The organism is Enterobacter sp. RHBSTW-00318 (assembly GCF_014101375.1).
Lineage (GTDB): Bacteria > Pseudomonadota > Gammaproteobacteria > Enterobacterales > Enterobacteriaceae > Enterobacter > Enterobacter ludwigii.
On the sequence record NZ_JABXQH010000001.1, the window covers coordinates 3,154,255 to 3,269,597 of the forward strand.

Here is a 115,343-nt window from a genome sequence, read left to right on the forward strand (position 1 = left end):
GCCGCGAAAGCGCAACGTCTGGCATTGAAATCCTCTACACTTATCCCCATTCTAGATCGCATATGCACAGCGCCGGATGCGCGCTTCATTCATCTTATTCAACAGGACAGCGTTTATGACCAATCCATTACTGACGCCTTTTTCGTTGCCACCGTTTTCTAAAATCCGCCCTGAGCATGTGGTTCCAGCCGTAACACAGGCGCTGGACAACTGCCGTGCGGCGGTAGAAAGCGTGGTGGCGCAGGGCGCGCCGTACACCTGGGAAAATCTGTGTCAGCCGCTGGCCGAAGTGGATGACGTGCTGGGACGCCTCTTCTCCCCGGTAAGCCATCTGAATTCAGTGAAAAACAGCCCGGAACTCCGTGAAGCGTATGAACAAACCCTGCCGTTGCTCTCTGAGTACAGCACCTGGGTTGGTCAACACGAGGGGCTGTACAAAGCCTATCGCGACCTGCGCGATGGCGACCACTATGCCGAACTTAACATCGCGCAGAAAAAATCGGTCGATAACGCTCTGCGTGATTTCGAACTCTCCGGTATTGGTTTGCCGAAAGAGAAACAGACCCGTTACGGTGAAATTGCGGCCCGTCTGTCTGAGCTGGGCAACCAGTACAGCAACAACGTGCTGGACGCGACCATGGGCTGGACGAAGCTGATTACCGACGAAGCCGAGCTGGCCGGTATGCCGGAAAGCGCGCTGGCGGCGGCGAAAGCGCAGGCCGAAGCGAAAGAGCAGGAAGGCTTCCTCTTAACCCTGGATATCCCAAGCTACCTGCCGGTCATGACCTACTGCGACAATCAGGCGCTGCGCGAAGAGATGTACCGTGCGTACAGCACCCGCGCTTCCGATCAGGGCCCGAATGCCGGTAAGTGGGATAACAGCCCGGTGATGGCTGAAATCCTCGCGCTGCGTCACGAGCTGGCACAGCTGCTGGGCTTTGAGAGCTACGCCTCCAAATCCCTCGCCACCAAAATGGCGGAAAATCCACAGCAGGTCCTCGATTTCCTGACTGACCTGGCGAAACGTGCGCGTCCGCAGGGCGAGAAAGAGCTGGCACAGCTGCGCGCCTTCGCGAAAGCGGAATACGGTGTCGACGAGCTGCAGCCGTGGGATATCGCCTGGTACAGCGAAAAACAGAAACAGCACCTTTACAGCATCAGCGATGAGCAGCTGCGTCCTTACTTCCCGGAAAACAAAGCCGTTAACGGTCTGTTTGAAGTGGTTAAACGCATTTACGGGATCACCGCCAAAGAACGTACCGACATCGACGTCTGGCATCCGGACGTGCGCTTCTTCGAACTGTATGACGAGAAGAACGAGCTGCGCGGGAGCTTCTACCTGGATCTGTACGCTCGCGAGAACAAACGCGGCGGTGCATGGATGGATGATTGCGTCGGGCAGATGCGTAAAGCGGACGGCTCCCTGCAGAAGCCGGTGGCGTACCTGACCTGTAACTTCAACCGTCCGGTGAATGGCAAGCCTGCGCTGTTTACCCATGACGAAGTGATTACCCTGTTCCACGAGTTCGGCCACGGCCTGCACCATATGCTGACCCGTATCGAAACCGCAGGCGTTGCCGGTATCAGCGGTGTGCCATGGGATGCGGTCGAACTGCCAAGCCAGTTTATGGAAAACTGGTGCTGGGAGCCGGACGCGCTGGCGTTTATCTCCGGCCATTACGAAACCGGCGAGCCGCTGCCGAAAGAACTGCTGGATAAAATGCTGGCGGCGAAAAACTACCAGGCGGCGATGTTTATCCTGCGCCAGCTGGAGTTCGGCCTGTTCGACTTCCGTCTGCACGCCGAGTTTAGTCCGGAGAAGGGGGCGAAAATCCTCGAGACGCTGGCCGAGATCAAAAAGCAGGTCGCCGTTATTCCTGGCCCAACCTGGGGCCGCTTCCCGCACGCGTTCAGCCATATCTTCGCGGGCGGCTATGCGGCAGGCTATTACAGCTACCTGTGGGCCGACGTGCTGGCGGCGGATGCGTTCTCTCGCTTTGAAGAAGAGGGCATTTTCAACCGTGAAACCGGCCAGTCGTTCCTTGATAACATCCTGACGCGCGGCGGTTCTGAAGAGCCAATGGTGCTGTTCAAACGCTTCCGTGGCCGCGAGCCGCAGCTGGATGCGATGCTTGAGCACTACGGAATTAAAGGCTAACCGTTACGTGAAGATCTGTTTAGTCGATGAAACAGGTGCCGGAGACGGCGCCTTATCTGTTCTGGCCGCCCGCTGGGGGCTGGAGCATGATGATGAAAACCTGATGGCGCTGGTGATGACGCCGGCGCATCTGGAATTACGTAAGCGTGACGAACCCAGGCTCGGCGGGATATTTGTCGATTTTGTGGGGGGCGCTATGGCGCACCGGCGCAAGTTCGGCGGCGGTCGCGGTGAAGCGGTTGCCAAAGCGGTTGGCGTCAAAGGAAGCTATCTTCCGGACGTGGTGGATGCCACGGCGGGTTTAGGGCGCGATGCGTTTGTCCTGGCCTCGGTAGGGTGTCACGTGCGGATGCTGGAGCGCAATCCGGTCGTGGCCGCGCTGCTCGACGACGGGCTGACGCGCGGCTATGCCGACCCGGAGATTGGACCGTGGCTGCAGGCACGCTTGCAGTTGATTCACGCCTCCAGCCTGACGGCGCTGACCGATATCACTCCGCGTCCGCAGGTGGTCTACCTCGACCCGATGTTCCCGCATAAGCAGAAAAGCGCGCTGGTGAAGAAAGAGATGCGGGTGTTCCAGTCGCTGGTCGGGCCGGATTTAGACGCGGATGGTTTGCTTGTGCCTGCTCGTCAGCTAGCCACGAAGCGCGTGGTGGTGAAACGTCCGGACTATGCGCCGCCGCTGGCGGACGTGGCCACGGCCAATGCGGTGGTCACCAAAGGGCACCGGTTTGATATTTATTCGGGGACGCCGGAACAGGAAGGTTAGGGTGTGCGGTTTGATGCCGTCACCCCAACCCGCGCTGGAAAGAGGCTCGAACGGTTCCCTCTCCCGGTGGGAGAGGGAAAGCAGACTTACTCGTCTTCTTCGTCACGCAGTGGAACAATCAGCATATCCACATGAACGGTGTTAATCAGCTGACGCGCTGAAGACATCAGCTTGCTCCAGAAGTCCTGGTGGTGACCACAAACGACCAGGTCCATATCGTATTTCTTAATCGCATCAACCAGCACCTGACCCAGATCGCCGCTGCCGCTTAAGGTTTCGGTGATAGGGTAGCCCGCGTTGGTGGACAGTTCGCTCAGGGCGTGGTGTGTCTCTTCAGAGATGCGTTTCTGCATATCACCGAGATTGACGTCAATCAGACCGGTATAGAGGTCGGAGTAATTCACATCAACGTGGATAAGAGAAACTTTCGCGTTGTAAGGGCGTGCCATGGATACCGCTTTATCAACCAGCACTTTACTCTCCGGAGAGAGGTCTACCGCGATGAGAATGTGTTTGTAAGCCATAGTGTTACTCCTTCCTTAAGTTATCGATGACTAAATGGAAAAGCCGTCGTCTGATGCTTTCATTACGGCCCAGTAAAACATATTTTTCAAGCTTTGGTGTTGATAACGATTAACCTTGTGGCAAAAAAATTAACGGATCTCCTACACTATTTAATGAGCCGTTCGGATATTAAAACGCGAACCGGATCGACTTTTGTTCATTCTTTCACTGAACTGTCTGTCAGGGCACTGGAGTGCGGTAGCTCAGAGGCCTTGCTTCGTGGGCGTACGCCGGGGAGGATGTATGATTAGCACCGTCGCATTGTTTTGGGCGTTATGCGTAGTTTGCATAGTGAATATGGCGCGCTACTTCTCATCGTTACGTGCGCTGTTAGTGGTACTTCGTGGTTGCGATCCGTTGCTTTATCAGTATGTGGACGGTGGAGGGTTCTTCACCTCGCACGGACAGCCCAGCAAGCAGATGCGTCTGGTAGGGTATATCTATTACCAGCGCTATCGCGATCACCACGATGAAGAGTTTATTCGCCGTTGCGAGCGTCTTCGCCGTCAGTTCATTTTAACCAGCGCCCTGTGTGGTCTGGTTGTGGTCAGCATGATTGCCTTGATGATTTGGCACTGAGCATAAAAAAAGCGGGTCAGTTTCCTGACCCGCTTTTTTATCGCGTTCTGCCGATTAGATAAGCTTCAGCGAAATCCAGTACAACCCACCCGACAGCAGGATAGAGGCCGGAAGGGTAAATACCCAGGCCATCAGAATGTTGGTCACGGTTTTGCGTTGCAGACCGCCGCCGTCAACAATCATGGTCCCTGCCACGGAAGAGGAGAGTACGTGGGTGGTCGAAACTGGCATACCGGTATAGCTCGCCAGACCGATTGAAACCGCCGCCGTCATCTGCGCGGACATACCCTGCGCATACGTCATGCCTTTCTTACCGATCTTCTCGCCGATGGTGGTCGCCACACGACGCCAGCCAATCATCGTACCGATACCGAGAGCCAGTGCGACAGCCATGATGATCCAGATTGGCGCGTACTCAATAGTATTGAGCATATCGCCTTTCAGTTTCTTCAGCAGACGCTGGTCGTCAGCATTCACTTCTGGCAGCTTCGCCACTTTATCCGTGACATCAGAGATGCACAGCATAATGCGACGCAGTTGACCACGTTGCTCAACGGACAGTTTGTCGTAGCTTTCGATATTACCCAGCATGCCTTTGGCACGTTCCAGCGCGTTAATCGCGTTTGCCGGATGGCAGTGGAATTCGCCCGGCGCAGTGGTAGCGCCTGCTTCAGGAGAAGGGATCAACTGGTCAACGCCGGTTGCCTTCTTCAGCAGCTCAGGGTGTTGCTGGAAATAGATTTCAACGTTGTTCACCGCATCACGGGTACGGGTGATTTCGTAACCGGAGGCGTTCATGTTGACCACGAATCCCGCCGGTGCGACGCCAATCAGTACCAGCATTACCAGACCAATGCCTTTCTGACCGTCGTTCGCGCCGTGAGAGAAGGCAACGCCGATAGCGGAAAGGATCAGGGCAATCCGCGTCCAGAATGGCGGCTTTTTCTTGCCGTCTTTCTTCTCACGCTCTGCCGGCGTCAGGTGAATACGGGAGCGTTTTTTCGTATTGCTCCAGTAACGACGCAGGATGAAAATCAATCCGCCTGCGACCACCAGACCCACGATAGGGGAGACAATCAGTGAGGCGAAAATTCCCAGCACTTTCGGGATGTTTAACGCATCAACAACCGAGGTACCGGTCATGAGGGCATTCGTTAACCCAATACCGATAATCGCGCCGATGAGGGTGTGAGAACTGGATGCAGGCAGGCCGAAATACCAGGTACCGAGGTTCCAGATAATTGCAGCAAGCAGCATTGAGAACACCATAGCGAGGCCATGGCCAGAACTAACGTTGAGAAGCAGATCCGTTGGCAACATATGCACGATCGCATATGCAACGCTCAGTCCACCCAGAAGAACACCAAAAAAGTTAAATACCGCCGCCATAACAACCGCGAGCTGCGATCGCATTGCGCGAGTGTAGATAACCGTTGCTACTGCGTTTGCAGTGTCGTGGAAGCCGTTGATCGCTTCGTAAAACAGTACAAAAACCAGAGCAAGCAATAATAAAAGCCCGGTATGTAAATCCAGGCCAGCAAACAAATGTAGCATAGGACGTTACGCCATTTTGAGGACATGAACGCGGCGCATTATCCAGGACAAATGCGCGACGGGCAAAGTGAAATATAGCTTTTTTTTGATATAACTTCGGCTTTGTTGGCGTTAGGTAAAGAAATATATTTTATATTTCAAGTATATGACTGATATCTCGGTTAATTACGCTGGTGTGACCACAGAGGAAACTTTACAATCCGCGGCAGTTAACGAAGAGGATTTTGACGTGGAAAGGTTTGATGCCGTGGTAATTGGCGCCGGTGCGGCGGGTATGTTTTGTGCGGCGATGGCCGGACAGGCGGGTCGTCGCGTGCTGTTGCTGGATAACGGTAAAAAGCCAGGACGTAAAATTCTGATGTCCGGTGGCGGGCGCTGCAACTTTACAAATCTCTATGTCGAACCCGCAGCTTATCTGAGCCAGAACCGTCATTTTTGCAAATCGGCCCTGGCGCGTTACACCCAGTGGGACTTTATCGACCTGGTGGGTAAGCACGGTATCGCATGGCATGAGAAGACGCTGGGCCAGCTGTTCTGTGATGACTCCGCCCAGCAGATTGTCGATATGCTGGTGGCCGAGTGCGAGAAGGGCGGCGTGGTGATGCGCCTGCGCACGGAAGTGCTGGAGGTGTCCCGCGATGAGCAGGGCTACACGCTGCAGTTAAACGGGGAAAGCGTCAGCGCCGATAACCTGGTGATTGCCAGCGGTGGCCTCTCCATGCCGGGGCTGGGTGCTTCACCATTCGGCTACAAGATTGCCGAACAGTTTGGCCTGAACGTGCTGCCCACCCGTGCGGGGCTGGTACCGTTCACCCTGCATAAGCCCCTGCTGGAACAGCTCCAGACGCTTTCTGGCGTCTCGGTGCCGTCGGTCATTACGGCTGAAGACGGTACGGTGTTCCGTGAAAACCTGCTGTTTACCCACCGTGGTCTTTCCGGCCCGGCGGTACTGCAAATCTCCAGCTACTGGCAGCCGGGGGAGTTTGTCACGGTTAACCTGCTACCCGATTGCGACCTGGAGGCTTTCCTCAACGAGCAACGCGCGGCGCACCCGAATCAAAGCCTGAAAAACACGCTGGCCATGCAGTTGCCAAAACGTCTGGTGGAATGTTTGCAGGTGCTGGGGCAGATCCCGGATGTGTCGCTCAAGCAGCTTAACAGCCGCGAACAGGAGGTGCTGGTTGAGACGCTGACAGCCTGGCGGGTGCAGCCCAACGGTACCGAAGGCTACCGCACGGCGGAAGTGACGCTTGGTGGGGTCGACACCCATGAACTCTCCTCACGCACCATGGAAGCGCGCAACGTGCCGGGGCTCTATTTTATTGGTGAGGTGATGGATGTGACCGGCTGGCTCGGCGGGTACAATTTCCAGTGGGCATGGGCAAGTGCCTGGGCGTGTGCTCAGGCGCTGGCAGGTGTCCGAGGACAATAAAGTTGTACACAAAGCACTAAAGTTGTAACCATTCTCAAAAAACGACGCTAATGTTGTATACTTACTGAATGTGTGGTTATAGGGTTGGAGACTATAAAATGCACATATAGGTACGTATCAATGTCGTTTTTAGGGTACGATCATGGCTAGGGGTAGGCGTCTCAAATCCTATTTGGATTATGAAAATGCGCTAGGTGACGGCATAGGAGTGGGCTATGGCCAAAGTTATCAGCCCTGGCTTAGAGCTCAGGACGTTAAATCCCGTGGAAACCGTTCGATAGTCTTTGGCCTTAAGACGTTTCGAAACCATCATCTCCTTTCTTCTGTCGAAAGTAACTTTTTCTATCTGGCTGAGTTTAATGACTCGGTGATTGATATCCGGGAACAATTCCCACTCTTTCCTCTCCGGCTTACCCAACAAATAGCAAATCATCTACATTTTCAACATCCTATGGTGAGGGGAGTAAGAGGAGTACCTGTCGAAGTTCTGAATGTTATGACAACCGATTTTTTACTGACCTTGAGAACTCCTGAAGGCGGACTTCGATACAAAGCTATAGCAGTAAAACATAACGAGAGCATACCTGAACGCGAAGCCCAAAAACTTGAAATAGAGAGGATGTTTTGGCAGTTGATTGATGTTGAGTTTCAAATTTATGTTGGCTCGGAACTCAATAACGTCGTCGGTAAAAACATTTGCTGGGCTACTTCTGTATTAAGAGATGGTTCTGAATTTTATGATAAATATCCTCTTGATAAAATCCTATGGAAGCTTAAACCAGATGTTTATCCCATAGTAGGACTACGTGCAATGATTTCATCAACCTTTGGGGTAGATGCACAAGAAGCGATGATGTTATTGCAGGCAATGATTGGATTAAAAATGATAAATGTTGATTTATCATATCCAATACTCGAAACCGGTCTGATAAAGATAATTTCCAATGACCACTATATAGGACTGAACGCAAATGGATATTATTAGGAATTCAGTCTGGCTCTCTCAAGGCACTGATTTGCTTGCAGAGGGACTTTACCGTGTTTTGGATTTTGACAGAAAGGTCGATTTGTTAATTTTGTTTAAAATAAAATCAGAAAGAACGGGTAAGCCAATCCCTTTCTCATTTTCAATGTTTAAATATTATATTGAATCAAATAGCATAACTTGTAAAGATTATATATATCCTTCATATATGTTAGTAGATGAGAAAGAAATAACAGATAAAGACAGAGGAAGGCGAGATGAAAATTACAATATCATTAAAGATCTTGTAGATGACAGAATGTTTCTGTTCGACTATGCATTACATAAAAAGTCGCACCTTTTAATGGATTACTCCAGAAATAAAAAAATATCACAATATACTATCAGAACGCTTCTGGCGTTGTATTGGCGACATGGGCAGGATATTTATGCATTGCTACCCGCATTCTCGAACTGTGGCGCCGCTGGGAAAAGTAGAATCAAACATGAAATTAAACTTGGGAATTCCAAAAAAAACAGAGCATTACCTAATGAACGATCACGTGTTTTCATTCTTAATGAAAGAGATATAAATAATATTAGAAAATCTCTCATTACGTATCATTATAAAGTTAACGGAGATACGATAAAGAAAACATTAGAGAGACATATTGATTTGTATTTTAGGGATGAAATTAAAACAGCAAACCTAGAAAATAGAGCTCCATATGTTCCTTCTTTAAAACAATTTTCATACTGGAATAAAAAACTCTTCACTAAAGATTTCTCGATAAATAAGAAGAACACGAAAAAAGAAATAGACCTCAAAATGCGGGCGCTTTTAGGTAGTGTGGCTAATACAACTGTTTTGCCGGGTGATGTTTTCGAAATAGACTCAACTGTCGCTGATGTACATCTTATTTCGAGTTTAAACAGACGAAAAGTCATTGGGCGTCCTACTATTTATACAGTGGTGGATCGTGCAACAAGAATGATTGTTGGCCTTCATGTTTCTTTATACCATGCTTCATGGCGAGCCGCCCGACAAGCGTTAGCAAATTGCTTTATGCCAAAAAAAGAATATTGTAGATTATTTGGAATCTCTATTACTGATGATGATTGGCCTTGTTCTCACATTCCATTAACATTGATGTGTGACAACGGGGAGATGATTGGTCTTAAACCTCAGGAAGAGATGACCCCCCTGACAAAACTTGAGTTTGCGCCAGTCGGTAGAGGCGACAGAAAAAGCATTGTTGAACGCTGTTTCGGCATTCTGAATGATGAGGTTATTCATAGGCTTATTGGAACAACACGAAGGGGAAAGATTGTTAAAGGAGAGCCAACACCGCAATCTAGGGCTTGTTTAACGATTCAGGAGGTCACGTCTTTACTGATTCAGGAGATACTTGCACATAATCAGAGAACGTATGAGGAACTGGCTTATATCAATCCCTTACTGATTGAAAATGATCTCGTAATATCACCAAAAAATAGTTGGATGATAAGCTTAAAGCACGGGAGATTCAGCGCAAGAGCCGTTGGGGCCGACGAAGTGATCGCACGATTGTTAATCCCTGTGAACGCTAACATTACCGCCGGTGGGATTCAGTACAATAATCTTTTTTATGAATGTGATCCTGAAATTGCATCAGGTGTCAGAGTATTTGGAAGAACCACTTGTGAAGCAAGAATAGATGACAATTGCGTAGATTATATATATGTAAGATTTGACAAAAATAGCATTTTCAAAAAACATTACCTACTTAAGAAAAGAGATGTATTTAAAGGGAAAGCTCATCTTGATACAGATGTAATGGCTGATTGGGTAGATACTCAAAAAGAAATTAATTTATTTACTCTGGATTCGCTCAGCAATATCAATAATAAAGATGAATTTAACAGGAAAGGTAACGAAAGATTAAATGAAATATACGAATCTCGCCGGGTACATGGTAAAGATATTAAAAAGAACAGGAAAAATGAACTTGATTCATTAGGGCGAACTCATGTTGCTAATGGAAGATCTGAACCCCTACTTCCTTCATCCAGTAATGTTCTGCTTTTGCCTGGCCGGGAGGAGAAACAAAGATGGTTAAAAGGTAAGAAGAAGACTGAGGACGCAGAATAATGAACCTTATACGGCGCGTTTCAGCGATATATAAAGAACAGGAGTTACCTGAGTATCGTGGCAATCCCTTAATTGAAGCACTTCCTGAAGCGCTTACGGAAGATGAAGTACTTCTGGAAATGAGTTATTTCCCCGAAATTGACGAAAAAATCCGCTGGACTGCCCCGGCGAATGTTAGAGAGCAGTATGTCGAACGTATAAAGAAATTCCGTTGCCCTCAAACCAATCTTATCCAGGCTTATAAGATGATCTTACGGGCACTTAGGGAAAGCTATGCAGCTCGTAATCCTTTAAAAAGCGGAACAATTCAATATCTTCATTACTATGGAAATGAGCGTCCTGATATTGAGCCAGAAAGTGGATATTTTAAATCCCAGGCTGAAACTATTACGATAGTTGGAATGAGTGGTTCTGGAAAAACTACCATGATTGAGCAAGTCATGGATCATTTCCCTCAGATTATAGAACACAGCAGCTATAAAGGAGTTTTTCCCGGCTTCAGTAAGCAAATTGTATGGGTAAAGATTAATTGTCCATACAATTCAAGTGTGAGAGACCTTTGTGAAGAGATTTTACAAAAATTAGATGATGCAATTGGTATTGAACGAACTACACCTGAGATTAGAAATGGTGCTCTGGCTCGCCAGATTGCACAAAGAATTAAATCATCATTTTTGGGTATCCTTGTTATTGATGAAATGCAGAGGCTTAAATTTTCAAGAACCGGGGGTGAGAGTAAGTTGATTGATTTTTTACATGAAATTGTAGATTCCATGGGGGTATCTATGGTTTTTTGTGGAAATCATCCTTTTGACGAGACGCTGACAAAGAAAATGAGAATTGCCAGGCGGGCAGAGTCTGGTGGTTACATGAAAATTAAGAATGTTAGATACGATTCACAAGACTGGCAATCGTTTATTCATTATTTATGGCCATTACAATGGACAAATGTTGAAACTCCATTAAATGATGAGTTAAACGAAAAATTATTCATTTTATCTAAAGGCAATATTGGATTGGCTCAGATGATTTATCGGGGGGCACAATTAAAGGTTATCGGTAGCGGTAATGAAATCATCACTGGCGCAGTCTTGTCGGCCTCTGTACCGGTACTCGTGAGTCATACGGAGGAATATAAGGATACTCCACTCCCGGGGGCCGCGACTGAAGATGAGGAAGCTAAATGGCTCTCTGCATCTAATGAGGGTGATGCTTCGGCTAAAATCATGGCAGAGAAGTCCCTAAAGTCTTTGATCCCTGGGGATATAGACAGGCCACAGCACAAGGAATTCGTAGGAAAAATAGACGAGGTTTTGCGCAATTTCGACGAGAAAATACTGTCTCTTGACCACGATCTTGTTATCAACAGAACAGCTGAAAAGAAAAATACCTACGATGCTCTTCAGCGTTGCGGGCTTATAAATATAGATCCACTTAATAAATTGTAATGAGGTAACAGTTCGTAACGGTCAAAGAGAGGTGTGGGAAATGAGAATGTTGCCTGTTTTGCCTGATGAATCCTTGTTCAGCCGGTTTTGTCGGACAACTACCGTGTACGGTATGTCCCCATCTTCTCTGTTAACGATCATTTCCAACAAACCTGATATGAACGTCCATCCAATTCTCAATTCAGGATTAAAGGCTATTTCTCTTCATACATCCGAAAGTGCAGATCAGCTCTGGCATGAACAGACTTTACTCCCTCTTTTTGCCTGGGCACTACCAATCAGTCGTAATGAAATTATGGATTTCAACACGACCCCTGCCAGGCTTAATCGATTGTGCCGCCTTAGTAATTTTTCACTAGGGCAGCGCACACTATTGAAGTTTTGCCCGGTTTGCGCTCGTGAAGATACTTTTCATTATGGTGTTACTTATTGGCATCTGGCGCATCAGCTTCATGGGGTTACAACCTGCCATCGGCATCCGGTAGCGCTTGAAAGCATCCATGTCCCTTCTTCACCGCACATACGTATTGGACTGATGCCTCCTGTTTCGTATACAGAACAACTTAGCAATGAGATAGACTTCGATTTTGCTAAGTTTTGTTATGAGTCCCTAAATATAATCAGAAGAAAAGATATTACACACCCCAATTACATGGATGTACTTAAAAAGTTGAATTTATTATCATTGGATGGAAATTTAAAGAAAAATGTATTCTACGCACATGTTTATGCTAAGTGCCAGTTATTTGGGGAGGGTTCATCGGGACTTATACCAACATCCCTAACTGATTATCATTACTGGGAGCCTATACTCAAAGACAAATGTTGTCAGCATCCCACAAAGCATCTTTTGCTTTGTTATTGTTTGTTAAATACTTGCTGGCCAACGTATGCAGGAAGTCGTACTAATAAAAAGAAAGAAATCTTTAAAAGTCATAAGAAATACAGTTTTCATATAGTTGAAAATAATACTAGTGTTAGCAACCTTGGGAAGGAATTTAGTCGCAGCAGATGTTACATTAAAACACTTATTTATAAAAAATACCTGAGGGCGTTTAAGCGAAACACAAAAATTAATATATTCACTGAATTGCTTATCAAGTCTATGGCTGTAAGGGGGTTTAGTCTGGCATCCATAGCTGAGAAAAACTCATTATCGGAAGGAGCTGTATCCTCTGTAATTTCATCTTGTTACGGTTTATGCTCATGGCGTAAAAAATGTAAAAAAGATTCTTTAAGACGGCGTCATAAGCAGAAAATATTAAGATTTATACATAATCAATCCGTTTCTATAACACGAAAGTTAGTCAAAGAAAGTTGTTATGCAAGTTTCTATTGGCTAAATAAACATGAATGTGACTGGCTTAATTCCTGTCTTCCTAAAACAATACGATGCTATAAAAATAAAAGAGTAGACTGGAGCGAGAGAGATATTATCTCATCATCATTAATAAATGATGTTTTATCTCAGGGGCAGTACTCGATGTCACTTACAAGTCTAGATGCTTTACTGGGAGGGCATGGCTGGCTTTTGAAATACAGAGATAAACTACCAATGACAATGATACTTCTCAGAAAAATGGAACTAATTAAATAAGAGGGAGTTATATGGTTTACGAAAATGAATTGTGGCACAGTTTTCTTCTGCGTTCACAGATAATGTATAACTTATCCAATTGCAGGAACATAATATCAAAGCATGGCGCACTAAGGTACGATGCCTTTCCTCGTTTCGAACTGATTGATATGTACAAATTGCATAGCTTGCAGGATATATATGACATTCTTGCCACTAGAAATGGTTATATACTAACTTCCAATATAGTGTCGTTATCTTCTGGTGTTTACGGGTATTTTAACGCTGTTGAAGATGCCTGTCGGAAAAATTTTCACATAACTAATTCATATCCATTGGTAAACATCTCAAACATTCGTTACTGTCACAAATGTATTGTTGAAGATATACACTCTAAAGGCATTGGTTATCTGCGTCATAGATGGTTGTTTGAATCTAAATGTGCAGTTCATAGTACCAGTTTATATGAGGTTTGTTTTGATAACTATTTGAATGCAGTGAAAGGACTTAGTGACTTAATTATAAGTGGAATAAATCCTCATGGTTATTGTTCCCTTGTGGTTGACGTTTCAAACCCTTTCAAAAATCCAGTGTATATATTACCATGTGCACGTAATAAAATTTTAAAATGGATTTCGGACAATAAAAATATGCTGATTTACTTTCTCTTTGATCTCTTCAAATGTAAGTCGCATTCAAGTTTATCTAAGGTTATCGAAGTCAAGATAATGCATGATAGATATATTTCTGCGGTGTTCAAGATGTTAAGTGAAGTTAATTTTTGTAATTTCAACTCATTTATTTCTGATATTTTTGAGGACGTAAGTTATGCCTCTATCGGACTTGATAATTATTCTGTTAATGTGCATTTTCTCAGGCTAAGGGCTGCAGATTGTAAATTTTGCCAGTTGAATGGTAAATATTTTTGCTCACTTTACAATGTAAAACTTCTTCGCTAATTTCACTTCATTTATAAAATACTAAGAAAGCTAGTTAGATAAGGTTTTATATTTTGACTGGGGCAGGAATAAATTATCACTCATAGAGTTTCCCTGGGGGTTACCACCTGTGTATGATGCCGGTTAGCAACAACGTCTAAAAGACCTGCGATCACGTGGGTCCCTCTCCAGCAAAGGGGCAAGGGGTGCTATATAACGGTGTACTGCTTACCCAATACGGCCTTGTATTTGAAAGATGCCGCATCTTGGCAAGATTCGTACTACAGCCTATAGTCTGTTAATGAGCATTACAGCCTATATGCTGTAAATCCCTGCGTTATGCTTGTTAACCCGTCGATACGGAAGGTCACTTATGAACACTCAATACGCTTTGAAGACTTTGAATCAGTTACGTCCTGTTTTAATCGGCTTTCGCAAAGCCAATGGACTGACGCAAAAAGATGTTTCTGAACGTTTGGGTATAACACAGCAAACTTATGCCCGACTAGAGGCCAACCCTGCAAGTGCGGGTTTTGAGCGTTTGTTTAGGGTGTTCAGCGTCCTTGGAGTGGAGATCGTACTTTCATCCAGGGAACCATTGTCAGATGCAAAGCCCGAATACGGAGCTATGCACAATTATTCTTCACTTCCAGCCAGGCGGGAGAAATGGTGACGCCTGGCGCTTCCCGGTCTAATTTTTCTTCAACAAGATTAACCCCTTAGCGGCCTGAAGTATCAGGTTGCGATAGAGCCTTTCATTTCTTCTGTTATGTTAAATACACCATTTTGAGCTATTTCGCTCGGCCTTAAATTATCTCTTCATTCTTCAGTGAAAATTTTATGTCGATCACATTATCGATGAATTTAGGAAATAATCCGTAAATGAAAATCTATCTTCTTTTAAATTCATCAGTGTCAGTAGCAAATATTACGCATAAAAGAATGGTTATTATTATCATTTAAATTATAAAGCTCATGAGTCAATTCCAAAAAATATAATAAGCATTGAAATCATTACCCGTGATTCTGGAGTTTTAACTTTGCCATGTAACCAACCACAAGTTCGTTTCCGGTGTTTTGAGGGGCAGTAAAGTTCTGAAAGCGCGACCAGATCATAATCCCGAAATGTCGTTAAGATATTCTGAATAACGGTTATCCCTGCTTGTTGGCAGGCATTTGAAAATATATTTTGTATTCAGGTTGCAGCAAAACGCTTTCTTACACACAGGACTTCATATGCGGCTCAGAAAATTAAAACTGAAAAACTTCAGAGGCTACAGAAACTCTACTGAAATCATTATTGATGAAAGCATGACGGGTATTGTCGGTCGTAATGACTTTGGGAAATCAACGCTTCTGGAAGCGCTGGCTATTTTTTTTGAAACAGAAGGAATGAAGGCTGACAAGAATGACATGAACTGTTTCAGCCTAAGAGAAGGGGACGGCCGTTTTGAAATAGCCTGTGAATTTGATGACCTGCCCGATTTTATCATGATCGACGACAGGGTGCAGACCACGCTCGCCTCAGAACATCTGCTGAATGAGGACGGCAATTTTGAAATCGTCAAAACGTTTAAAGCAACGACCTCAGGAAAACCGGAGCAGACCTGCATCCGCTGCATCCACCCGGATGAGGAGCCCCTGAGAAATTTACTGGGCATGAAAATTTCTGAGCTCAAGGCGGTGGGAAAAGAAGTTGAAAAAAATGTGGCGGATAAACGCACTGCATCGTTATGGCGTCAGGCCATCAGGGAAGCCGCAGCCCCCTATACCTGTTCGGAAATTATGCTGGATGTCGATAAAGAGTTCGGAACCGACACAAAATCATTATGGGGTAAGATCCTCGATTTGCTGCCCACGTATGCGATTTTCAAAGCCGACAGGGAAAGCAGCGACGGGGATTCCGAAGCTAAAAACCCCTTACAGCAGGCCGTAAAAGACGCTCAGGCTGCGCTGCAGGACAAAATTACAGCGCTGGAAAATGAGATTCAGGACAGCGCCCTGGATGTCGCACAGAGAACGCTGGATAAATTACGTGAAATGGCCCCCGAACTCGCCAGTGAACTGACTCCACGATTTAAGGAGAAACCCAAGTGGACCTTCAATTTCACCCTGGACGGGGAAAATGGCATCCCCATCAATAAGCGCGGCAGCGGGATAAGGAGGCTTATCCTGTTGAATTTTTTTCGGGCTGAGGCTGAAAAGAATGTCGCGGGGACGCCCAGAAATGTGATTTATGCCATAGAGGAGCCTGAAACGTCACAGCATCCGAACTATCAGATGATGCTGATGAAAGCGTTACTGGCACTGGCAGGCCAGCCGCACCGTCAGATTATCGTCACCACCCATGTCCCGGCGCTGGCCGGATTAATCCCTGTCGAAGGCGTACGTTATGTTACCCGAAATGAGGCGGGTGAACCCGTAGTAAAAATGCCGGATGACGCAGTGCTGAAGGAAGCCACTGAAAGCCTGGGGGTGCTGCCAGAGACCGGTATGGAAAGGGCGCAGGGGATTGTTCTGGTAGAGGGAAAGTCGGATGTTACTTTCCTGAGGCATGCGGCCAGTTCATTAAAACAGTCAGGTGCGCTGCCAGCCTCTCTGGAGGACGTGAAAATAGTGCCAGTCCTCATAGGAGGGTGTGGTAGCGTCAAACACTGGGTTACATTGAATCTGGCCAAAGATCTGGGGCTTCCCTGGTGCGTATTTCTGGACTCCGATATTGGGGGAGACCCTGCACAGGTTCTGTCCATCCAGAAGCGTAAAAAAGAAGTAGAGGAGGCCGGTAAGGTATTTTTCGCTACGCGCAAACGTGAGATAGAAAACTATCTGTGCCCGGATCTTATCGAGGAAATTACTGGTGTAGCCGTCACGTTTACGGACACCTGTGACGCTAAAAAAATAATCGGCCGGGCTGTGGGAATGAAACCCGATAATGTACTAGATAAATTCTGGCCTCAGATGACATCAGAAAGAATCATCTCAAGATCAACCTATCATGACGGAACGCAGGAGAGAAGCGAGCTGGTTGAGATCCTGAGCGACATTGTATCCATGACGAGATAATGTATTAAAAAAGCATCTCAGGTGCATATATTCCGGTCCTCAACAAAGGACCGGAGTACAGAGTAGTAAAAACCCGCAATTAATCGGGTTTGAATTATATAAAGATTAACCGACTCCCGCGCCCAGGAACGATGTAAAATCACGCTTGTCGTGACATTTCTACAATGTTTACTTTTGACTATCAAGCCATTTATTCATCTGCTCAATTTCACCTTTTTGAGCTTTAATGATGTCCTGCGCGAGCTTTCTCATTTTCGGATCTTTTCCGTATTTGAGCTCGGTCTCAGCCATTGCTATTGCCCCTTCATGGTGCGCTACCATGCCTTTCGCAAAAGCCTTGTCGGGATCGGGCTCATTTACGGCAGCCATCATTTTGTCATGCATGTCTTTCATGCCAGCCATATATTCCTGTGACGAAGCCGAGGTAGACATATCAGTCATTTTCATTTCTGAATGTTCTGCTGAAATCGCTGGCAGGGATAACATTAATACTGCAAATAAAGTGTTTCTGGCTTTCATAAAAAATATCCTTTTAGCGTTGATGCCCGTTAACTGTAGCAGAATCTGATAAAAATGCCCCCTGTAGGGGGCAAAGATGTTGCCATATATCCGGTTACGGAAAAATCTATCAAGGAAATAAGGACAGCACAGATACTTCCCTCGCCGTCAGCCTGCACTGAGCATGCGACGATGCGCTTCGGCCATGGCCTGATGTGGGCCAGACTGACCGTTATTCATAAATTCATGGGCAACTGCAGCTCTTTCATGCTCATTCATTGCCGCTAATGACTTCGACGGCCCGGTAGGGGAAACGGTCTGACTTCCCATCATCCTCTGATGACTTTCCACCATTTTCTGGTGCGCATCCGCCGACCCGTTCGTCATGGTTTCATGAGCAATAATGGCCTGTTCATGCTGGTCCATACCGGCCATACGAGGTGCAGTCCCCTGGATCCCGACAGGAGCCGCAGCAGACTGCATCTGGTGAGCAGGTGCCTGTGCATTGTTGACCCGCTCATGGATATTCACGGTTTCAGTGGCCCAGGCCGAAGAAATTAAGCCAAAGCCCAGCAAGGATGCTAATACGATATTTTTCATGATAACTCTCCATTTCTTAATTAGTGATGTCCGGGGGAGTACAACCGGTGTTTTCAGTTCCATAACTGAAACAGGTTCGGAAGTGTTTATTTCTCCGGGAGGGGACTGGATATTCATTTCCTGGCGTCCACTGACGCCGGATATTGATAAAGCAATCCAGCCTTCCTGATAAGTTGCACTAATTATATCGAATGGCTTCTGTTTGCTGCATGACAGGCTAATGACATCTTTGTCATTTAAATCTTTATTCCCAGCACTGGGTGTCCGGAATCATTTTCTCCAGTCTGGGCACGGATAAGATAAAACGCGTTGAGTGTACGTCCGATTCCACCTGCACTCTTCCGTGATGTGCTTCCACGATTGACTTCACAATCGCAAGGCCGATGCCGCTGCCTTCTCCTTTTCGTTGTCTGGACGGATCCACCCGATAAAAACGGTCAAACAACCTTGATAAATGCTCTTCAGGGATTGGTTTCCCTGGATTTTCAATCACAAGGTCAAAAAAGCTCTCCTGCTCTCTTATTGAGACGGTGATTGCCTGTCCCTCTGGGGTATAACGCAGGGCGTTGGATAACAGATTATTGATCGCTCTTCTGAACATTTGTGGATCTCCCTCAACCAGGCAGGGCATCCCGTTAAATTTGAGCATAATATTGCGTTCTTCGGCCCAGGCTTCGAAAAACTCGAAGACTTTCATGACTTCTGCTCTGAGGTCAAACCGAACCCTGTCAGGTATCAGCTGATTATTGTCCGCCTGTGCCAGGAACAGCATGTCGCTGACCATTTTGGTCATCCGGTTATACTCTTCAAGGCTGGAATAGAGGACATCCTCAAGTTCCTTCTGCGTTCGATCCTGACTCAGAGCGATTTCAGTCTGCGTCACCAGATTGGTGATGGGTGTTCTGATCTCGTGCGCGATATCGGCAGAGAAATTGGCCTGGCGGGTAAAAACATCCTCAATCTTTCCAATCATATGATTGAACGAGATAACCAGCTGCTCCAGCTCAATGGGAACGCGTGTCGGTTCCAGCCGCGCATCAAGATTCTCGGAGGTGATGTTTTTAATGGCATTGCTGACATTACGAAGGGGCAGGTGCCCCTGACGGACAGCAATGCGAATGATCAGAACAATCAGCAGGCTTATCACGACGGCAATCGCAATCAGATTTTTTTTCAGCGCATCGAGGTAATGGAGATGGAAATTAATGGAGAGGCCAGTCAGCATGACATAGTTCTGCTGTTTGCCCTGAAATGTCGCCTGGCCAGAGGAGGCGATAATCCGGTACGTTTCCATCTTCATTCCGGACCCGGTATCCATCGCTCTCGCAGTATCCTCCACCGTCCAGAGAAAGACATCCCGTGCGCGGCTGTGCTCGCTAAAATCGGCTGAATTCACGGCCGGGCGTAGTGCTGCCCCCTGCGCAGAGCTGTACAGCACCTCACCCCGGGGATTGAGGAGCAAAAGGGCAACGTTGCGGTAGCTGGCGATCGATTCCTTTATTTTGCTTACTTTTTTTTCATCCGGATCTGCCGGGGACTGGAGTATACGGCTCAGTGTGGTGCTGATTTGTTGCAGATCGCTGACATCCTGCTCGGCAAAATGCTTTTCAACAGAATGCAGCATAAACCAGGTGAAGGCGATAAACGCCAGTATTGTGGACAGGCTGATAAAAAAGGTCAGCCGCAGAGCGAGTGAGAAAGGTCGTCTGGACGGTTTGCTATGCATCCGGGATCTCCAGCATGTAGCCCACGCCCCGCACTGTCTGGATCAGTTTTGTCCCGTAATCGTTGTCTATTTTAGCGCGGAGTCGCTTTACTGCGACATCAATCGCGTTAGTGTCGCTGTCAAAATTCATGTCCCAGACCTGAGAGGCAATCAGGGAGCGGGGAAGAACTTCTCCCTGATGGCGAATGAAGAATTCCAGCAAGCTGAACTCTTTACTGGTGAGCACAATGCGGTTCCCGGCGCGGCTGACTTTTCTGGATACGAGATCAACCGAGAGGTCAGCCACTTTAAGCTGGCTTTCCGTGATCATCGTGTTTCCCCGCCTGAGGAGGGTTCTTACCCGGGCGAGCAGTTCAGCAAACGCAAAGGGCTTCACCAGATAATCGTCCGCACCCAGCTCAAGTCCTTTGACCCTGTGTTCAATCGTGCCAAGGGCCGTCAGCAGTAATACCGGCATCCCCTTTCCGGCACTGCGCAGCATACGGATGATATCCCAGCCGTTTACATCAGGCAGCATGATATCCAGGATGGCTAAATCATACTCGGCTGTCATGGCAAGATGATATCCGGTCAGACCATTATCAGCGTGATCCACGACGAACCCCGCCTCTGTCAGCCCCTTGCTGAGATATTCACCTGTTTTAATTTCGTCTTCAACGATTAATATTTTCATCATGCTCCCCGGCTGGCTGCTAATGTCATTTTATTGCGCCCACGATCGTTATCAACGGATTACAGCAAAAATGACAACATTGTCATTATCCTGTCACCCGGCAAACAGAGAGCGTTCGGTAAAGTATCCCTATCAATACTCTGGACTTCGTTTGAACCATTTACCAGGTCTGCCTGTACGAGAAGCGTTATGTTCAAATTAAAATTACTCAGCATCAGTACCATATTCATCCTGGCTGGTTGTGTTTCTCTGGCACCTGAATATCAGCGTCCGCCAGCTCCGGTTCCCCAGCAGTTTTCATTGTCTAAAAACAGTCTGACGCCTGCGGTAAACAGCTATCAGGATACGGGCTGGCGAAACTTTTTTGTCGATCCCCAGGTCAGCAGGCTGATCGGTGAAGCCCTGAATAATAACCGTGATTTGAGAATGGCTGCCCTGAAGGTTGAAGAGGCCCGGGCCCAGTTCAACGTCACGGATGCAGATCGTTATCCCCAACTGAATGCCTCATCCGGGATCACATACAACGGTGGTCTGAAAGGTGACAAGCCGACCACACAGGAGTACGACGCGGGTCTGGAGCTCAGCTATGAGCTCGATTTTTTTGGCAAACTTAAGAACATGAGTGAGGCTGATCGCCAGAACTACTTTGCCAGCGAAGAAGCCCGTCGTGCCGTACACATCCTGCTGGTCTCCAACGTTTCACAGAGCTATTTCAGCCAGCAACTGGCGTACGAACAACTCCGTATTGCGCGGGAAACGCTGAAAAATTATGAACAGTCTTATGCATTCGTTGAGCAACAACTGGTGACCGGGAGTACGAACGTTCTGGCGCTTGAACAAGCCAGGGGGCAAATCGAAAGTACCCGCGCCGAAATAGCCAAACGAGAAGGCGATCTGGCTCAGGCAAACAATGCCCTGCAACTGGTGCTGGGAACGTACCGCGCAGTTCCGTCAGAAAAAGGGATTAAAGGTGGGGAGATCGCACCAGTAAAATTGCCACCAAATCTGTCGTCACAAATATTGCTGCAGCGTCCGGATATTATGGAAGCGGAATACCAGTTGAAAGCGGCTGATGCCAATATTGGCGCAGCGCGAGCGGCTTTTTTCCCGTCCATTACCCTGACCAGTGGTCTCTCCTCTAGCAGTACGGAGCTGTCCAGCCTCTTTACGTCAGGAAGTGGAATGTGGAATTTTATTCCTAAAATTGAAATTCCTATATTTAATGCTGGCAGGAACAAAGCCAATCTGAAGCTGGCTGAAATTCGCCAGCAACAGTCCGTGGTTAATTACGAACAAAAAATTCAGTCAGCCTTTAAGGATGTTTCCGACACGCTTGCGCTGCGCGACAGCCTTAGCCAGCAACTTGAGTCACAGCAGCGTTATCTTGATTCACTTCAGATAACTCTACAGCGTGCCAGAGGATTGTATGCAAGTGGTGCTGTCAGTTACATCGAAGTGCTGGATGCAGAACGTTCCCTCTTCGCGACGCAGCAAACCATTCTCGATCTTACCTATTCCCGACAGGTTAACGAAATTAATCTGTTTACCGCGCTGGGTGGCGGTTGGGTAGAGTAAATTTATTCAATTAATCAGGAAATTAAAATGCGTAATTCACTTAAAGCCGTTTTATTTGGTGCCTTCTCTGTCATGTTTTCTGCCGGTCTTCATGCTGAAACACATCAGCATGGCGATATGAATGCTGCCAGTGATGCTTCGGTACAGCAGGTTATCAAGGGCACCGGTATCGTTAAAGACATTGATATGAATAGTAAAAAGATTACCATTTCGCACGAAGCAATCCCGGCGGTGGGCTGGCCTGCAATGACCATGCGCTTCACTTTTGTTAATGCAGACGACGCTATCAATGCCCTGAAAACCGGCAACCATGTCGATTTCTCGTTTATTCAGCAGGGCAATATCTCCTTACTCAAAAGCATTAACGTTACGCAATCCTGATTAACAGTCCGGAGCGAATACATCCAGTGCGCCTGAACATTCATTATGGGATTACTGTGAATGAATAATCGTGCGCATATGCCAGGTGTTTTGATTTTTCAGCGAGAAATTGTATGGCTTCTTTAAAGATAAAATATGCTGCAATAATTATCAGCAGCCTCATAGCAGGGGGGCTGATATCGGTTACTGCCTGGCAGTATTTAAACTCATCACAAAAAACAGTACCAGCAGAACAAAAGGCACCGGAGAAAAAGGTACTTTTCTGGTATGACCCTATGAAACCGGATACCAAATTTGATAAACCCGGAAAATCGCCTTTTATGGATATGGACCTTGTGCCGAAATATGCTGATGAAAGTGGCGATAAAAGCAGTGGCGGGATCCGTATCGATCCAACTCAGGTTCAGAATCTGGGATTAAAAACGCAAAAAGTCACGCGAGGAATGCTGAATTATTCTCAGACAATCCCGGCTAATGTCAGTTACAACGAATATCAGTTTGTCATTGTGCAGGCGCGTTCTGACGGTTTCGTCGAAAAAGTGTATCCCCTGACGATTGGCGATCATGTGAAGAAAGGCACTCCGCTTATCGATATCACCATTCCTGAATGGGTTGAGGCACAAAGTGAGTTTCTGCTGTTATCCGGTACAGGCGGTACGCCAACCCAGATAAAAGGGGTTCTGGAGCGACTTCGTCTGGCTGGTATGCCGGAAGAGGATATTCAAAGGCTGCGTTCAACCCGCACAATCCAGACCCGTTTTACCATTAAAGCACCTATTGATGGTGTCATTACTGCATTTGACCTGCGCACCGGCATGAATATTTCCAAAGATAAGGTGGTGGCTCAGATTCAGGGGATGGACCCGGTCTGGATCAGCGCTGCAGTGCCAGAATCTATCGCCTATCTGCTGAAAGATACGTCGCAGTTTGAAATTTCGGTACCGGCTTATCCGGATAAAACATTCCATGTCGAAAAATGGAACATTCTTCCCAGCGTGGATCAGACAACCCGCACGCTTCAGGTCCGCCTCCAGGTTACTAACAAGGATGAGTTTCTCAAGCCGGGCATGAATGCCTATCTCAAACTGAATACCCAAAGTCAGGAGATGCTGCTGATACCAAGCCAGGCCGTTATCGATACCGGCAAAGAACAGCGCGTGATTACTGTTGATGATGAAGGCAAGTTTGTGCCGAAACAGATCCACGTTCTGCATGAATCACAGCAACAGTCCGGCATTGGCTCCGGTCTTAATGAAGGCGATACCGTGGTGGTCAGTGGCCTGTTCCTCATTGACTCCGAAGCCAATATTACGGGCGCGCTGGAACGTATGCGCCACCCTGAAAAAACAGAAAACAGTATGCCAGCAATGTCTGAGCAGCCTGTAAATATGCATTCAGGGCACTGAGGAGACGACGATGATTGAATGGATTATCCGGCGCTCTGTCGCCAACCGTTTCCTGGTCATGATGGGCGCACTGTTTCTCAGCATCTGGGGCACATGGACGATAATTAACACGCCGGTCGATGCGCTGCCTGACCTGTCAGATGTGCAGGTCATTATTAAAACCAGCTATCCCGGACAGGCTCCGCAGATTGTAGAAAACCAGGTCACCTATCCGCTTACCACCACCATGCTGTCCGTACCTGGCGCAAAAACCGTGCGTGGCTTTTCACAGTTCGGTGATTCGTATGTGTATGTCATTTTTGAAGACGGGACCGATCTGTACTGGGCCCGTTCGCGCGTGCTGGAATACCTGAATCAGGTTCAGGGCAAACTGCCTGCGGGTGTGAGCTCTGAAATCGGTCCGGACGCCACGGGAGTGGGCTGGATATTTGAATATGCCCTGGTCGATCGCAGCGGAAAACACGACCTTTCAGAACTGCGTTCTTTGCAGGACTGGTTTCTGAAATTTGAACTGAAGACCATCCCGAACGTGGCTGAGGTAGCCTCGGTTGGTGGCGTGGTGAAGCAGTACCAGATTCAGGTCAATCCGGTAAAACTGTCCCAGTATGGGATCAGCCTGCCCGAAGTGAAACAGGCTCTTGAATCGTCTAACCAGGAGGCCGGTGGTTCATCCGTTGAAATGGCCGAAGCGGAGTATATGGTCCGTGCCAGCGGTTATCTTCAGAGCATTGATGATTTTAATAACATCGTCCTGAAAACAGGTGAGAACGGCGTGCCGGTTTATCTGCGGGATGTTGCCCGCGTGCAGACCGGGCCCGAAATGAGGCGTGGTATTGCCGAGCTGAACGGCCAGGGAGAAGTCGCTGGCGGCGTGGTGATCCTGCGGTCGGGTAAAAATGCGCGCGACGTTATCACGGCAGTGAGGGATAAACTGGAGACGCTGAAGGCCAGCCTGCCGGAAGGCGTTGAAATCGTGACCACCTACGATCGCAGCCAGTTGATCGACCGGGCGATTGATAACCTCAGTTCCAAACTTCTGGAAGAGTTTTTCGTGGTGGCCATCGTCTGTGCCCTGTTCCTGTGGCACGTACGTTCTGCCCTGGTGGCGATTATCTCTCTGCCGCTTGGCCTGTGTATCGCCTTTATCGTCATGCACTTCCAGGGACTAAACGCCAATATCATGTCGCTGGGAGGGATAGCTATTGCCGTCGGTGCGATGGTGGATGCCGCCATTGTGATGATTGAGAATGCGCATAAACGGCTTGAGGAGTGGGATCATCAGCATCCGGGTGAGCAGATTGACAACGCCACCCGCTGGAAGGTGATTACCGACGCCTCCGTGGAAGTGGGACCCGCACTGTTTATCAGCCTGCTGATCATCACCCTGTCCTTTATTCCTATCTTTACCCTGGAAGGTCAGGAAGGACGTCTGTTTGGCCCGCTGGCATTCACGAAAACGTACTCCATGGCGGGAGCGGCCGCGCTGGCCATCATTGTCATTCCGATCTTGATGGGATTCTGGATCCGGGGAAAAATTCCTGCCGAGACCAGTAACCCCCTGAACCGGGTGCTGATCAAAGCGTATCATCCATTGCTGCTGCGGGTCCTCCATTGGCCAAAAACAACCCTGCTGGTTGCGGCCTTGTCCATTTTCACCGTTATATGGCCATTGAGTCAGGTGGGGGGGGAGTTTCTGCCGAAGATCAATGAGGGCGACCTGCTGTATATGCCATCAACATTGCCTGGCGTCTCTCCGGCAGAAGCTGCAGCACTCCTGCAGACGACGGACAAGTTAATCAAAAGCGTTCCTGAAGTGGCCTCTGTATTTGGCAAGACCGGTAAAGCAGAGACCGCAACGGATTCCGCACCGCTTGAAATGGTGGAAACCACGATCCAGCTCAAACCTGAGGATCAGTGGCGTCCGGGTATGACGATTGACAAGATTATTGAAGAACTCGACAAGACCGTCCGTTTACCGGGTCTGGCAAACCTCTGGGTTCCGCCTATCCGTAACCGTATTGATATGCTCTCAACCGGGATCAAAAGCCCGATAGGTATCAAGGTCTCAGGGACTGTCCTGGCCGATATTGATGCGACTGCGCAGAGTATCGAGGCGGTAGCCAAAACCGTGCCGGGCGTGGTGTCTGCCCTGGCTGAGCGACTTGAAGGCGGGCGTTACATCGATATCGATATCAACCGGGAAAAAGCGTCCCGTTACGGTATGACTGTTGGTGATGTACAGCTGTTTGTCTCATCAGCCATCGGCGGCGCAACGGTAGGGGAAACGGTTGAAGGCGTGGCCCGCTACCCGATTAATATTCGCTATCCACAGGATTATCGGAACAGTCCAAATGCATTGAAACAGATGCCGATCCTGACCCCGATGAAGCAGCAGATCACGCTGGGCGATGTCGCGGATATTAAGGTCGTTTCAGGGCCGACTATGCTGAAAACGGAAAATGCCCGTCCAGCCAGCTGGATTTACATTGACGCGCGCGGCAGGGATATGGTGTCGGTGGTTAATGATATTAAAACGGCTATCAGTCAGAAAGTGAAACTTAGACCGGGTACCAGCGTGTCATTCTCCGGACAATTTGAACTGCTTGAGCACGCCAACAAGAAACTTAAATTGATGGTGCCGATGACGGTGATGATCATTTTCATCCTGTTGTATCTGGCGTTCCGCCGGGTTGATGAAGCGTTGTTGATCCTGATGAGTCTGCCGTTCGCCCTGGTTGGCGGGATATGGTTCCTGTACTGGCAGGGCTTCCATATGTCAGTCGCAACCGGAACCGGGTTTATCGCCCTGGCCGGTGTGGCAGCAGAGTTTGGCGTGGTCATGCTGATGTATCTGCGTCATGCCATTGAAGCGCATCCGGAACTGTCAAACAAAGAAACGTTCACACCGGAAGGTCTTGATGAAGCCCTTTATCATGGTGCCGTGCTGCGTGTCCGGCCGAAAGCCATGACCGTGGCGGTGATCATCGCGGGTCTGCTGCCGATACTCTGGGGTACCGGCGCAGGTTCAGAAGTCATGAGCCGTATCGCGGCCCCCATGATTGGCGGGATGATCACAGCTCCGCTGCTGTCCCTGTTCATTATTCCTGCCGCCTATAAACTCATCTGGCTGCGCAGACATAAAAAGAGCGTGTCATAACCCTGAAAGGGCACCCCTGCGGGTGTCCTTTTGCATAAATTCACCCTGACGTCAGGGTTTATATCGATAACATACAGAGGTGAGTATGAAAAAAATAATTTTAATGACCCTGGCTTTTGGCCTTTCACTTCCTGCAATGGCAGGTGAAAAAGTAATAGACATGTACAAGTCTGAAAACTGTGGTTGCTGTTCCCTGTGGGGCAAGGCGATGGAAAAGGACGGGTTTGAGGTGCGGACCCACGTCATGAATGATCAGGCCCTGTCAGCCCTGAAAGAAAAATATGCTGTTCCTGCTGAGCTGAGAAGCTGTCATACCGCAGTTACTGGTAATTTGATCATTGAAGGCCATGTGCCTGCAGCCACGATACATAAGGCAATGCTGTCTGGTTCAGGGATTTATGGTCTTGCCACCCCGGGCATGCCTGCGGGGAGCCCGGGAATGGAGATGGGGGCCCGTAAAGAGGCTTACGATGTTATTTCATTCTCTCCGGAGGGCAGTAAAAAAGTCTTCCAGCGAATCGAATAGTCAGCGGAACGGCTGATAACGGGACGCCGGCAGCAGGCACTCCTGTGCCGGCGACATTCGTGGTAATCGCATCCATGACATACCCTGAAGACAGAAAATGCTTCAGGCATGCATAAGGAGAGTTACTGTGAAAAATGACAATGTAGTGCAACACAACAACCAGACTGCTTCTGAACAGACATTATCCCCGGACGAGAGCCACGTATTGCATAAGGTGAGAGATCCCGTGTGCGGGATGGCATTCCTGCCCGACAAGGCGCACAGCAGCATTCGATACCAGGACCATCAGCTTTATTTCTGCTCTGCCAGCTGTGAGAGTAAATTTACAGCCCATCCCGACCGTTATCTTACCGAAGATGCCAGTGAACATTCCCACCACCACCACGATCACCACGAAGTCAGCCCAGACCAGATAAAACAGCCTCACCATCAGGCGGAGAAAGATATTTCTGAAGGTGTGTGGACATGTCCGATGCACCCGGAGATACGCCGCAGTGGTCCCGGAAGCTGTCCTGTCTGTGGAATGGCACTGGAACCGCTCGTAGCCACGGCATCGACGGGGCCGAGTGATGAACTTCGCGACATGACAAGACGCTTCTGGCTGGGGTTGTTGCTGGCGTTTCCGGTTCTGATACTCGAAATGGGATCTCATCTGTTTCCCGCCTTGAGGAATACAGTACCGCCACAATACAACACATGGCTGCAGCTGCTTCTGGCCTCTCCAGTCGTGTTGTACTGTGGCTGGCCATTCTTCGCCCGGGCCGGAATGTCGTTGCGTAACCGCTCCCTGAATATGTTTACCCTTGTTGCAATGGGGACCGGCGCAGCCTGGGTTTACAGCGTCATTGCAACCGTCTTCCCTTCCTGGTTTCCTGCATCGTTCAGAAACATGGATGGCCTGGTGGCCGTTTATTTTGAAGCCGCAGCAGTAATTACGGTGCTTGTTCTGCTGGGACAGGTTCTTGAACTGCGGGCACGGGAACAAACCTCAGGTGCCATTACTGCGCTTCTGAACCTTGCCCCCAAAACAGCCAGGCGGCTGGATCATGACGGTCATGAAACGGATATTAATGCAGAAGATGTCCTGCCTGGCGATAAGCTCCGCATCAGACCTGGAGAGAGTATTCCGGTCGACGGTATCGTGGTCGAAGGCAAAACAACTGTTGATGAATCGATGGTGACCGGGGAGTCTATGCCGGTTACCAAAAAAGAGGGTGAACCTGTCATTGGGGGGACGATTAATCAGACAGGTAGTCTTATCATCCGAGCAGAGAAAGTCGGTGATGAAACGATGCTCTCACGAATTGTTCAGATGGTCGCTGATGCACAGCGTTCGCGTGCCCCCATCCAGAGAATGGCAGACAGCGTTTCAGGCTGGTTTGTTCCTCTGGTGATACTTATCGCGGTTGTTGCTTTCGTGATCTGGTCTGTCTGGGGGCCCGAGCCCAGGATGGCGCACGGTCTGATTGCGGCTGTGTCGGTCCTGATTATTGCCTGCCCCTGCGCACTGGGGCTGGCCACACCGATGTCGATAATGGTGGGGGTAGGCAAAGGAGCCCAGGCCGGGGTGTTAATCAGGAATGCCGAAGCCCTTGAACGTCTTGAAAAAGTGGACACGCTGGTTGTCGACAAAACAGGCACGCTCACGGAAGGTTCGCCTACGGTGACAGGGATTATCAGTCTCAATCCGGGTGGGGAAGCATCTCTTTTACGTGTAGCGGCCGCAGTGGAAAAAGGCTCGCAGCATCCGCTGGGTATGGCTGTAGTCCGGGCAGCCCAGCACAGGGGGATCATGATACCCGCAGTCAGTGATTTCAATGCTCCGTCGGGGAAAGGTGTTTCAGGCGATGTTGAAGGTCAACGGGTTGTTATTGGTAATGAACTGGCTATGCAGGAAAACAGTATCGTTATTGATAATCAAAAGGCCGTTGCGGATACGTTGCGGATGGAAGGCGCTACCGTTATCTATGTGGCCACAGATGGGTACCTTGCAGGCCTGATAGCTATCTCGGATCCCGTGAAAGCAACCACGCCGGATGCGCTTAAAGCTTTGCGTCAGGCGGGGATCCGCATTGTTATGCTCACCGGGGATAACCAGCTTACTGCTGAAGCAGTCGCACGGAAACTGGGAATAGATGAGGTTGAAGCCGGGGTTCTGCCTGACGGCAAAAAAGCAGTGATAACCCGACTGAAAGCGTCTGGTCATGTGGTTGCGATGGCGGGGGACGGTGTAAATGATGCCCCGGCGCTGGCAGCGGCTGACGTGGGCATAGCTATGGGAACGGGTACAGATGTGGCAATTGAAAGTGCCGGAGTCACCCTTCTCAAAGGCGACTTGATGATACTGAACAGGGCCCGTCATCTGTCAGAGATCACCATGAAAAATATCCGACAGAATCTGTTTTTTGCATTTATCTACAACGCACTTGGCGTGCCTGTGGCTGCAGGTCTGCTTTATCCTGTGTATGGAATACTGCTGTCGCCAGTTATTGCGGCGGCGGCCATGGCTCTTTCCTCCGTCAGCGTCATTGTGAATGCGTTGCGTCTGAAAAGTGTCAGGCTCGGGAAATAACACTGAGTGAAGGGTCAGTTACGAACAGAAGGAGTCCAGTATGAAAAGTACCACCTATGCGCTTATTGCTGTCGCCGCGATCGCGGCATTTGCCCTCCTGCGCGAACACTGGTCACATGTGGCAGGTTACTGGCCATATCTGTTATTGCTGGTCTGCCCGCTAATGCATCTTTTCCACGGCCACGGAGGGCATGGAGATCATCAACATCACGGAAGTGAAAACGATAAAAAAAATTAATCCGGCAGACGGGGCCGCGTCGCGGTCCCGTTATCAGTCCAGGTATCGTTCGTAGTCTCTGACATGCGCAAAGGCATGCTGTTCGAGTTTGTTATCAGCGGGTGCCGCTGCCCGGAACGCCAGAGAGTTAACAGGGTTGTTATTGATGACCAGCTCGTAATGCAGATGAGGACCGGATGAACGTCCGCTGTTACCGGATAACGCAATAGCACCTCCCCGTGTAACCCTGGCCCCTTTAGGGAAGGTGCGAATAAGCAGGTCATGTCTTCCCAAGCTGACTCGTTGATTAAAATTTCGCGGATCTGGGCCGATTTTTTTCCCGCAAACACATCGAATCAGCCTATTTAGGCTATTTTTTCCACCATTTCTGGCGTTATTTCCGGTTTTTACTGAGATCTCTCCCACTGACGTATCATTTGGTCCACCCGAAACAGGTTGGCCAGGGTGAATAACATCGCCAGTTGGTTATCGTTTTTCAGCAGCCCCTTGTATCTGGCTTTCACGAAGCCGAACTGCCGCTTGATGATGCGAAACGGGTGCTCCACCCTGGCACGGATGCTGGCTTTCATGTATTCGATGTTGATGGCCGTTTTGTTCTTGCGCGGATGCTGCTTCAAGGTTTTTACCTTGCCGGGACGCTCGGCGATCAGCCAGTCCACATCCACCTCGGCCAGCTCCTCGCGCTGTGGCGCTCCTTGGTAGCCGGCATCGGCTGAGACAAATTGCTCCTCTCCATGAAGCAGATTACCCAGCTGATTGAGGTCATGCTCGTTGGCCGCGGTGGTGACCAGGCTGTGGGTCAGGCCACTCTTGGCATCGACACCAATGTGGGCCTTCATGCCAAAGTGCCACTGATTGCCTTTCTTGGTCTGATGCATCTCCGGATCGCGTTGCTGCTCTTTGTTCTTGGTAGAGCTGGGTGCCTCAATGATGGTGGCATCCACCAAAGTGCCTTGGGTCATCATGACGCCTGCTTCGGCCAGCCAGCGATTGATGGTCTTGAACAATTGACGGGCCAGTTGATGCTGCTCGAGCAGGTGGCGGAAATTCATGATGGTGGTGCGATCCGGCAGGGCGCTATCCAGGGATAATCGGGCAAACAGGCGCATGGAGGCGATTTCGTACAGGGCATCTTCCATGGCACCGTCGCTCAGGTTGTACCAATGCTGCATGCAGTGAATACGCAGCATGGTCTCCAGCGGATAGGGCCGTCGGCCATTGCCCGCCTTGGGATAAAACGGCTCGATGACAGCGGTCATATTCTGCCATGGCAGAATCTGCTCCATGCGGGAGAGGAAAATCTCTTTTCGGGTCTGACGGCGCTTAGTGCTGAATTCACTATCGGCGAAGGTGAGTTGATGGCTCATGATGTCCCTCTGGGATGCGCTCCGGATGAATATGATGATCTCATATCAGGAACTTGTTCGCACCTTCCCTGGCTGACCACACGTATTGGTCTGAAACCGCTACGGGAAATGACCAGTCTGGCTTCCTCCATGACCGTACACAGCCTGGATCAGCGTCTAAATCCCGATCTGGCTCCGCCGGAAATCTCTGAGACCATGCAGGAGTTCAATAATATGTTTGATCGCCTGGAGGGGGCATTCCGGAAACTGTCAGATTTCTCGTCTGACATCGCGCATGAGCTGCGCACACCAGTCAGTAATCTGATGATGCAGACGCAGTTTGCACTGGCTAAGGAAAGGGATGTTTCGCATTACCGCGAAATTTTATTCGCTAACCTGGAAGAACTGAAAAGGTTGTCACGAATGACCAGTGACATGCTTTTTCTGGCACGTTCAGAGCATGGTCTGCTGCGGCTGGATAAACATGATGTGGATCTGGCAGCCGAACTGAATGAATTACGTGAGTTGTTCGAGCCCCTGGCAGACGAAACAGGAAAGACAATCACGGTTGAAGGAGAGGGCGTTGTTGCCGGAGACAGCGATATGCTCCGACGTGCTTTCAGTAACCTGCTTTCCAATGCAATCAAGTATTCTCCCGATAACACCTGTACAGCGATACACCTTGAGCGTGACAGTGACTGTGTGAACGTGATGATTACGAATACGATGTCCGGCCAGGTTCCCGCTAATCTGGAACGTTTGTTTGACCGGTTCTATCGCGCAGACTCATCAAGGTTCTACAACACGGAAGGCGCGGGGCTGGGATTATCAATTACAAGGTCGATCATTCATGCTCACGGCGGCGAGCTGTCAGCAGAACAGCAGGGGCGTGAAATTGTGTTCAAAGTGCGCCTGTTAATGGATTAATCCCGTTGTTCAGGAGAAACCTGGAAGGTGACAAAATTGTCATCATTCAGTCACGCGATAAACAGAGGCGGTTTTTTATAATTATTCATAAATCAGGAGCAGCGTGATAACACAATCACCTGGTTCCTGGAGTGATGATTAACCCGCCCTGAGATCAACTGCTTTCTCTGTTATAAGCCATTGATTGTTTGGGTATGTAAACACCGGAGACCCAACCATGAAAAAGATTCTCGTATCATTTGTTGCCATTATGGCTGCCGCTTCATCTGCCATGGCTGCAGAGACAATGAACATGCATGACCAGGTAAATAATGCACAGGCACCTGCCCACCAGATGCAGTCATCTGCTGAAAAAAGTGCAATTCAGGGAGACAGCATGACAATGATGGATATGAGCAGTCACGATCAGGCCGCAATGTCCCATGACATGATGCAAAACAGCAATTCTGCTGCCCACCAGGACATGGCTGAAATGCATAAAAAAATGATGAAAGCTAAACCCGGAGCTACCAACGAAACAGCAAAGTCATTTTCTGAAATGAGCGAGCATGAGAAGGCCGCAGCTGTACATGAGAAGGCGAATAATGGTCAGTCTTCCGTTGTTCACCAGCAGCAGGCTGATAAGCATCGCAGTCAGATCACCCAGAATTAACCCGCAGCTCCACTTGTTAGACCCTCATTTGACGCCGAAGTCACTGGCTTACGCTCCCGTCCGGGAGCGTTTTTTTTTCCCATATATCAAACTTTAACTCTGAAGAGGTGGAAGTATCTGACCAACACTGTCACGTAACGCCAGATAACTACAAAAACACCTTTTTCCTCCTGTAAATTGCAGTTCCTGCAAGAACATCAAGGCATAATGTTGGAACAGCGTGTGATACACACTTAGCATCATGTTTTGTATGTGTTTTTTTTAAAACTTTACAACTTTAAAGTCTTTTTCAGGTTAAAGGATACAACTTTAATGTCTCTACACAGCAGAAGACAAGTGACATAAGAGCACTGCCACTCGTCACAGTTGGCTTTACGGGCTGACGGTGGTTACGTCTGTTACAGCAAGAATATTGCTCGCGGCCACTGTCCCCATCTTGATATATGACGCTGCGGTAACGCCGCCAATATGCGGTGAAATAACCACGTTTTCTACGGACTGCCAGAGGTGCGGCGCCGTCAGCGGCTCGTGGGTAAAGCTGTCCAGCGCTGCGCTGTGCAGCGTGCCATCCCTGAGCGCCGCCAGTAACGATTCATCGTCGATCAGTCCGCCGCGTGCCGTATTTACCAGAATTGCGTTCCGCTTGCAGTGTGCGAGCGTCTGGCTATTGATCATCCCCCGATTCTCATCGGTCAGCGGACAGTGCAAAGAGATGACATCGGAACGGGAAAGAAGTCCATTCAGCGTTTCTGCGCGTTCACACAGGGCAGGCATGGACTTAGCATAGGGATCGTAAGCCAGCACCTTCATGCCGAATGCGTGGCCAATATGTGCCACACGCGAGCCGATAGCACCCAATCCGATGAGCCCTAACGTTAAGCCCTCCAGTTCAATGGATTTATGCGTCGCCTTATCCCAGTGCCCGTCTCGCAGGCGCTTGTCCAGAGGTACCACCGACTTTGCGCAGGCGAGGATCTGCGCCCAGGTATGTTCAGCCACTGCCGCCGCGTTTGCACCTGGCGCAGCGCGGACGGCGATGTTGCGCTCGGCCGCTGCCGTCTGGTCTATCACATCGATCCCGCTTCCGTGCTTGGAAATAACCTGCAGAGCGGGGGCGGCATCCATGACTTTCGCGGTAATCTTGCCATAACGTACCAGAATCGCCACAGGATTGTGTCGTTCACACAGCGCGATCAGTTCATCTTCTGTGGGCTGGCGGCCCGCAAACACCACCTCAAAGCCCTGCAACATTACCATGGCCTGCTCCGCCAGGTCGCTTCCGGTAACCAGAACTACGTCTTTGCCCCCCATCACAGCGTCTCCCCGTCATCTAACATACCTGCCTTACGAAGCGCGTCATCAAGCCAGTGTGGACGTAAATCGCCTTCACGGATGGCGGCAAGGCGTCGGCTCTCCATCTCCAGCTTTCCTTTTGCCAGCGCGATAACTTCCTGAACCTCATCGCGCGGGATGACTACCACGCCGTCGATATCCGCGACAACCAGATCCCCGGCCTGAACCGTCGCCCCGGCGACTGAAATGGGATGATTAACCCGACCAGAAATTAGCTTTGTCGGGCCGCAGGGGTTCAGACCGGCAGAAAAGACAGGGTAGTGACCTTTGCTCAAGGTATCGGCGTCTCGTACAGCGCCGTCAATAATAATGCCCGCAATGCCGCTCGCCTGAGCCTGAGTGGCCATGATTTCCCCAAGCAGTGCGCAGCTCAGGTCGCCTTTGCCATCGACGATCAGGACATCGCCGGGCTGCGCCACCGCCATCGCGGCATGAATCGCCAGATTATCACCCGGACGGACTTCAACGGTGATGGCCGGACCCGCAACGGACATGTGTGGGGCCAGCGGTTTGATGCGGCCATGAAGCGTACCGCGGCGACCGGCCACGTCGGCCAGAATAGCGGCCTGATACTCGGCAGCCCGACGAACGTCCTCGGCAGAAACGCGATCAAACTGGCGATTAATCGGTTTTTTTTCAGTAACGGACATGAATGCCTCCATATTGTTTTACTAAGTACAATGCAGGTGTACAGTGCAAAACAACTATAGCGGTGTTGCTTTCCTTTTAGCCAGACCCGAGATGGCGTTTGTGATGTAAACACGAAGTGACTCACAAAATTTGAGGTACACTCACTGCCGGGCTAACAAGGAGATAATGATGGGGAATGAAGGCGTTGTAGCGGTTGAAAAAGCGCTGGCTTTACTGGATTGCTTCCGTCCTGGAGATGAGAGCCTGACGCTGACCGCGCTGGCACAGCTATCGGGTTATCACAAAACCACGGTTTACCGCTTGATGAATTCTCTTGAACGGATGAATTACGTCGTCAGGCATGAAGACGGCAATTATGCGCTGGGCCCACGTCTGCTTTACCTCGGCAAGCTGTATGAACAATCTTTCCATCTTTCCCGAGTGGTTCAGCCAGAGCTTCAGGCCTTATCCCTGGCGTCTCAGGAGAGTGCCAGCTGGTATGTGCTGGAGGGAGGGCAGCGGCTTTGTCTGTTTCGCGCTGAAGCGTCGCATGGCCTGCGACACAGCAATCTTCCCGGTAGCCAGTTTCCGCTCGATAATTCGGCCATCAGTAAGATATTACGCCATTGGGGGCTCAATGAGAGCCTGCCGGAGGGAGACGCTGAACTCCCTTTCTACACGTCAGGGGCACGCGATCCCCACACCGCTGCGTTTGCGATGCCTGTCTTCGGCGTTCACGACAAGCTGGTTGCGGCGTTAGCCCTGACCGGCCCCATCTCACGGCTGACGGAAGATCGTCGTGAGAAGGAGATAGGTCAGTTGATGAAGGCGGCAGCAAGCCGTCTGTCGCAGAAAATGGGAGCCAGTAAGCTCTTCTGTCAGCAGTTTTTTGGGGAAACGAGCGATACGGCGGAAGAACATCTTTAAATGCAGAAGCGGGACAGTTGTCCCGCTTCTGTCAACGCTAATGCGTGACCTGTTTTTCGTGTAGCTGAGCGTTGCGGGCCTGTCGGCCCATAATGAGCACCGCTATCCCCCCGGCCACGCACAGCGCGGCCAGAGGAAGCATCGCCAGCGTGTAGCTGCCCGTCCGCTCATTGATAATGCCGTACGCGTTTACCATCACCGCCCCGCCTATCAGGTTTGCGATGGCACCAATCGCGGCCAGTCCCGCCGCCGCTGAGGTACTGCTCATCCAACCGGACGCCAGCGCCCAGAAAGGCCCTTTCATTGAATAGGCGCCTATCAGCATAATGCTGAGGATAACGATCGTGGCAGACAGCGAAACGCTCACAAAGGCGGCGAACACGCCGGCGGCAATTATGAATAGCGTGAGTGCGGTATGCCAGCGGCGTTCGTTGGTACGATCGGAATTCCGTCCCCATACAATCATGAGAACAGATGCCAGACCGTAAGGAATGGCGTTAAGCAGACCTGTCTCAAGATTATCGAGATGGAAGGATTTCAGCAGTTGAGGAGACCAGACGCTGATGGTGGTACCCGCGGACGATGCACCCGCGTAAATCAGCGCCATCAGCCAGATTTGGCGATGCTTTAGCAACTGCCAGGTGGTCTGGTGTCCGATATTCTTTTGCTGATTGCGCTCGGTTTCCAGCGTGGTTTCCAGCCATTGTTTCTGTTCACTGCTAAGCCAGCTCGCCTGATGAGGGCGATCCCGGAGAATAAACCAGGCGGCAATACCCAGCAGCACCGCCGGCAAGCCTTCAATAATGAACAGCAGATGCCAGCCGCGAAGACCCAGCCAGCCATCCAGTGACAGTATCAACCCGGAAAGCGGGGAGCCAATGAAGTTAGCGAGCGGGATGGCGACCATAAAGGACGCAATAATGCGTGCGCGGTAGCGGGACGGGATCCACCAGGTCAGATACAGCACGACGCCCGGGAAGAAGCCCGCCTCTGCAGCTCCGAGAAGAAAACGGACGATATAGAGCGACGTGGTGTTCTGCACCAGGGACATACACATGGAGACGATGCCCCAACTGATCATAATGCGCGGGATCCACAGACGGGCGCCGACTTTCTGCATGGCCAGGTTGCTGGGTACTTCAAACAGAAAATAGGCCACGAAATAAAGACTGCTGGCGAAGCCAAATGCAGCTTTGCTGAGGCCAAGGTCCTCATTCATCTGCAGCGAAGCCATGCCGATATTCCCGCGATCGATAATGGAGACCAGGTAACTGACAATCAGAAACGGGAGAATACGCCAGATCACCTTCCGCATCGTCTCTCTTTCTATGTCCTCGGTGGCGGTAGCACCGTTACGTAAATGTTCTGTCATTGTGTCCTCGCAGGGTATGTTCTTTGTTTTATTAGGTACAACTGAGTTTTATTAAACAAAACCACTATAGCGACGGCGCGTTCTTTTTATCCAGTTAATGGAAGGTTTAAATGATGTAAATAAGAGGTGACTCACAGATAGTGCGCTCCAGATATATCGCTCACAGCAGTCGAACCAGCCGCAAAGAGGAGACTCTATAAGGGTGATAATCACGCAGCGCAATTATTGCACCAACTTTTTTCCTCCGATCCACTAAGCTTCGACCAGGCCAGACAGCTCCAGGTGCCCCGCTGCGTTCGCGGGGTCATTTTTCTTCCCGGTCAGAGCACCTTTCATGCAGCTACTCAGCATCATTATTTTGCTTACCCTTACGGTGGTCATCCATTCGCTGTGGATGTTTTGCGTTTTAAAATTCATTAACTTAGAGGTCGACTCTGCGGTGCGCGTGGTTTTGCGTAACGTCGGGATCGTTATCTCCATGATCTTCGCCCATCTTCTTGAAGCCGGTCTCTTCGCCGGGTTTTATTTTGTTATTGATGCATTTAACGACTGGAACACCAGCTTCTACTTTTCGCTGGTCAGTTACGCCACGGTGGGATACGGCGATGTCACGTTGCCTCAGCACTGGCGGCTGATTGGGGGTGTGGAAGGCCTGGTCGGCGCCTTGATGGTGGGCTGGTCAGTGGCGGTTCTGGTGGCCGTACTGCAGCGTTTGCGCGGCATGAGCGCCTAAACGGCAGATGCGCGACCCCATGGAGTGCGGTAAAGTACCTCTCTTTGCCGGGCCTGGAAGGCCGCGGCTTTAAGGGTTAAAGGCTGGTAAACAGCCTGCCCCTTTCCGTTCCTGGTTTACGCCAGTTTGCATGGTGTTGTGTTTTGTCTGCCAAAAGGGTTGTGTATGTCTGCTGCTCATCTCGGTTTCCCGACTGAAACCGTTGTTGTCTTTGTAGTGATGGCCGTCGGGGCGATGTTTATCGACCTCTTTATGCACCGTCACGATAAACCGATCTCGCTGAAAAGCGCTGCCATGTGGTCCCTCTTCTGGGTCATGATGGCCATGGCTTTCGCCGGGTTCCTGTATGTTCACCACGGCGCAGAGATGGCGAGCCTGTTCCTCACCGGTTACGCGCTGGAAGAGGTGCTCTCCGTCGATAACCTGTTTGTGATGATGGCGATTTTTGCCTGGTTCGGCGTGCCGGATAAATATCGTCACCGTGTCCTCTACTGGGGCGTGCTCGGGGCGATTGTTTTCCGCGGTATCTTTGTGGCCATTGGTACCAGCCTGTTAAGTCTGGGGCCTTACGTCGAGGTTATCTTCGCGCTGGTCGTCGGCTGGACGGCGGTGATGATGCTCAGACGCAATGAAGAGAGTGACGAGGTTGAAGATTACTCCGGCCATCTGGCTTACCGTCTGGTGAAACGCTTCTATCCTGTCTGGCCTAAAATCAGCAGCAATGCCTTTATTCTGACCCAGAAAGAGGTGGACGCGGAGCTGGAGAAACCTGAAAACCAGGACGTAACGGTTGGACGCGTGAAGAAGGCGAAACGCTACGCAACGCCGCTGTTGCTTTGCGTGGCGGTCGTGGAACTCTCTGATGTGATGTTCGCGTTTGACTCCGTGCCGGCCATTATTGCCGTCAGCCGTGAGCCGCTTATTATTTACAGCGCAATGATGTTTGCCATCCTCGGCTTGCGTACGCTCTACTTCGTGCTGGAAGCGCTGAAGCAGTATCTGGTGCATCTGGAGAAAGCGGTCGTGCTGCTGCTGTTCTTCGTGGCGTTCAAGCTCGGATTAAATGCCACCGATCACTTCTGGCACCACGGTTATAGCATTGGTGCCACGGCAAGCCTGTTTGTGGTGCTTGGCGTGCTGGCGCTGGGGATTATCACCAGCGTGATGTTCCCGGGTAAGAAAGAAGCCCATTAAAAGCAAAACGGCAACCTTTGGTTGCCGTTTTCGGGTAGACAGTGTCTAACACTTAATCGGTGAATGTCGACGCTTGCGCGGTGGATGGAAGTGCCGCCAGTGTGCATCCTGCGCCGCCGCCAGCAGTTCATGGTCACCGCGGGTATCGCCCCACGCGCGCAGGTGGTAGCTATTCAGATCGCCATACACTTTTTCCAGCCTCGCCACCTTCTGGGCACAGCGGCAGTTGTTGCCGGTGATACGTCCGGTCAGCTTGCCGTCTTTCACTTCCAGCTGTGTGCCAATCAGCTTAATCCCTAGCTTGTCAGCCCATGGCTGGAGCACCAGCGCCGGAGAGGCGGAGCAGATGGTCACTTCCGCACCGGAATTCACCTCTGCGGCGACGGCCAGTACGCCGGCAGGGCGCATCAGCTTGTCCCAGTATTTTTCGCAAAACGCTTCCGCCTTCTGGCGTAGCCAGTGTTCATCGACGCCCGTCAGGAACGTTTTAATCAGCACTTCCTTCAGCTCATCGCGCGTCAGCTTACGACGCACGCAGTGCAGCGTGGGTAAGGCCATACGCACCAGGCGGCCCGCGAAGTAACGTTTACCAAAGGCAAAACGCAGGAAAGGGATAAAGCTGTCGTGGTGCGTCAGTGTTCCATCAAAGTCGAAGACGGAGAGCACGTTGGATTTGGCCACGGCCTCGTCGGCAATCATATTGGTCATAAATACGTCTTAGCTAAAATACACATTCTGTTGATTAGTTTACCTGCTTTACCCTGTCTGTCCTTCTGTCTTGAGCATTTTTTTCGCGATCTTGCGATCGGAAAGTGAGTCCATTTTTGGTCTCAATAATAATTGGTTGAAAAGCGAGCTGTCTATATTATCGCCACATTGAGCGCTATTTCGGGGGAACGTTGGCCCCCACCGGTAAGGAAAATATTCACTCACTGAATCTATTTTGATATGACGTTTAGATCGCTTATTTCAATCCTCTCGTTAAGTCTGGCTTCGTTTTCGGCATTGAGTTTTCAACTGCCGGCGTCGATGCTGTCAATGAACCGCGAGCTCGCCCTTTCTCCGGCAAAATCCGCGTTGCTGCACCAGGAAACAGGACCACTGCGTACCCGGATCCTTGATCAATACCAGAAGTGGAAAGGCACCCACTATCAGTGGGGCGGGACCACGCATCGGGGCGTGGACTGCTCCGCGCTGATGCAGCATCTGTTCAGCGATGCGGCGCACCTTAATCTGCCGCGTACGACGGGCGAACAGATCCATCGCGGCGTGAAGGTGGCGCAATACCGTCTGAAGGCGGGGGATTTGGTCTTCTTTCAGACCGGTCCAGACCGAAGGCACGTGGGCGTGTACATCGGCAATAGCCAGTTTATTCATGCCTCACGCAGCCAGGGCGTAACCGTTTCAACCCTGACTGATGACTACTGGCAGGCGCACTATATTACTGCCCGACGGGTCACAGACCGTTCTGTCTGAGGGATCAGATGATGTCATCCACCACGCCGCCATCGACGCGCAGTGCCGCGCCCGAGGTGGCGGAGGCCTGGGGCGAGCAGACATACACCACCATATTGGCGACTTCTTCCACCGTCGCGGCACGCTGGATAACCGAGCTCGGGCGGTGAGTCATCACAAACTCTTTCGCCAGTTCCTCCAGCGATTTGCCGGTTCTCTCGATCTCGTCTTTCATCATGCCGGCAAAACCGTCTGAAAGGGTGGGACCGGGCAATACGCTGTTCACCGTGACACCGCTTCCCGCCACGAACTTCGCCAGCCCGCGAGCGAGCGACAGCTGCGCCGTTTTGGTCACACCATAGTGGATCATGTCCGCCGGAATATTGCAGGCCGACTCGGACGAAATAAACACCACGCGTCCCCAGCCTTTCTGCACCATACCCGGCAGCAGCGCACGGGAGATACGTACGCCGGACATCACGTTTGTCTGCCAGTAACGCTCCCAGGTGTCATCGTCGGTGCCATAAAAATCCTGCTGGCCGTAAATGCCGGCGTTGTTGACCAGGATGTCGACGTGGGTCGCCACGTTCAGCAGCGATTCCACCCCTTCAGCCGTGCTGAGGTCGGCAATTGCGGCGCGTACCTGCACCCCAGGCACAACCTGTTGTAGCTGCTGGATACCTTTATTCACAGACTCCGTGCTACGGCCATTGATGATCACTTCCGCACCGCTTTCAGCCAACCCTCGGGCTATGGCGAACCCGATCCCGCCGGTAGAGGCGGTCACCAGCGCGACTTTCCCCGTAAAATCGATCTTCATCATCTGCTCCTTATCGTGTTTAACGTTCGGACCTTAAAGCGTAGCAGGTGAGGATGGCGGCTCCTGGCTAAAAAGGCGCAGCAGGGTCTCAACCTGTTCATCCAGCGGGCCGAGGGAGCGTTTCACAATCAGGTGCAGCGGCGTAGCCCGGCGTGCGCCATGGCTAAGCGGCAGGCGTTTAAGCACCCCCAGATCAAGCTGGGTCTGAATACGCTCCTCTGGCAGCCAGCCATAGCCGACCTGAGACATCACCGCCTCTATGGCTGCATCAATGGTGGAAAAGGTCCACGACTCGCCGGCCGCACGCGCGGCGGTCTGGCTGTCGGCTATCTGAATGAGCGGCCACGGGCGCAGCATATCGTCGTTAAGCGGCGCGTCGAGGCTAAAGAGGGGATGTTGATGATGCGCCACGGCAACAAAGTCGATATTCATCAGCCATTCGCCAAGACCGGTTATGTCCTGGCGGCGGGTTAACACCATCACGTCGGCTTCATCATTAATGACATCGGTGCGGCTATTTTCCAGCACTTCGGTGAGGCGGACCTGCGTTTGCGGATACAGCTGCTGGAACTGACGCAAAATAGCGAACAGGCGTCGGCGCGGGAAAATGCTGTCCACCACCAGATCTAACCGCGTGCGCATTCCATTACGCAGGCTTGCCGCATGGGTCTCAACATAGGCGAAGGCTTTCAGCAACGGTTTAACCTGGTTGAGCAGGAGTTCGCCGGCCGGGGTTAAGACAGCCCGCCGCCCCTCGGGCACCAGCAGCGCCACGCCCAGCCGCTCCTGCAGCAGCGACAGGTTATAGCTGACCGAGGACTGGCTGCGGTTGGTCTCTTCCGCTGCTTTGGCAAAGCTGCCTGCCTCGACCACTCTTTCCAGTAATGACCATTGTTCAAGCGTCGTCTTATGCATGATTAATCTAAAATTTGGATGAATTTGATTTAAACATAGCGTTATTCATTCATTTTTTGAAGGGGTACGATCGTCTCATCAAAGCAAAGGAGACACATTATGAACACCTTCGACAAACATGACTTAAGCGGCTTCGTCGGCAAACACCTTGTATATACCTACGATAATGGCTGGAACTACGAGATTTATGTCAAAAATGAAACCACCCTTGATTACCGTATTCACAGCGGGATTGTGGCGAACCGTTGGGTGAAAGATCAGCAGGCTTATATTGTTCGCGTAGGGGAGAGCATCTATAAAATTTCCTGGACAGAACCAACCGGTACCGACGTGAGCCTGATTGCAAACCTGGGTGACAAACTGTTCCACGGCACCATCTTCTTCCCACGTTGGGTGATCAACAATCCAGAAAAAACCGTCTGCTTCCAGAACGATCATATTCCATTGATGAATGCGTATCGTGATGCGGGTCCGGCATACCCCACTGAAGTCATTGATGAATTTGCGACGATCACCTTTGTTCGCGACTGTGGGGCGAATAATGAAAGCGTTATTGCCTGTGCGGCGAGCGAGTTACCAAAAAACTTTCCTGATAATTTAAAATAAGCGCGACAATTAACTAAAAAGAAAAGTTCCCGGCTATTTCTTCTTTTAAAAGAAATAGCCGGGATTTTTTTTGTTTGTTGATGTTATGTTTAAAAAATTGCAGGCAAAGGTCGAGTTTGATCACACAATAAATAATTCATAATAATTTAACTCTTTGTATTTTAAGTGGTTAATGGGAGGGTGAAGTGAATGGAATGTCTTTCTTAATTTTTCCCTAAGAAATGTTAGCTACCTTGATATAAGTTTATGGTTCGTTGAAATAAACGAGCCGGCATTTGGTTAATATCAAAAGCGTGCCATTCTTATTTCAAGGAAATTAATGATGAGTGATTTTTTGCCTTTTTCCCGGCCGTCCATGGGTAGCGAGGAATTAGCGGCGTTGCAGGAGGTATTAACCTCCGGCTGGATCACCACAGGACCGAAAAATCAGGCGCTTGAAGAGGCATTCTGTCAGCTAACCGGGAATCAACATGCGATTGCCGTCAGCTCAGCGACCGCGGGAATGCATGTCACGCTGATGGCGCTGGGTATTGGTCCAGGCGATGAAGTGATTACCCCCTCCCTGACCTGGGTATCCACACTGAATATGATTGTGCTGCTGGGCGCAACCCCGGTGATGATTGATGTGGACCGGGATACGTTGATGGTCACGCCGGATGCGGTCGACGCCGCCATTACGCCACGCACAAAAGCGATTGTTCCGGTTCATTATGCCGGCGCGCCGTGTGATATCGACGCCATTCGCGCCATCGGGGAACGTCACGGTATTCCGGTCATTGAAGATGCGGCGCATGCAGCCGGCACGAACTACCACTCGCGTCACGTGGGCTGGCAGGGCACCGCGATTTTCTCATTCCACGCCATTAAAAACATGACCTGCGCCGAAGGCGGGTTAGTGGTCACGGACGATGCGCAACTGGCGCAGCGGATCCGTAGCCTGAAATTCCACGGCCTGGGTGTGGATGCCTACGACCGCCAGACGCACGGTCGTGCACCGCAGGCAGAAGTTATCACGCCCGGCTTCAAATACAACCTGGCGGATATCAACGCCGCGCTGGCGCTGGTGCAGTTGGGCAAACTGAAAGAGGCCAACGCACGACGTCATGACATTGCTGAACGCTATCTGCGCGAGCTTGCCGATACGCCGTTCCAGCCGCTGCGTATTCCTTCATGGCCGCACGTCCACGCCTGGCACCTGTTCATCATTCGCGTGGATGAAGCCAGCTGCGGGATTTCTCGCGACAACCTGATGGCAGCCCTGAAGGAAAAAGGCATTGGTACCGGCCTGCATTTCCGCGCGGCGCACACGCAAAAATACTACCGCGAGCGTTTTCCTGATGTATCGCTCCCGAATTCTGAATGGAATAGCGCGCGTATTTGTTCTCTCCCCCTTTTCCCGGACATGACTCATGACGACACAACCCGCGTCATTACCGCGCTCCATCAGCTTGCAGGAAATTGATATGTTCAGCGCACCGCCTGTACAAAAAGTTTCTGTGGTTATCCCCGTTTACAACGAACAGGAGAGCCTGCCCGAACTGATCAGCCGCACGACGGCCGCCTGCGACACGCTCGGCAAAGCCTATGAAATACTGCTGGTGGATGATGGCAGTAGCGATAATTCCGCGCTGATGCTGACCGAAGCCGCGCAGGCCGAGGGCAGCCATATTGTTGCCGTGCTGCTTAACCGTAACTACGGCCAGCACTCCGCCATTATGGCCGGGTTCAGCCACGTGACGGGCGATCTGATTATTACGCTTGATGCCGATCTGCAAAACCCGCCGGAAGAGATCCCGCGTCTGGTTGCAAAGGCCGATGAAGGGTACGACGTGGTCGGCACGGTGCGGCAAAACCGTCAGGACAGCCTGTTCCGTAAGCTGGCTTCCCGCACAATCAACCGTTTGATCCAGCGGACCACCGGCAAAGCGATGGGCGATTATGGCTGCATGCTGCGCGCCTACCGCCGCCATATTGTCGACGCCATGCTGCACTGCCATGAACGCAGCACGTTTATTCCCATTCTCGCGAACACCTTTGCCCGTAAGGCGACGGAAATCCCGGTACTGCACGCCGAGCGCGAGCACGGGGAGTCGAAGTACAGCTTTATGCGTCTCATCAACCTGATGTACGACCTTATCACCTGCCTGACCACCACGCCGCTGCGCCTGTTGAGCGTTTTCGGCAGCATCATTGCCGTGTTCGGCTTCGCGCTCTCCGTGCTGCTGGTGTTACTCCGCCTGATCTACGGTCCCCAATGGGCGGCGGAAGGGGTCTTCATGCTCTTTGCCGTGCTGTTTATGTTCATCGGCGCCCAGTTTGTCGGGATGGGCCTGCTCGGGGAATACATTGGCCGTATTTATAACGATGTTCGCGCACGTCCGCGCTACTTTATTCAACGTGTTGTCCGCCAGGAACACAAAGCATCTCAAGAGGAAATTCACCCATGAAAGCTGTTGTCTTTGCCTATCACGATATGGGGTGTGCGGGCACGCTGGCCCTGCTGGAAGCGGGCTATGAAATCGCTGCAATCTTCACGCATCCGGACACGGCCGGAGAGAATAACTTCTTTGGCTCGGTGGCGCGTATCGCCGCAGAGCGCGGTATTCCGGTTTACGCCCCGGACGATGTCAACCATCCGCTGTGGGTGGATCGCATCCGGGCGCTCGCGCCTGATGCCATCTTCTCGTTCTATTATCGCAACCTGATTTGCGATGAGATTTTAAGTCTGGCCGCAAAAGGGGCATTTAATCTTCACGGCTCTTTGCTGCCCGCCTACCGTGGCCGCGCACCGCTGAACTGGGTGCTGGTGAACGGCGAAACGGAAACCGGCGTCACTCTGCACCGTATGGTGCATCGCGCAGATGCCGGTGCCATCATCGCGCAGCAGCGCGTGGCTATCGACGCGGATGAAACTGCGCTGCAGCTTCATCAGAAGCTTTGCACCGTAGCGCAAAGCCTGTTACGTGATGTGTTGCCAGCGATCCTTAACGGCACCTTCAGCGAGACCGCGCAGGATGAGAGCAAGGCGAGCTGTTTTGGCCGTCGCCGGCCAGAAGATGGTCGCCTGGACTGGAACAAGCCGGCTCGTCAGTTGCACAACCTGGTGCGTGCCGTTACCGACCCCTGGCCGGGGGCGTACAGCTTTGCAGGCGTGAGTAAATTTATCGTCTGGAAATCCCGCGTACGCGACGACATTCCTGCCGCCAAACCGGGCACCGTTGTCTCGGCTTCCCCGCTGATTGTCAGCTGCGGCGAGCAGGCGCTGGAGATCGTTACCGGGCAAACCGATAACGGCGTTTACGTTCAGGGCGCGCAACTGGCTCAGTCTCTGGGGCTGGTCACTGGCGCACTGATCACCAGCGCACCGGTTGTGGCCATCAAACGCCGCACCCGCGTGCTGATCCTCGGCGTCAACGGCTTTATCGGCAACCACCTGACCGAGCGTCTGCTGAAAGACGATAACTACGAAATTTATGGTCTGGATATCGGTGCTGATGCCATCAGTCGTTTCCTCGACAACCCGCGTTTCCACTTTGTGGAAGGGGATATCAGCATTCACTCCGAGTGGATTGAATATCACATTAAAAAATGTGACGTGGTGCTGCCGCTGGTGGCGATTGCCACGCCGATTGAGTACACCCGTAACCCGCTGCGCGTGTTCGAGCTGGACTTCGAAGAGAACCTGAAGATCATCCGCGACTGTGTGAAATACGACAAGCGCATCATCTTCCCGTCCACTTCTGAGGTGTACGGCATGTGTACTGACAAAAACTTCGACGAAGATACCTCTAACCTGGTCGTCGGGCCGATCAACAAACAGCGCTGGATTTATTCCGTCTCCAAGCAGCTGCTCGACCGCGTGATCTGGGCCTACGGCGAGAAAGCGGGTCTGCGCTTTACGCTGTTCCGTCCGTTTAACTGGATGGGGCCACGTCTGGATAACCTTAACGCGGCGCGTATCGGCAGCTCACGTGCCATCACCCAACTGATCCTGAACCTGGTGGAAGGCTCGCCCATCAAGCTTATCGAAGGCGGTAAACAAAAACGCTGCTTTACGGATATCAGCGACGGTATCGAGGCGCTGTTCCGCATCATCGAAAACAAAGAGGGTCGCTGCAACGGAGAGATCATCAACATCGGTAACCCGGATAACGAAGCGAGCATTCGCGAGCTGGCTGAGATGCTGCTGGCAAGCTTTGAACGTCATCCGCTGCGCGATCGCTTCCCGCCATTTGCCGGTTTCCGTGAAGTGGAAAGCAGCAGCTACTACGGTAAAGGTTATCAGGACGTTGAGCACCGGAAACCGAGCATTCGTAATGCGAAACGCTGCCTGAACTGGACACCGACGGTGAAGATGGATCAGACCATTGATGAAACGCTCGATTTCTTCCTGCGCACCGTGGAGCTGTCGGAACAGGTCTCATGAGAAAAGTCGGTTTACGCATTGATGTCGACACCTTCAGGGGGACGCGTGACGGCGTACCCAAACTGCTGGAACTGCTGAGCAAGCACAACGTGCGCTCATCCATTTTCTTCAGCGTGGGGCCTGACAATATGGGACGTCATTTATGGCGTCTGGTTAAACCGGCATTTCTGTTCAAAATGCTGCGCTCACGCGCAGCCTCTCTCTACGGCTGGGATATTTTGCTGGCCGGAACCGCATGGCCCGGCAGGCGCATTGGCGCGGGTAACGAAGCCGTTATCCGCGACGCGGCACAGCACCATGAGGTTGGACTGCATGCCTGGGATCACCATGCCTGGCAGGCCTGGGCTGGCGTCTGGGATATTCCACGCCTGTCGCGTGAAGTTGAGCGCGGCATGCTGGAGCTGGAGGCCATTACCGGTCAGACGATTCGCTGCTCCGCCGTGGCGGGATGGCGTGCCGACCAACGCGTGGTGAAAGCCAAAGAACCCTTCGCGTTTCGCTACAACAGTGATTGCCGCGGCACCGGGCCTTTTTTGCCGCTCATCGGGGAGAATCGCCTGGGGACGGTGCAAATCCCGGTCACGCTTCCCACCTGGGATGAAGTGGTTGGGCGCGAGGTCAGTGCCGCAGGGTTCAATCGCTATATTCTGGACTGCATTCATCGCGACACCGGTACGCCCGTCTATACCATCCACGCGGAAGTGGAAGGGATTGCGTATCAGCATGATTTCGATGCACTGTTGACGATGGCCGCTCAGGAGGGCATTCAGTTTTGTCCATTGAGCGAATTGCTGCCAGAGGATCTTAGCGTCCTGCCCGTGGGCAAAATTGTGCGTAATGAACTGGCTGGCCGGGAAGGCTGGCTTGGCTATCAACAAACCGTGAGTCCGGTATCATGAAAGCAGCCCGTTATGGCTTAGCGCTTCTCGCACTGTTTATCGTTTACTACCTCATTCCGATCGATATCCGCCTGCTGTGGCAGCCTGATGAAACGCGCTATGCGGAAATCAGCCGCGAAATGCTGGCGTCTGGAGACTGGATTGTCCCGCATTTTCTGGGGCTGCGTTACTTTGAAAAGCCGATTGCGGGCTACTGGATCAACAGTATCGGGCAACTGCTGTTTGGGCATACTAACTTTGCCGTGCGCGCCGGCGCCATATTCTCAACCGGGTTGACGGCTCTGCTGGTGATCTGGATGGCGTGGCGCCTGTGGCGGGATAAGCGCGTTGCCATTTTCTCCGGCCTTATCTTCCTGACCCTGTTCCTGGTGTATGGCATTGGCACATACGCCGTGCTGGATCCCATCATTACCCTGTGGCTGGTGGCCGCTATGTGCAGCTTCTGGCTGGCCTCGCAGGCTGAAACCGTGGCCGGAAAAGCGGGTGGCTACGTGCTGCTCGGGCTTGCCTGCGGCATGGGGGTGATGACCAAAGGATTCCTGGCGCTGGCGGTGCCGGTGATAGGCGTGCTGCCGTGGGTGATTGCGCAGAAGCGCTGGAAAGAGGTGCTGATCTTTGGCTGGCTGGCCATCGTGAGCTGTGTGCTGATCGTCCTGCCCTGGGCGCTGGCCATTGCGCATCGAGAGCCTGATTTCTGGCGCTACTTCTTCTGGGTTGAGCATATTCAGCGCTTTGCCCAGAGCGATGCCCAGCACAAAGCGCCGTTCTGGTACTACCTGCCGTTCCTGCTGGCTGGCAGTCTGCCGTGGCTGGCGCTGTTGCCCGGCGCGTTTCGGCTGGGCTGGCGCGAAAGAGACAACACGGGCGGTGGCTTTTATCTGCTTGGATGGGTCGTGATGCCGCTGCTGTTCTTCAGCATTGCCAAAGGCAAACTGCCAACCTACATCCTGCCGTGTTTTGCTCCGCTGGCTATCCTGATGGCGCGCTATGCCTGCATCGCGGCGGACAAAGGGGCCAGAGCGTTACGCATTAACGGCGGGATTAACCTGGCGTTTGGTGTGATTGGCGTGGTGGCGGCGCTGGTGGTCTCGCCGTGGGGGGTTGCTAAGCATCCGGTCTGGACATCCGTTGAGCTGTATAAAGTCTTCTGCGCGGTGCTGGCGTTTCTCGTCTGGGCGGCTGTCGGCTGGTTTACCGTGCGGCAAAGCGCGCAGCGCTGGTGGCTGGCGGCGTTGTGTCCTGCTGGCGTGGCGCTGCTGATTGGGTTTGCCATTCCTAACCTGGTGGTAGATTCCAAACAGCCGCAGTCGCTGGTGGATACCATCCGTGACCCGCTTCAGAGCAGCCGGTTTGTGCTGGCGAACAATGTTGGCGTGGCCTCCGGGCTGGCGTGGGAGCTTAAGCGTAATGACATCATTCTGTTTGGTCAGAGCGGCGAGCTGAGCTACGGGCTAGCGTACCCGGATGTGAAAGACCGGTTTGTCGAGAAAGATAATTTTGCGCAGTGGCTGGCAACGCATCGCCAGCAGGGGGGCGTGTCACTGGTGATCCTGCTGTCAAAACACGACGATATTAAGCGGGCTCATCTGCCAGAACCGGACAGCCTGTATATTCAGGGCCGTCTGGCCTGGCTGCAGTATTTACCGCAATGACGACCTGGCTCTGGTTGATACTGGCAAGCCTGCTGACCTGCGCAGGGCAGCTGTGTCAGAAGCAGGCCACCCGTCCGGCGAAAGCCGGGCGGCGTGGCGCGCATATTATGCTGTGGCTGGGCTTGGCATTGCTGGCACTGGGCAGCGGCATGCTGGTCTGGCTGGTGGTTCTGCAGCGCCTGCCTGTCGGCGTTGCCTACCCTATGCTGAGCCTCAATTTTGTCTGGGTGACCCTGGCGGCGAAAGCATTCTGGCATGAAAAAGTCGCGTTGCATCACTGGCTGGGCGTCGGGTTCATCATCATCGGCATTGTTATCCTCGGAGGAAGCCTGTGAGAGGAACGTTCTGGGCGTTATGCAGCGTAATGCTGGTCAGCGCGGCGCAGCTGCTGCTGCGCTATGCCATGCAGGCTCTGCCGCCAGTCAGCGAGCTTTATGCGTTTGTCTCCGCGCTCTGGCACGTCTCATCCGGTACTGGCGCGCTGCTGCTGGGACTCATGGGGTATGTGGCCTCGATGGGCTGCTGGTATCTGGCGTTGCATCGCATGGCGCTCAGCAAAGCGTATGCCTTGCTGAGCCTCAGTTACATTCTGGTGTGGGCCGCGGCCATTTTGTTGCCCGGCTGGAACGAACACTTTTCCTGGCACGGGCTGGCGGGGGTCGGGATGATTATTCTCGGCGTGCTGGTGATTTTTATGCCACGGACATCCCGTGGTGAGCAATCGTCCCGGCGGTAAGGGTATAAGGCGTTGAGGTGCAGACGGCAAGACTGAGCGAGCCGAACTGGAGCTGGCTTACCGAATGCGTCTGCGACGTGCTGTCGATGCTGACAATCTGCCAGGCGCTGCCGCCTCGCTGCTTCACGATGGCCTCTTTACGCGTCCAGATCCCCCAGAAAGCAGAAAGCTTTGTCTCCGGGTCTTCGCGCTCCAGCTCCGCATGTTCCGCCACGCTGAAGACGGCGTTAGCCAGCGCCTGCCAGTTTCACGTGGGCGGATAACTTCGATATCACATCCCACTTCGCCTTCGTCGCTCAGCAGCAGCGCGATATTATCGCCGCTGTGACTCAGGTTAAACCAGAAGGGCTGCGCATCCACGAAGGCCGGCTTCCCTTGCTCACCATAGACGATCTCGGGTAACGGAGAAGGAGAAAGCGTTTTGGCGAGCAGGGTTCTCCCCGCCAGCCAGGATGCATTTCGTGCACCCGCAGGTGCCATATGTGCAAGCGTCGACGCCAGCGGGTCTGCGCTCAGGGTGGAGATCTTTCCCAGTATAAACTGGTACATAGTTACGCCCAGCGTTTGATGATTATCGACGTGTTGATGCCGCCAAATGCGAAGTTATTGCTTTGCAGATACTCGCAGTCAATCTGACGGGCTTCACCCATAATATAATCTAAAGCACCACATTGCTCATCCGGTTGTCTTAAATTGAGCGTCGGGGCAAACCAGCCCTCACGCATCATCTGCAGACTCATCCAGGCTTCCAGCGCCCCACAGGCGCCTAACGTGTGGCCAAAATAGCTCTTCAGCGACGAAATTGGCACGTTGTCGCCAAAGATGGCGGCGGTGGCCTGGCTTTCGGCGATATCACCGCGATCGGTGGCGGTACCGTGCGCGGAGATGTACCCCATGTCCCGCGCGCTTAACCCTGCTAACGCCAGCGACTGCTCCATACAAATTTGCATGGTGTCACGTTGTGGCTGGGTGATATGGGCTGCATCACAGTTGGTGGCGAAGCCAACGATCTCGCCATAGATAGTTGCACCGCGTGCTCTGGCATGCTCAAGCTCTTCCAGAATCAGGGTGCCTGCGCCTTCCCCAATGACCAGACCATCACGCTGCGTATCAAATGGCGAAGGGGTGGTTTTCGGCGCATCGTTGCGCTGGCTGGTCGCGAATAAGGTGTCAAATACCGCCGCCTCTGACGGACAAAGCTCCTCTGCTCCGCCTGCGACCATCACGGTCTGATAACCGTGACGAATGGCTTCCCAGGCGTAGCCAATGGCCTGACTGCCCGACGTACAGGCACTCGACGTCGGGATAACGCGACCCCGAAGGCCAAAGAACAGGCCGGTATTCACCGCGGTCGTGTGCGGCATCATCTGCACATAGGTCGTACCGGTGATGTTGTGGGTGTGTTTTTCGGTGAGCATGGTGGCGAATTCGCTGACCGGCCCGGTACTGCCTGTGGAGGAGCCATAGGCGATACCGGTTTGGCCATTTGTGAGCACCGCCTCGCCAATCAGCCCCGCCTGCTCCAGCGCCAGCTCGGTGGCGCGGGTCGACATCAACGACACGCGGCCCATGGCGCGAATACGCTTGCGGGTATAGTGTTCCGGCAGGGTGAAATCATCAATCGGCGCGCCCAGCAGAGTGTGCAGGCCATCGTAAACCTGCCACTCCGGCATTTTGCGGACCGCGTTGTCATACGCCAGCAGCCTGCGGGAAACGGATTGCCAGTCCTCACCGAAGGCGGTAACGCCGCCCATACCGGTAATCACCACGCGACGCGTCATAGCATTCCTCCGTTGATGGAAATGACCTGGCGGGTAACGTAGCCTGCAATATCTGACATCAGATAGCTGGCAAGTCCTGCAACCTCTTCGGCCTGGCCCATCCGTTTCATGGGAATGATGGACATTGCCTCTTTCAGCGCAGCCTCTTCCATTTCAATCATGCCGGTATCAATCAGTCCCGGCGCAATGCAGTTCACGGTGATGTTGCGTTTTGCCAGCTCAATTGCCAGTGCTTTGGTCGCGCCAATAATGCCCGCTTTTGCCGCGCTGTAGTTCACCTGACCGCGGTTGCCCATCATGCCGGACACGGAGGATAAGGTGATAATGCGCCCCCCTTTTCGGGTGGCGATCATCGGCATAATGCAGGGTTGAATAACGTTATAAAAACTGTCGAGATTGGTATGGATGACGCTGTCCCAGTCGTCTTCGCTGAGGGCCGGAAACGCACCGTCGCGGGTGATACCGGCATTACTGACCACGCCATACCATGCGCCGTGGGCCTCGATATTCTGCTCCAGCACGTCACGGCACTGTTCGCGGTTACCTGCATCGAAAGAGAGCAGGCGACCCTGACCGCCCGCCTGTGTGATGGTATCCAGCGTCGCCTGCGCGCCTGCGGCGTCACGGTGGTAATGTACGCCTACGGTAAACCCGTCAGCGGCAAGCTGGCAGGCGATGGCACGACCAATGCCTTTGCTGGCCCCGGTGACCAGTACGGAACGACTCATGCGTGAGATCCCTGATTAAAAAGCGATGTTAATTCTTCTGCGCTCGGCTGGAAGGTATTGACCCGGCCCGTGGCCAGCGTCTCCTCACCTGAGGAGATCGTACATTCAAAACTGCCGAAGCGTTCATCCTGCATCAGCAGTCTGACGGTGATGTCCAGCGTCGCGTCTTTTGCGAAACGTCCACTGGCGCAGACCAACTCGCGCGCACCCAGCACCATGCCCAGCGCAATATGATCTTGCCCTTTCTGCTGGCGATGCCAGCCTGACCAGACGCCAACGGTCTGCGCCATCAGTTCGAGCGCGTACCAGCCAGGCAAATCGCCCTCGGCATTCAAAAAGGGCGCCAGTACGCTTTGGCCGTTGACCGCGACACGGCATACGGCGGAATCGTCGGTGACGCGTTCAACGGATCCCAGCAGCATCATTGGCGCATCGTGCGGCAGATAGTCGACGGGTGATAAGTAGCTCATGACACTCTCCCCAGCAGGATGCTGGCGTTGTTGCCACCAAACGCGAACGAGTTAGATAAAATGACCGGTTTTTTCAGCGCGGTGCTCTGGTGCAGCACGCCGCACGGCGACAGCGTTTCGTCCGGCGCGTAGCGGGCGAAATCCTGTGGGGGTAACGGCAGGTCACGCGTCAGAATAAGCCAGCTCAACGCCGCTTCGGTGATACCGGCAGCGCCCAGCGTATGGCCGGTAAGGTGTTTGGTAGAACTGCAGGGCACGTTTTCTCCAAAGAGATCGTGTACCACGTGTGATTCAATCTGGTCGTTGAGCGGTGTGGCGGTGCCGTGCAGGTTGATATAGCCAATATCCTCAGGCTGCAGACCCGCGTCATTGAGCGCCTGGGTAATGGCGCGAATGGCGCCTTCACCCTGCGGATGCGGCGCCGAAATATGGTAAGCATCGCTGGACTCGCCTGTTCCCAGCAGCGCGACCCCGGCGGGTTCACGGCTCAACACCATCAGCGCAGCGGCTTCACCAATGGTGATACCCCGACGGTCGCGGCCAAACGGCTCGCAGAGCGTTGGGGAAAGCGATTCCAGACTGTGAAAGCCATTGACGGGCATCCTGCTCAGGGTATCTGCGCCGCCCACAATGGCAATATCCACCAGCCCGGCGTCAATCAGACGCCGGCCGCTGATAATTGCCCGCGCGCTGGAGGAGCAGGCGGTCGAGAGGGTATATGCCGGGCCCTCGAGCTGTAACCAGTTTGCAAGAAAGCGGGACGGATCGCCCAGCTCCTGTTGCGGATACTGCCACCGGGTGCTGGCTTCGCCGTTGAGCGTTAATCGTACGTGCTCATCCCCTTCATCGAGGCCGGAGGTGCTGGTACCCAAAACCACGGCCACGCGGTCGCGGCCGACCCGGGTAATCGCGTCGTCAACGGTGGATTGAATCTGTGCCAGCGCGGCCAGCAGCAGCTGGTTATTGCGGGTGCGGTGCGCGGACAGGGTATCCGGAATGGACGGCAACTCGCCTTCCACGCCGCCCAGCACGGCATCGGGCGCATCCTGCAACCAGCCGGACCGACAATGCATGCCGGGGGCTACACCCGCCGTCAGGTTAGCGGCAATCTCATCCAGCGAGTTACCCAGCGCGTTGACCATGCCAACAGCAGAAATGTAAATCATCTCAGTCACCCAGATATTGAATGGTGATGTGGTAGTTAAAGACGTGTTGCTCGATGCTGATTGGCACGCGCTTGCCTTTGCGTTGCAGGTAGACAATGTCAGTCACCAGCTTGCCGCTGGCATTGCGTAGCTCGCGCCGATCGCCCTTGTCTTTAAGCGTCCAGCCCTTTGGCAGTTGTGGCTGCCAGGCGCTGAGTGGCCAGTGGCTGAGCATCACATCGGCCAGTACCTGGCTGGCGGGAGGCAGCTGCGGCACAACGATCGACTGTTCGGTGTGGATCCCGGTGTCGTCGTAAGTCGCCAGGAACAGACGGATACCGACGGAAGAGAGCCCGGCAAGCGTCACTTTGTGATCATCCGCGTTGAGCATGACCAGCAGGGACTGCGTTTGTCCGTTGAAGGTTCCAGTCAGCAGCTGCTGCGAACTGACCGCCGGGGTAATACCGGGCGGCGGCAGCGTCACTCGGGTTCCTGGCTGAAGCCAGGCCTGCGGACGTGTCCCTTCAGTATCGGTCGAATGGCTACAGCCTGCCAGCAGCAGCGTCGCGACCAGCGCGGCTGCGCGGTAAAAAGCATTCATTTTCGTTTTCTCTCTTTCTTAACAGGCATCGCCAGCGGCGCCAGCAGGAAGGCGGTAAAAATGCCGCTCACCAGCACAATACCGAAGCTGCTGATGGCCTGCGTGGCGCTGAACACGAGCATGCCTAACGTCAGCAGCGTGGTCATCATCGCCAGCGTGATGGCCAGCATCGACGTCAGCGGCGTACCGCGCGGGTTGCCGAAAAACAGCGTGTAGTTAATGCCAATGCCGAGCACCAGGACCAGCGCCAGCAGTGAAAACAGATTTACCGGATGCCCCGTGACGGCCAGCGCGGCCAGCCCGCAGCTGAGCGACAGCACGGACGGGACCAGACTGATAAGCCCTTTTCGCCAGCCGAGGCGTACCATCGCCCCGCAGGCAATCACCGCCAGCGCGACAAACAAGAGTCCCGTTAACAGCGTGCGGTAGAGCTCAAACAGGCTGTCAAAACTGGCCTTGCGATCGACCCAGACGACGCCCGCATGACGGGCGGCTACTTCGCTGAGTGCGGCGCTGTTCCGGGCGTTGTCCACCGGCACTAACACACCGCTTTCGCCGTCAGGCAGGGTCAGCCACAGCAGACGCCAGCCTTCGCTGGCCGGGCTGGCGAGCCACGCCTCCACGCTCACGGGCATGGCATTCAGATTCGGTGTGACGGTGCTCAGCCCCGCGTTTCGCAGCGCGTTCGTTATGGCCGGCGCGGCCTGCTGCAACAGCAGCAGATCGCTTTTCTGGCGCGCCAGCGAATTTAAGGGCAGGGTCCGCCAGCGGGTAATATCCCCCGCTTTTTGGGCCTGGGCTAACGCCGGGGTAAAGGCTTCCAGTCGTTCCAGCGTTTGCTGCGGCGATGCGCCATACACCACAAACCATTTCTGATCGACACCTTGCCCGGTCAGGGCGGTAATGGTTTTCTCCTGCGCCAGAATGTCTTTGGGCAGCGCCTGTAGCTGGGCGATATCGTCGTTGACCTTCAGGGTGGCAAGCCCGGCAGCCGAGACCAGCGCCAGTACCACAGGCAGGCCCACAGAGAGTTTTTTAGTGCGTCGCCAGGCGGCCAGCCAGCGCAACATCAGGACCATAAACGGAACCGGACGCACCGGCAAACCACGACACAGCCAGGGATGCCAGAAAATCACCGTCAGACAGGAGGCGCTCAGCCCCACCGCGGCAAACACCGCCATCTGGCGGATCCCGGGGAAGGGGGCCAGCATCATAATCAGGTAGGCGGCAACGGTCGTCAGCAGCGCCAGAAGCAGCGCATTACGCACTTTGGCCAGGCTTTGCCACGGGGAATGTTCTGCGCCGTGCACCATGCGTTCGGTCAGGTAATAGAGCGTGTAATCCGCTGAAATTCCGATGATGCTCATGCTCATCACCAGCGTCATCAGATGCAGTTCGCCAAACAGCAGCAGCGTCACCACCGTGCCCGCCAGCGCACCTGTGGCAATGGAAATCAGACACAGCAGCAGGGGTTTCAGGGAACGAAACACTGCCAGGATCAGCAGGATAACCCCAAGGATCGTGACGATGCCCAGCGTGGAGATGTCCCGTTTTGCCTGCTGGCTGGCGTAATCACTGTAAAACACGGTACCGCGTGAGAGCAGCTGCGCCTGCGGAAAGCGTGTTTTCAGCGTCTCCTGCAGGGCGGTAAGGGTGGTTACCAGCTGATGGGTTTGCTGCATATCAAACGATGAGCCCGCCAGCTCACCGTGCAGCATATACCAGTAATTTCCACTGGCATCCTGGGTGACCAGCCAGCCGTCCATCAGCCGTAGCTTCTGGCTGTTTTGCGCCAGCGCCAGCTGCGAGCCGCGCATCAGCATCAGGGGATCGTTTTGCAACTCTTTGCCACTTACGCCGGAAAAGGCCGAGTAGAGCTGGGATAAAATCCACTGCGCCTGCGCCTCACCGCCGTTTTGCAGGCGGGCCCGGGTGGCTGAATCAATCAGGCCGTTGCGATGCTGCCAGAAGAACTCGCCCCAGGCCTTTTGCCCGGCGGCGTCCATCGGGCCTTTAACCTCCCTGAGCGAATGGCTGTTTTTCAACAGATCCAGCCACTGCTGCGCCACCCGCGGATCGGGTTCTTTACCGGGACTGACCAGCCAGACAAGCTGGCGGTCAAGACGCTGCATAAACGCGTCGTTGAGTGCCGGCGGGATTGCCCCGAGCGTCTGCTTCGGCAGCATAGCCAGTACGCTGCTGTTCAGGCGCGCGCCGGGCAGCAGCGACAGCAACACGCCCAACAGAATCAGGCATACCGTCGCCCACAGCAGCGCCGGGCGCAGGGATTTACGGTGCGGCAAAGCGTTGGCGTTCGTCATCGGTCAGGCTGGCGGGCGTCAGTGTGTGGCGGGAAAGGACGATATCGGTACGATCGCCCTGCTTATCGTTGAGGCGAATCGTCTCAAGGTAGGTCGCGCCGCCCAGATCGAGGGTAGCGAAAATTTTGTCCAGCGGTGTCGTTGTGGGGGTCAGCACCAGCGACCAGCGGCCTTCGCCGAGATCGCGAAAATCGATGCGGAAGTTCTCTTCCAGCACCTTGCGGTCGGCCTGGAACAGCGCCCGCAGCAGGTGGTTGAACTGGAACATCTGCGGATTATTGTCGGCGGTAATGGTCTGCGGAGGCTGGCCGTTGATCGTCTGGATCATCCGTTTATCATCCAGCAACAACGTCATGGGGAAAGGCGCTTTTTGATCCCACAGCAGGCCGCTGTTGCGTGCGATCAACATTTCGCCCTGCGAGCGCAGCGGCTGCGGCAGATCCTTAATCGTCCGGACCTGTTCGAAATGCGCGCGCACGACAGGTTGCCCGGTAAACCGCTGCTGCAGCTCATCCAGCGTCACGGCGCTCACCAGCGGGCTGATCATCAGTGCCAGCACAGGCAACCATCTCATGGCGTAACTCCCATTCGTTCAAATAATATAGCCGGGCTGACAAAGCACATTTCACGGCTGGCTTCTTCGACGGCCACCTGGATGGTATAGCCGGTGGTGGTGCGTTTACCGGTTTGCGCGTCGAAAATTTGATAGGCGATGCGCAGACGGTTTTCATACTCTTCGATGTGCGCGCGTACACGGATGCGCTGCTCAAAGGTCACCGCATCGCGGTATTTCACCCGGGTATCGACTACCGGCCAGACATAGCCTGACGCCTTCATCTGGCGATAACCGTAGTTAAACTGGTTGAGCAGCGCCTCGCGGGCAATCTCAAAGTAGCGGAAATAGTTGCCGTGCCAGACCACGCCCATCATATCGACATCGTGGAACGGAACGGTGATTTCTACTTCGGTCGTAAAGCGGGGATCGGTCAGCACCCTTTACTCCTTCTCTTTGGCATCCGGCAGGTGCCAGAAATCGAAAAAATTAAACCAGTCGAGCGGTGACATTAAGGCGTAATGCTCAAGCCGCTGTGCATAGCGATCGACGGCCTGTTGCAGCGCCTGCTGGCGCTCCCCGCGTGGCAGAAGCAGCGGGTCGGCAAACGGCTCGCAGTGTATCGTGAGCGCACCCTGCTGACGCAGGGCGTAAATCAGCACCACCGGGCAGCGCAGAATGGAGGCGAGGATAAACGGCCCTTGCGGGAACGGGGCGGGCTGTCCCATAAACGAACTCCAGATCACCCGCCAGTCGCCGCCGCGCTGTGGCGTGACCGCTATGCGATCGCCCACAATGGCGACCCATTCACCGCGCTCAAGCTTCTCTTTGATGGCGATGGCGGTATCCGGCCCAATGTCCGTCGCGGGCATCAGGTTAACCCCCGCCTGGGGGGCCATCTCGGTCATGATCTGTTTAAAGCGCTGCGCGTTATCGCTAAAGACCAGCGCGTTGATGACTCTGCTGCCTTCCAGCTGAGCCAGTGCCCGGCAGGCTTCCACATCGCCAAGATGCGATGCGAGCAGCAGTTTGCCTTGCGATGCGTCAGCATCCAGCACGTCATACGCGCCGGGAGCAAAGACCACGTCACGATGAAACTTCAGTTCGCCGCGCCAGCTGGCGACTTTATCCAGCATGGCGTTACCGAAGCGCATAAAATGGAAAAAGCTGTTAAGGCGTGGCGGAACAGGCATGTTCCGCTGCGTCAGCACCTGCTTCACTCGTGCTGTCCACTGCTGTGAAGCCTGTCGCGCCGGTCGGGCCGTAAGCCAGTACACCCCGATAACCGGCCACAGCAGCACGGTAAAGGCCCGGCGGCCAAACAGCTGCCAGACGCGCAGCATCAGGCGCATTCCCCACAGGCCTTTCACCTCGTCCTGCTGCGCCCAGTGCTGGCGGCGACGACGAAACAGCAGGGCGGGAATGCGGGGCAGCATGCCGAAGAACAGCCGGGTGTGCATCAGCGAGATCCGCACGTTGTCTTTGAGCGCGTCGAAATGGGATAACCCGTCCGGCGGATAGGTAACGCGGGTCGGCAGAAAATAGCTGGTATTGCCCTGCCAGTAGAGACGGACCATCACTTCGGTGTCAAAGTCCATACGTTTGCCAAGCGGCACACGTGCGGCCAGCTGCAGCGTGGGCGAGACCGGGTAGACCCGAAAACCGCACATGCTGTCTTTAAGTTGCAGGGACAGGGTTTCAATCCATACCCAGACGTGCGTTATCCAGCGACCGTAGAGGCGGGAGCGCGGAATGGAATCATCGTAAATGGGCTGGCCAGAAATCAGCGCCTCCGGGTGACGCTCAGCCAGAGCCAGCATTTTGGGGATATCCTCAATAGCATGCTGGCCGTCGGCATCCACCTGTACGGCGTGGGTATAGCCCGCGCGGGCAGACTCTTCCAGCCCCTTAATGACCGCGGCACCTTTACCTGCGTTTTGCGCCAGACGTACCAGCGTAATCTGGGGCTGCCCGGCGGCCAGACGCTCCAGAATGCGGCGCGTCTGCTCGTCACTTCCGTCATCGACCACCAGGCAGGGCAAGCCGAACGGCGCCAGCCGCGACAGTACCTTTGCCATCATCGCGCCATGGTTGTAGCACGGGATCAGCACGCAGGGGCGGAAGGTTACTGACACAGGCGAATCTTCCCGCTGCTGGCAGTATGGCGATCGTCACCGGCATGGCGCTGGTAGCTGAAGGTCAGTATCTGACGTTCGGCATGCCAGTTAAGGACCAGCGTGACCGTGGTATCCGGCAGCAGAGGGGCCTGGAATTTCACATTTTGGATGCTGTGAAAACGGTAACCCGGTGCCAGCAGCGTGGTGGCGTAGTGCATGACCCAGTCAATCTGTGCCACACCTGGCAGCAACGGCTGTACGGCAAAATGCCCCTGGAACCAGAATAGGGAGGGGTCAAGATGCAAAACGATTTCCAGGTGCTGCGGCTGTGCCTGGTGGCGTTCGATTTCATGAATTTTCATGAAACAACTCCTGTAACTGCGCATAGACACGCTTATTCATACTGTTTACCGGCATCTCATCGATAATGCGCCAGTAGCGGGGGACGGCGACCGGCTCAAGCCAGGGCCGCAGGGCGCGGCGCCAGGCCAGTTCCTGCGTTTTTTTGCCCTGCTGATGCCAGCGCTGACGGGTCTTCTCATCCAGAACCAGCAGGACACCTATACCCTGACGACCTCCGCGGGTAACCGGTAATGCTGCGGCTTCACATATGCCCTCAAGCTCCAGCAGGCGACGTTCAATCTCGTTCAGTGAGATACGCTTTTCTTCGATTTTGACCACCCGACCACGACGTCCGGCAATGCTAAAAAAACCGTTACTGTCGAAGTGCAGGATATCGTCCAGCTGTAACCCTGCGGCTTCGTGAATGAGCGGGGAGGTCACGCGGCAGATTTCCCCTTCACTCTGGAACACCACACCGGGGAAGGCGAACCAGGGTACGCTGTCCGCCTGACGGTGCCGCCAGGCGAGGATCCCGGTTTCGGTGCTGCCATAGATTTCATCCGGCCAGACGTTAAGCCAGCCATGGGTCTCCGTGACATCGCACCAGGGCAGCATTCCCCCAGCGGAGATCAGCATCACGACGGGAGGGGCAGTCAGCTCGGTATCCAGCCGTTTCAGGAACGCCGGACTGGTGATAAAAAGGTACTGCCTGTCGTGAGGGAGTGCCGCCAGCTGCTCAGCGTAATAAAGCATGGCGGCGTGCAGCGGAAGCCCCATCGTCATTGGCAACATGATGCGGAACGTCAGGCCATAGAGATGTTGTGGTACGACCGAGGCCACAATGCTGCAGCCCGCCAGGCGTTCGCCAAAACGGTTCGCCAGCAGGCATGCTTCACGGTCCAGGCTGGTGATGTGCTTAATGACCCGGCGTGGGGTGCCCGTGGAGCCCGAGGTAAAAAGCTCAACAAAGCGCGCGTCGTCAATGACGGGCAACGGTGCCCATTGGCGCGCGGTCTGAGGGGAGGAGGTCACCACAATGACCTTTCCCTGAATATCCAGCGTCTGATCGCTCAGGACACCGCTAAACAGCGACTGCTGTTCGTCGAGCAGAGAGACCCGGCTATGGCCTGGAATGACCGGGGTTTTACCGGCATGCAGTGAGGCCAGCAGCGCAACAATAAACAGGTAGCTGTTTTCAAAGCACAGCGCCCAGCGTTCACCCTCCTGCTGTCGCAATACTTCTACCAGCAAGGTGACATTGTGGCGCAACTCGCCCAGCGTCCAGGTGCGATCGTCAAGCCAGGCGATCGGCGTGTCGTCAGGGCGTGGAGCATTTAACCACTGGCCCAGCGGGAGGGGTTTATTCATCGAGCTTCTCTTTTTTCATCACCCGTTGACGCACCAGCCACTCTGTCGCCATCAGCGTGCCCATCAGAAAATAAGCCACCATACCGTTCCACACTGTCCAGACATGCATATCGCCGTGTAGCACGGTAAAAAGGGCTATCGCACCGTTACCGAGGAAAAACCCGCACCACACCAGCGTCACCTTACGGGTATATCGCACACCCGCCGGAGGCAAATTCGGTTCACGCAGACGTGCCAGCCGTTCAACCAGCGGCATGGTTGTCCACAGTGAGCCGCCAAACACGGCCAGCATCACGAGATTAACCACCACCGGATAGAGCAGCAGCCACTGGTGCGCTTTCAGCAGATAGCTTGCCGCGCAGAGCGCCAGGCCTGCCAGCGCAATGCACTGCACCACATACCGCATCGGGCCTGCGTTTCGCCGCGCCTGATGCAGACGCAGCACCAGCACCAGGGCCATCAGCGGCAACAGCCAGTGCAGACCGTTGTGCGTCAGCCCCAATCCAATCAGCAATGGCCACGCCAGCAACACGACTCCCGTCAGGAGTGGGATCGCCGGAAACGCTCGTCCTCCAGGCACGGTGGTTTACTCGTCGCGCAAAAGCTGAGCGACAGCGTCAACCACATCCTGCACGGTACGGACAGATTTGAAGGTTTCCGGTTTGATTTTCGTCCCCGTTTTCTTCTGCAGGTGAACAATCATGTCCACTGCATCGATACTGTCCAGATCCAGATCTTCGTACAGGCGAGCCTCAGGCGTGATTTCCTGTGGGTCGAGTTCAAACAGCGTAGCCAGGAGTTCGCAGACTTCCTGATAAATGGTTTCTTGTTCAGTCATAACGGATCACATCTCAGGCGCGTTGAGCGTTGATAAAAGAAGCCAGCGTGGCGACGGAAAAGAAGTGCTGACGCATCTCTTCGCTTTCGGCAGACAGCACCACGCCATACTGGTTTTTCACGGCCAGGCCAAGTTCCAGGGCGTCGATAGAGTCGAGACCCAGTCCATCACCAAACAGCGCAGCATCGGTATCGATATCCTCGGCGGTGAGCTCGTCCAGATTCAGCGTGGTGATGATGAGATTTTTAATTTCAAGATGAAGCGCTTGCATCATTAATTCCTGACAAAGATTGAAGGCCTGATGTTAATCGATGCTGCAGATGCCGGTTTAACTGCCTTGCCGCCAGTGCCGGTTCTTGTGTCTTTGCATCGTAAAAAGCGTCGATATTCACGCGATCGCGAACATCTACGGTGAAAACAGGTTTTACGGGCGGTACGTCGTACCAGTGACTTTTTTTATCCAGCAGAGGTTCGCTGCAGTGGATCACCACGATGCGCAGGTCGCTGTGGCAGCGCACGGCAATATTTGCCGCGCCGCGCTGGAGGGAGATTGCCTCTCCCGACCGGGTTCGTGTGCCCTCCGGAAAGATTAACAGCGTGTCGCCCTGGGCCAGACGCTGCTGGCTTGCACTGAGGAGCGTTTCCGCTTCGCTGTTAATCAGGTAATCCGCTGCGCGAATGACGCCGCTGACAAAGGGGTTGCGGAGCAATGCACTTTTCACCAGACAGTCGGTTTCGGGCATGACGGACGCCAGGATCACGTAATCAATCAGCGTCGGGTGATTGGCCACCACCAGACAACCACGGTCCCCGCGAAGGGCGTCAAGGTTGTGAATGCGATAGTCCAGTACCCCGGTGCCACGGGCGACATGTAAGAAAAAGCGGAAGCTGGCCGCGATACTGCGACGCGCCAGGCGACGGCGTCTGGCGCGGTCGCGCTGAACCAGCAACAGCAGATTGAACCACACCAGCGACAGCAGCAACCCGCCCGTGCCAAACAGCACGAAGCAGAAGCCGGTCATCATCAGACGCCATAACCAGTTGATACGGGCAGTCAGGCGGCTCATTCGCGTGTCCATTGCCACAGCAGACGTTCGCCTGAAACCACAAACTGCCGTTCATCGCGGAGGTAACGTTGCAGGAACATCAGGCTCTGCGGCAGGGGAGGTTCTTCACCCGTGCTGCCGCTGTGGGTTTCACACTGCAGTGTGCTCCCGGCTTCAATCACCAGGGCCAGCGCGTAGGGCCAGGTGGGCATCTGCGGCGGTAAACCCGGATGATAAAAATCGGGCAGGGCGCCGTCAAAATCGACCAGCAAGACGCGGGAATAGCCCGCCTGAAGCAGGCTCAACACTTCATATAATGCCTGCTGGAAGGTGTCCAGCCCGGCAGAAACAGAAGACGAGACGATGGGGTGTCGCGCAGTGATCGTCAGGTTGCCCACCGCCGAATTGTGCACGGACATGGCAAAGTCTGTCGGCGAGACGGCCTGACCGGTCGCCAGGGAGTGCAGGATGCGGAAATTACGCTCCAGTTCGCCATGACGGCTGGAATAGACAACGGCATCAATCGCGTGGCGGCGAAGCAGGGTGAGTCCGAGGTCTACCGCCAGCTTACTGCCCGAGTTGAGGCGGCGCGCGGTCATCATTGGCAGTTCGGTAAGCTTAGGCAGCGGCGCAGCCGGGTCGAGGGTAAGGTGCTGGCGTGACCACGCCTGCCACTCTGCGGCATCGCTCAGGCCTGGCGCTCTTGCCTGCCAGTCAATTATGTTCAGTGAAAATTTCATCTACGCGCGTCCGCGGAAAACCATCATTAAAAGACAGGCAAGCCTGCCGGGCAGTTCAACTGCTCTATTGTTCAATTTTTTGACAAATCAAAAGGGTATGACCTACCCCAAGGTTGTCCAGCCGCTGTTCTACGTGGAAACCGGCCCGCTCCAGGTAGTGATAAAATTTCTCTACACTGTAAAACCGGCTGTTGCCGTTCGCCATACAGGTGAAATAAAGCGAGGTAGCATTCAGGCTGAATGAGGCGGCTTCAAATTTTTGGGCATCCCAGAACAGTTCCATGATGCACAGTCGCGCGCCGGGCTTCATAACCTGTGCAACGCGAGTCAACATGGCGACAATCTGGTCCGGAGAGAAACAATCCAGGAACTGGCTCATCCACCAGATATCGGCTTCACCCGGCAATGTCGCATGACTAAGCATATCGACAGCATGGAAGCCAATGCGATGAGATAAACCTGCTTTTTCGATGTTTTCCTGCGCCAGCGTTATCTGCTGTGGCAGGTCAAGGATCGTCACGGCAACATTGTCGTCATAGCGGCAGCAGCGTAACGCCCATTTACCCGTATTTCCGCCCACATCGTACAATTTTGTCGGCGAGCTTGCGAATATATATGGCAGCGCCGCGTCGAAAGCGGCATCAGAATAGTAATGATCAAAAGCGAACCAGCTCTCTTTTGCCTGCGCGGGTAATTGTGATAATGCCGGATAGATGGTTGGCCAGTTGCCAAACACGGATAATCCCGCCGGTTTTTCTTCCTGCAGGGCATCGGCCAGATGGAATAACCCCTGGTAACAAACATCCTGCGTGAAATCCATATTCACGCGGGTCATGGTGTCATGCAATAAGAAATGGCCCACCTTTGCCAGGAAATAGCGCCCTTCTTTACAGGTAACGATCCGCCCGCTTAATCCCATATCCAGCAATACGCTTACGCTATAACTGCTCAGGGTACTGTTTTCGGTTATTTCCTCGAGACTTGCCCCTGTTTTCCCTTTTTTATCCAGCCAGGAAAGCACGCCCGAATTACGCAGACAACGCGCGGTCTGAAACAGCATCGGCGCAAAAGCGATGCGTTGCGCTTCGGTAATGGCGTCCAGCGCGTTGAGGGTGTCCTTTTCGTACATGCGTGCGTAACCTTATGAGGCCGAGAAAAACGTTATCGGGCCATGTCGGCCCGACATGAGGAAAATATTACAGCGCGGCACCTGCAGAGAGGTTCATCTGAATATCGTGGTCGAGGTTATGAACCCAGCGGTTATAGTTCTTGTGAATTTTACCGTCGGCGGCTTTCAGGTTCATACTGCTTTCGTAATTAATTGAATAGCTTGTCGCAGAATAAGGAATACGGATTTCGACCGAGTGGTCGCGTGCCTGCAGACGGCCTTTAATTACGCCCGGGCCCGCTTCGCTCATGATCCAGTCGCGCTTCTGGCCTGCTTTCAGAATGGCGGTTTTCACCTGCTCTGCGGTGTGGCCTGTACTGACAGTAGCGTGAACCTGATCGATTGGGGCGGTACGCGCGCAACCGGCCAGTGCGCCGACGACAGCAACAGCAGCAAACCATTTAATGATCTTTTTCATCAACAACTCCGTATCAATAATAACAATTTAAATCAGTAATTTTAAAAAATTATATTTTGGCGGGGTATTATCGCTAATGAGGATAATTTTTGTCGATATAAAAGTGGGTATTTATTTTACGTGACGGGAGGTGTAATGCATTGAAATGAAAGGGTGAGAATTATATGCCGTGTAATTTGCGTTAAATAAATATTTGCATGACGATTCATTTATTAGGGCGGGATAAATAACGCGAAATCCTCCTTACCGAAAATGAAAATTACCGCGCGGTGAGCGTCGCGGTAATTTTCGGTGTGTTGCACTGTTACGCGTTGTGGGACCCGTTATCCCGGCAATCGGCTTTTCGGTCGCCCGGGACCCAACAGGATCGCCAGTTTGCTGCCACCTTTGGTGGTTTCCATCCAGATCTTACACACGCTGGTCAGCGGTACTGACAGTAACATCCCGACCGGTCCCAGCAGCCATCCCCAGATCAGCAACGACAAGAACACCACCAGCGTCGACATTCCGAGACGGTGGCCCATCATGCGCGGCTCAAGGATATTGCCCAGCACCATATGCACGACCAGGAACAGCGCCCCCACCAGCATGCATTCGTAAAAGCCATTGAACAGAAACGCCTGAATCATCGGCGGCACGGCGGAAAGCACCGCGCCGATGTTGGGTACGTAGTTCAGCAGAAACGCCAGTACGCCCCACATCAGCGCGAACTGCACGCCCATCAGCATCAGTCCCAGCCAGACAATCACCCCGGTCCAGACGCTTAACAGCGTTTTCAGGGCCAGATATTTGGACACGCCCTTCAGGGCGCGGTGTAAACCCGCAATATGAATTTGCGGGTTATTCAGCGCAAAGCGCAGCTTATAAGGAACATGGCGGACCTCGAACAGCATAAACACCACCGTCATCACCAGCAGCAGGATGCTGGCCATCGCGCCGGAAAGGCCGGTCATCAGGGTGGTGGCGTAGGTCATGACCTTCTCTGAATCCATGCGGCGTAACATCCGCTCGGGTGAGATATGCAGGTTAAGAAAAGGCATCATCTCCTGAAGCGAAACGATCTTACGCGTCAGCTCTTTGTTGTACTGCGGAAGCATGGTGGAGAATTCACTGAGCGACGCCGCCAGCACGCCGAAAAGCGCCGTCAGGGCAATCATCATCACGATGACCACGATAGTAATGGCCACCGGACGGCTGATGCCCCGGCGCAAAAACCAGGTCACCAGCGGATTAAGCACAATGGCAAAAAAGAGCGCCAGCAGGAGCTGGACAATGATGTCAGCGGCAGCATGGATACCTGCGAGGATAACCACCAGGCAGGCGAGTTTTAATAAGATGTGAAGTCCTGCTTTGTCGGACTGGTTCGGTATCATGCGGGTTCCTTAATGTGATAGCCCGTTAAGTGTAGTGCCCGGTGGCCGCTTCGTCTGGAGCCGATAATCTGAAAGTCAGTGCTGATTTTCTTATCCTGCCGTGGTAATAGTGAAACACTGTTGTAAAAATTCAGGTTAAACCCCATGCCAGAGCATGCCGCCGAACCGGCGCTGAGCGGATTGCGCCTCAATCTGCGCATTGTTTCCGTTGTGATTTTTAACTTCGCCAGTTATCTGACGATTGGCCTGCCGCTGGCGGTGTTGCCGGGCTATGTCCATGACGTCATGGGTTTTAGCGCATTCTGGGCGGGGCTGGTCATCAGCCTGCAGTATTTCGCCACGCTCCTGAGCCGCCCGCATGCCGGGCGCTATGCGGATCTGTTTGGGCCAAAGCGCATCGTCATTGTGGGGCTCTGCGGCTGTTTTCTGAGTGGTCTGGGCTACCTGCTGGCCGCCACCACCAGCCACTGGCCGCTGGTCAGCCTGGCGCTGCTCTGTCTGGGGCGAGTGATTCTGGGTATCGGACAAAGTCTGGCGGGTACCGGTTCGACGCTGTGGGGTGTGGGTGTGGTGGGGGCGTCCCATATTGGCCGGGTGATCTCGTGGAACGGTATCGTCACCTACGGCGCAATGGCGCTGGGCGCACCGCTGGGGGTGATCTGTTATGCCTATGGTGGGCTATCCGGGCTGGCTATCACCATTATGGTCGTCGCGCTGCTCGCGATTCTGTTTGCCCTGCCGCGCCCGAAGGTGAAGGCCAGCAAAGGCAAGCCACTGCCGTTCAGGGCGGTGTTAGGGCGCGTCTGGCCTTATGGTATGGCGCTGGCGCTGGCAACCACCGGCTTCGGCGTGATCGCCACGTTCATTACTCTCTTCTATGACGCCAAAGGCTGGGACGGCGCAGCCTTTGCCCTGACGCTGTTTAGCTGTGCGTTTGTCGGCGCGCGTTTGCTCTTCCCGAACGGTATCAACCGTCTGGGGGGACTGAATGTGGCGTTGATCTGCTTTGCGGTAGAGATTGTCGGGCTGGTGTTGACCGGGATTGCCACCGCACCGTGGATGGCGAAAATGGGCGTTTTCCTCGCCGGCGCTGGCTTTTCGCTGGTCTTCCCGGCACTCGGCGTGGTCGCGGTAAAAGCCGTGCCGCAGCAGAACCAGGGGTCGGCGCTGGCGACCTACACGGTGTTTATGGACATGTCGCTGGGCATTACCGGGCCGCTGGCGGGGCTGGTGATGGCGTGGGCAGGGGTACCGGTAATCTATCTTGCCGCGGCGGGTCTGGTGGTTATCGCATTGATGCTGACATGGCGGCTAAAAAAATGGCCCCCGGTGCAGGCACCGGAGGCCACGTCATCATCGTGAAGAATTACTGGATCACGATGGTGTTAATGATGTTTTCAGCAGCCGTCTGCGCTTTCTGCTGATTTTCCGCCGGCAGGGTGATCTGCAGGGTCAGCAGTTTATTATCGACCTTACCAAGCACCACGGAAGAGTAAGCGGTCTGGCCTTTTGCTGAAATGATGCTGTCCAGCTGTTGCAGCGTGTGGCCTTTCAGTTCGATAGATTTATTGGTCACGACCTGCAGCTGCGGATCGCGGCTGCGCTGCTGATCTTCCAGACGTTTGGTCATGACGGCCAGGTCTTCGCTGGTGTCGTCGCCCACAATCACAATAACGGCTTTCTGCCCGGTTGCATCGGAGTAAACGTGCATATTGTTCGCCTGGGTACCCAGCTTGCCGCTCTGGTCAGTCATATCTGCCGGCAGAGAGAAACTGAGTTTACCGTCCAGCAGACTCACCGGCTGACCGGTGGCGTTGCTCTCTGCAGACGCGCCCTGAGCAGGCGTTTTCGTGTCGCTGTTATCACAGGCTGCAAGGCCCACAACCAGCAGGCCAATCCCGACATATTTAACCAGATTGCGCATTAACTTCTTCCTTTCGATAAACGGCCATAACGGCTGATTGGCTCATCTTATCACAACTGATAAAGCGAACCCTTAACCAGCCTGCAATGCTGTGATTTCAGATTTATCTGCGAGTCTTTTCAGCAGCATATTCAGCAGGACGCCGTACATCGGCAGGAAGAACACAATGCTGATAAGCACCTTGAAGCAGTAGTCCACAAGGGCGATTTCCATCCAGTGCTGGGCCATAAATGCGTCCGGGCTACGCCAGAATGCGATAAAGAAGAAGGCCAGCGTGTCGCTGACGTTGCCGAACAGCGTGGACGCCGTGGGTGCCATCCACCAGCGATGATTTTGACGCAGGCGGTTAAACACGTGAACGTCGAGGATCTGCCCCAGCGCGTAGGCCATAAAGCTGGCGGAGGCGATACGGGCGACAAACAGGTTGAAGTGCGTTAATGCCTCGAACCCCTGCCAGCTTCCCATATAAAACAGGGAAGAGATCACGTACGAAATGAACAGCGCCGGCAGCATGACCGCAAAAATAATGCGGCGAGCCAGCGGTGCGCCGAAAATACGCACGGTCAAATCAGTGGCGAGAAAAATAAACGGGAAACTGAACGCGCCCCACGTGGTATGAAAACCAAAGATGGAGATCGGGAGTTGCACCAGATAGTTGCTGGAGGTAATCACCAGCAAATGAAAAAGCGAAAGCCAGAACAACGCTTTAACGCGCTGTGAATCAGAAAACTGCATCATGTTGTAACCTTTTTATACGTTGGGGTGAGGGAACCCAATAAAAACCGCAGCATGATACTGCTTTGGCCGGACATTGCAATGGTTAGTTTTTACGCAATCGTTAACCTGGTTGCATTGCCGACGATGGGGCGTAAACTACAGCCGTTTTTACCTGACCGAGAAGAACATGACCGATCTGTTTTCCAGCCCAGACCACACCCTTGATGCTCAGGGCCTTCGCTGCCCGGAGCCGGTAATGATGGTACGTAAAACCGTGCGCAACATGCAGACCGGTGAGACGCTGCTGATCATCGCCGACGACCCCGCCACCACCCGCGACATTCCCGGTTTTTGTACCTTTATGGAACATGAGCTGGTGGCACAGCAGACCGAAACGCTGCCGTACCGGTATGTGATCCGTAAGGGGTAAATGCGGCCTGATGGCCTCACCACGACCCTCTCCCACCGGGAGAGGGAGAAAACCTTTCTAAACCATCGTTTCAAAATTTCACGCTTTTGTGAGGCGCTTCACCTCCGCTTTTCCGGCCGTAGTCTAGTTTTTAAGCGTACAAAAATAAAACACTGTTTTAACGCTTATCTCACTACCCTGGAGTTGACCCGATGAAAACGACCCTCAAGCCGTTACTGGCCGCCCTGTGCCTCTCCGCTTTTGCCTGCTCTGTCGCTGCGCAAACCATCAAAGCCGCCGATGTGCACCCTGAAGCCTACCCGAACGTGGTGGCGGTTCAGCAAATGGGTGAAAAACTCAAACAACAAACCGACGGCAAGCTGGAGATTAAGGTCTTCCCCGGCGGCGTGCTGGGGGATGAAAAACAGATGATTGAGCAGGCGCAGATGGGGGCGATCGATATGATCCGCGTCTCGATGGCGCCGGTGGCGGCCATCCTGCCCGATATCGAAGTCTTCACGCTGCCCTACGTTTTCCGCGATGAAGACCACATGCACAAAGTGATCGACGGGGATATCGGCAAGCAAATTGGCGATAAGCTAACTGCCAACCCGAAATCACGACTGGTGTTCCTCGGCTGGATGGACTCCGGCACCCGCAACCTGATCACCAAAGATCCGATTGTTAAACCCGACGATCTGAAAGGGAAGAAAATCCGCGTACAGGGCAGTCCGGTGGCGCTGGCGACGCTGAAAGATATGGGCGCTAACGCGGTGGCAATGGGGGTGAGCGAAGTTTACAGCGGGATGCAAACCGGCGTGATTGACGGCGCGGAGAATAATCCACCGACCTATGTCGCGCATAACTATATGCCGGTCGCCAAAAACTACACCCTCAGCGGCCACTTTATCACCCCGGAAATGCTGCTCTACTCAAAAGTGAAGTGGGACAAACTCAGCGCCGACGAGCAGAAAAAGATCCTGACCCTGGCCCGTGAAGCCCAGTTTGAACAACGTAAGTTGTGGGAAGCCTATAACGCCCAGGCGCTGGAAAAAATGAAGGCTGGCGGGGTGCAGTTCCACGAGATCGACAAAACGGTATTTATCAAAGCCACAGAGCCGGTGCGCGCCCAGTATGGCGAAAAGCATCAGGATCTGATGAAAGCCATCGCTGACGTCAAGTAACCGGAGTACGTATGTCCGAACTCTATCTGAAGTGGATGGACCGTCTCTACCTGCTGGCGATGGCCGTGGCGGGCATCTCGCTGCTGGTGATGACGATTGTGATCCCCATCGGCATCTTTTCGCGCTATGTGCTTAACCGCGGTGAATCCTGGCCGGAGCCGGTTGCCATCATCTGCATGGTGACCTTCACCTTTATCGGCGCGGCGGTCAGCTACCGTGCCGGTTCGCACATTGCGGTGAATATGCTCACCGACCGGCTGCCCGGGCCGTTAAAAACCGTCTGCGCACGGGCCGTTGATCTGCTGATGCTGCTGATCGCTGGCCTGATGTTCTGGTACAGCTACTGGCTGTGCGTCGAACTCTGGGAGCAACCGGTCGCCGAATTTCCGGTCCTGACCTCCGGCGAGAGCTATCTGCCGCTGCCGGTGGGCTCTGCCGTTCTGATCCTGTTTGTGATTGAGCGCCTGCTGTTTGGCTCGCAGGAAAACCGTCCCGTCGTGCTGATCGGCAACCACAGTTAAGGGGTGAACAATGGATGCATTCGTTTTGTTATTCACCCTCGCCATTTTGCTGGCGCTGGGGATGCCGGTGGCCTTTGCCGTCGGGCTAAGCGCCGTCGCGGGCGCGTTGTGGATAGATTTACCCCTCGAGGCGCTGATGATTCAGATAACCAGCGGGGTGAATAAATTCACGCTGCTGGCGATCCCCTTCTTTATTCTCGCGGGTGCGATTATGGCGGAAGGGGGGATTGCCCGACGGCTGGTCAATTTCGCCTACGTGTTTGTTGGCTTTATTCGCGGTGGGCTGTCGCTGGTGAATATTGTGGCCTCCACGTTCTTCGGCGCGATTTCCGGCTCGTCGGTGGCGGATACGGCCTCCATTGGCAGCGTAATGATCCCGGAGATGGAGAAGAAGGGCTATCCGCGCGATTATGCGGCGGCGGTGACCGCCAGCGGGTCGGTACAGGCGATTTTGATCCCGCCCAGCCACAACTCGGTAATTTATTCCCTCGCGGCAGGCGGGACGGTCTCTATCGCGACGCTGTTTATCGCGGGGGTGCTGCCAGGGCTGCTGCTCGGCGTAAGCCTGATGGCAATGTGTCTGGGCTTTGCCCGCAAACGTGGCTACCCGAAAGGGGAAAAAATTCCCTTTAAGCAGGCGCTGAAAATCACGCTGGACGCGCTGTGGGGGCTGATGACCGTGGTGATTATTCTCGGCGGGATACTGTCCGGGATATTTACCGCAACGGAATCCGCTGCCGTGGCCTGTCTGTGGGCGTTCTTTGTCACCATGTTTATCTACCGGGACTACAAATGGAACGAGCTGCCGAAGCTGATGTGCAGGACGGTGAAAACCGTCACCATCGTGATGATACTGATTGGCTTTGCGGCGGCGTTTGGCGCGGTGATGACCTACATGCAGCTCCCGAGCCGTATCACCGAGTTCTTCACCTCGCTCTCCGATAACAAGTACGTGATCCTGATGTATCTCAACATCATGCTGCTGCTGATCGGCACGTTAATGGACATGGCGCCGATCATCCTGATCCTGACGCCAGTGCTGTTGCCGGTGACCAATTCGCTGGGCATCGATCCGGTGCATTTTGGGATGATCATGATGGTGAACCTGGGGATCGGGCTGATTACGCCGCCGGTTGGTTCGGTGCTGTTTGTGGCGAGCGCGGTAAGTAAACAGAAAATCGAGCATGTGGTTCGCGCCATGCTGCCGTTTTACGGCATGCTGCTGGTGGTGCTGGCGATGGTGACGTACATCCCGGCCATCTCGCTGTGGCTGCCGCGCGTGTTAGGGATGCAGTGACGCCGTTTTCCGCCCTCTCCCGGTGGGAGAGGGCATCTCGTGTTATTGTCGACGTAATAAGCGGAGCGCGTTCGCCGTCACCAGTACCGTCGCGCCGGTATCCGCCAGCACCGCCAGCCACAGGCCGGTTATACCGAGCAGCGTGGTGACCAGGAAAATTCCCTTCAGACCCAGCGCAATCCCGATGTTCTGACGGATATTGGCCCGCGTGGCGCGCGCCAGAGCAATCATCTGCGCCAGCCCGGTCAGGCGGTTGTGGGTGAGTGCCGCGTCGGCGGTTTCCAGCGCCACGTCGGTGCCGCTGCCCATTGCAATGCCAATGGTGGCGGCTTTCATCGCCGGGGCATCGTTGATGCCGTCACCCACCATTGCCAGCGGTGCATGGTTGTTCAGTTCCGTTACGGCGCGCACTTTATCCGCAGGCAATAACCCGGCTTTAAACGCCAGCCCCAGCTCACCGGCAATCGCTGCCGCGGCTCGCGGGTTATCCCCGGTGAGGATCACCCCCTGCACGCCCAGTTGATGCAGCGCGGCGACGGCGTCTTTTGCATCGTCACGCAGCGTGTCACGCAGTGCCAGCATCCCTATCGCCACGCCGTTTTGCACCACCATCACCACGGTTTGCCCGGCCTGTTCCAGCGCCTGGACTGGCTGGCTCAGCCCGTCCGCCGGAAACGTATTCGCGGCAACGATCAGGACGTTATTCCCTTCAACGTCGGCTTCAATCCCGGACCCGACCAGCGCCCGCTGTGCGGTGGCGGCAGGGATGTCCAGCCCACGCGACTGCGCCTCGCGGACTATCGCCTGTGCCAGCGGGTGGGTGGAGCCTTGTTCGACGGCAGCGGCCAGGCTGAGCAGCGTATTTTCATTGACCTCCTGAGGATAAATGCCCGTGACCTGCGGTTTACCCACCGTCAGCGTACCGGTTTTATCGAAGGCGATATGTTGCACCTGGCTCAGCTGCTCCAGCGCCGCACCGCCTTTAATCAGCGCTCCACGACGCGCCGCGGCCGCCAGACCGGAGGTAATGGCCGCCGGAGTGGAGATCACCAGCGCGCACGGGCAACCAATCAGCAGCAACGTCAGACCTTTATAAACCCAGCCCTCCCAGGCTGCGCCCAGGAACAGCGGTGGAATAATTGTCACCAGCAGGGCGACCAGCATGATGGCGGGGGTGTAGATCCGGCTGAAGCGATCGATAAAGCGCTCAACGGGTGCGCGACGCTCCTCGGCCTCTTCAATCAGCTTCAGGATGCGGTCGATGGCGCTCTCACCCGGTCCGGAGAGGACCGTGAGTTGTACCAGACGATCGACGCTGGTGGCGCCTGCAGGCACTTTCTCGCCCGCTGAGCGTTCAACCGGAATCGACTCGCCGGTGAGGGCACTTTCATCGAAACTCGCCGTGGCGGTAAGCAGTTCACCGTCCGCAGGCAGACGCCCGCCGGCGGCGACCTCAATCACATCACCCGGGCGCAGCGTGTTAATTGCCACCGTCTGGCGTTCGCTGCCCGTCACCCGCGTTGCGGTTTCCGGTTTCAGCGCCATCAGCGCGCTGACCCCTTTCCGTGCCCGACTCGCCGCCCAGCCCTCAAGGCGCTCGCCAATTAAGAACAGCAACAGCACCATGGCCGCTTCCGCCGTCGCGCCAATAAACAACGCGCCGATCGCCGCCACGCTCATCAGCGTTTCGATGGCGAACCAGCTTCCGCTTTTCATCAGCCGCACGGCCTGACGGGCAATCGGGAACAGTCCGACAAGCGTCGTGGCGATGAATGCCAGGTTACCGAACGGGTGGTTAAACTGCTCCAGACCCCAGCTCAGGGCCATCATGATGATAAGGGTGATAATGGGCAGGTTTTCTCGCAGGGCTGACGTCTTTTCGACAGGCGTGGTTTCGTTGCGCAGGCTGTAACCGGCCTTAATGACGGCGGCTTCAACCAGCGTGCTGATGTCATTATCGGCGCTGACCAGCAGCTTCTCGGTGGCGAAGAGCACCTGGACGTGGCTGACGCCCGGGACCTGTTTTACCGCGTTTTCGACTTTACGGGCGCAGGCCGCGCAGTCCATACCGTTGACCACCCAGCTGTAGCGGTTTGCGCTTTCCGGGAGCGGCAGCGTGTTTTGCGTTTCGCATGCGCCGTCACAGCAGCAGTCGTCCTTCGCGGGAACGGGGCTGAGCTTAAGTGCCGAGAATTGTGGAACTTTTTTAGGTGTTTCTGGAGTCGACATGGCAGTCTCCGGTAATGATAATTTTCTCATTAACCGCAGCATACACTCTGGAGTCGACTCCAGAGTCAAGGCTTATTTAGATATACAGCGAACGCACAATCAGGAAGTGCCCGGCAAAGTAGCAGGCGGCGGCAATCGCGTTATCCGCACGGAAGCGGCGACGATAGTGGCTGCCCAGCCAGACGATATTCCCGAGTAACAGCAGCGTGGCACCAAAGAACGCGGACATTGCCGGTGCCGTCGGACGGAAGAACCACAGTTCACCCGCCAGCCATACCATCACCAGCGTCATGGCGATAAAGGTGCAGACAGGCAAGCGCATCTCTTCCAGACGCGTCCAGATCACCGCGATCAGCAGCGCGCCAATGACCAGCAGCACCAGCGGCAGCGGCCAGAAGAAGGAGAGCGTCATCTGGCTGGCGAAGTAAATGGTATAAAGCAGATGCGACAGGAAAAATGCCCCAACGGCATACAGCAGGCGCTGTCGCGGCAGCAGGGTTAAGGCATCACCAATCAGGGACGCACACAGACCGGCAAGAACCAGATAGCTGACGGCGTTAAACATGGGCGCTTGCCAGGCAAGCAGCAGGAGTAACAACAGCGTGACGGGTTTAAACAACCATCGCTGCCAGGCAGGGCCGCGATAGGATGCATCGACGTAAAGCCATGCGGAAAAACAGACAGCGATAAATGACCAAAGCATATTAACTCCCTGTAACTGTTGAGTCTGAATAATCAGTTTCTTATTCAGTGTAGTGATGGGGGCAGGCGTTTGGCAATGCCGGGGAAGGCAAGGTATCCTGAATTCCGTATAATCTGATGGGATTTTTGAATGAGCAAGATGCCGCTTTTTTTCGTTATCGTGGTGGCGATTATCGTCATTGCCGCCTCCTTTCGTTTCGTGCAGCAGCGCCGTGAGAAGGCGGACAACGATGCCGCGCCGTTGATGCAAAAACGCGTGGTGGTAAGCAATAAACGCGAGAAAGCCCTCAATGACCGACGCTCGCGCCAGCAGCAGGTTACGCCGGCGGGAGCCACCATGCGCTATGAAGCGAGCTTTAAGCCGGAAACCGGCGGGCTGGAGATGACCTACCGTCTGGAGGCGCAGCAGTACCATCAACTGACGGTGGGAGAAAAAGGGATTCTGAGTTACAAAGGGTCGCGGTTTGAAGGGTTTACGCCAGATCGGTAATGTTCCCTCTCCCGCAGGGAGAGGGGTAAGCTGAGGCTTGAGGCGCCTTACTTCTTCGCCTGGGCCTTAAATTTCTTCATCCACACCAGCAGTTCAAATACGCCAAAAATAAACACGCGCAGCTGCTGCCAGCCGGTCATCTGCGGACCGTCTTTTGGCAGGCCGTTTTTCAGCATCACCATCTGCAGGGCGTGCATGAAGGTGGTAAAGATAAAGGCCACGTTCACAAAGATGTTCATCGGGCGCGGGAACGGGTGCACCAGATTGAGGAGCAGAAATGCCCAGACGCCCAGCATCAACAAACGTCCCACATTAATCAGTACTGGCATTGGATTCTCCTTGTGCCTGACGGTGATACAGACGACAAGCGACCTGACCTGCCACTTTTTCTCGGTGCAGATCCCAGTGAACCGGGACCGGCGGTAAACCATTTTCGACTTCGCTTTCGACGTAGATTAACGCGTCATCCGCCAGCCAGCCGTTGTTTTCCAGCAGGGATAACGTCTCTTCCAGCAGCCCCTTGCGGAACGGCGGGTCGACAAACACCACGTTGTGCGGCGTGCCCTTTTGCGCGAGGAAGCTCAGTGTGTTGGTATTCACTACTTTGGCGTTGGTCGCTTTCAGCGTTGCCAGATTTTGCTGCAACGTCTGCGCAACGCCGCGCTCCATTTCCAGCAGCGTGGCGCTGGCGGCATAGCGCGACAGCGCCTCCAGACCCAGCGCGCCGCTGCCCGCGAAGCAGTCCAGGCAGTGGGCATCCACCATTGAGGGGGCCAGCCAGTTAAACAGCGTTTCGCGTACGCGGTCCGTGGTTGGGCGCAGTCCGGGGCTATCCGGCACCGGTAATTTCCGGCCTCGCCACTGGCCGCCGATAATACGAATTTGACCGGCTGGGGCGCGGTTGGGTTTCTTCATCTCTGGAAAGCTCTGTTAACAATTGGCCTGCGATTGCGGGCGGTGATGTCAATTAAGTAAAGTGTTAGACTATTTCATCATTTTTTTAGCTTCCATGTATATAGCGCCGCGAGGAGTGTAGTCGCAGATGGCAAAACAAAAAAAACGTGGCTTCTTTTCCTGGCTGGGCTTCGGTGAAAAAGAGCAAGAAACAGAGCAGAAAACCGAAGAACAACAAGCCGTTGAAGAGCAGTCTCAGCCTGAAACGCCGGTAGAAACTGCCGCCGTTGTCGACGCGGAAGAGCACGCGCACAGCAAAGAAGAGACCGAAGCCTTTGCTGAAGAGGTGGTGGAAGTTACCGAACAGGTTCAGGAAAGCGAGAAGCCAGAACCCGTTGTGGTAGAAGACGTTATCGATACGCCGCAGGCGATTATCGAGCATGAAACGTTGCCGCTGCCGGAAGAGGTGAAAGCCGAAGAGGTTTCAGCGCAGGAGTGGCAGGCCGAGGCAGAAACCGTCGAAATTGTTGAGGCGGTGGAAGAAGAAGCACAAGACGAGCCAGCGCTTACCGACGAAGAGCTGGAAGCCCAGGCGCTGGCGGCAGACGCGGCGGAAGAAGCGGTTATCGTCGTGCCGGTGGAAGCGCAACCAGAGCAGGGTGAAGAGGTTGCTCAGGAGCAGGAAAAACCCACCAAAGAAGGTTTCTTCGCCCGCCTGAAGCGTAGCCTGCTCAAAACCAAAGAAAACTTAGGTTCCGGATTTATCAGTCTGTTCCGCGGCAAGAAGATCGACGACGATCTCTTTGAAGAGCTGGAAGAGCAACTGCTGATCGCCGACGTTGGGGTGGAAACAACCCGTAAGATCATCGCCAGTCTGACCGAAGGGGCGAGCCGCAAGGCGCTGCGTGACGCCGAAGCGCTGTATGGTCTGCTGAAAGACGAGATGGGCGAAATCCTCGCAAAAGTTGACGAACCGCTTAATATTGAAGGCAAAACGCCATTTGTTATTCTGATGGTTGGCGTGAACGGTGTGGGGAAAACCACTACTATCGGCAAGCTGGCGCGACAGTTTGAGCAGCAGGGCAAATCGGTAATGCTGGCGGCAGGTGATACCTTCCGTGCGGCGGCGGTTGAGCAGCTGCAGGTCTGGGGCCAGCGTAACAACATCCCGGTGATTGCGCAGCATACCGGTGCGGATTCCGCCTCCGTTATCTTTGACGCTATCCAGGCGGCGAAGTCGCGTAATGTGGATGTGCTGATTGCCGACACCGCAGGGCGTTTGCAGAACAAAGCGCACCTGATGGAAGAGTTGAAGAAAATCGTCCGCGTCATGAAGAAGCTGGACGAAGAGGCACCGCATGAAATTATGCTGACCATTGATGCCAGCACCGGACAGAACGCCATCAGCCAGGCGAAGCTGTTCCATGAAGCGGTAGGGCTGACCGGGATCACGCTGACCAAACTGGACGGCACCGCGAAAGGCGGGGTGATCTTCTCCGTGGCCGATCAGTTCAATATTCCTATCCGTTACATCGGTGTGGGCGAGCGTATTGAGGATTTACGTCCGTTTAAAGCGGACGACTTTATTGAGGCACTATTTGCCCGAGAGGACTAACAATGATTCGCTTTGAACACGTCAGCAAGGCCTATCTCGGTGGGAGACAAGCGCTGCAGGGGGTGACATTCCACCTGCAGCCAGGCGAGATGGCATTCCTGACCGGCCATTCCGGCGCGGGGAAAAGTACCCTGCTCAAGCTTATCTGTGGGATCGAGCGGCCGAGCGCCGGGAAAATCTGGTTCAGCGGCCATGATATTAGCCGTCTGAAAAACCGTGAGGTGCCTTTCCTGCGTCGTCAGATTGGCATGATTTTCCAGGACCACCACCTGCTGATGGATCGCACCGTTTTCGATAACGTGGCCATTCCGCTGATTATTGCCGGTGCCAGCTATGATGATATCCGTCGTCGCGTTTCTGCGGCGCTGGATAAAGTCGGGCTGCTGGACAAAGCGAAGAACTTCCCGATCCAGCTGTCTGGCGGTGAACAGCAGCGTGTGGGGATTGCCCGTGCGGTGGTGAACAAACCTGCGGTACTGCTGGCGGATGAACCGACCGGTAACCTGGACGACGCCCTGTCAGAAGGGATTTTGCGTCTGTTTGAGGAATTTAACCGCGTTGGGGTGACGGTATTGATGGCGACGCACGACATCGGGCTGATTTCCCGTCGTTCGTACCGCATGCTGACCCTGAGCGACGGTCATTTGCACGGAGGCCTCGGTGAATAAGCGTGATGCAATAAACCAGATTCGGCAGTTCGGAAACCGGTTTGACCGCTTCCGTAAGCCGCAGGGCGGCGGTGACGGCAATCGTAATGCGCCAAAGCGTGCGAAAGCGGCGCCTAAGCCGAACTCCCGCAAAACCAACGTGTTCAACGAGCAGGTGCGTTATGCCTTCCACGGTGCGTTGCAGGACCTGAAAAGCAAACCGCTGGCGACGTTCCTGACGGTGATGGTGATTGCCATCTCCCTGACGCTGCCAAGCGTCTGCTACATGGTCTATAAAAACGTTAACCAGGCGGCGTCGCAGTACTATCCTTCTCCGCAGATCACGGTCTATCTGGATAAGGCGCTCGACGATAACGCGGCGGCGCAGGTTGTGGGGCAAATCCAGGCCGAACAGGGCGTAGAGAAAGTGAATTATCTCTCTCGTGAAGAAGCCCTGGGTGAGTTCCGTAACTGGTCAGGCTTTGGCGGTGCGCTGGACATGCTTGAAGAGAACCCCCTCCCGGCCGTGGCGGTGGTGATCCCGAAACTCGATTTCCAGGGGACCGACTCGCTCAACACCCTGCGTGACCGCATCACCCGTATCAACGGGATTGATGAAGTGCGCATGGATGACAGCTGGTTTGCGCGTCTTGCTGCGCTGACCGGGCTGGTAGGGCGCGTGGCGGCGATGATTGGTGTGCTGATGGTGGCGGCGGTCTTCCTCGTCATCGGTAACAGCGTACGCCTGAGCATTTTCGCGCGTCGCGACACCATCAACGTGCAGAAACTGATTGGTGCGACGGATGGCTTCATCCTGCGTCCGTTCCTGTACGGTGGCGCATTGCTCGGTTTTTCCGGCGCATTTCTTTCACTGATATTGTCAGAAATTTTGGTGATGCGGCTGTCCTCTGCCGTAACCGAGGTGGCGCAGGTTTTCGGAACGAAGTTTGATATCAGTGGCTTAGGGTTCGATGAGTGCCTGTTACTGCTGCTGGTGTGCTCGATGATCGGCTGGGTGGCAGCATGGCTGGCAACCGTGCAACATTTACGTCACTTTACTCCCGACTAATAAAAGCGTGATATAATCTTTCCCTGCACCGAGATGTTCGCTCTGCAGGGAAAGCGTCCCTGTTGTCTCTTCCCCTGTTATCATCTCCATGTCACAATTTGTGCGTAATTTATTCACCGTTGCACCTGGAACTTGTGGATAAAATCACTGTCTGATAAAAGAGTGAATGCTAATCTCGTGGCTCAAACGCTTTGGCATGGTTGTTGCCTGATGGGGACAGCCTGGACCAGAAGAAACATTGAGAGGAATGAATGACCAAAGAAATGCAAACTTTAGCTTTAGCCCCTGTTGGTAACCTGGAATCTTATATCCGGGCTGCGAACACCTGGCCGATGTTAACGGCCGAGGAAGAAAAGGAGCTTGCTGAAAAGCTGCATTACCAGGGCGATCTGGAAGCAGCGAAAAAGCTGATCCTGTCTCACCTGCGCTTTGTTGTTCACATTGCTCGTAATTATGCGGGCTATGGCCTGCCGCAGGCGGACTTGATTCAGGAAGGTAACATCGGTCTGATGAAGGCTGTACGTCGCTTCAACCCGGAAGTGGGTGTGCGACTGGTCTCCTTCGCCGTGCACTGGATCAAAGCAGAAATTCATGAATACGTGCTGCGCAACTGGCGTATCGTGAAAGTCGCCACGACAAAAGCGCAACGTAAACTGTTCTTCAACCTGCGTAAAACCAAGCAGCGTCTGGGCTGGTTCAATCAGGATGAAGTTGAAATGGTGGCGCGCGAGCTGGGCGTATCCAGCAAAGACGTGCGTGAGATGGAATCCCGTATGGCCGCGCAGGACATGACCTTCGATATGTCCTCCGACGACGACGGCTCTGACAGCCAGCCAATGGCACCGGTTCTGTATCTGCAGGATAAAACCTCTAACTTTGCTGACGGCATTGAAGAGGATAACTGGGAAGATCAGGCCGCGAACAAGCTGACTTCAGCAATGGAAGGCCTCGACGAACGTAGCCAGGATATTATCCGCGCCCGCTGGCTGGACGAAGACAACAAGTCCACGCTGCAGGAGCTGGCCGATCGCTACGGCGTCTCCGCTGAACGTGTGCGTCAGCTTGAAAAGAACGCCATGAAAAAACTTCGCGCCGCTATCGAAGCGTAATTTCCGCGATGTCCCCGATAACCCTCGAATGCAAATTCGGGGGTTTTGTTTTTTTATCTCCCGCTCTGGCGAATTCCCTCCCCCTGGCAAACACTTACAGATGCGCTAAGCAGGTGAATTTCTCAGGGGGACAGGGTGAAAAACAGTGAACTGAATGACCGGCGTTTGCAGGCGACGCCGCGCGGTATCGGCGTGATGTGTAACTTCTACGCCGATAAAGCCGAAAATGCCACGGTGTGGGACGTCGAGGGTAACGAGTATATCGACTTCGCCGCCGGGATTGCGGTGCTGAATACCGGCCATCGGCATCCAAAAGTCATTGCCGCCATCGAAAAACAACTCCACGCATTTACCCATACGGCATATCAGATTGTCCCGTACGAAGGCTATGTGGCGCTTGCCGAGCGTATCAACCAACGTGTACCCGTTGATGGGCCTGCCAAAACGGCTTTCTTCTCTACGGGAGCAGAGGCGGTCGAAAACGCGGTAAAAATTGCCCGCGCGTATACCCGTCGTCCTAGCCTGATCGCCTTTGGCGGTGCCTTCCACGGCCGTACCTTTATGACGATGGCGTTGACGGGGAAAGTGGCGCCGTACAAACTCGGTTTCGGTCCGTTTCCCGGATCGGTTTATCACGCACACTATCCAAATGATCTGTACGGCGTCAGCACGGTAGAAGCGTTAAAAAGCCTCGAACGCATCTTCAAAGCCGACATTGCGCCGGACCAGGTGGCGGCCATTATCCTGGAACCGGTTCAGGGGGAGGGGGGATTCAACATTGCCCCCGCCGATTTTATGCAGGCCCTGCGCGAACTGTGCGATACGCATGGAATTTTGCTGATTGCCGACGAAGTGCAAAGTGGCTTTGCGCGAACCGGCAAGCTGTTCTCGATGGAACACCATTGCGTGAAGCCGGATTTGATCACCATGGCGAAAAGCCTGGCCGGCGGGATGCCGCTCTCGGCGGTCTCAGGCCGGGCGGAGGTGATGGATGCCCCCGCACCTGGCGGGCTGGGCGGGACTTACGCCGGCAACCCGCTGGCGATTGCCGCAGCCCATGCCGTGCTGGATGTGATTGATGAAGAGGATCTCTGCACGCGCGCGGCGCATCTTGGCCATCATCTGGTGGAAGTACTGAACAAAGCGAAGGGGGACTGTCCGTTTATTGCCGATATCCGTGCCCAGGGCTCAATGGTGGCGGTGGAGTTTAATGACCCGCAAACCGGGCTGCCGTCGCCGGAATTCACGCGTCAGGTCCAGGAGCGTGCGTTACAGGAAGGTCTATTGCTGCTGAGCTGCGGCGTGTACGGCAACGTTATCCGTTTCCTCTATCCGCTTACCATCCCCGAAGTTCAGTTCCGTAAAGCGCTGGATATTATCTCCGCGTCGCTGACACGTTAAAGCCCTGGCCCGGCGGTGATCCCTGCCGGGCTTATCATATATTCATTTCAAATTAGCTATTCCAAAATCATAAAAATGGGGTATGTTTTAGCAGAGTATGCTGAAAAAGCGCGACTGTCATACCTATAACTGAAATAAAGCGCTACACAACAACATCACGACAATCGTAATAACCATAATAATGGGGAATCTCAGGATGAATATGAAGGGTAAAGCGTTACTGGCAGGATGTATTGCGTTGGCATTCAGCACGATGGCACAGGCCGATATTAAAGTGGCTGTCGTGGGCGCGATGTCCGGTCCGGTAGCACAGTACGGCGACCAGGAATTTACCGGCGCAGAACAGGCGGTTGCAGACATTAATGCTAAGGGCGGCATCAAGGGCGAAAAACTGCAGATCGTAAAATATGATGATGCCTGTGACCCGAAACAAGCGGTTGCCGTGGCGAACAAAGTGGTGAACGACGGAATCAAATACGTTATCGGTCACCTGTGCTCCTCTTCCACGCAGCCCGCGTCTGATATCTACGAAGACGAAGGCATTCTGATGATCACCCCGGCTGCAACGGCGCCGGAGCTGACCGCACGTGGCTATAAGCTGACCCTGCGTACCACCGGTCTGGATTCAGACCAGGGCCCAACCGCGGCAAAATACATTCTGGACAACGTGAAGCCGAAGCGTATCGCGATTGTTCACGATAAACAGCAGTACGGTGAAGGTCTGGCGCGTGCCGTGCAGGATGGTCTGAAGAAAGGCAATGCCAATGTGGTCTTCTTCGACGGCATCACCGCCGGTGAGAAAGACTTCTCCACTCTGGTGGCACGTCTGAAGAAAGAGAATATTGATTTCGTTTACTACGGTGGCTATCACCCTGAAATGGGCCAGATCCTGCGTCAGGCACGTGCGGCCGGCCTGAAAACCCAGTTTATGGGCCCGGAAGGGGTGGCGAACGTTTCCCTGTCTAACATCGCCGGTGAGTCTGCTGAAGGCCTGCTGGTGACCAAACCGAAGAACTACGACCAGGTGCCTGCGAACAAACCGATCGTAGATGCCATCAAGGCGAAGAAACAGGATCCAAGCGGCGCGTTCGTCTGGACTACCTACGCTGCGCTGCAGTCTCTGCAGGCGGGTCTGAACCAGTCAGCCGATCCGGCTGAGATTGCCACCTGGCTGAAAGCCCACTCTGTCGATACCGTGATGGGTCCGCTTTCCTGGGATGCGAAGGGCGATCTGAAAGGCTTCGAGTTCGGCGTGTTTGACTGGCATGCTAACGGAACGGCGACCGACGCCAAATAAAAGCAAACGGCAACCTTTCGGTTGCCGTTTTAGTATTTGCACCCTCTCCTGTGGGAGAGGGGCGGGGTGAGGGCATCAGGCGGCATTCAGCAAACCTGACGTTTCTCCCACCCGTTTTCCTGCGCCGTAAACCCTAACGCCTGCATAAACGCCGCCATCACGCCGCGGTCTTCTACGCCCACGTCGGCCATCCACCAGGAGGTAACGTTCGGGTTTTCACGGATTATCTCTTCAATTAAATACTGCCCCACACCGCGACGACGGGTCACGTCACGTACGCGCAGTGAGTCCAGCGCCCCTTCGGTGCCGCTCAGCGTCACGCGAACCGCGGCGAGCAGACGCTCGTTAAAGCGCGCGGCGTAGATGCGGTGTGTCTCATCGACACGGAGCGACGAAGGGGAATATTCCGGCCAGATCTTGCCCAGGTCGATATGATCCTGGTCGCTAAAGGTCACCAGACGCACGATAGTCAGTTTCATTAGCTGCTTGTCCAAATCAAATTGAGTAGGGGCAGTGTACTCAATTTATTCCCTCAGCGGCTTCCTCTTTTTATCCCGGCTCACCAGGTGATTAGTTTTTTGGCAGCGCGAAGGGCAGTTTGAAAACACATGGATCGAAAAATAAGCAGGATTTTAACCTGAATGGCAGTGAATTATTCGGCGCTTTGTACCGTTATTTTATGCTGCAAACTGCAATTTTATTTGTTTATCTCTGCCCTATTTCAGAATATTATCTTTGCTTAATCGCCTGAAAAATAGAGATTTTAGTCTGGTTTTTATGAAAAAACTGCGCTAAACCATTAAAGGCGCTGGTAAAAATAGCGTTGTGCATTAAAAGTACAGAATGCTTTTTAACCATAATAAAACAAAATATATACACGACATCACGAATGGGGATTCAGAGATGAAAAGGAACGCGAAGACGTTAATCGCGGGGATGGTTGCATTGGCGATTTCGCATGCAGCCATGGCGGAAGATATTAAGGTTGCTGTAGTGGGTGCGATGTCCGGTCCTGTTGCCCAGTGGGGGGACATGGAGTTCAACGGTGCTCGCCAGGCAATCAAAGACATCAACGCCAAAGGCGGCATCAAAGGCGACAAGCTGGTTGGCGTGGAATATGACGATGCCTGCGATCCCAAACAGGCCGTCGCGGTCGCTAACAAAATCGTGAACGATGGCATCCAGTACGTGATTGGCCACCTGTGCTCGTCGTCCACCCAGCCTGCGTCGGATATCTACGAAGACGAAGGCATTCTGATGATTACCCCGGGCGCAACCAACCCTGAACTGACTCAGCGCGGTTATCAGCACATCATGCGTACTGCCGGTCTGGACTCGTCTCAGGGACCAACCGCCGCCCGATACATCCTCGACACCGTCAAGCCGACGCGCATCGCCATTATTCATGACAAACAGCAGTACGGCGAAGGCCTGGCGCGCTCCGTTCAGGACGGGCTGAAAAAAGGCGGCGCGAATATCGTCTTCTTTGATGGCATCACCGCTGGCGAGAAAGATTTCTCCGCGCTGATCGCCCGTCTGCAAAAAGAGAATATCGATTTTGTTTACTACGGCGGCTACTACCCGGAAATGGGTCAGATGCTGCGTCAGGCGCGTTCGGTCGGGCTGAAAACCCAGTTTATGGGGCCAGAAGGCGTCGGTAACGCCTCCCTGTCGAACATCGCCGGGGACGCAGGCGAAGGCATGCTGGTGACGATGCCAAAACGCTATGACCAGGATCCTGCGAACAAGGCTATCGTAGACGCGCTCAAGGCGCAGAAGAAAGATCCAAGTGGTCCGTACGTCTGGATCACCTACGCGGCGGTGCAGTCTCTGGCAACCGCGCTGGATCGCACCGGCAGCAAAGAACCGCTGGATCTGGTGAAAGATTTAAAAGCACACGGGGCGAACACCGTGATTGGGCCGCTGAACTGGGATGAGAAAGGCGATCTGAAGGGATTTGAGTTTGGTGTCTTTAAGTGGCACGCCGACGGTTCGTCCTCGGTCGCCAAATAATTATCCCACCGCCCGGACCGCCGGGCGGGTATAAAAAGGTTTGCATATGTCCGAGCAGTTTCTCTATTTCCTGCAGCAGATGTTTAACGGCGTCACGCTGGGAAGCACCTACGCGCTGATCGCCATCGGCTACACGATGGTTTACGGCATTATCGGCATGATTAACTTCGCCCACGGCGAGGTCTACATGATCGGTAGCTATGTCTCCTTTATGATTATCGCCGCCCTGATGATGATGGGTATCGACAGCAGCTGGCTGCTGGTCGCCGCCGGGTTTGTCGGCGCGATTGTGATTGCCAGCGCCTATGGCTGGAGCATTGAACGCGTGGCGTACCGGCCGGTGCGTAGCTCCAAACGCCTGATTGCGCTGATCTCCGCCATCGGGATGTCGATCTTCCTGCAAAACTACGTCAGCCTGACGGAAGGCTCGCGCGACGTGGCGCTGCCAAGCCTGTTCAACGGTCAGTGGGTGGTCGGTGCCAGCGAGAACTTCTCTGCCTCTATCACCACCATGCAGCTGGTGATCTGGGTGGTGACCTTCGTTGCAATGCTCGCCCTGACGGTCTTTATCCGCTACTCGCGTATGGGACGCGCCTGCCGTGCCTGCGCTGAAGATCTGAAGATGGCGAGCCTGCTTGGCATCAACACCGACCGCGTTATCGCCCTGACCTTTGTGATTGGGGCAGCGATGGCGGCGGTCGCGGGTGTCCTGCTGGGGCAGTTCTACGGCGTTATCAACCCGTACATCGGCTTTATGGCCGGGATGAAAGCTTTCACCGCGGCGGTCCTGGGCGGTATCGGCAGTATTCCTGGCGCGATGATTGGCGGCCTGATCCTGGGCGTGGCCGAAGCGCTCTCCTCCGCGTATCTGAGTACGGAATATAAAGATGTGGTGTCGTTTGCCCTGCTGATTCTGGTTCTGCTGGTAATGCCTACCGGTATTCTGGGTCGTCCGGAGGTAGAGAAAGTATGAAACCGATGCATTTCGCAATGGCGCTCCTCTCTGCCGCCATGTTCTTCGTGCTGGCAGGCGTCTTTATGGGCGTCCAGTTAGAGCTGGACGGCACAAAACTGGTGGTGGATACCGCCGCCGACATTCGCTGGCAGTGGATATTCATTGGCACCGCGGTCGTGTTTCTGTTCCAGATGCTGCGTCCTGTGTTCCAGAAGACGCTGAAAAGTGTCTCCGGTCCGAAATTCGTTCTGCCGGCTCTCGACGGCTCAACCGTTAAGCAGAAGCTGTTCTTCGTGGCGCTGCTGGTGGCTGCGGTGGCGTGGCCGTTTGTGGTCTCTCGCGGTACGGTCGATATCGCGACCCTGACCATGATCTACGTGATCCTCGGTCTGGGCCTGAACGTGGTAGTGGGGCTGTCTGGCCTGCTGGTGCTGGGCTACGGTGGTTTCTACGCCATCGGGGCCTATACCTTCGCGCTGCTGAACCACTATTACGGTCTCGGCTTCTGGACCTGTCTGCCGCTGGCGGGCCTGGTCTCCGCCGCCGCGGGCTTCCTGCTGGGCTTCCCGGTCTTACGCCTGCGCGGTGACTATCTGGCGATTGTGACCTTAGGCTTCGGCGAAATCGTGCGTATCCTGCTGCTCAACAACACCGAAGTGACCGGCGGCCCGAACGGGATTAGCCAGATCCCGAAACCGACCTTCTTTGGTCTGGAATTCAGCCGTACGGCTCGCGAAGGGGGCTGGGATACCTTCAGCAACTTCTTTGGCGTGAAGTACGATCCGTCCGACCGGGTGATTTGGCTCTACCTGGTGGCGCTGCTGCTGGTGGTGCTTACCCTGTTCGTGATTAACCGTCTGCTGCGTATGCCGCTGGGCCGTGCGTGGGAAGCGCTGCGTGAAGATGAAATCGCCTGCCGTTCACTGGGCCTCAACCCGACCCGCATCAAGCTGACTGCGTTTACCATCAGCGCCGCGTTTGCCGGTTTTGCCGGTACGCTGTTTGCCGCGCGTCAGGGCTTTGTCAGCCCCGAATCGTTTACCTTTGCTGAATCTGCCTTTGTGCTGGCGATTGTGGTGCTCGGCGGTATGGGCTCGCAGTTTGCCGTTATCCTGGCGGCCATTCTGCTGGTGGTCTCCCGTGAGCTGATGCGCGACTTTAACGAATACAGCATGCTGATGCTGGGTGGTTTGATGGTGCTGATGATGATCTGGCGTCCGCAGGGCTTGCTGCCGATGACCCGTCCACAGCTGAAGCTGAAAAACGGGCAAGCGAAAGGAGAGCAGGCATGAGCCAGCCATTATTATCCGTTAACGGCCTGATGATGCGTTTTGGCGGCCTGCTGGCCGTCAACAACGTGAATCTGGATCTGCACAAGAAAGAGATTGTCTCCCTGATTGGCCCTAACGGCGCGGGGAAAACCACGGTCTTTAACTGCCTGACCGGTTTCTACAAGCCGACGGGTGGCACCATTAAGCTGCGCGACCAGCATCTGGAAGGGCTTCCGGGCCAGCAGATTGCCCGCATGGGGGTGGTGCGTACCTTCCAGCACGTGCGTCTGTTCCGCGAGATGACGGTGATAGAGAACCTGCTGGTGGCGCAACACCTGCAGCTCAAAACCGGTCTTTTCTCTGGCCTGCTGAAAACCCCGGCCTTCCGCCGTGCTCAGGATGAAGCGCTCGACCGCGCCGCCACCTGGCTCGACCGTATCGGCCTGCTGCAGCATGCGAACCGTCAGGCCAGCAACCTGGCCTACGGTGACCAGCGTCGTCTGGAGATCGTGCGCTGCATGGTGACGCAGCCAGAAATCCTGATGCTCGATGAACCGGCGGCAGGGCTTAACCCGAAAGAGACCAAAGAGCTGGACGAGTTGATTGCCGAACTGCGCGATCATCACGACACCACCATCCTGCTGATTGAGCATGATATGAAGCTGGTGATGGGCATTTCTGACCGTATCTACGTGGTAAACCAGGGCACGCCGCTGGCAAACGGGACGCCGGAAGAGATCCGCAACAACCCGGACGTGATCCGTGCATACCTGGGTGAGGCATAAGATGGAAAAAGCGATGTTAACGTTCGACAAGGTTAATGCTCACTACGGCAAGATACAGGCGCTGCACGACGTCAGCCTGCATATCAATCAGGGCGAAATCGTCACCCTGATTGGCGCGAACGGTGCGGGTAAAACCACGCTGCTCGGCACCCTGTGCGGCGACCCGCGCGCCACCAGCGGGCGGATTGTCTTTGATGGCAAAGATATTACCGACTGGCAAACCGCCAGAATCATGCGTGAAGCGGTGGCGATTGTCCCGGAAGGGCGTCGCGTCTTCTCACGAATGACGGTGGAAGAGAACCTTGCGATGGGCGGCTTCTTTGCTGACCGCGACCAGTACCAGTCCCGCATCAAATGGGTCTATGAGCTGTTTCCGCGTTTGTGGGAGCGCCGTATTCAGCGGGCCGGCACGATGTCCGGTGGTGAACAGCAGATGCTGGCGATTGGCCGCGCGCTGATGAGCCAGCCGCGTTTGCTGCTGCTGGATGAACCGTCGCTCGGTCTTGCGCCGATCATCATTCAGCAGATCTTCGACACCATCGAACAGCTGCGTAAAGAGGGGATGACCATCTTCCTCGTCGAGCAGAACGCCAACCAGGCGCTGAAGCTCGCCGACCGCGGCTACGTGCTGGAAAACGGCCACGTGGTGCTCTCCGATACCGGTGACGCGCTGCTGGCAAACGAAGCGGTGCGAAGCGCCTATCTCGGCGGCTAGATAAAAGCAAAAGTAAAAAGGCAACGTCAGTTGCCTTTTTTCATGCTGGGCACCAGACCGCACCGAACTTACCCCAACTGCCTTCACACAACCATCATCCGCCTGACGTTTTGTTGTCATCTCACTGTAAAGAAACAGTTATTTTTCTGTCATTCGAGCATGTCATGTTACCTCGCGAGCATAAAAACGCGTGATATCGCGCATCCGGCACAATAAGAGAGATGACAATGACATCGTTACGACACACAGCTTTGGGTCTGGCAATGGGGCTGACTTTTGCGGCGAACGCAATGGCTGTCACCACCATTCCGTTCTGGCATTCCATGGAAGGGGAGTTGGGTAAAGAAGTTAACTCCCTGGCGCAGCGTTTCAACGACACCCATCCGGATTACAAAATTGTGCCGGTGTACAAAGGTAACTACGAGCAGAGCCTGAGCGCGGGCATTGCCGCTTTCCGTACCGGTAATGCACCTGCGCTGCTTCAGGTTTACGAAGTCGGTACTGCGACCATGATGGCCTCTAAAGCCATTAAACCGGTTTACGAAGTCTTTAAAGACGCAGGTATCAACTTCGACGAATCGCAGTTCGTGCCGACCGTGGCGGGTTACTACACCGATTCCAAAACCGGTCATCTGCTGTCTCAGCCGTTTAACAGCTCCACGCCGGTGCTGTACTACAACAAAGACGCCTTCAAGAAAGCCGGTTTAGATCCGGAACAACCGCCAAAAACCTGGCAGGATCTGGCGGCGTACACCGCTAAGCTGAAAGCGGCAGGGATGAAGTGCGGCTACGCCAGCGGCTGGCAGGGCTGGATCCAGATTGAAAACTTCAGCGCCTGGCACGGCTTGCCGGTGGCCACTAAAAACAACGGCTTCGACGGCACCGACGCGGTACTGGAGTTCAACAAGCCAGAGCAGGTGAAGCACATCGCTCTGCTTGCCGATCTCAACAAGAAGGACGATTTCAGCTACTTCGGGCGTAAAGACGAATCCACCGAGAAGTTCTACAACGGTGACTGTGCGATTACGACCGCCTCTTCCGGCTCTCTGGCGGATATCCGTCATTACGCAAAATTCAACTACGGCGTAGGCATGATGCCTTACGACGCTGACGTGAAAGGCGCACCGCAGAACGCCATCATCGGTGGGGCGAGCCTGTGGGTCATGCAGGGCAAAGACAAGGGCACCTACAAGGGCGTGGCCGAGTTCCTCGACTTCCTGGCGAAGCCAGAGAATGCCGCCGAATGGCATCAGAAAACCGGCTACCTGCCTATCACCACGGCCGCGTATGACCTGACCCGTGAGCAGGGCTTCTACAGCAAAAACCCGGGCGCGGATATCGCGACGCGTCAGATGCTCAACAAGCCGCCATTGCCGTTCACCAAAGGCCTGCGTCTGGGGAACATGCCGCAGATCCGTACCATCGTAGATGAAGAGCTGGAAAGCGTGTGGACCGGGAAGAAAACCCCACAGCAGGCGCTGGATTCTGCGGTAGAGCGCGGTAATCAGCTGCTGCGCCGCTTTGAGCAATCAACAAAGTCTTAATCATTTTACCCTCATCCTGTCCCTCTCCCTGCGGGAAGGGCTGGGGTGAGGGCTACCTACGCTGAGCTAAACTATGTCCTCATCCCGTCCGGTGTTCCGTTCGCGCTGGCTGCCGTATTTGCTGGTCGCGCCGCAGCTGGTCATCACCGTTATCTTCTTTATCTGGCCTGCGGGCGAGGCGCTCTGGTACTCGGTACAAAGCGTCGATCCGTTTGGGCTTTCCAGCCAGTTTGTCGGGCTGGATAACTTTACCGCGCTGTTCCATGACAGCTATTACCTCGACGCCTTCTGGACGACCATGAAGTTCAGCGCGCTGGTCACTGTCAGCGGTCTTGTCGCATCGCTCTTTTTCGCGGCGCTGGTGGATTACGTGGTGCGCGGCAGCCGTCTGTATCAGACGCTGATGCTGCTACCTTACGCCGTGGCGCCTGCCGTCGCCGCCGTGCTGTGGATCTTCCTGTTTAATCCAGGGCGCGGGCTGATTACCCATTTCCTGGCGGAGTTCGGCTACGACTGGAACCACGCCCAGAACAGCGGTCAGGCGATGTTCCTGGTGGTCTTCGCGTCGGTGTGGAAACAGATCAGCTACAACTTCCTGTTCTTCTTTGCTGCGCTGCAGTCTATTCCGCGCTCGCTGGTTGAAGCCGCGGCGATTGATGGTGCAGGGCCGGTCCGTCGTTTCTTTAGGCTGTCACTGCCGCTGATTGCCCCGGTGAGTTTCTTCCTGCTGGTGGTCAACCTGGTTTACGCCTTCTTCGACACCTTCCCGGTGATCGACGCCGCCACGGCCGGTGGCCCGGTGCAGGCCACGACGACGCTTATCTATAAGATCTATCGCGAAGGCTTTGCCGGTCTGGATCTCTCGGCATCCGCCGCCCAGTCGGTCGTGCTGATGTTCCTCGTCATCCTTCTCACGGTAGTGCAGTTCCGTTATGTCGAAAGTAAGGTGCGCTACCAATGATCGAGAACCGTCGCGGGCTGACGATGTTCAGCCACACCATGCTGATTTTGGGCATCATCGTTATTCTGTTCCCGCTGTACGTGGCCTTCGTTACCGCCACGCTGGACACCAAAGCGGTGTTTGATACGCCGATGACGCTGATCCCAGGCGGGCATCTTTTCGAAAACATGAAAACCATCTGGACCCAGGGCGTGGGCGCTAACAGCGCGCCATTCTGGCTGATGATGCTGAACAGCTTCATCATGGCGTTCGGTATTACGGTGGGCAAAATCACGGTGTCGATGCTCTCGGCGTTCGCCATCGTCTGGTTCCGCTTTCCCCTGCGTAACCTGTTCTTCTGGATGATCTTCATCACCCTGATGCTGCCGGTCGAAGTGCGTATCTTCCCGACGGTGGAAGTGATCGCCAACCTGAAGATGCTGGACAGCTACGCAGGTTTAACCCTGCCGCTGATGGCCTCGGCCACCGCCACCTTCTTGTTCCGCCAGTTCTTTATGACCCTGCCGGACGAGCTGATTGAGGCCGCGCGTATTGACGGAGCCTCGCCGATGCGCTTCTTCCGTGACATCGTGCTGCCGCTGTCGAAAACCAACCTTGCGGCGCTGTTTGTCATCACCTTTATCTACGGCTGGAACCAGTATCTGTGGCCGCTGCTGATTATTCAGGACGTCAATCTTGGCACCGCCGTGGCGGGCATCAAAGGCATGATCGCCACCGGTGAAGGCACCACGCTCTGGAATCAGGTGATGGCGGCGATGCTGCTCACCCTTATCCCCCCGGTCGTTATCGTTTTAGCCATGCAGCGTGCGTTCGTGCGTGGTTTAGTGGACAGTGAGAAATAAGATGGCAGGTTTAAAATTACAGGCAGTGACCAAAAGCTGGGACAACAAAACCCAGGTCATTCAGCCGTTAACGCTCGACGTGGCGGACGGGGAATTTATCGTGATGGTTGGCCCGTCAGGCTGCGGCAAATCAACGCTGCTGCGCATGGTTGCCGGGCTTGAACGTGTGACCAGCGGCGATATCTGGATCGATCGCCAGCGCGTGACCGAGATGGAGCCGAAGGACCGGGGCATCGCGATGGTGTTTCAGAACTACGCCCTTTATCCGCACATGAGCGTGGAAGAGAACATGGCCTGGGGGCTGAAAATCCGCGGGATGGGCAAAAGCCATATCGATGAGCGCGTGAAAGAGGCGGCGCGTATTCTGGAACTGGATGGCCTGCTCAAGCGCCGTCCGCGTGAACTGTCCGGCGGACAGCGCCAGCGTGTGGCGATGGGGCGCGCCATTGTGCGTGACCCTGCGGTGTTCCTGTTCGACGAGCCGCTCTCAAACCTTGATGCTAAGCTGCGCGTGCAGATGCGCCTTGAGCTGCAGCAGCTGCACCGTCGTCTGAAAACCACCTCCCTGTATGTGACGCACGATCAGGTGGAAGCGATGACCCTCGCCCAGCGCGTGATGGTGATGAACAAAGGCGTCGCCGAACAGATTGGCACCCCGGTGGAGGTATACGAGAAACCGGCCTCCCGCTTTGTGGCGAGCTTTATTGGCAGTCCGGCGATGAACCTGCTGGAAGGGCGGCTCAGCAGCGCCGGTACGCATTTTGAGCTGGAAAGTGGGATGGCGCTGCCCGTAAACGGGTACTATCGTGGCTATGCCGGGCGTAAGATGACGCTCGGTATCCGCCCGGAACATATTGGGTTAACCTCACAGGCGGAAGGCGGCGTGCCGCTGGTCATGGACACGCTGGAGATGCTGGGGGCTGACAACCTGGCGCACGGACGTTGGGGTGAACAAAAAATGGTGGTGCGTCTGGCCCATCAGGAGCGCCCTAAAGCAGGCAGCACGCTGTGGCTGCATCTGCCGGAAAATCACCTGCACGTATTCGACGGTGAAACAGGACAACGTATATGAGTAACTGGCCTTATCCCCACATCGTCGCCCACCGGGGCGGCGGTAAACTGGCGCCGGAAAACACGCTGGCGGCTATCGATATGGGCGCGCATTACGGTCACACGATGATCGAGTTCGACGCCAAGCTATCGAAAGACGGCGAGATTTTCCTTCTGCATGATGACAACCTCGAACGTACCAGCAATGGCTGGGGCGTGGCGGGAGACCTGCCGTGGCGCGATCTGCTGAACGTCGACGCCGGAAGCTGGTACAGCAGCGAGTTCAAAGGCGAGCCGCTGCCGCTGCTGGCGGAAGTGGCCGACCGCTGTCGCCTGCACGGCATGATGGCCAATATCGAAATCAAACCAACCACCGGCACCGGGCCGCTCACAGGTAAAGTCATTGCGCTGGCCGCGCGTGAGCTGTGGGAGGGCATGACGCCACCCCTGCTGTCGTCGTTTGACATTGATGCCCTGGAGGCGGCGCAGGCGTCCGTTCCGGCGTTGCCGCGCGGACTGCTGCTCGACACGTGGCGTGATGACTGGCGTGAGCTGACCAGCCGTTTAGGGTGTGTGTCGATTCACCTGAACCACGCGCTGCTGGATGAGGCACGGGTAAAAATGTTGAAAGCGGCGGGGCTGCATATCCTGGTCTATACCGTCAACAAACCCCAGCGTGCGGCGGAGCTGCTGCGCTGGGGGGTGGACAGTATCTGTACCGATGCGATTGACGTGATCGGCCCGAACTTTAGTTCTGCGAAGAATTAAGCATCCCGCCATTCGACGGTGACTGAGACGGCAGCATATGCTGCTGTCCGCTGCCCGACGAGGTCATTCCGCCCAGCATCCCGCCGTTTGGGTTAGGCAGCGGCTGCTCACGCACCTGACCCTGCTGTATGCGCTGGGTGTTGGTGTTCATCTGGTTTTGCAGGCTTTGCTGCTGCATCTGGGTCTGCGTTTTCAACTGCTGGTTTAGCATCCCTTTCTGCTGTTGCTGCTGGCTCATCATCTCCGTTTGCATACGCTGCTGGCTTGGAATGACGTAGCCCTGCTGGTTCGGGTTGTTCATCGTATTGAGTGGCTGTGCGAGCGCGGCAAACGGAAGCAGCGCCGTAAGAATCAGTAAGCGTTTCATTGTCATCTCCCTTCTTTTGAGGCTTCTCTTAAGTTTACCCTGATTTCACCATGACGATGATTTTTTAGGAGTTGTGAACCAGGCTTAAGCGGGGAATATGGCCCTCTTCACCTGGAGAACAATAATGATGAAACCAACGTTTTTGCGCTGGATAGCGATCGCCGCGCTGATGGCAGGCGGCACATTTAGCGTGGCGGCCAACCCGCCAGCGGCTCCGCCAGTCTCGTACGGCGTGGAGGAAGATGTTTTTCATCCCGTGCGGGCAACGCAGGGTATGGTGGCGTCGGTGGATGCGCTGGCAACGAAAGTGGGCGTCGATATTCTCCGGCAGGGCGGTAATGCGGTGGATGCGGCAGTCGCGGTGGGCTATGCGCTGGCGGTGACGCATCCGCAGGCGGGGAACCTGGGCGGCGGCGGCTTTATGATGCTGCGGACCAAAGACGGCAAAACCACCGCCATTGACTTCCGTGAGATGGCCCCAGGACAGGCTTCCCGCGATATGTTCCTTGACGATCAAGGCAACCCGGACAGCAAAAAATCCCTGACCTCGCATCTCGCCTCCGGTACGCCGGGCACCGTCGCAGGCTTCTCCCTGGCGCTGGAAAAATATGGCACCCTGCCGCTCAACAAAGTGGTACAGCCTGCGATTAAGCTCGCCCGCGAAGGTTTTGTGGTGAATGACGCCCTGGCTGACGATCTTAAAACCTATGGCAGCGAAGTGATTCCGAATCACGAAAACAGCAAGGCTATCTTCTGGAAAGACGGCGAACCGCTGAAGAAGGGCGATAAGCTGGTGCAGAAGAACCTGGCGAAAAGTCTGGAGCTGATTGCGGAGCACGGCCCGGATGCGTTCTACAAAGGGGCGATTGCCGACCAGATTGCCGAAGAGATGCAAAAGAACGGTGGGCTTATCACCAAAGCGGATCTCGCGGAGTACAAGGCCGTCGAGCGTGAGCCGATTCACGGAAGCTATCGCGGCTATGACGTTTTCTCGATGCCACCTCCGTCTTCCGGCGGCATTCACATCGTGCAGATCCTTAACATTCTTGAAAACTTCGATATGCACAAGTTCGGCTTCGGCAGTGCGGATGCCATGCAGGTGATGGCAGAGGCGGAAAAACGCGCCTACGCCGACCGTTCAGAATACCTGGGCGACCCGGACTTCGTGAAGGTGCCGTGGCAGGCGCTGACCAATAAAGCCTATGCCAAATCGATTGCTGATGAGATTGATATCAACAAGGCCAAACCGTCGAGCGAGATCCGCCCGGGCAAGCTGGCACCGTATGAGAGCAACCAGACCACCCACTTCTCGGTGGTGGATAAAGACGGTAACGCGGTGGCGGTGACCTATACCCTCAATACCACCTTTGGTACAGGCATCGTGGCAGGCAACAGCGGGATTCTGCTCAATAACGAGATGGATGACTTCTCGGCCAAACCGGGCGTGCCGAACGTCTACGGCCTGGTGGGCGGGGATGCAAATGCGGTCGGACCGAAGAAGCGTCCGCTGTCGTCCATGTCGCCTACCATCGTGGTCAAAGACGGTAAAACCTGGCTGGTGACAGGCAGCCCTGGCGGCAGCCGTATTATCACCACGGTGCTGCAGATGGTGGTGAACAGCATTGACTTTGGAATGAATGTCGCCGAAGCGACGAACGCACCGCGTTTCCACCATCAGTGGCTGCCGGACGAGCTGCGTGTTGAGAAGGGCTTTAGCCCGGACACCTTAAAACTGCTGGAGCAGCGCGGACAGAAGGTGGCGCTGAAAGAGGCAATGGGCAGCACCCAGAGCATTATGGTCGGCCCGGACGGCACGCTGTTTGGGGCCTCGGATCCGCGTTCGGTGGATGATTTGACGGCGGGGTTCTGATTTTATTGCCCGGTAAGCGTCGCGTTACCGGGCAATTTATCACTTCAGCCGCGCCATGTAATACGCGTCCACATAGTCGCCGTTACGCAGGGCGAAGTTCCTGCCGGTCCCTTCGATTTCAAACCCAAACTTCTTATACAGCGCCAGTGCCGCAGGGTTATCCGCAAAAACCGTGAGCTCAATGCGTTCAATGCGCAACCAGTTGTCGCAGAGATTGACCATTTCGCGCATGAGCGCACGACCCACACCGCGTCCCTGTACATCAGCGGCCACGCTAATGCCGAACGTTGCAACGTGGCTGCGGCGGGGATTTTCCATCACATCGAGTGCCATATGGCCAACCACTCGCTGGTCAAGACAGGCGACGAGATGCCGTCTTCCCGGTTTCGTCGCGACCCGGTCATGCCACATATCCATTGAGGGATGGGGAAGTTGTAGCGTGTCGTGATACACCCCAGGATGCGACATAATGTCACGTAACGCTTCTGCATCGCGGGCTTCGATATGGCGTATCACAATCTCACTCATTCCTTCATCCTCAGTCAGTTAAACGTCCATTCCAACATCAGTGAGATTAAAATTTGAGTCAACTGCTAATTTTTGCAAAAAAGATTGGACAAGTGCGAATGAGAATGATTATTATTGCTCTGCGTTCAGGAAGACCTCGACGGGAACCTGAAAGCACGACATTGCTCACATTGCTTCCAGTATTACTTTAGCCAGCTTTTCGCTGGCTTTTTTTTGTCTTTTTTCGCCCGCTCCCCGTGGAAGAGGGCTGGGGTGAGGGCAAAACTTGCGCTATGGTTGCACTCAGTAACCTTAAAAAGGACTGAGCCATGACATTACATTGCGCATTTATTGGATTTGGCAAAAGCACCACGCGTTACCACCTTCCGTATGTTCTCAACCGCAAAGACAGCTGGCATGTTGCCCATATCTACCGGCGTCGCGCGAAGCCGGAAGAGCAGTCTCCCCAGTACTCCCATATTCATTTCACCAGCGATCTTGATGAGGTCCTCAACGATCCGCAGGTCAAACTGGTGATTGTCTGTACCCACGCTGACAGCCATTTCGAGTACGCAAAACGCGCGCTGGAGGCGGGCAAAAACGTGCTGGTGGAAAAGCCGTTTACCCCGACAATGGCAGAGGCGAAAACGTTGTTTGACCTGGCGAAGCGCAAAGGGCTGACCGTCACGCCGTACCAAAACCGCCGCTTTGACAGCTGCTTCCTGACGGCAAAAAAAGTGATTGAGAGCGGTAAACTGGGTGACATCGTCGAGATTGAAAGCCACTTTGATTACTACCGCCCGGTGGCCGAAACGCATCCCGGCCTGCCGCAGGATGGCTCATTCTATGGTCTGGGCGTGCATACGCTCGATCAAATCATCTCTCTGTTTGGCCGACCGGACCACATGGCGTACGACATCCGCAGCCTGCGCAACAAAGCCAATCCGGATGACACCTTCGAAGCCCAGCTGTTTTACGGCGACCTGAAAGCCATCGTCAAAACCAGCCATCTGGTGAAAATTGACTACCCGAAATTTATCGTTCACGGCACCCGAGGCTCGTTTATCAAATACGGTATTGACCAACAGGAGACCAGCCTGAAGGCCAATATTATGCCCGGTGAGCCGGGCTTTGCGGCGGATGACTCTGTGGGCGTGCTGGAGTACGTCAACGCAGAGGGAATCACCGTTAAAGAGGACGTGAAACCCGAAGCGGGTGACTATGGCCGCGTTTACGATGCGCTGTATGAGACCCTGACTAACGGTGCGCCCAATTACGTCAAGGAATCTGAAGTTATGACCAATCTCGAACTCCTTGAACGGGCCTTCGAACAGGCCTCTCCTGCCACGATAACCCTCGCCAGATAAGAAATTATGACTCCTCTTTGCTTGTTCTAAATTTTTGAACAGAGGAGTCAATTTTCACCCTCTATGATCCCAGGCCGTTTGCGTCCACACTTACTCCATCGAAACGAACTGAGGGTGAAACAATGATCTACTTACGCAAAGCAAACGAACGTGGTCACGCGAATCATGGCTGGCTGGACTCATGGCATTCATTCTCGTTTGCTGACTACTACGACCCGAACTTTATGGGCTTCTCCGCACTGCGCGTCATTAACGATGACGTGATTGATGCAGGCCAGGGCTTCGGTACCCACCCGCACAAAGACATGGAAATCCTGACGTATGTGCTGGAAGGGGCGGTTGAGCACCAGGACAGCATGGGCAACAAAGAGCAGGTTCCGGCGGGCGAGTTCCAGATTATGAGTGCGGGTACCGGGGTGCGTCACTCTGAATACAACCCAAGCAAAACGGAAAAACTGCACCTGTATCAAATCTGGATCATTCCGGAAGAAACCGGCATCACCCCGCGCTACGAACAGCGCCGCTTTGATGCTAAACAGGGCAAACAGCTGGTGCTCTCTCCGGATGCGCGTGACGGTTCGCTGAAAGTGCATCAGGATATGGAACTGTACCGCTGGGCGCTGGCAAAAGACGAACAGTCTGTCCATCAGATTGTCGCTAACCGCCGCGTCTGGATCCAGGTGGTGAAAGGCGAGGTGTCTATTAACGGCACGAAAGCTACCACGGCGGATGGTCTGGCAATCTGGGATGAGCAGGCACTGTCCGTGCATGCCGACAGTGAAAGCGAAATTCTGCTGTTTGATCTGCCACCGGTGTAATAAATCATAAATAAATGCCCATCCTTCCCTTTGACAGGGGAAGGATGGGCTTTGTCCGTGATAAACTGAGCAAATCTATCACTTACGATTTCTCAGGACGATGAAAAAGAAACGCCCCGTACTTCAGGATGTAGCCGATCGCGTCGGTGTGACCAAAATGACGGTCAGCCGGTTTTTACGTAACCCGGAACAGGTTTCCGTGGCGTTGCGTGGCAAGATTGCCGCTGCCCTCGATGAACTGGGGTATATCCCTAACCGCGCCCCCGATATTCTTTCGAATGCGACCAGCCGCGCGGTTGGCGTCCTCCTGCCTTCCTTAACCAACCAGGTTTTTGCCGAAGTGTTGCGCGGCATTGAAAGCGTGACCGATGCCTTTGGCTATCAGACCATGCTCGCCCACTATGGGTACAAGCCGGAACTGGAAGAAGAACGTCTGGAATCCATGCTCTCCTGGAACATCGACGGTCTGATTTTAACCGAACGTACTCACACCCCCCGTACGCTAAAAATGATTGAAGTGGCAGGCATTCCGGTGGTGGAGCTGATGGACAGCCAGTCGCCGTGTCTCGATATTGCGGTGGGCTTTGATAACTTCGAAGCGGCGCGCCAGATGACGGCGGCTATCATCGCCCGCGGCCATCGGCATATTGCCTACCTGGGTGCACGTCTGGATGAACGTACTATCATCAAACAGAAGGGATACGAGCAGGCAATGCTCGACGCCGGTTTAACACCGTACAGCGTGATGGTTGAGCAGTCGTCATCCTATACGTCGGGTATTGAGCTGATGCGTCAGGCACGACGCGAGTATCCGCAACTGGATGGTATTTTCTGTACCAACGATGACCTTGCGGTCGGTGCAGCGTTCGAATGCCAGCGTCTGGGGCTGAAGATCCCCGAAGATATGGCGATTGCCGGTTTCCACGGCCACGATATCGGCCAGGTGATGGAACCCCGTCTGGCGAGCGTCCTGACACCGCGTGAACGTATGGGCCGTATTGGCGCAGAACGCCTGCTGGCGCGCATACGTGGCGAGACGGTGACGCCGAAAATGTTAGATTTAGGTTTCACCTTGTCACCGGGTGGATCTATTTAAGCTGACAAATTTGAAGTGGGTCACACTTATTCACTTCGCGCACGTTTGGATATTGCTTCTCTTTTGCCCCGGCAGGACAATGTTACCGATAACTGTTACCCGTAACAATTGACTGAGGGACACCCTTTGAGCACGACTAATCATGATCACCACGTTTACGTCCTGATGGGCGTTTCCGGTAGCGGTAAATCTGCCGTGGCCAGCGAAGTGGCGCATCAACTTCATGCGGCGTTTCTTGATGGCGACTTCCTCCATCCGCGCAGCAATATCATGAAAATGGCCTCCGGCGAGCCGCTGAACGATGACGACCGCAAACCGTGGTTGCAGGCGCTGAATGACGCCGCGTTCGCGATGCAGCGTACCAACAAGGTCTCCCTGATCGTCTGCTCCGCGCTGAAAAAAACCTACCGCGACCTGCTGCGTGACGGCAACCCGAACCTCTCTTTCATCTACCTGAAAGGCGATTTCGAGGTGATTGAGAGCCGTCTGAAGGCGCGTAAAGGCCACTTCTTCAAAACCCAGATGCTGGTGACGCAGTTCGAAGCGTTGCAGGAGCCGGGTGACGATGAGAAAGACGTCTTAGTGGTTGATATCGATCAGTCACTGGAGGGTGTTGTTGCCAGCACCATCGAGGTCATTAATAAAAGGCAGTAAGTTTTGAGTACATTAACGCTAGTTTTAACAGCAGTTGGTTCCGTATTGCTGCTGCTGTTTTTAGTGATGAAAGCGCGTATGCATGCTTTCGTTGCCTTAATGGTGGTGTCTATTGGTGCAGGTCTCTTTTCCGGTATGCCGCTCGATAAGATCGCAGCGACGATGGAAAAAGGGATGGGAGGCACGCTGGGTTTCCTGGCCATTGTGGTCGCGCTGGGCGCGATGTTTGGCAAGATCCTGCATGAGACGGGCGCAGTCGACCAGATTGCCGTCAAAATGCTCAAATCCTTCGGACACAGCCGTGCGCACTACGCGATTGGCCTCGCCGGTCTGATTTGTGCGCTGCCGCTGTTCTTCGAAGTGGCCGTGGTGTTGCTGATTAGCGTGGCGTTCTCGATGGCGCGCCATACCGGCACTAACCTCGTGAAGCTGGTGATTCCGCTGTTTGCGGGCGTGGCGGCTGCGGCGGCGTTCCTGCTGCCTGGGCCTGCGCCGATGCTGCTGGCTTCTCAGATGCACGCCGATTTTGGCTGGATGATCCTGATTGGTCTGTGTGCAGCGATCCCGGGAATGATTATTGCCGGCCCGCTGTGGGGCAACTTCATCAGTCGTTACGTTGAGCTTCACATTCCGGATGACGTCACCGAGCCGCACCTTGGCGAAGGCAAAATGCCGTCCTTCGGCTTCAGCCTGGCGCTGATCCTGCTGCCGCTGGTGCTGGTGGGGCTGAAAACCATCGCCGCGCGTTTCGTGCCGGTGGGGTCTACCGCGTACGAATGGTTTGAGTTTATCGGCCACCCGTTCACCGCGATCCTGGTGGCGTGTCTGGTGGCGATGTACGGCCTGGCGATGCGTCAGGGCATGCCGAAAGACAAAGTGATGGAAATCTGCGGCCATGCGCTGCAGCCGGCGGGTATCATTCTGCTGGTGATCGGTGCCGGTGGCGTGTTCAAACAGGTGCTGGTGGATTCCGGCGTGGGTCCGGCGTTGGGCGAAGCCCTGACCGGCATGGGGCTGCCCATTGCGGTGACCTGTTTCGTACTGGCTGCGGCGGTGCGTATCATCCAGGGCTCTGCGACGGTTGCATGTTTAACCGCCGTGGGTCTGGTGATGCCGGTGATTGAACAGCTTAACTACTCCGGTGCCCAGATGGCCGCGCTCTCAATCTGTATTGCGGGCGGTTCGATTGTGGTGTCACACGTCAACGACGCCGGCTTCTGGCTGTTCGGTAAATTTACCGGTGCGACCGAAGCGCAAACCCTGAAAACCTGGACGCTGATGGAAACCATCCTCGGCACGACGGGTGCCATTGTCGGGATGATTGCGTTTACGCTGCTGAGTTAAACCCGGCTAAAAGCAAAAGGACAACGTGAGTTGTCCTTTTTTGTTTTTACCTAGCCCTTCATCCACGCGCGGATCCCGTCCAGGAACATCTGCGTCGCCATCATCACCAGAATCAACCCCATCAGGCGCTCCAGCGCGTTTACGCCTTTCTCACCCAGCAGGCGCAGGAACAACGACGACTGCAGCAGAATGATAAACGTCCCGCCCCAGGCAATCAGCAAGGCAATCACCAGATGGCTCATCTGATTAGGGTACTGATGCGACAACAGCATCAGCGTTGCCAGAATCGTCGGTCCGGCGACGAGGGGAATCGCCAGCGGCACAATAAACGGCTCTTCCCCCGCGGGCAGGCCGCTGCTGCTGCCTTCGGCGCTCGGGAAAATCATCTTAATCGCTATCAGGAACAGGATAATCCCACCGGAAATCGAAACTGTTTCGGCACGCAGATTCAGGAAGGCGAGGATTTTCTCACCGGCAAACAGGAAGATGAACATCACCAGCAGCGCGATAAGCAGCTCGCGGATCATGATCGCCCGACGGCGTTTGGGTTCGGTGTGCTTCAGCACCGACATGAAGATAGGCAGGTTGCCCAGAGGATCCATTATCAGGATCAATAAAACCGCCGCGGATATGATTTCACTCATTAAAATTATCCCTGAAACTCTCTATGGTTATTATGATGATTAGCGCTATTTCTGATTGGCGGGCCATCATCGATTAATTTCGCTTGCGACTTTGGCAGCATTTTGTAATGTGAAGCATATCCCAGTTGAATACTGGTTTGCACAATCAGCACACACCCTCTGCAGGAAAAAAATGCTATGAAAAACGTTGGTTTTATCGGCTGGCGCGGTATGGTCGGCTCTGTTCTCATGCAACGCATGGTTGAAGAGCGCGATTTTGACGCCATCCGCCCGGTCTTCTTCTCCACTTCCCAGCTCGGCCAGGCTGCACCTTCTTTTGGCGGCAGCACCGGTACGTTGCAGGATGCTTTCGATCTGGAAGCGCTGAAGGCACTCGACATTATTGTCACTTGCCAGGGCGGCGATTATACCAACGAAATTTATCCAAAGCTGCGTGAAAGCGGCTGGCAGGGCTACTGGATTGATGCGGCGTCTTCACTGCGCATGAAAGACGATGCCATCATCATTCTCGACCCGGTCAACCAGGACGTCATCACCGACGGCCTGAACAACGGCGTAAAAACCTTTGTCGGCGGTAACTGCACCGTCAGCCTGATGCTGATGTCCCTCGGCGGCCTGTTCGCACAGGACCTGGTGGAGTGGGTCTCCGTGGCGACTTACCAGGCCGCATCCGGCGGCGGTGCGCGTCATATGCGCGAACTGCTGACGCAGATGGGCCAGTTGCACCACAGCGTTGCGACCGAGCTGACAAATCCGGCCTCCGCTATTCTCGATATCGAGCGTAAAGTCACCGAGCTGACCCGCAGCGGCGAGCTGCCGGTGGATAACTTTGGTGTACCGCTGGCCGGTGGTTTGATCCCTTGGATCGACAAACAGCTGGATAACGGCCAGACCCGCGAAGAGTGGAAAGGTCAGGCTGAGACCAACAAAATACTCAATACCGCGAACACCATTCCAGTTGACGGTCTGTGCGTACGTATCGGCGCGCTGCGCTGCCACAGCCAGGCCTTCACGATTAAACTGAAAAAAGATGTGTCGATTCCGACCGTGGAAGAGCTGCTGGCTGCACACAACCCGTGGGCGAAAGTGGTTCCAAACGATCGCGACATCACCATGCGTGAATTGACCCCGGCTGCCGTCACCGGCACGCTGACCACCCCGGTTGGTCGTCTGCGTAAGCTGAACATGGGGCCGGAGTTCCTTTCTGCATTCACCGTCGGCGACCAGCTTCTTTGGGGCGCAGCCGAGCCGCTGCGTCGCATGCTGCGCCAGCTGGCGTAATAATTTGTTAAACCCCGGGGGTGATTTTCACCCCCTTTTCCGCGTACTACATGGAGTAAAACGCATATGTCTTATTTTTTATCAGGAGTCATTTAGAGCGTTGGCTATGCTTTAAGGAAGAGTTATTTCTTACCTGAGGTTAGGACGGGGCTGAGAGGATGCCCGTTCAGGTCACATTAAAGTCGTCCCAGGCGCTAAAAAAGGACGACATAAAAAACAGGATGAATACCATGTCCGATCGTGTGGATAGAGACGTGATTAATGCGCTTATTGCGGGTCATTTTGCCGACCCCTTTTCCGTACTGGGGATGCACCGTACCGAGGCCGGGCTGGAAGTCCGGGCACTGTTACCGGATGCCACAGAAGTGTGGGTTATCGAACCCAAAACCGGCCGCAAGGTCGGCAATCTGGAATGCCTCGATTCTCGTGGCTTCTTTTCGGGCGTAATGCCCCGTCGTAAAAACCCTTTTCGTTATCAGCTTGCCGTTATCTGGCATGGTCAGCAAAATCTCATCGATGATCCCTACAGTTTTGGGCCTCTTTTACAGGAGATGGACGCGTGGCTGCTGTCTGAAGGTACCCACCTGCGACCTTATGAAACGCTGGGTGCCCATGCCGATACGATGGATGGCATCACCGGCACGCGGTTTGCCGTGTGGGCGCCTAACGCCCAGCGAGTCTCCGTTGTTGGCCAGTTCAACTACTGGGATGGCCGTCGTCACCCGATGCGTCTGCGCCGTGAAAGCGGTATCTGGGAGCTGTTTATCCCCGGCGCGCACAACGGCCAGCTGTATAAATTCGAGATGATCGATGCGCACGGCAAGCTGCGTATTAAGTCCGACCCGTACGCCTTCGAAGCGCAGATGCGTCCGGAAACCGCGTCAATGATTTGCGGCCTGCCGGAGAAAGTTGTCCAGAGTGAAGAACGCAAGCAGGCCAACCGCTTTGATGCGCCAATCTCCGTCTATGAAGTGCATCTCGGTTCCTGGCGTCGCCATACCGATAACAACTTCTGGCTCAGCTACCGGGAGCTTGCTGACCAGCTGGTTCCGTACGCGAAATGGATGGGCTTTACCCACCTTGAGCTGCTGCCAATTAATGAACACCCGTTCGACGGAAGCTGGGGTTATCAGCCGACCGGGATGTATGCCCCGACGCGTCGCTTCGGCACGCGCGATGACTTCCGCTATTTTATCAATGCCGCGCACGCCGCCGGGTTAAACGTGATCCTCGACTGGGTGCCGGGCCATTTCCCGTCCGATGATTTTAGTCTTTCAGAGTTTGACGGCACTAAGCTGTACGAGCACAGCGACCCGCGCGAAGGCTATCACCAGGACTGGAACACGCTGATCTACAACTACGGTCGTCGTGAAGTGGCAAACTACCTCGTGGGCAATGCGCTGTACTGGATTGAGCGCTTTGGCATTGATGCCCTGCGCGTTGATGCCGTGGCGTCGATGATCTACCGCGACTACAGCCGCAAAGAAGGCGAGTGGATCCCGAACGAGTATGGCGGCCGTGAAAACCTGGAAGCGATTGAGTTTCTGCGCAACACCAACCGTATTATCGGCGAGCAGGTAGACGGTGCGGTGACGATGGCGGAAGAGTCCACCGACTTCCCTGGCGTCTCCCGTCCACCGTCAACCGGCGGACTGGGGTTCTGGTACAAATGGAACCTGGGGTGGATGCACGACACGCTCGACTACATGAAGCTGGATCCCGTCTACCGCCAGTATCACCATGACAAACTCACCTTCGGGCTGCTCTACAACTACACCGAGAACTTCATGCTGCCGCTGTCGCATGACGAAGTGGTGCATGGCAAAAAATCCATTCTCGACCGCATGCCGGGCGATGCATGGCAGAAGTTCGCCAACCTGCGCGCCTACTACGGCTGGATGTTCGCCTTCCCGGGTAAAAAACTGCTGTTTATGGGCAATGAGTTCGCCCAGGGGCGCGAGTGGAACCACGACACCAGCCTCGACTGGCATCTGCTGGAAGGGGGCGACAACTGGCACCACGGCGTGCAGCGTCTGGTGCGGGACCTGAACCTGACCTACCGTCACCACAAAGCCCTGCATGAGCTTGATTTTGACCCGTACGGTTTCGAGTGGCTGGTGGTGGATGACCATGAGCGCTCGGTGTTTGTCTTTGTGCGGCGGGATAAAGCCGGCAACGAAATTATCGTCGCCAGCAACTTTACCCCTGTACCGCGCCATCATTACCGCTTCGGGATTAACCAGGCCGGCAAGTGGCGTGAAATCCTGAATACCGATTCCACGCACTACCACGGCAGCAATGCCGGTAACGGTGGTCTGGTGCAAAGCGATGCCATTGAAAGCCACGGGCGACCAAATTCCCTGAGCCTTACGCTACCGCCGCTCAGCACCATCTGGCTGATCCGGGAGGGGGAATGACCCAGCTTACGGCAGGTAAACCCGAACCGCTCGGGGCACGTTTTGATGGAAAGGGGGTGAATTTCACGCTCTTTTCTGCCCATGCGGAGCGGGTTGAACTGTGCGTATTTGACGGCGAGGGTAATGAACATCGTTACGACCTGCCGTCTCGCACAGGAGATACCTGGCACGGCTACCTGGCCGGGGGACGGCCAGGAATGCACTACGGCTATCGCGTACACGGCCCGTGGGCACCTGCGCAGGGGCACTGGTTTAACCCGGCGAAGCTGCTGATCGATCCGTGTGCGCACCGCGTGGATGGCGAGTTTAAAGACGACCCTATTTTCCATGTCGGCTACGGTGAACCCGACCACCGCGACAGCGCCCCCGTGGCGCCTAAAAGCGTGGTGGTGAACGATCTCTACGACTGGGAAGACGATGCCCCGCCGCGCACGCCGTGGGGCAACACCGTTATCTACGAGGCGCATGTCAAAGGGCTGACGTATCTGCATCCGTCAATCCCGAAAGAGATGCGCGGCACCTACAAGGCGCTCGGTCATCCGACCATGATTGCCTACCTCAAGCACCTCGGGATCACGGCCCTGGAGTTGTTGCCCGTCGCGCATTTTGCCAGTGAACCACGTCTGCAGCGGCTGGGGCTCAGTAACTACTGGGGCTACAACCCGCTGGCAATGTTTGCGCTCGAACCCCGCTATGCCGCTCATCCGGACAAGGCGCGGGACGAGTTTCGTGATGCGGTAAAGGCGCTTCATGCGGCAGGCATTGAGGTCATTCTGGACGTGGTACTGAACCACAGTGCGGAAAGCGATCTCGATGGACCGACGCTCTCCATGCGCGGAATTGATAACCGTAGCTATTATTGGATCAGGGACGATGGCGATTACTTCAACTGGACCGGTTGCGGTAACACGCTCAATCTCAGCCACCCGGCGGTCATGCATTTCGCGTATGAATGCCTGAAGTACTGGGTGGACACGTTCCACGTCGACGGTTTTCGTTTTGATCTGGCACCGGTTATGGGGCGTACGCCGGCCTTCAGCCAGCAGGCGCCGCTGTTTGAAGCGATCAAAAATTGTCCGGTGCTGTCACAGGTGAAGCTCATTGCCGAGCCGTGGGACATCGGTGAAGGGGGCTATCAGGTCGGGAATTTCCCGCCCCTGTTTGCCGAGTGGAACGATCACTATCGCGATGCCGCGCGCCGCTTCTGGCTGGAACGGAATCTGTCGCTGGGGGAGTTCGCCGGACGCTTTGCCGGATCCAGCGATCTTTTTAAGCGCGATGGCAAACGACCGTCTGCGACGATCAACCTGCTGACGGCGCACGACGGTTTTACGCTCCGGGACTGCGTTTGTTTCAATCAGAAACACAATGAAGCGAACGGCGAGGAGAATCGCGATGGCACTAACAATAACCATAGCTTCAATCATGGTATAGAAGGGTTAGGCGGAAGCCTTGATGTTATCGAGCGGCGACGCGCCAGCGTGCATGCGCTGCTGACAACGCTGTTATTGTCGCAGGGCACGCCGATGCTGCTGGCAGGCGATGAACATGGTCACAGTCAGCATGGTAACAACAATGCGTATTGCCAGGACAACACGTTGACCTGGCTCGACTGGGGTGAAGCGAACAGCGGGTTGATTCACTTTACCGCTGCGCTGATCCATCTTCGCCAGCAAATTCCCGCGCTCACCGCCGATCGCTGGTGGGAAGAGGGCGACGGTAATGTCCGCTGGCTGAATCAAGACGCGCAACCCTTAAGCGCGCAAGAGTGGCAACACGGCGTACCACGCCTGCAAATCCTGCTTTCGGAGAGGTGGCTGGTCACGCTGAACGCGACGGATGACGTCGCTGAGATTGTTTTACCTGACGGGGAATGGCGCGCTGTTCCCCCATTTGCCGGAGCGGATAATCCGGTAGTAATGGCTGTCTGGCACGGGCCTGCGCACGGAGTGTGCGTATTCCAAAGATGATAAAAAAGGAGTTAGTCATGGTTAGATTAGAGAAGAACGATCCCTTAATGTTGGCACGCCAGCTACCATTAAAAACTGTTGCCCTGATACTCGCAGGCGGGCGTGGTACTCGTCTGAAAGATTTGACCATCAAACGCGCCAAACCTGCCGTCCACTTTGGTGGTAAGTTCCGTATTATCGACTTTGCGCTCTCCAACTGCCTGAACTCAGGCATTCGCCGCATTGGCGTCATTACGCAGTATCAGTCGCATACTCTGGTGCAGCACATCCAGCGCGGCTGGTCATTCTTCAGTGAAGAGATGAATGAGTTTGTCGATCTTCTGCCTGCCCAGCAGCGCGTTCACGGTGAGAACTGGTATCGCGGGACGGCGGATGCGGTGACGCAAAACCTCGACATTATTCGCCGTTATAACGCGGAATACATCGTGATCCTCGCGGGCGATCATATCTACAAGCAAGACTACTCCCACATGCTGATCGACCACGTCGAAAAAGGGGCGCGTTGCACCGTGGCATGCCTGCCCGTGCCTGTTGCTGAGGCGACGGCATTTGGGGTGATGCACGTCGACGCCGACGACAAGATTATCGATTTTGTCGAAAAACCGGCGAACCCACCGACAATGCCAGGGGACGATACCAAATCGCTCGCCAGCATGGGGATCTATGTCTTTGATGCTGATTATCTTTACGCGCTGCTGGAAGAAGACGACAAAGACGAAAACTCCAGCCACGACTTCGGCAAAGACATCATTCCGAAAATTACCAAAGCTGGCATGGCGTATGCACATCCCTTCCCGTTGTCCTGCGTGCAGTCTGATCCGAATGCTGAACCTTACTGGCGCGACGTCGGAACGCTGGAGGCCTACTGGAAGGCAAACCTCGATCTCGCGTCGGTGACGCCTGAACTGGATATGTACGACCAGAACTGGCCAATCCGTACCCACATGGAATCGCTGCCGCCGGCGAAATTCGTTCAGGACCGCTCCGGCAGTCACGGCATGACGCTGAACTCGCTGGTGTCTGGCGGATGCATTATCTCGGGGTCGGTGGTGGTGCAGTCGGTGCTGTTCCCCCGCGTGCGCGTGAACTCATTCTGTAATATCGATTCGGCGGTGCTGCTGCCGGATGTCTGGGTCGGACGCTCATGCCGTCTGCGCCGTTGCGTTATCGACCGTGCCTGCGTCATACCTGAAGGCATGGTGATTGGTGAAAATGCGGAAGAAGACGCGCGTCGTTTCTACCGTTCGGAAGAGGGGATCGTGTTAGTAACACGGGAAATGTTGCGGAAGCTGCAGGTCAAACAGGAGCGATAATGCAGGTTTTACATGTATGTTCTGAGATGTTCCCGTTGTTAAAAACGGGCGGTCTGGCGGATGTTCTTGGCGCATTGCCTGCGGCGCAAATCGCCGGGGGTGTAGATACCCGAGTTCTGTTGCCCGCTTTTCCGGATATCCGGCGTGGTATTCCAGATGCAAAGGTGGTCACTCGTCGTGAAACCTTCGCCGGACGCATCACCCTGCTGTTTGGACATTACAATGGCGTAGGCATTTACCTGATTGATGCGCCGCATTTATACGATCGACCGGGTAGCCCGTATCACGATACGAACCTGTTCGCCTATACCGACAACGTGCTGCGTTTCGCACTGCTCGGCTGGGTCGGTGCTGAAATGGCAACCGGGCTGGATCCGTTCTGGCGCCCGAATGTGGTACACGCTCACGACTGGCACGCCGGGCTTGCACCGGCGTATCTGGCGGCGCGCGGCCACCCGGCGAAATCGGTCTTTACCGTTCACAACCTGGCGTATCAGGGCATGTACTATGCCCATCACATGAATGACATCGATCTGCCATGGTCGTTCTATAACATGCACGGGCTGGAGTTTAACGGGCAGATTTCGTTCCTGAAAGCCGGCATTTACTACGCCGATCACATTACGGCCGTGAGCCCGACCTACGCCCGGGAAATTACCCAGCCGGAGTTTGGTAACGGTCTGGAAGGGTTGCTGCGACAGCGCCATCGTGAGGGCCGCCTGTCGGGGATCCTCAACGGCGTTGATGAGCAGATCTGGAATCCGGAGACCGATCTTCTGCTGGCGGCACGCTATGGCCGCGATTCCGTGGAAGACAAAGCGGAAAACAAACGCCAGCTGCAGATTGCGATGGGGCTGAAGGTGAACGATAAAGTGCCGCTGTTCGCCGTCGTCAGCCGTCTGACCAGCCAGAAAGGGCTGGATTTAGTGCTGGAGGCGCTGCCGGGCTTACTGGAGCAGGGGGGACAACTGGCGCTGCTCGGTGCCGGCGACCCGGTGCTGCAGGAAGGTTTCCTTGCGGCAGCGGCGGAACACCCCGGGCAGGTAGGGGTGCAGATTGGCTATCACGAAGCGTTTTCGCACCGGATTATGGGCGGTGCTGACGTCATTCTGGTGCCGAGCCGTTTCGAACCGTGTGGCCTGACGCAGCTTTATGGCCTGAAATACGGCACGCTGCCGCTGGTACGTCGTACCGGCGGGCTGGCGGATACCGTATCGGACAGTTCTCTGGAAAACCTTGCGGACGGTATCGCCAGCGGGTTTGTCTTTGAGGACAGTAATGCCTGGTCGCTGCTGCGGGCGATTCGGCGTGCTTTCGTCTTGTGGTCCCGTCCATCTCTGTGGCGTTACGTTCAGCGTCAGGCGATGTCCCTGGACTTTGGCTGGCACGTTGCGGCGCAGTCATACCGCGACCTTTATCAACGCTTGATGTAACGAGGCGAAGTTACTGATATGAATGCTCCTTTTAGCTATTCTTCACCCACGCTCAGCGTTGAGGCGTTAAAGCACTCTATCGCCTATAAGCTGATGTTTACCATCGGGAAAGACCCGGTCATCGCCAACAAACACGAGTGGCTGAACGCCACGCTGTTTGCCGTGCGTGACCGCTTAGTGGAACGCTGGCTGCGCTCTAACCGCGCCCAGCTCTCGCAGGAAACGCGTCAGGTTTATTACCTGTCGATGGAATTTTTGATTGGCCGCACGCTGTCCAATGCGCTGTTGTCGCTCGGTATCTATGACGACGTCAAAACCGCACTGGAAGAGATGGGGTTAGATTTAGAAGAGCTGATTGACGAAGAGAACGACCCGGGCCTCGGTAACGGCGGCCTGGGGCGCCTGGCCGCCTGTTTCCTGGACTCGCTGGCGACGCTGGCCCTGCCGGGCCGCGGCTACGGGATTCGCTACGACTACGGCATGTTCAAACAGAACATTGTGGAAGGCCGACAGAAAGAGTCTCCGGACTACTGGCTTGAGTACGGCAACCCGTGGGAATTCAAACGACACAACACGCGCTACAAAGTGCGCTTTGGTGGCCGTATTCAGCAGGAGGGAAAAAAATCCCGCTGGGTTGAGACGGAAGAGATCCTGGCCGTGGCCTATGACCAGATTATCCCCGGATACGACACCGATGCCACCAACACCCTGCGCCTGTGGAGCGCCCAGGCCAGTAGCGAAATCAACCTCGGTAAATTCAACCAGGGCGACTATTTTGCGGCGGTGGAAGATAAAAACCACTCTGAAAACGTCTCCCGCGTGCTTTATCCGGACGACTCGACCTATTCCGGACGCGAACTGCGTCTGCGTCAGGAGTATTTCCTTGTGTCCGCGACGATTCAGGACATCCTGAGCCGTCACTATCAGCTGCACAAAACCTACAGTAACCTGGCGGAAAAAACCGCCATTCACCTCAACGACACCCACCCGGTGCTTTCGATCCCCGAGCTTATGCGTCTGCTGATCGACGAGCACAAGTTCAGCTGGGATGATGCGTTTGAAGTGACCTGCCAGGTCTTCTCGTACACCAACCACACCCTGATGAGCGAAGCGCTGGAAACCTGGCCGGTCGACATGCTCGGTAAAATTTTGCCGCGCCATCTGCAGATTATCTTTGAGATTAACGACTACTTCCTGAAGACGCTGCAGGAGCAGTATCCGAACGATACTGGCCTGCTGAGCCGGGCCTCAATCATTGATGAATCCAACGGTCGCCGCGTGCGTATGGCCTGGCTGGCGGTGGTGATCAGTCACAAGGTGAACGGGGTTTCCGGACTGCACTCGAACCTGATGGTGCAGTCGCTGTTTGCTGATTTCGCGAAGATCTTCCCGACGCGTTTTTGCAACGTGACGAACGGTGTTACCCCGCGTCGCTGGCTGGCGCTGGCTAACCAGCCGCTCTCCGACGTCCTGGACGAACATATTGGCCGCACCTGGCGTACCGATTTGAGTCAGCTGGGCGAGCTTGAACAGCACCTGGATTTCCCGGCGGTGAACAAAGCCGTGCGTGAAGCCAAGCTTCTGAACAAGAAGCGGCTGTCGGTGTATCTTGCGCTGCACCTGAACGTGGTGGCCAACCCGAAAGCGTTGTTTGATGTGCAAATCAAGCGTAT

At 54.3% G+C, this 115,343-nt stretch carries 107 protein-coding genes and 3 pseudogenes (1 of these 110 running past the window's edge); 66 read left to right on the forward strand and 44 right to left on the reverse strand.

Annotated elements, in window-relative coordinates:
* Window positions 1-115 precede the first annotated feature (115 nt).
* Window positions 116-2,158: an oligopeptidase A gene (prlC, locus tag HV157_RS15575; protein WP_182268697.1), complete on the forward strand. Its 2,043-nt coding sequence runs from the start codon at window positions 116-118 to the stop codon at window positions 2,156-2,158.
* Window positions 2,159-2,165: 7 nt separating this feature from the next.
* A complete protein-coding gene (gene rsmJ, locus HV157_RS15580) occupies window positions 2,166-2,927 on the forward strand; it encodes a 16S rRNA (guanine(1516)-N(2))-methyltransferase RsmJ (protein WP_041162897.1) in 762 nt (253 codons plus the stop codon).
* A gap of 86 nt (window positions 2,928-3,013) precedes the next feature.
* Here the strand turns inward: rsmJ and uspA are convergent, their stop codons facing one another.
* Window positions 3,014-3,451: a universal stress protein UspA gene (gene uspA, locus HV157_RS15585; protein ID WP_003861223.1), complete on the reverse strand. Its 438-nt coding sequence runs from the start codon at window positions 3,449-3,451 to the stop codon at window positions 3,014-3,016.
* Between the two features lie 283 nt (window positions 3,452-3,734).
* Between uspA and uspB the strand changes: the two genes are divergently transcribed.
* Window positions 3,735-4,070, forward strand: coding sequence for a universal stress protein UspB (gene uspB, locus HV157_RS15590; RefSeq protein WP_003861224.1), 336 nt, complete (start codon window positions 3,735-3,737; stop codon window positions 4,068-4,070).
* Window positions 4,071-4,124: 54 nt separating this feature from the next.
* Here uspB and pitA read toward each other — a convergent pair whose 3' ends face one another.
* Window positions 4,125-5,624, reverse strand: coding sequence for an inorganic phosphate transporter PitA (pitA, locus tag HV157_RS15595; protein WP_014172068.1), 1,500 nt, complete (start codon window positions 5,622-5,624; stop codon window positions 4,125-4,127).
* Between the two features lie 229 nt (window positions 5,625-5,853).
* On the opposite strand from pitA, the gene HV157_RS15600 reads away from it, so the two are divergent.
* The 8 genes from HV157_RS15600 (at window position 5,854) to HV157_RS15635 (ending at window position 17,176) form a co-directional block, all read left to right on the forward strand.
* On the forward strand, window positions 5,854-7,056 hold the full coding sequence (locus tag HV157_RS15600) for an NAD(P)/FAD-dependent oxidoreductase (protein ID WP_182268698.1): 1,203 nt from the start codon (window positions 5,854-5,856) through the stop codon (window positions 7,054-7,056).
* 142 nt (window positions 7,057-7,198) lie between these two features.
* Window positions 7,199-8,041: a TnsA endonuclease N-terminal domain-containing protein gene (locus HV157_RS15605; RefSeq protein ID WP_182268699.1), complete on the forward strand. Its 843-nt coding sequence runs from the start codon at window positions 7,199-7,201 to the stop codon at window positions 8,039-8,041.
* Window positions 8,028-10,151, forward strand: a complete 2,124-nt coding sequence (locus tag HV157_RS15610) for a transposase (protein WP_182268700.1) — start codon at window positions 8,028-8,030, stop codon at window positions 10,149-10,151. Before HV157_RS15605 ends, HV157_RS15610 begins: the two co-directional genes overlap by 14 nt.
* Window positions 10,151-11,599, forward strand: a complete 1,449-nt coding sequence (locus HV157_RS15615) for an ATP-binding protein (protein ID WP_001049180.1) — start codon at window positions 10,151-10,153, stop codon at window positions 11,597-11,599. Before HV157_RS15610 ends, HV157_RS15615 begins: the two co-directional genes overlap by 1 nt.
* Before the next feature lie 40 nt (window positions 11,600-11,639).
* Window positions 11,640-13,196: a TnsD family Tn7-like transposition protein gene (locus tag HV157_RS15620; protein ID WP_164954902.1), complete on the forward strand. Its 1,557-nt coding sequence runs from the start codon at window positions 11,640-11,642 to the stop codon at window positions 13,194-13,196.
* An 11-nt stretch (window positions 13,197-13,207) separates the two neighbouring features.
* Complete coding sequence (locus HV157_RS15625) at window positions 13,208-14,134, forward strand: hypothetical protein (RefSeq protein ID WP_032231523.1); 927 nt, start codon at window positions 13,208-13,210, stop codon at window positions 14,132-14,134.
* Between the two features lie 352 nt (window positions 14,135-14,486).
* Window positions 14,487-14,786, forward strand: coding sequence for a helix-turn-helix transcriptional regulator (locus HV157_RS15630; RefSeq protein WP_001097216.1), 300 nt, complete (start codon window positions 14,487-14,489; stop codon window positions 14,784-14,786).
* Window positions 14,787-15,349: 563 nt separating this feature from the next.
* On the forward strand, window positions 15,350-17,176 hold the full coding sequence (locus tag HV157_RS15635) for an AAA family ATPase (RefSeq protein WP_001549800.1): 1,827 nt from the start codon (window positions 15,350-15,352) through the stop codon (window positions 17,174-17,176).
* 168 nt (window positions 17,177-17,344) lie between these two features.
* Here the strand turns inward: HV157_RS15635 and HV157_RS15640 are convergent, their stop codons facing one another.
* The 4 genes from HV157_RS15640 to silR form a co-directional block, all read right to left on the reverse strand.
* Entirely contained in the window at window positions 17,345-17,695 is a 351-nt protein-coding gene (locus HV157_RS15640) for a DUF305 domain-containing protein (RefSeq protein WP_001549799.1), read from the reverse strand.
* 147 nt (window positions 17,696-17,842) lie between these two features.
* Window positions 17,843-18,274: a silver-binding protein SilE gene (gene silE, locus HV157_RS15645; protein WP_000790485.1), complete on the reverse strand. Its 432-nt coding sequence runs from the start codon at window positions 18,272-18,274 to the stop codon at window positions 17,843-17,845.
* 244 nt (window positions 18,275-18,518) lie between these two features.
* Entirely contained in the window at window positions 18,519-20,000 is a 1,482-nt protein-coding gene (gene silS, locus HV157_RS15650; protein ID WP_000555733.1) for a copper/silver sensor histidine kinase SilS, read from the reverse strand.
* Complete coding sequence (gene silR / locus HV157_RS15655) at window positions 19,993-20,673, reverse strand: copper/silver response regulator transcription factor SilR (RefSeq protein WP_000697966.1); 681 nt, start codon at window positions 20,671-20,673, stop codon at window positions 19,993-19,995. Before silR ends, silS begins: the two co-directional genes overlap by 8 nt.
* Window positions 20,674-20,862: 189 nt before the next feature.
* Between silR and silC the strand changes: the two genes are divergently transcribed.
* The 7 genes from silC to HV157_RS15690 all read left to right on the forward strand — a co-directional run bounded on the left by silC (window position 20,863) and on the right by HV157_RS15690 (window position 30,528).
* Complete coding sequence (silC, locus tag HV157_RS15660) at window positions 20,863-22,248, forward strand: Cu(+)/Ag(+) efflux RND transporter outer membrane channel SilC (protein ID WP_001507116.1); 1,386 nt, start codon at window positions 20,863-20,865, stop codon at window positions 22,246-22,248.
* A gap of 27 nt (window positions 22,249-22,275) precedes the next feature.
* On the forward strand, window positions 22,276-22,629 hold the full coding sequence (locus HV157_RS15665; protein WP_001246152.1) for a Cu(+)/Ag(+) efflux RND transporter periplasmic metallochaperone SilF: 354 nt from the start codon (window positions 22,276-22,278) through the stop codon (window positions 22,627-22,629).
* A 113-nt stretch (window positions 22,630-22,742) separates the two neighbouring features.
* The gene (silB, locus tag HV157_RS15670) at window positions 22,743-24,035 is read left to right on the forward strand and encodes a Cu(+)/Ag(+) efflux RND transporter periplasmic adaptor subunit SilB (protein WP_001446341.1); all 1,293 of its coding nucleotides are present in this window, start codon (window positions 22,743-22,745) and stop codon (window positions 24,033-24,035) included.
* A 10-nt stretch (window positions 24,036-24,045) separates the two neighbouring features.
* Window positions 24,046-27,192 carry a Cu(+)/Ag(+) efflux RND transporter permease subunit SilA gene (gene silA / locus HV157_RS15675; protein WP_032231520.1) on the forward strand — a complete coding sequence of 1,049 codons (3,147 nt, stop codon included), beginning with the start codon at window positions 24,046-24,048 and terminating at the stop codon, window positions 27,190-27,192.
* An 85-nt stretch (window positions 27,193-27,277) separates the two neighbouring features.
* On the forward strand, window positions 27,278-27,718 hold the full coding sequence (locus tag HV157_RS15680; RefSeq protein ID WP_001549797.1) for a DUF411 domain-containing protein: 441 nt from the start codon (window positions 27,278-27,280) through the stop codon (window positions 27,716-27,718).
* Window positions 27,719-27,815: 97 nt separating this feature from the next.
* The gene (gene silP, locus HV157_RS15685) at window positions 27,816-30,290 is read left to right on the forward strand and encodes an Ag(+)-translocating P-type ATPase SilP (protein WP_182268701.1); all 2,475 of its coding nucleotides are present in this window, start codon (window positions 27,816-27,818) and stop codon (window positions 30,288-30,290) included.
* A 40-nt stretch (window positions 30,291-30,330) separates the two neighbouring features.
* Entirely contained in the window at window positions 30,331-30,528 is a 198-nt protein-coding gene (locus tag HV157_RS15690; RefSeq protein WP_000843494.1) for a DUF2933 domain-containing protein, read from the forward strand.
* A gap of 33 nt (window positions 30,529-30,561) precedes the next feature.
* Here HV157_RS15690 and HV157_RS15695 read toward each other — a convergent pair.
* Both HV157_RS15695 and HV157_RS15700 read right to left on the reverse strand, forming a co-directional pair.
* A pseudogene (locus HV157_RS15695) lies at window positions 30,562-30,765 on the reverse strand (peptidoglycan DD-metalloendopeptidase family protein); the annotation flags it as partial.
* 149 nt (window positions 30,766-30,914) lie between these two features.
* Window positions 30,915-31,895, reverse strand: coding sequence for an IS5-like element ISKpn26 family transposase (locus tag HV157_RS15700; protein WP_000019445.1), 981 nt, complete (start codon window positions 31,893-31,895; stop codon window positions 30,915-30,917).
* 69 nt (window positions 31,896-31,964) lie between these two features.
* Here HV157_RS15700 and pcoS point away from each other — a divergent pair.
* A pseudogene (gene pcoS / locus HV157_RS15705) lies at window positions 31,965-32,801 on the forward strand (copper resistance membrane spanning protein PcoS); the annotation flags it as partial.
* A gap of 217 nt (window positions 32,802-33,018) precedes the next feature.
* Window positions 33,019-33,453 carry a copper resistance system metallochaperone PcoE gene (gene pcoE / locus HV157_RS15710; protein ID WP_000723069.1) on the forward strand — a complete coding sequence of 145 codons (435 nt, stop codon included), beginning with the start codon at window positions 33,019-33,021 and terminating at the stop codon, window positions 33,451-33,453.
* Window positions 33,454-33,825: 372 nt separating this feature from the next.
* Here the strand turns inward: pcoE and HV157_RS15715 are convergent, their stop codons facing one another.
* Both HV157_RS15715 and HV157_RS15720 read right to left on the reverse strand, forming a co-directional pair.
* Entirely contained in the window at window positions 33,826-34,764 is a 939-nt protein-coding gene (locus tag HV157_RS15715) for an NAD(P)-dependent oxidoreductase (RefSeq protein WP_020884505.1), read from the reverse strand.
* On the reverse strand, window positions 34,764-35,456 hold the full coding sequence (locus HV157_RS15720) for an RraA family protein (RefSeq protein WP_182268702.1): 693 nt from the start codon (window positions 35,454-35,456) through the stop codon (window positions 34,764-34,766). The genes HV157_RS15715 and HV157_RS15720 overlap by 1 nt, the downstream gene beginning before the upstream one ends.
* A gap of 169 nt (window positions 35,457-35,625) precedes the next feature.
* Here HV157_RS15720 and HV157_RS15725 point away from each other — a divergent pair, with 169 nt between their 5' ends.
* On the forward strand, window positions 35,626-36,363 hold the full coding sequence (locus HV157_RS15725; RefSeq protein WP_044858534.1) for an IclR family transcriptional regulator: 738 nt from the start codon (window positions 35,626-35,628) through the stop codon (window positions 36,361-36,363).
* A 37-nt stretch (window positions 36,364-36,400) separates the two neighbouring features.
* On the opposite strand, the gene HV157_RS15730 is transcribed toward HV157_RS15725, so the two are convergent.
* The gene (locus HV157_RS15730) at window positions 36,401-37,735 is read right to left on the reverse strand and encodes an MFS transporter (protein ID WP_014172063.1); all 1,335 of its coding nucleotides are present in this window, start codon (window positions 37,733-37,735) and stop codon (window positions 36,401-36,403) included.
* 334 nt (window positions 37,736-38,069) lie between these two features.
* Between HV157_RS15730 and HV157_RS15735 the strand changes: the two genes are divergently transcribed.
* Window positions 38,070-38,468 (forward strand): potassium channel family protein, encoded by a 399-nt coding sequence (locus tag HV157_RS15735; protein ID WP_020884509.1) that lies wholly within the window; start codon window positions 38,070-38,072, stop codon window positions 38,466-38,468.
* A gap of 165 nt (window positions 38,469-38,633) precedes the next feature.
* Entirely contained in the window at window positions 38,634-39,662 is a 1,029-nt protein-coding gene (locus tag HV157_RS15740; RefSeq protein WP_025202820.1) for a TerC/Alx family metal homeostasis membrane protein, read from the forward strand.
* 45 nt (window positions 39,663-39,707) lie between these two features.
* On the opposite strand, the gene HV157_RS15745 is transcribed toward HV157_RS15740, so the two are convergent.
* Complete coding sequence (locus HV157_RS15745; protein WP_080337456.1) at window positions 39,708-40,370, reverse strand: HAD family hydrolase; 663 nt, start codon at window positions 40,368-40,370, stop codon at window positions 39,708-39,710.
* Window positions 40,371-40,610: 240 nt separating this feature from the next.
* Here HV157_RS15745 and HV157_RS15750 point away from each other — a divergent pair, with 240 nt between their 5' ends.
* Window positions 40,611-41,138, forward strand: coding sequence for an NlpC/P60 family protein (locus tag HV157_RS15750; protein WP_020884511.1), 528 nt, complete (start codon window positions 40,611-40,613; stop codon window positions 41,136-41,138).
* A 4-nt stretch (window positions 41,139-41,142) separates the two neighbouring features.
* Here the strand turns inward: HV157_RS15750 and HV157_RS15755 are convergent, their stop codons facing one another.
* The gene (locus HV157_RS15755) at window positions 41,143-41,937 is read right to left on the reverse strand and encodes an SDR family NAD(P)-dependent oxidoreductase (RefSeq protein ID WP_025202822.1); all 795 of its coding nucleotides are present in this window, start codon (window positions 41,935-41,937) and stop codon (window positions 41,143-41,145) included.
* A gap of 33 nt (window positions 41,938-41,970) precedes the next feature.
* A complete protein-coding gene (locus tag HV157_RS15760) occupies window positions 41,971-42,852 on the reverse strand; it encodes a LysR family transcriptional regulator (protein ID WP_182268703.1) in 882 nt (293 codons plus the stop codon).
* A gap of 99 nt (window positions 42,853-42,951) precedes the next feature.
* On the opposite strand from HV157_RS15760, the gene HV157_RS15765 reads away from it, so the two are divergent.
* The 8 genes from HV157_RS15765 (at window position 42,952) to arnF (ending at window position 51,171) form a co-directional block, all read left to right on the forward strand.
* Window positions 42,952-43,458: a phenolic acid decarboxylase gene (locus tag HV157_RS15765; protein ID WP_020884514.1), complete on the forward strand. Its 507-nt coding sequence runs from the start codon at window positions 42,952-42,954 to the stop codon at window positions 43,456-43,458.
* Window positions 43,459-43,780: 322 nt separating this feature from the next.
* Window positions 43,781-44,920: a UDP-4-amino-4-deoxy-L-arabinose aminotransferase gene (arnB, locus tag HV157_RS15770; protein ID WP_182268704.1), complete on the forward strand. Its 1,140-nt coding sequence runs from the start codon at window positions 43,781-43,783 to the stop codon at window positions 44,918-44,920.
* 1 nt (window position 44,921) lies between these two features.
* On the forward strand, window positions 44,922-45,905 hold the full coding sequence (gene arnC, locus HV157_RS15775; RefSeq protein ID WP_020884516.1) for an undecaprenyl-phosphate 4-deoxy-4-formamido-L-arabinose transferase: 984 nt from the start codon (window positions 44,922-44,924) through the stop codon (window positions 45,903-45,905).
* The gene (gene arnA / locus HV157_RS15780; protein ID WP_014172052.1) at window positions 45,902-47,884 is read left to right on the forward strand and encodes a bifunctional UDP-4-amino-4-deoxy-L-arabinose formyltransferase/UDP-glucuronic acid oxidase ArnA; all 1,983 of its coding nucleotides are present in this window, start codon (window positions 45,902-45,904) and stop codon (window positions 47,882-47,884) included. The genes arnC and arnA overlap by 4 nt, the downstream gene beginning before the upstream one ends.
* The gene (gene arnD / locus HV157_RS15785; protein WP_182268705.1) at window positions 47,881-48,783 is read left to right on the forward strand and encodes a 4-deoxy-4-formamido-L-arabinose-phosphoundecaprenol deformylase; all 903 of its coding nucleotides are present in this window, start codon (window positions 47,881-47,883) and stop codon (window positions 48,781-48,783) included. The genes arnA and arnD overlap by 4 nt, the downstream gene beginning before the upstream one ends.
* Complete coding sequence (gene arnT, locus HV157_RS15790) at window positions 48,780-50,435, forward strand: lipid IV(A) 4-amino-4-deoxy-L-arabinosyltransferase (RefSeq protein ID WP_063435118.1); 1,656 nt, start codon at window positions 48,780-48,782, stop codon at window positions 50,433-50,435. Before arnD ends, arnT begins: the two co-directional genes overlap by 4 nt.
* Window positions 50,432-50,770, forward strand: coding sequence for a 4-amino-4-deoxy-L-arabinose-phosphoundecaprenol flippase subunit ArnE (arnE, locus tag HV157_RS15795; protein ID WP_014172049.1), 339 nt, complete (start codon window positions 50,432-50,434; stop codon window positions 50,768-50,770). Before arnT ends, arnE begins: the two co-directional genes overlap by 4 nt.
* Window positions 50,767-51,171 (forward strand): 4-amino-4-deoxy-L-arabinose-phosphoundecaprenol flippase subunit ArnF, encoded by a 405-nt coding sequence (arnF, locus tag HV157_RS15800; RefSeq protein ID WP_014172048.1) that lies wholly within the window; start codon window positions 50,767-50,769, stop codon window positions 51,169-51,171. The genes arnE and arnF overlap by 4 nt, the downstream gene beginning before the upstream one ends.
* On the opposite strand, the pseudogene acpT reads toward arnF, so the two are convergent.
* From acpT to HV157_RS15900, 20 genes and pseudogenes are all read right to left on the reverse strand, one after another.
* Window positions 51,128-51,720 (reverse strand): annotated as a pseudogene (gene acpT / locus HV157_RS15805) (4'-phosphopantetheinyl transferase AcpT). The gene arnF and the pseudogene acpT sit on opposite strands and share 44 nt — an antisense overlap.
* A gap of 2 nt (window positions 51,721-51,722) precedes the next feature.
* The gene (locus HV157_RS15810) at window positions 51,723-52,952 is read right to left on the reverse strand and encodes a beta-ketoacyl-ACP synthase (protein WP_020884520.1); all 1,230 of its coding nucleotides are present in this window, start codon (window positions 52,950-52,952) and stop codon (window positions 51,723-51,725) included.
* Window positions 52,949-53,680 carry a 3-ketoacyl-ACP reductase FabG2 gene (locus HV157_RS15815; protein ID WP_020884521.1) on the reverse strand — a complete coding sequence of 244 codons (732 nt, stop codon included), beginning with the start codon at window positions 53,678-53,680 and terminating at the stop codon, window positions 52,949-52,951. Before HV157_RS15815 ends, HV157_RS15810 begins: the two co-directional genes overlap by 4 nt.
* Window positions 53,677-54,150, reverse strand: a complete 474-nt coding sequence (locus tag HV157_RS15820) for a 3-hydroxy-fatty acyl-ACP dehydratase (RefSeq protein ID WP_025202828.1) — start codon at window positions 54,148-54,150, stop codon at window positions 53,677-53,679. The genes HV157_RS15815 and HV157_RS15820 overlap by 4 nt, the downstream gene beginning before the upstream one ends.
* A complete protein-coding gene (locus tag HV157_RS15825; RefSeq protein WP_020884523.1) occupies window positions 54,147-55,316 on the reverse strand; it encodes a beta-ketoacyl-[acyl-carrier-protein] synthase family protein in 1,170 nt (389 codons plus the stop codon). Before HV157_RS15825 ends, HV157_RS15820 begins: the two co-directional genes overlap by 4 nt.
* A 1-nt stretch (window position 55,317) precedes the next feature.
* Complete coding sequence (locus HV157_RS15830) at window positions 55,318-55,896, reverse strand: DUF3261 domain-containing protein (RefSeq protein WP_014172042.1); 579 nt, start codon at window positions 55,894-55,896, stop codon at window positions 55,318-55,320.
* Window positions 55,893-58,217: an MMPL family transporter gene (locus HV157_RS15835; protein ID WP_121340483.1), complete on the reverse strand. Its 2,325-nt coding sequence runs from the start codon at window positions 58,215-58,217 to the stop codon at window positions 55,893-55,895. The genes HV157_RS15830 and HV157_RS15835 overlap by 4 nt, the downstream gene beginning before the upstream one ends.
* Window positions 58,186-58,791, reverse strand: coding sequence for an outer membrane lipoprotein carrier protein LolA (locus HV157_RS15840; RefSeq protein WP_182268706.1), 606 nt, complete (start codon window positions 58,789-58,791; stop codon window positions 58,186-58,188). The genes HV157_RS15835 and HV157_RS15840 overlap by 32 nt, the downstream gene beginning before the upstream one ends.
* A complete protein-coding gene (locus HV157_RS15845) occupies window positions 58,788-59,210 on the reverse strand; it encodes a thioesterase family protein (protein ID WP_014172038.1) in 423 nt (140 codons plus the stop codon). Before HV157_RS15845 ends, HV157_RS15840 begins: the two co-directional genes overlap by 4 nt.
* Before the next feature lie 3 nt (window positions 59,211-59,213).
* Window positions 59,214-60,905 (reverse strand): glycosyltransferase family 2 protein, encoded by a 1,692-nt coding sequence (locus HV157_RS15850; protein WP_182268707.1) that lies wholly within the window; start codon window positions 60,903-60,905, stop codon window positions 59,214-59,216.
* Window positions 60,896-61,249, reverse strand: a complete 354-nt coding sequence (locus HV157_RS15855; RefSeq protein WP_020884527.1) for a beta-hydroxyacyl-ACP dehydratase — start codon at window positions 61,247-61,249, stop codon at window positions 60,896-60,898. Before HV157_RS15855 ends, HV157_RS15850 begins: the two co-directional genes overlap by 10 nt.
* A complete protein-coding gene (locus HV157_RS15860) occupies window positions 61,236-62,597 on the reverse strand; it encodes an AMP-binding protein (RefSeq protein ID WP_182378522.1) in 1,362 nt (453 codons plus the stop codon). The genes HV157_RS15855 and HV157_RS15860 overlap by 14 nt, the downstream gene beginning before the upstream one ends.
* A complete protein-coding gene (locus HV157_RS15865) occupies window positions 62,590-63,177 on the reverse strand; it encodes a hypothetical protein (protein ID WP_047742612.1) in 588 nt (195 codons plus the stop codon). Before HV157_RS15865 ends, HV157_RS15860 begins: the two co-directional genes overlap by 8 nt.
* A gap of 6 nt (window positions 63,178-63,183) precedes the next feature.
* Window positions 63,184-63,435, reverse strand: coding sequence for an acyl carrier protein (locus HV157_RS15870; protein ID WP_014172033.1), 252 nt, complete (start codon window positions 63,433-63,435; stop codon window positions 63,184-63,186).
* A 13-nt stretch (window positions 63,436-63,448) separates the two neighbouring features.
* Window positions 63,449-63,706 (reverse strand): phosphopantetheine-binding protein, encoded by a 258-nt coding sequence (locus HV157_RS15875; protein WP_020884530.1) that lies wholly within the window; start codon window positions 63,704-63,706, stop codon window positions 63,449-63,451.
* Window positions 63,687-64,502: a lysophospholipid acyltransferase family protein gene (locus tag HV157_RS15880; protein ID WP_025202835.1), complete on the reverse strand. Its 816-nt coding sequence runs from the start codon at window positions 64,500-64,502 to the stop codon at window positions 63,687-63,689. The genes HV157_RS15875 and HV157_RS15880 overlap by 20 nt, the downstream gene beginning before the upstream one ends.
* Window positions 64,499-65,221: a beta-ketoacyl synthase chain length factor gene (locus HV157_RS15885; RefSeq protein ID WP_032679149.1), complete on the reverse strand. Its 723-nt coding sequence runs from the start codon at window positions 65,219-65,221 to the stop codon at window positions 64,499-64,501. Before HV157_RS15885 ends, HV157_RS15880 begins: the two co-directional genes overlap by 4 nt.
* A 64-nt stretch (window positions 65,222-65,285) precedes the next feature.
* Window positions 65,286-66,350: a class I SAM-dependent methyltransferase gene (locus tag HV157_RS15890; RefSeq protein WP_014172029.1), complete on the reverse strand. Its 1,065-nt coding sequence runs from the start codon at window positions 66,348-66,350 to the stop codon at window positions 65,286-65,288.
* A 67-nt stretch (window positions 66,351-66,417) separates the two neighbouring features.
* Window positions 66,418-66,807 (reverse strand): hypothetical protein, encoded by a 390-nt coding sequence (locus tag HV157_RS15895; protein ID WP_020884534.1) that lies wholly within the window; start codon window positions 66,805-66,807, stop codon window positions 66,418-66,420.
* A 323-nt stretch (window positions 66,808-67,130) separates the two neighbouring features.
* A complete protein-coding gene (locus tag HV157_RS15900) occupies window positions 67,131-68,180 on the reverse strand; it encodes an AI-2E family transporter (RefSeq protein ID WP_014172027.1) in 1,050 nt (349 codons plus the stop codon).
* A gap of 144 nt (window positions 68,181-68,324) precedes the next feature.
* On the opposite strand from HV157_RS15900, the gene HV157_RS15905 reads away from it, so the two are divergent.
* Window positions 68,325-69,542, forward strand: coding sequence for an MFS transporter (locus tag HV157_RS15905; protein WP_020884535.1), 1,218 nt, complete (start codon window positions 68,325-68,327; stop codon window positions 69,540-69,542).
* A 4-nt stretch (window positions 69,543-69,546) separates the two neighbouring features.
* Here the strand turns inward: HV157_RS15905 and HV157_RS15910 are convergent, their stop codons facing one another.
* Complete coding sequence (locus HV157_RS15910; RefSeq protein ID WP_014172025.1) at window positions 69,547-70,104, reverse strand: DcrB family lipoprotein; 558 nt, start codon at window positions 70,102-70,104, stop codon at window positions 69,547-69,549.
* A 72-nt stretch (window positions 70,105-70,176) separates the two neighbouring features.
* Window positions 70,177-70,842, reverse strand: a complete 666-nt coding sequence (locus tag HV157_RS15915; RefSeq protein ID WP_020884536.1) for a 7-cyano-7-deazaguanine/7-aminomethyl-7-deazaguanine transporter — start codon at window positions 70,840-70,842, stop codon at window positions 70,177-70,179.
* Window positions 70,843-71,008: 166 nt separating this feature from the next.
* Between HV157_RS15915 and tusA the strand changes: the two genes are divergently transcribed.
* The 4 genes from tusA to HV157_RS15935 all read left to right on the forward strand — a co-directional run bounded on the left by tusA (window position 71,009) and on the right by HV157_RS15935 (window position 74,232).
* Entirely contained in the window at window positions 71,009-71,251 is a 243-nt protein-coding gene (tusA, locus tag HV157_RS15920) for a sulfurtransferase TusA (RefSeq protein ID WP_020884537.1), read from the forward strand.
* A 191-nt stretch (window positions 71,252-71,442) separates the two neighbouring features.
* Entirely contained in the window at window positions 71,443-72,414 is a 972-nt protein-coding gene (locus HV157_RS15925; RefSeq protein WP_182268709.1) for a TRAP transporter substrate-binding protein, read from the forward strand.
* 11 nt (window positions 72,415-72,425) lie between these two features.
* A complete protein-coding gene (locus HV157_RS15930) occupies window positions 72,426-72,935 on the forward strand; it encodes a TRAP transporter small permease (RefSeq protein ID WP_014172021.1) in 510 nt (169 codons plus the stop codon).
* A 10-nt stretch (window positions 72,936-72,945) separates the two neighbouring features.
* Window positions 72,946-74,232 carry a TRAP transporter large permease gene (locus HV157_RS15935; RefSeq protein WP_014172020.1) on the forward strand — a complete coding sequence of 429 codons (1,287 nt, stop codon included), beginning with the start codon at window positions 72,946-72,948 and terminating at the stop codon, window positions 74,230-74,232.
* Window positions 74,233-74,274: 42 nt separating this feature from the next.
* On the opposite strand, the gene zntA is transcribed toward HV157_RS15935, so the two are convergent.
* A complete protein-coding gene (gene zntA / locus HV157_RS15940) occupies window positions 74,275-76,461 on the reverse strand; it encodes a Zn(II)/Cd(II)/Pb(II) translocating P-type ATPase ZntA (RefSeq protein ID WP_182268710.1) in 2,187 nt (728 codons plus the stop codon).
* 76 nt (window positions 76,462-76,537) lie between these two features.
* Complete coding sequence (locus tag HV157_RS15945) at window positions 76,538-77,164, reverse strand: lysoplasmalogenase (protein WP_014172018.1); 627 nt, start codon at window positions 77,162-77,164, stop codon at window positions 76,538-76,540.
* 129 nt (window positions 77,165-77,293) lie between these two features.
* Between HV157_RS15945 and HV157_RS15950 the strand changes: the two genes are divergently transcribed.
* Window positions 77,294-77,653, forward strand: a complete 360-nt coding sequence (locus HV157_RS15950) for a DUF2500 domain-containing protein (RefSeq protein ID WP_032679142.1) — start codon at window positions 77,294-77,296, stop codon at window positions 77,651-77,653.
* A gap of 47 nt (window positions 77,654-77,700) precedes the next feature.
* On the opposite strand, the gene HV157_RS15955 is transcribed toward HV157_RS15950, so the two are convergent.
* Both HV157_RS15955 and rsmD read right to left on the reverse strand, forming a co-directional pair.
* Complete coding sequence (locus HV157_RS15955) at window positions 77,701-77,982, reverse strand: DUF1145 family protein (RefSeq protein WP_014172016.1); 282 nt, start codon at window positions 77,980-77,982, stop codon at window positions 77,701-77,703.
* Window positions 77,966-78,568 carry a 16S rRNA (guanine(966)-N(2))-methyltransferase gene (gene rsmD, locus HV157_RS15960; protein ID WP_182268711.1) on the reverse strand — a complete coding sequence of 201 codons (603 nt, stop codon included), beginning with the start codon at window positions 78,566-78,568 and terminating at the stop codon, window positions 77,966-77,968. Before rsmD ends, HV157_RS15955 begins: the two co-directional genes overlap by 17 nt.
* A 127-nt stretch (window positions 78,569-78,695) precedes the next feature.
* On the opposite strand from rsmD, the gene ftsY reads away from it, so the two are divergent.
* The 6 genes from ftsY to livJ all read left to right on the forward strand — a co-directional run bounded on the left by ftsY (window position 78,696) and on the right by livJ (window position 85,685).
* Window positions 78,696-80,162 carry a signal recognition particle-docking protein FtsY gene (ftsY, locus tag HV157_RS15965; protein WP_044857784.1) on the forward strand — a complete coding sequence of 489 codons (1,467 nt, stop codon included), beginning with the start codon at window positions 78,696-78,698 and terminating at the stop codon, window positions 80,160-80,162.
* Window positions 80,163-80,164: 2 nt separating this feature from the next.
* Window positions 80,165-80,830 (forward strand): cell division ATP-binding protein FtsE, encoded by a 666-nt coding sequence (gene ftsE / locus HV157_RS15970; protein WP_014172013.1) that lies wholly within the window; start codon window positions 80,165-80,167, stop codon window positions 80,828-80,830.
* Complete coding sequence (ftsX, locus tag HV157_RS15975) at window positions 80,823-81,878, forward strand: permease-like cell division protein FtsX (protein ID WP_014172012.1); 1,056 nt, start codon at window positions 80,823-80,825, stop codon at window positions 81,876-81,878. Before ftsE ends, ftsX begins: the two co-directional genes overlap by 8 nt.
* 251 nt (window positions 81,879-82,129) lie before the next feature.
* Window positions 82,130-82,987: an RNA polymerase sigma factor RpoH gene (rpoH, locus tag HV157_RS15980; protein ID WP_014172011.1), complete on the forward strand. Its 858-nt coding sequence runs from the start codon at window positions 82,130-82,132 to the stop codon at window positions 82,985-82,987.
* Window positions 82,988-83,122: 135 nt separating this feature from the next.
* The gene (locus HV157_RS15985) at window positions 83,123-84,388 is read left to right on the forward strand and encodes a 4-aminobutyrate--2-oxoglutarate transaminase (protein WP_182268712.1); all 1,266 of its coding nucleotides are present in this window, start codon (window positions 83,123-83,125) and stop codon (window positions 84,386-84,388) included.
* A gap of 196 nt (window positions 84,389-84,584) precedes the next feature.
* Window positions 84,585-85,685, forward strand: coding sequence for a branched chain amino acid ABC transporter substrate-binding protein LivJ (livJ, locus tag HV157_RS15990; protein ID WP_074148115.1), 1,101 nt, complete (start codon window positions 84,585-84,587; stop codon window positions 85,683-85,685).
* 86 nt (window positions 85,686-85,771) lie between these two features.
* Here the strand turns inward: livJ and panM are convergent, their stop codons facing one another.
* Window positions 85,772-86,164, reverse strand: coding sequence for an aspartate 1-decarboxylase autocleavage activator PanM (gene panM / locus HV157_RS15995; protein ID WP_020884545.1), 393 nt, complete (start codon window positions 86,162-86,164; stop codon window positions 85,772-85,774).
* Between the two features lie 424 nt (window positions 86,165-86,588).
* Between panM and livK the strand changes: the two genes are divergently transcribed.
* From livK to ugpQ, 10 genes are all read left to right on the forward strand, one after another.
* Window positions 86,589-87,698 (forward strand): high-affinity branched-chain amino acid ABC transporter substrate-binding protein LivK, encoded by a 1,110-nt coding sequence (gene livK, locus HV157_RS16000; RefSeq protein ID WP_020884546.1) that lies wholly within the window; start codon window positions 86,589-86,591, stop codon window positions 87,696-87,698.
* A gap of 46 nt (window positions 87,699-87,744) precedes the next feature.
* On the forward strand, window positions 87,745-88,671 hold the full coding sequence (gene livH, locus HV157_RS16005) for a high-affinity branched-chain amino acid ABC transporter permease LivH (RefSeq protein WP_020884547.1): 927 nt from the start codon (window positions 87,745-87,747) through the stop codon (window positions 88,669-88,671).
* Entirely contained in the window at window positions 88,668-89,945 is a 1,278-nt protein-coding gene (gene livM / locus HV157_RS16010; RefSeq protein WP_014172003.1) for a branched chain amino acid ABC transporter permease LivM, read from the forward strand. The genes livH and livM overlap by 4 nt, the downstream gene beginning before the upstream one ends.
* Window positions 89,942-90,709 carry a high-affinity branched-chain amino acid ABC transporter ATP-binding protein LivG gene (gene livG / locus HV157_RS16015; protein ID WP_014172002.1) on the forward strand — a complete coding sequence of 256 codons (768 nt, stop codon included), beginning with the start codon at window positions 89,942-89,944 and terminating at the stop codon, window positions 90,707-90,709. The genes livM and livG overlap by 4 nt, the downstream gene beginning before the upstream one ends.
* A 1-nt stretch (window position 90,710) precedes the next feature.
* The gene (gene livF, locus HV157_RS16020) at window positions 90,711-91,424 is read left to right on the forward strand and encodes a high-affinity branched-chain amino acid ABC transporter ATP-binding protein LivF (RefSeq protein ID WP_020884549.1); all 714 of its coding nucleotides are present in this window, start codon (window positions 90,711-90,713) and stop codon (window positions 91,422-91,424) included.
* A 227-nt stretch (window positions 91,425-91,651) separates the two neighbouring features.
* Window positions 91,652-92,968 (forward strand): sn-glycerol-3-phosphate ABC transporter substrate-binding protein UgpB, encoded by a 1,317-nt coding sequence (ugpB, locus tag HV157_RS16025; protein WP_182268713.1) that lies wholly within the window; start codon window positions 91,652-91,654, stop codon window positions 92,966-92,968.
* A gap of 73 nt (window positions 92,969-93,041) precedes the next feature.
* On the forward strand, window positions 93,042-93,929 hold the full coding sequence (ugpA, locus tag HV157_RS16030; RefSeq protein WP_014171998.1) for a sn-glycerol-3-phosphate ABC transporter permease UgpA: 888 nt from the start codon (window positions 93,042-93,044) through the stop codon (window positions 93,927-93,929).
* On the forward strand, window positions 93,926-94,771 hold the full coding sequence (gene ugpE / locus HV157_RS16035; RefSeq protein WP_182268714.1) for a sn-glycerol-3-phosphate ABC transporter permease UgpE: 846 nt from the start codon (window positions 93,926-93,928) through the stop codon (window positions 94,769-94,771). Before ugpA ends, ugpE begins: the two co-directional genes overlap by 4 nt.
* A 1-nt stretch (window position 94,772) precedes the next feature.
* Window positions 94,773-95,843 (forward strand): sn-glycerol-3-phosphate import ATP-binding protein UgpC, encoded by a 1,071-nt coding sequence (locus tag HV157_RS16040; RefSeq protein ID WP_032679131.1) that lies wholly within the window; start codon window positions 94,773-94,775, stop codon window positions 95,841-95,843.
* Window positions 95,840-96,589, forward strand: a complete 750-nt coding sequence (gene ugpQ / locus HV157_RS16045) for a glycerophosphodiester phosphodiesterase (protein ID WP_068795408.1) — start codon at window positions 95,840-95,842, stop codon at window positions 96,587-96,589. The genes HV157_RS16040 and ugpQ overlap by 4 nt, the downstream gene beginning before the upstream one ends.
* On the opposite strand, the gene HV157_RS16050 is transcribed toward ugpQ, so the two are convergent.
* Entirely contained in the window at window positions 96,570-96,956 is a 387-nt protein-coding gene (locus HV157_RS16050) for a DUF2756 family protein (protein ID WP_020884553.1), read from the reverse strand. The two genes, ugpQ and HV157_RS16050, sit on opposite strands and share 20 nt — an antisense overlap.
* Before the next feature lie 124 nt (window positions 96,957-97,080).
* Here HV157_RS16050 and ggt point away from each other — a divergent pair, with 124 nt between their 5' ends.
* On the forward strand, window positions 97,081-98,826 hold the full coding sequence (gene ggt, locus HV157_RS16055) for a gamma-glutamyltransferase (RefSeq protein ID WP_020884554.1): 1,746 nt from the start codon (window positions 97,081-97,083) through the stop codon (window positions 98,824-98,826).
* Window positions 98,827-98,865: 39 nt separating this feature from the next.
* Here the strand turns inward: ggt and yhhY are convergent, their stop codons facing one another.
* Window positions 98,866-99,354: an N-acetyltransferase gene (yhhY, locus tag HV157_RS16060; RefSeq protein ID WP_014171992.1), complete on the reverse strand. Its 489-nt coding sequence runs from the start codon at window positions 99,352-99,354 to the stop codon at window positions 98,866-98,868.
* Window positions 99,355-99,662: 308 nt separating this feature from the next.
* Here yhhY and HV157_RS16065 point away from each other — a divergent pair, with 308 nt between their 5' ends.
* From HV157_RS16065 to gntU, 5 genes are all read left to right on the forward strand, one after another.
* Window positions 99,663-100,700, forward strand: a complete 1,038-nt coding sequence (locus HV157_RS16065) for an oxidoreductase (RefSeq protein WP_182268715.1) — start codon at window positions 99,663-99,665, stop codon at window positions 100,698-100,700.
* Window positions 100,701-100,822: 122 nt separating this feature from the next.
* Window positions 100,823-101,518, forward strand: coding sequence for a pirin family protein (locus tag HV157_RS16070; RefSeq protein ID WP_113656914.1), 696 nt, complete (start codon window positions 100,823-100,825; stop codon window positions 101,516-101,518).
* Window positions 101,519-101,618: 100 nt separating this feature from the next.
* Window positions 101,619-102,614 carry a gluconate operon transcriptional repressor GntR gene (gene gntR, locus HV157_RS16075; RefSeq protein ID WP_014171989.1) on the forward strand — a complete coding sequence of 332 codons (996 nt, stop codon included), beginning with the start codon at window positions 101,619-101,621 and terminating at the stop codon, window positions 102,612-102,614.
* Between the two features lie 126 nt (window positions 102,615-102,740).
* Entirely contained in the window at window positions 102,741-103,268 is a 528-nt protein-coding gene (gene gntK, locus HV157_RS16080) for a gluconokinase (protein ID WP_020884556.1), read from the forward strand.
* A gap of 3 nt (window positions 103,269-103,271) precedes the next feature.
* On the forward strand, window positions 103,272-104,612 hold the full coding sequence (gntU, locus tag HV157_RS16085; RefSeq protein ID WP_014171987.1) for a gluconate transporter: 1,341 nt from the start codon (window positions 103,272-103,274) through the stop codon (window positions 104,610-104,612).
* 50 nt (window positions 104,613-104,662) lie between these two features.
* Here gntU and yhgN read toward each other — a convergent pair whose 3' ends face one another.
* Window positions 104,663-105,256, reverse strand: a complete 594-nt coding sequence (yhgN, locus tag HV157_RS16090) for an NAAT family transporter YhgN (protein ID WP_003861574.1) — start codon at window positions 105,254-105,256, stop codon at window positions 104,663-104,665.
* Between the two features lie 177 nt (window positions 105,257-105,433).
* On the opposite strand from yhgN, the gene asd reads away from it, so the two are divergent.
* The 6 genes from asd to glgP form a co-directional block, all read left to right on the forward strand.
* On the forward strand, window positions 105,434-106,537 hold the full coding sequence (asd, locus tag HV157_RS16095; protein ID WP_044866040.1) for an aspartate-semialdehyde dehydrogenase: 1,104 nt from the start codon (window positions 105,434-105,436) through the stop codon (window positions 106,535-106,537).
* A gap of 230 nt (window positions 106,538-106,767) precedes the next feature.
* Window positions 106,768-108,954, forward strand: coding sequence for a 1,4-alpha-glucan branching enzyme (gene glgB / locus HV157_RS16100; RefSeq protein WP_047954779.1), 2,187 nt, complete (start codon window positions 106,768-106,770; stop codon window positions 108,952-108,954).
* The gene (gene glgX / locus HV157_RS16105) at window positions 108,951-110,924 is read left to right on the forward strand and encodes a glycogen debranching protein GlgX (RefSeq protein ID WP_025202848.1); all 1,974 of its coding nucleotides are present in this window, start codon (window positions 108,951-108,953) and stop codon (window positions 110,922-110,924) included. The genes glgB and glgX overlap by 4 nt, the downstream gene beginning before the upstream one ends.
* Window positions 110,925-110,941: 17 nt before the next feature.
* Window positions 110,942-112,237: a glucose-1-phosphate adenylyltransferase gene (glgC, locus tag HV157_RS16110; RefSeq protein ID WP_020884559.1), complete on the forward strand. Its 1,296-nt coding sequence runs from the start codon at window positions 110,942-110,944 to the stop codon at window positions 112,235-112,237.
* Complete coding sequence (gene glgA, locus HV157_RS16115) at window positions 112,237-113,670, forward strand: glycogen synthase GlgA (RefSeq protein ID WP_014171982.1); 1,434 nt, start codon at window positions 112,237-112,239, stop codon at window positions 113,668-113,670. Before glgC ends, glgA begins: the two co-directional genes overlap by 1 nt.
* A gap of 18 nt (window positions 113,671-113,688) precedes the next feature.
* Window positions 113,689-115,343, forward strand: partial view of a glycogen phosphorylase gene (gene glgP, locus HV157_RS16120; RefSeq protein ID WP_014171981.1) — the 5' portion only. 793 nt of this gene lie beyond the right edge of the window; the window shows 1,655 of its 2,448 coding nt (coding positions 1-1,655); it begins with the start codon at window positions 113,689-113,691; the stop codon falls past the right edge of the window.

Coding starts and splice junctions, on each gene's coding strand:
- HV157_RS15810 (WP_020884520.1), bottom strand. CDS start 52,952: ATGACGCGTCGCGTGGTGATTACCGGTATGGGCGGCGTTACCGCCTTC.
- HV157_RS15885 (WP_032679149.1), bottom strand. CDS start 65,221: ATGAAATTTTCACTGAACATAATTGACTGGCAGGCAAGAGCGCCAGGC.
- HV157_RS15765 (WP_020884514.1), top strand. CDS start 42,952: ATGAACACCTTCGACAAACATGACTTAAGCGGCTTCGTCGGCAAACAC.
- arnB (WP_182268704.1), top strand. CDS start 43,781: ATGAGTGATTTTTTGCCTTTTTCCCGGCCGTCCATGGGTAGCGAGGAA.
- HV157_RS15725 (WP_044858534.1), top strand. CDS start 35,626: ATGGGGAATGAAGGCGTTGTAGCGGTTGAAAAAGCGCTGGCTTTACTG.
- HV157_RS15875 (WP_020884530.1), bottom strand. CDS start 63,706: ATGCAAGCGCTTCATCTTGAAATTAAAAATCTCATCATCACCACGCTG.
- HV157_RS15840 (WP_182268706.1), bottom strand. CDS start 58,791: ATGAGATGGTTGCCTGTGCTGGCACTGATGATCAGCCCGCTGGTGAGC.
- rpoH (WP_014172011.1), top strand. CDS start 82,130: ATGACCAAAGAAATGCAAACTTTAGCTTTAGCCCCTGTTGGTAACCTG.
- HV157_RS15955 (WP_014172016.1), bottom strand. CDS start 77,982: ATGCCAGTACTGATTAATGTGGGACGTTTGTTGATGCTGGGCGTCTGG.
- rsmD (WP_182268711.1), bottom strand. CDS start 78,568: ATGAAGAAACCCAACCGCGCCCCAGCCGGTCAAATTCGTATTATCGGC.
- HV157_RS15625 (WP_032231523.1), top strand. CDS start 13,208: ATGGTTTACGAAAATGAATTGTGGCACAGTTTTCTTCTGCGTTCACAG.
- HV157_RS15880 (WP_025202835.1), bottom strand. CDS start 64,502: ATGAGCCGCCTGACTGCCCGTATCAACTGGTTATGGCGTCTGATGATG.
- ggt (WP_020884554.1), top strand. CDS start 97,081: ATGATGAAACCAACGTTTTTGCGCTGGATAGCGATCGCCGCGCTGATG.
- glgC (WP_020884559.1), top strand. CDS start 110,942: ATGGTTAGATTAGAGAAGAACGATCCCTTAATGTTGGCACGCCAGCTA.
- ugpE (WP_182268714.1), top strand. CDS start 93,926: ATGATCGAGAACCGTCGCGGGCTGACGATGTTCAGCCACACCATGCTG.
- livF (WP_020884549.1), top strand. CDS start 90,711: ATGGAAAAAGCGATGTTAACGTTCGACAAGGTTAATGCTCACTACGGC.
- ftsY (WP_044857784.1), top strand. CDS start 78,696: ATGGCAAAACAAAAAAAACGTGGCTTCTTTTCCTGGCTGGGCTTCGGT.
- livG (WP_014172002.1), top strand. CDS start 89,942: ATGAGCCAGCCATTATTATCCGTTAACGGCCTGATGATGCGTTTTGGC.
- HV157_RS15925 (WP_182268709.1), top strand. CDS start 71,443: ATGAAAACGACCCTCAAGCCGTTACTGGCCGCCCTGTGCCTCTCCGCT.
- HV157_RS15830 (WP_014172042.1), bottom strand. CDS start 55,896: ATGAATGCTTTTTACCGCGCAGCCGCGCTGGTCGCGACGCTGCTGCTG.
- silC (WP_001507116.1), top strand. CDS start 20,863: ATGTTCAAATTAAAATTACTCAGCATCAGTACCATATTCATCCTGGCT.
- HV157_RS16050 (WP_020884553.1), bottom strand. CDS start 96,956: ATGAAACGCTTACTGATTCTTACGGCGCTGCTTCCGTTTGCCGCGCTC.
- uspA (WP_003861223.1), bottom strand. CDS start 3,451: ATGGCTTACAAACACATTCTCATCGCGGTAGACCTCTCTCCGGAGAGT.
- pitA (WP_014172068.1), bottom strand. CDS start 5,624: ATGCTACATTTGTTTGCTGGCCTGGATTTACATACCGGGCTTTTATTA.
- HV157_RS15950 (WP_032679142.1), top strand. CDS start 77,294: ATGAGCAAGATGCCGCTTTTTTTCGTTATCGTGGTGGCGATTATCGTC.
- HV157_RS15755 (WP_025202822.1), bottom strand. CDS start 41,937: ATGAAGATCGATTTTACGGGGAAAGTCGCGCTGGTGACCGCCTCTACC.
- HV157_RS15935 (WP_014172020.1), top strand. CDS start 72,946: ATGGATGCATTCGTTTTGTTATTCACCCTCGCCATTTTGCTGGCGCTG.
- HV157_RS15640 (WP_001549799.1), bottom strand. CDS start 17,695: ATGAAAGCCAGAAACACTTTATTTGCAGTATTAATGTTATCCCTGCCA.
- HV157_RS16040 (WP_032679131.1), top strand. CDS start 94,773: ATGGCAGGTTTAAAATTACAGGCAGTGACCAAAAGCTGGGACAACAAA.
- HV157_RS15700 (WP_000019445.1), bottom strand. CDS start 31,895: ATGAGCCATCAACTCACCTTCGCCGATAGTGAATTCAGCACTAAGCGC.
- HV157_RS15820 (WP_025202828.1), bottom strand. CDS start 54,150: ATGAGCTACTTATCACCCGTCGACTATCTGCCGCACGATGCGCCAATG.
- HV157_RS15610 (WP_182268700.1), top strand. CDS start 8,028: ATGGATATTATTAGGAATTCAGTCTGGCTCTCTCAAGGCACTGATTTG.
- livM (WP_014172003.1), top strand. CDS start 88,668: ATGAAACCGATGCATTTCGCAATGGCGCTCCTCTCTGCCGCCATGTTC.
- asd (WP_044866040.1), top strand. CDS start 105,434: ATGAAAAACGTTGGTTTTATCGGCTGGCGCGGTATGGTCGGCTCTGTT.
- HV157_RS15835 (WP_121340483.1), bottom strand. CDS start 58,217: ATGACGAACGCCAACGCTTTGCCGCACCGTAAATCCCTGCGCCCGGCG.
- arnT (WP_063435118.1), top strand. CDS start 48,780: ATGAAAGCAGCCCGTTATGGCTTAGCGCTTCTCGCACTGTTTATCGTT.
- gntR (WP_014171989.1), top strand. CDS start 101,619: ATGAAAAAGAAACGCCCCGTACTTCAGGATGTAGCCGATCGCGTCGGT.
- HV157_RS15630 (WP_001097216.1), top strand. CDS start 14,487: ATGAACACTCAATACGCTTTGAAGACTTTGAATCAGTTACGTCCTGTT.
- ugpA (WP_014171998.1), top strand. CDS start 93,042: ATGTCCTCATCCCGTCCGGTGTTCCGTTCGCGCTGGCTGCCGTATTTG.
- ftsE (WP_014172013.1), top strand. CDS start 80,165: ATGATTCGCTTTGAACACGTCAGCAAGGCCTATCTCGGTGGGAGACAA.
- prlC (WP_182268697.1), top strand. CDS start 116: ATGACCAATCCATTACTGACGCCTTTTTCGTTGCCACCGTTTTCTAAA.
- HV157_RS16070 (WP_113656914.1), top strand. CDS start 100,823: ATGATCTACTTACGCAAAGCAAACGAACGTGGTCACGCGAATCATGGC.
- HV157_RS15825 (WP_020884523.1), bottom strand. CDS start 55,316: ATGATTTACATTTCTGCTGTTGGCATGGTCAACGCGCTGGGTAACTCG.
- HV157_RS15620 (WP_164954902.1), top strand. CDS start 11,640: ATGAGAATGTTGCCTGTTTTGCCTGATGAATCCTTGTTCAGCCGGTTT.
- HV157_RS15680 (WP_001549797.1), top strand. CDS start 27,278: ATGAAAAAAATAATTTTAATGACCCTGGCTTTTGGCCTTTCACTTCCT.
- HV157_RS15615 (WP_001049180.1), top strand. CDS start 10,151: ATGAACCTTATACGGCGCGTTTCAGCGATATATAAAGAACAGGAGTTA.
- livH (WP_020884547.1), top strand. CDS start 87,745: ATGTCCGAGCAGTTTCTCTATTTCCTGCAGCAGATGTTTAACGGCGTC.
- HV157_RS15665 (WP_001246152.1), top strand. CDS start 22,276: ATGCGTAATTCACTTAAAGCCGTTTTATTTGGTGCCTTCTCTGTCATG.
- HV157_RS15895 (WP_020884534.1), bottom strand. CDS start 66,807: ATGAAAAAGATCATTAAATGGTTTGCTGCTGTTGCTGTCGTCGGCGCA.
- HV157_RS15905 (WP_020884535.1), top strand. CDS start 68,325: ATGCCAGAGCATGCCGCCGAACCGGCGCTGAGCGGATTGCGCCTCAAT.
- livK (WP_020884546.1), top strand. CDS start 86,589: ATGAAAAGGAACGCGAAGACGTTAATCGCGGGGATGGTTGCATTGGCG.
- HV157_RS15910 (WP_014172025.1), bottom strand. CDS start 70,104: ATGCGCAATCTGGTTAAATATGTCGGGATTGGCCTGCTGGTTGTGGGC.
- HV157_RS15870 (WP_014172033.1), bottom strand. CDS start 63,435: ATGACTGAACAAGAAACCATTTATCAGGAAGTCTGCGAACTCCTGGCT.
- HV157_RS15745 (WP_080337456.1), bottom strand. CDS start 40,370: ATGACCAATATGATTGCCGACGAGGCCGTGGCCAAATCCAACGTGCTC.
- panM (WP_020884545.1), bottom strand. CDS start 86,164: ATGAAACTGACTATCGTGCGTCTGGTGACCTTTAGCGACCAGGATCAT.
- silA (WP_032231520.1), top strand. CDS start 24,046: ATGATTGAATGGATTATCCGGCGCTCTGTCGCCAACCGTTTCCTGGTC.
- HV157_RS15760 (WP_182268703.1), bottom strand. CDS start 42,852: ATGCATAAGACGACGCTTGAACAATGGTCATTACTGGAAAGAGTGGTC.
- glgA (WP_014171982.1), top strand. CDS start 112,237: ATGCAGGTTTTACATGTATGTTCTGAGATGTTCCCGTTGTTAAAAACG.
- HV157_RS15930 (WP_014172021.1), top strand. CDS start 72,426: ATGTCCGAACTCTATCTGAAGTGGATGGACCGTCTCTACCTGCTGGCG.
- livJ (WP_074148115.1), top strand. CDS start 84,585: ATGAATATGAAGGGTAAAGCGTTACTGGCAGGATGTATTGCGTTGGCA.
- HV157_RS15690 (WP_000843494.1), top strand. CDS start 30,331: ATGAAAAGTACCACCTATGCGCTTATTGCTGTCGCCGCGATCGCGGCA.
- HV157_RS15815 (WP_020884521.1), bottom strand. CDS start 53,680: ATGAGTCGTTCCGTACTGGTCACCGGGGCCAGCAAAGGCATTGGTCGT.
- arnE (WP_014172049.1), top strand. CDS start 50,432: ATGACGACCTGGCTCTGGTTGATACTGGCAAGCCTGCTGACCTGCGCA.
- silR (WP_000697966.1), bottom strand. CDS start 20,673: ATGAAAATATTAATCGTTGAAGACGAAATTAAAACAGGTGAATATCTC.
- pcoE (WP_000723069.1), top strand. CDS start 33,019: ATGAAAAAGATTCTCGTATCATTTGTTGCCATTATGGCTGCCGCTTCA.
- HV157_RS15900 (WP_014172027.1), bottom strand. CDS start 68,180: ATGATACCGAACCAGTCCGACAAAGCAGGACTTCACATCTTATTAAAA.
- ugpQ (WP_068795408.1), top strand. CDS start 95,840: ATGAGTAACTGGCCTTATCCCCACATCGTCGCCCACCGGGGCGGCGGT.
- HV157_RS15715 (WP_020884505.1), bottom strand. CDS start 34,764: ATGGGGGGCAAAGACGTAGTTCTGGTTACCGGAAGCGACCTGGCGGAG.
- arnA (WP_014172052.1), top strand. CDS start 45,902: ATGAAAGCTGTTGTCTTTGCCTATCACGATATGGGGTGTGCGGGCACG.
- silB (WP_001446341.1), top strand. CDS start 22,743: ATGGCTTCTTTAAAGATAAAATATGCTGCAATAATTATCAGCAGCCTC.
- HV157_RS15635 (WP_001549800.1), top strand. CDS start 15,350: ATGCGGCTCAGAAAATTAAAACTGAAAAACTTCAGAGGCTACAGAAAC.
- silP (WP_182268701.1), top strand. CDS start 27,816: ATGCTTCAGGCATGCATAAGGAGAGTTACTGTGAAAAATGACAATGTA.
- silE (WP_000790485.1), bottom strand. CDS start 18,274: ATGAAAAATATCGTATTAGCATCCTTGCTGGGCTTTGGCTTAATTTCT.
- HV157_RS15860 (WP_182378522.1), bottom strand. CDS start 62,597: ATGAATAAACCCCTCCCGCTGGGCCAGTGGTTAAATGCTCCACGCCCT.
- HV157_RS15855 (WP_020884527.1), bottom strand. CDS start 61,249: ATGAAAATTCATGAAATCGAACGCCACCAGGCACAGCCGCAGCACCTG.
- HV157_RS15750 (WP_020884511.1), top strand. CDS start 40,611: ATGACGTTTAGATCGCTTATTTCAATCCTCTCGTTAAGTCTGGCTTCG.
- HV157_RS16065 (WP_182268715.1), top strand. CDS start 99,663: ATGACATTACATTGCGCATTTATTGGATTTGGCAAAAGCACCACGCGT.
- silS (WP_000555733.1), bottom strand. CDS start 20,000: ATGCATAGCAAACCGTCCAGACGACCTTTCTCACTCGCTCTGCGGCTG.
- HV157_RS15605 (WP_182268699.1), top strand. CDS start 7,199: ATGGCTAGGGGTAGGCGTCTCAAATCCTATTTGGATTATGAAAATGCG.
- HV157_RS15740 (WP_025202820.1), top strand. CDS start 38,634: ATGTCTGCTGCTCATCTCGGTTTCCCGACTGAAACCGTTGTTGTCTTT.
- arnD (WP_182268705.1), top strand. CDS start 47,881: ATGAGAAAAGTCGGTTTACGCATTGATGTCGACACCTTCAGGGGGACG.
- uspB (WP_003861224.1), top strand. CDS start 3,735: ATGATTAGCACCGTCGCATTGTTTTGGGCGTTATGCGTAGTTTGCATA.
- ugpB (WP_182268713.1), top strand. CDS start 91,652: ATGACATCGTTACGACACACAGCTTTGGGTCTGGCAATGGGGCTGACT.
- zntA (WP_182268710.1), bottom strand. CDS start 76,461: ATGTCGACTCCAGAAACACCTAAAAAAGTTCCACAATTCTCGGCACTT.
- HV157_RS15890 (WP_014172029.1), bottom strand. CDS start 66,350: ATGTACGAAAAGGACACCCTCAACGCGCTGGACGCCATTACCGAAGCG.
- HV157_RS15945 (WP_014172018.1), bottom strand. CDS start 77,164: ATGCTTTGGTCATTTATCGCTGTCTGTTTTTCCGCATGGCTTTACGTC.
- HV157_RS15730 (WP_014172063.1), bottom strand. CDS start 37,735: ATGACAGAACATTTACGTAACGGTGCTACCGCCACCGAGGACATAGAA.
- HV157_RS15720 (WP_182268702.1), bottom strand. CDS start 35,456: ATGTCCGTTACTGAAAAAAAACCGATTAATCGCCAGTTTGATCGCGTT.
- glgB (WP_047954779.1), top strand. CDS start 106,768: ATGTCCGATCGTGTGGATAGAGACGTGATTAATGCGCTTATTGCGGGT.
- arnC (WP_020884516.1), top strand. CDS start 44,922: ATGTTCAGCGCACCGCCTGTACAAAAAGTTTCTGTGGTTATCCCCGTT.
- HV157_RS15735 (WP_020884509.1), top strand. CDS start 38,070: ATGCAGCTACTCAGCATCATTATTTTGCTTACCCTTACGGTGGTCATC.
- yhhY (WP_014171992.1), bottom strand. CDS start 99,354: ATGAGTGAGATTGTGATACGCCATATCGAAGCCCGCGATGCAGAAGCG.
- yhgN (WP_003861574.1), bottom strand. CDS start 105,256: ATGAGTGAAATCATATCCGCGGCGGTTTTATTGATCCTGATAATGGAT.
- HV157_RS15915 (WP_020884536.1), bottom strand. CDS start 70,842: ATGATGCAGTTTTCTGATTCACAGCGCGTTAAAGCGTTGTTCTGGCTT.
- glgX (WP_025202848.1), top strand. CDS start 108,951: ATGACCCAGCTTACGGCAGGTAAACCCGAACCGCTCGGGGCACGTTTT.
- tusA (WP_020884537.1), top strand. CDS start 71,009: ATGACCGATCTGTTTTCCAGCCCAGACCACACCCTTGATGCTCAGGGC.